This window comes from Stenotrophomonas sp. SMYL41 (assembly GCF_036319965.1).
Classification (GTDB): Bacteria; Pseudomonadota; Gammaproteobacteria; order Xanthomonadales; family Xanthomonadaceae; genus Stenotrophomonas; species Stenotrophomonas maltophilia_R.
The window spans coordinates 115,344-217,266 of the sequence record NZ_JAWIRX010000007.1 but is presented as its reverse complement, the minus strand read 5'-3'; the positions used below and the strand labels follow the sequence as shown (position 1 = coordinate 217,266).

101 protein-coding genes (1 of these 101 running past the window's edge) are annotated in these 101,923 nt (G+C 67.4%); 41 read left to right on the top strand and 60 right to left on the bottom strand.

All coding sequences use genetic code 11. From position 1 onward, the window contains the following. Positions 1–46: 46 nt before the first annotated feature. The 4 genes from murU to V3B30_RS10815 form a co-directional block, all read right to left on the bottom strand. Complete coding sequence (murU, locus tag V3B30_RS10830) at positions 47–757, bottom strand: N-acetylmuramate alpha-1-phosphate uridylyltransferase MurU (RefSeq protein WP_100471526.1); 711 nt, start codon at positions 755–757, stop codon at positions 47–49. Further along, positions 754–1,779: a phosphotransferase gene (locus tag V3B30_RS10825; protein WP_100471527.1), complete on the bottom strand. Its 1,026-nt coding sequence runs from the start codon at positions 1,777–1,779 to the stop codon at positions 754–756. The genes murU and V3B30_RS10825 overlap by 4 nt, the downstream gene beginning before the upstream one ends. Positions 1,780–1,842: 63 nt before the next feature. Beyond that, entirely contained in the window at positions 1,843–2,112 is a 270-nt protein-coding gene (locus V3B30_RS10820) for a GlsB/YeaQ/YmgE family stress response membrane protein (protein WP_005415577.1), read from the bottom strand. Positions 2,113–2,181: 69 nt separating this feature from the next. Beyond that, positions 2,182–3,675, bottom strand: a complete 1,494-nt coding sequence (locus tag V3B30_RS10815) for a M20 family metallopeptidase (RefSeq protein WP_049422700.1) — start codon at positions 3,673–3,675, stop codon at positions 2,182–2,184. A gap of 199 nt (positions 3,676–3,874) precedes the next feature. Between V3B30_RS10815 and V3B30_RS10810 the strand changes: the two genes are divergently transcribed. The 4 genes from V3B30_RS10810 (at position 3,875) to V3B30_RS10795 (ending at position 7,017) form a co-directional block, all read left to right on the top strand. Then, positions 3,875–4,201, top strand: a complete 327-nt coding sequence (locus tag V3B30_RS10810; RefSeq protein ID WP_262084670.1) for a helix-hairpin-helix domain-containing protein — start codon at positions 3,875–3,877, stop codon at positions 4,199–4,201. 351 nt (positions 4,202–4,552) lie between these two features. After that, positions 4,553–5,632, top strand: a complete 1,080-nt coding sequence (locus tag V3B30_RS10805) for a L,D-transpeptidase (protein WP_262084669.1) — start codon at positions 4,553–4,555, stop codon at positions 5,630–5,632. A gap of 16 nt (positions 5,633–5,648) precedes the next feature. Continuing rightward, positions 5,649–6,374: a murein L,D-transpeptidase catalytic domain family protein gene (locus V3B30_RS10800; RefSeq protein WP_262084668.1), complete on the top strand. Its 726-nt coding sequence runs from the start codon at positions 5,649–5,651 to the stop codon at positions 6,372–6,374. A gap of 34 nt (positions 6,375–6,408) precedes the next feature. Beyond that, entirely contained in the window at positions 6,409–7,017 is a 609-nt protein-coding gene (locus tag V3B30_RS10795; protein WP_100471531.1) for a HutD family protein, read from the top strand. A gap of 211 nt (positions 7,018–7,228) precedes the next feature. Here V3B30_RS10795 and V3B30_RS10790 read toward each other — a convergent pair whose 3' ends face one another. The 19 genes from V3B30_RS10790 to V3B30_RS10700 form a co-directional block, all read right to left on the bottom strand. After that, the gene (locus V3B30_RS10790) at positions 7,229–8,833 is read right to left on the bottom strand and encodes a sulfite reductase subunit alpha (protein WP_262084667.1); all 1,605 of its coding nucleotides are present in this window, start codon (positions 8,831–8,833) and stop codon (positions 7,229–7,231) included. Beyond that, positions 8,830–9,801 (bottom strand): FAD:protein FMN transferase, encoded by a 972-nt coding sequence (locus tag V3B30_RS10785; protein ID WP_262084666.1) that lies wholly within the window; start codon positions 9,799–9,801, stop codon positions 8,830–8,832. The genes V3B30_RS10790 and V3B30_RS10785 overlap by 4 nt, the downstream gene beginning before the upstream one ends. Positions 9,802–9,852: 51 nt before the next feature. After that, positions 9,853–10,656, bottom strand: a complete 804-nt coding sequence (locus V3B30_RS10780; RefSeq protein ID WP_100471534.1) for a DUF4198 domain-containing protein — start codon at positions 10,654–10,656, stop codon at positions 9,853–9,855. Positions 10,657–10,731: 75 nt separating this feature from the next. Next, the gene (locus V3B30_RS10775; protein ID WP_004147429.1) at positions 10,732–11,250 is read right to left on the bottom strand and encodes a DUF2271 domain-containing protein; all 519 of its coding nucleotides are present in this window, start codon (positions 11,248–11,250) and stop codon (positions 10,732–10,734) included. A gap of 26 nt (positions 11,251–11,276) precedes the next feature. Next, positions 11,277–11,915, bottom strand: a complete 639-nt coding sequence (locus tag V3B30_RS10770) for a PepSY-associated TM helix domain-containing protein (RefSeq protein WP_100471536.1) — start codon at positions 11,913–11,915, stop codon at positions 11,277–11,279. Between the two features lie 202 nt (positions 11,916–12,117). Continuing rightward, positions 12,118–14,538: a TonB-dependent receptor gene (locus V3B30_RS10765; RefSeq protein WP_262084665.1), complete on the bottom strand. Its 2,421-nt coding sequence runs from the start codon at positions 14,536–14,538 to the stop codon at positions 12,118–12,120. Positions 14,539–14,683: 145 nt separating this feature from the next. Beyond that, the gene (locus tag V3B30_RS10760) at positions 14,684–15,085 is read right to left on the bottom strand and encodes a hypothetical protein (RefSeq protein WP_100471538.1); all 402 of its coding nucleotides are present in this window, start codon (positions 15,083–15,085) and stop codon (positions 14,684–14,686) included. 165 nt (positions 15,086–15,250) lie between these two features. Then, positions 15,251–15,928, bottom strand: coding sequence for a Fe2+-dependent dioxygenase (locus V3B30_RS10755; RefSeq protein WP_262084664.1), 678 nt, complete (start codon positions 15,926–15,928; stop codon positions 15,251–15,253). 10 nt (positions 15,929–15,938) lie between these two features. Further along, entirely contained in the window at positions 15,939–16,658 is a 720-nt protein-coding gene (locus V3B30_RS10750; protein WP_262084663.1) for a tetratricopeptide repeat protein, read from the bottom strand. Positions 16,659–16,726: 68 nt separating this feature from the next. Next, the gene (locus V3B30_RS10745; RefSeq protein WP_262084662.1) at positions 16,727–19,015 is read right to left on the bottom strand and encodes a TonB-dependent siderophore receptor; all 2,289 of its coding nucleotides are present in this window, start codon (positions 19,013–19,015) and stop codon (positions 16,727–16,729) included. 151 nt (positions 19,016–19,166) lie between these two features. Next, positions 19,167–19,571, bottom strand: coding sequence for a hypothetical protein (locus V3B30_RS10740; protein WP_315973646.1), 405 nt, complete (start codon positions 19,569–19,571; stop codon positions 19,167–19,169). Between the two features lie 195 nt (positions 19,572–19,766). Continuing rightward, on the bottom strand, positions 19,767–20,099 hold the full coding sequence (locus V3B30_RS10735) for a non-heme iron oxygenase ferredoxin subunit (RefSeq protein WP_061479221.1): 333 nt from the start codon (positions 20,097–20,099) through the stop codon (positions 19,767–19,769). Beyond that, a complete protein-coding gene (locus tag V3B30_RS10730; protein ID WP_100471543.1) occupies positions 20,096–20,635 on the bottom strand; it encodes a GNAT family N-acetyltransferase in 540 nt (179 codons plus the stop codon). Before V3B30_RS10730 ends, V3B30_RS10735 begins: the two co-directional genes overlap by 4 nt. Positions 20,636–20,778: 143 nt before the next feature. Beyond that, on the bottom strand, positions 20,779–21,066 hold the full coding sequence (locus V3B30_RS10725) for a cytochrome b-c1 complex subunit 6 family protein (protein WP_262084660.1): 288 nt from the start codon (positions 21,064–21,066) through the stop codon (positions 20,779–20,781). A 327-nt stretch (positions 21,067–21,393) separates the two neighbouring features. Continuing rightward, positions 21,394–22,650: a cysteine desulfurase gene (locus V3B30_RS10720; protein WP_100471545.1), complete on the bottom strand. Its 1,257-nt coding sequence runs from the start codon at positions 22,648–22,650 to the stop codon at positions 21,394–21,396. Beyond that, the gene (gene sufD / locus V3B30_RS10715; protein ID WP_262084659.1) at positions 22,647–23,909 is read right to left on the bottom strand and encodes a Fe-S cluster assembly protein SufD; all 1,263 of its coding nucleotides are present in this window, start codon (positions 23,907–23,909) and stop codon (positions 22,647–22,649) included. Before sufD ends, V3B30_RS10720 begins: the two co-directional genes overlap by 4 nt. Then, on the bottom strand, positions 23,909–24,673 hold the full coding sequence (gene sufC, locus V3B30_RS10710; protein ID WP_262084658.1) for a Fe-S cluster assembly ATPase SufC: 765 nt from the start codon (positions 24,671–24,673) through the stop codon (positions 23,909–23,911). Before sufC ends, sufD begins: the two co-directional genes overlap by 1 nt. A 73-nt stretch (positions 24,674–24,746) precedes the next feature. Continuing rightward, positions 24,747–26,222, bottom strand: coding sequence for a Fe-S cluster assembly protein SufB (gene sufB, locus V3B30_RS10705; protein WP_014036280.1), 1,476 nt, complete (start codon positions 26,220–26,222; stop codon positions 24,747–24,749). Between the two features lie 18 nt (positions 26,223–26,240). Continuing rightward, positions 26,241–26,696 (bottom strand): SUF system Fe-S cluster assembly regulator, encoded by a 456-nt coding sequence (locus V3B30_RS10700; RefSeq protein ID WP_005408436.1) that lies wholly within the window; start codon positions 26,694–26,696, stop codon positions 26,241–26,243. 208 nt (positions 26,697–26,904) lie between these two features. Between V3B30_RS10700 and V3B30_RS10695 the strand changes: the two genes are divergently transcribed. Together V3B30_RS10695 and V3B30_RS10690 are read left to right on the top strand one after the other, a co-directional pair. After that, entirely contained in the window at positions 26,905–27,372 is a 468-nt protein-coding gene (locus V3B30_RS10695) for an SET domain-containing protein-lysine N-methyltransferase (protein ID WP_012479369.1), read from the top strand. A gap of 130 nt (positions 27,373–27,502) precedes the next feature. Then, complete coding sequence (locus V3B30_RS10690) at positions 27,503–28,045, top strand: type 1 glutamine amidotransferase domain-containing protein (RefSeq protein ID WP_100471549.1); 543 nt, start codon at positions 27,503–27,505, stop codon at positions 28,043–28,045. A 69-nt stretch (positions 28,046–28,114) separates the two neighbouring features. Here V3B30_RS10690 and V3B30_RS10685 read toward each other — a convergent pair whose 3' ends face one another. The 4 genes from V3B30_RS10685 to V3B30_RS10670 all read right to left on the bottom strand — a co-directional run bounded on the left by V3B30_RS10685 (position 28,115) and on the right by V3B30_RS10670 (position 30,345). Beyond that, a complete protein-coding gene (locus V3B30_RS10685; RefSeq protein ID WP_012510326.1) occupies positions 28,115–28,711 on the bottom strand; it encodes a DUF1439 domain-containing protein in 597 nt (198 codons plus the stop codon). Between the two features lie 82 nt (positions 28,712–28,793). Continuing rightward, entirely contained in the window at positions 28,794–29,327 is a 534-nt protein-coding gene (locus V3B30_RS10680) for a hypothetical protein (RefSeq protein ID WP_262084657.1), read from the bottom strand. 56 nt (positions 29,328–29,383) lie between these two features. After that, positions 29,384–29,692, bottom strand: a complete 309-nt coding sequence (locus tag V3B30_RS10675; protein ID WP_100471551.1) for a DUF3861 family protein — start codon at positions 29,690–29,692, stop codon at positions 29,384–29,386. A gap of 254 nt (positions 29,693–29,946) precedes the next feature. Continuing rightward, complete coding sequence (locus V3B30_RS10670) at positions 29,947–30,345, bottom strand: HU family DNA-binding protein (protein ID WP_072168628.1); 399 nt, start codon at positions 30,343–30,345, stop codon at positions 29,947–29,949. A 371-nt stretch (positions 30,346–30,716) separates the two neighbouring features. Here V3B30_RS10670 and V3B30_RS10665 point away from each other — a divergent pair, with 371 nt between their 5' ends. Then, positions 30,717–31,148, top strand: a complete 432-nt coding sequence (locus V3B30_RS10665) for an OsmC family protein (RefSeq protein ID WP_100471552.1) — start codon at positions 30,717–30,719, stop codon at positions 31,146–31,148. A 182-nt stretch (positions 31,149–31,330) separates the two neighbouring features. On the opposite strand, the gene V3B30_RS10660 is transcribed toward V3B30_RS10665, so the two are convergent. Together V3B30_RS10660 and V3B30_RS10655 are read right to left on the bottom strand one after the other, a co-directional pair. After that, the gene (locus V3B30_RS10660; RefSeq protein ID WP_262084656.1) at positions 31,331–32,209 is read right to left on the bottom strand and encodes a PhzF family phenazine biosynthesis protein; all 879 of its coding nucleotides are present in this window, start codon (positions 32,207–32,209) and stop codon (positions 31,331–31,333) included. Between the two features lie 131 nt (positions 32,210–32,340). Further along, positions 32,341–33,213: a PhzF family phenazine biosynthesis protein gene (locus tag V3B30_RS10655; protein WP_262084655.1), complete on the bottom strand. Its 873-nt coding sequence runs from the start codon at positions 33,211–33,213 to the stop codon at positions 32,341–32,343. Positions 33,214–33,288: 75 nt separating this feature from the next. On the opposite strand from V3B30_RS10655, the gene V3B30_RS10650 reads away from it, so the two are divergent. The 4 genes from V3B30_RS10650 to V3B30_RS10635 all read left to right on the top strand — a co-directional run bounded on the left by V3B30_RS10650 (position 33,289) and on the right by V3B30_RS10635 (position 39,334). Further along, positions 33,289–35,883: a bifunctional aspartate kinase/diaminopimelate decarboxylase gene (locus V3B30_RS10650; protein ID WP_262084654.1), complete on the top strand. Its 2,595-nt coding sequence runs from the start codon at positions 33,289–33,291 to the stop codon at positions 35,881–35,883. A gap of 76 nt (positions 35,884–35,959) precedes the next feature. Continuing rightward, positions 35,960–37,312, top strand: a complete 1,353-nt coding sequence (gene murL / locus V3B30_RS10645) for a UDP-N-acetyl-alpha-D-muramoyl-L-alanyl-L-glutamate epimerase (protein WP_262084653.1) — start codon at positions 35,960–35,962, stop codon at positions 37,310–37,312. Beyond that, positions 37,293–38,702: a UDP-N-acetylmuramoyl-L-alanine--D-glutamate ligase gene (gene murD, locus V3B30_RS10640; RefSeq protein WP_262084652.1), complete on the top strand. Its 1,410-nt coding sequence runs from the start codon at positions 37,293–37,295 to the stop codon at positions 38,700–38,702. The genes murL and murD overlap by 20 nt, the downstream gene beginning before the upstream one ends. Before the next feature lie 98 nt (positions 38,703–38,800). Continuing rightward, positions 38,801–39,334, top strand: a complete 534-nt coding sequence (locus V3B30_RS10635) for a hypothetical protein (RefSeq protein WP_262084651.1) — start codon at positions 38,801–38,803, stop codon at positions 39,332–39,334. A 28-nt stretch (positions 39,335–39,362) separates the two neighbouring features. Here V3B30_RS10635 and V3B30_RS10630 read toward each other — a convergent pair whose 3' ends face one another. Beyond that, positions 39,363–39,953, bottom strand: a complete 591-nt coding sequence (locus V3B30_RS10630; protein ID WP_262084650.1) for an SMI1/KNR4 family protein — start codon at positions 39,951–39,953, stop codon at positions 39,363–39,365. A 132-nt stretch (positions 39,954–40,085) separates the two neighbouring features. Here V3B30_RS10630 and V3B30_RS10625 point away from each other — a divergent pair, with 132 nt between their 5' ends. Further along, a complete protein-coding gene (locus V3B30_RS10625; protein WP_262084649.1) occupies positions 40,086–40,871 on the top strand; it encodes a dienelactone hydrolase family protein in 786 nt (261 codons plus the stop codon). A gap of 121 nt (positions 40,872–40,992) precedes the next feature. On the opposite strand, the gene V3B30_RS10620 is transcribed toward V3B30_RS10625, so the two are convergent. Then, a complete protein-coding gene (locus V3B30_RS10620) occupies positions 40,993–41,991 on the bottom strand; it encodes a polyprenyl synthetase family protein (protein ID WP_262084648.1) in 999 nt (332 codons plus the stop codon). Between the two features lie 214 nt (positions 41,992–42,205). Here V3B30_RS10620 and V3B30_RS10615 point away from each other — a divergent pair, with 214 nt between their 5' ends. Beyond that, on the top strand, positions 42,206–43,819 hold the full coding sequence (locus V3B30_RS10615; RefSeq protein ID WP_100471561.1) for an alpha-glucosidase: 1,614 nt from the start codon (positions 42,206–42,208) through the stop codon (positions 43,817–43,819). Between the two features lie 168 nt (positions 43,820–43,987). On the opposite strand, the gene V3B30_RS10610 is transcribed toward V3B30_RS10615, so the two are convergent. Both V3B30_RS10610 and V3B30_RS10605 read right to left on the bottom strand, forming a co-directional pair. Then, positions 43,988–46,744 carry a TonB-dependent receptor gene (locus V3B30_RS10610; RefSeq protein WP_262084647.1) on the bottom strand — a complete coding sequence of 919 codons (2,757 nt, stop codon included), beginning with the start codon at positions 46,742–46,744 and terminating at the stop codon, positions 43,988–43,990. A gap of 225 nt (positions 46,745–46,969) precedes the next feature. Then, complete coding sequence (locus V3B30_RS10605) at positions 46,970–49,024, bottom strand: glycoside hydrolase family 97 protein (RefSeq protein WP_262084646.1); 2,055 nt, start codon at positions 49,022–49,024, stop codon at positions 46,970–46,972. Between the two features lie 237 nt (positions 49,025–49,261). Between V3B30_RS10605 and V3B30_RS10600 the strand changes: the two genes are divergently transcribed. The 6 genes from V3B30_RS10600 (at position 49,262) to V3B30_RS10575 (ending at position 55,955) form a co-directional block, all read left to right on the top strand. After that, entirely contained in the window at positions 49,262–51,454 is a 2,193-nt protein-coding gene (locus tag V3B30_RS10600; protein WP_262084645.1) for a Six-hairpin glycosidase-like protein, read from the top strand. Continuing rightward, positions 51,451–52,938, top strand: coding sequence for an MFS transporter (locus tag V3B30_RS10595; protein WP_262084644.1), 1,488 nt, complete (start codon positions 51,451–51,453; stop codon positions 52,936–52,938). Before V3B30_RS10600 ends, V3B30_RS10595 begins: the two co-directional genes overlap by 4 nt. Further along, complete coding sequence (locus V3B30_RS10590) at positions 52,938–54,653, top strand: alpha-amylase family glycosyl hydrolase (RefSeq protein ID WP_329809650.1); 1,716 nt, start codon at positions 52,938–52,940, stop codon at positions 54,651–54,653. Before V3B30_RS10595 ends, V3B30_RS10590 begins: the two co-directional genes overlap by 1 nt. A gap of 125 nt (positions 54,654–54,778) precedes the next feature. Continuing rightward, positions 54,779–55,165: an SseB family protein gene (locus tag V3B30_RS10585; protein ID WP_262084642.1), complete on the top strand. Its 387-nt coding sequence runs from the start codon at positions 54,779–54,781 to the stop codon at positions 55,163–55,165. Positions 55,166–55,299: 134 nt separating this feature from the next. Next, entirely contained in the window at positions 55,300–55,764 is a 465-nt protein-coding gene (locus V3B30_RS10580; RefSeq protein ID WP_262084641.1) for a GNAT family N-acetyltransferase, read from the top strand. After that, positions 55,761–55,955 carry a hypothetical protein gene (locus V3B30_RS10575; RefSeq protein ID WP_262084640.1) on the top strand — a complete coding sequence of 65 codons (195 nt, stop codon included), beginning with the start codon at positions 55,761–55,763 and terminating at the stop codon, positions 55,953–55,955. The genes V3B30_RS10580 and V3B30_RS10575 overlap by 4 nt, the downstream gene beginning before the upstream one ends. A 48-nt stretch (positions 55,956–56,003) precedes the next feature. Here V3B30_RS10575 and V3B30_RS10570 read toward each other — a convergent pair whose 3' ends face one another. Next, positions 56,004–57,035 (bottom strand): LacI family DNA-binding transcriptional regulator, encoded by a 1,032-nt coding sequence (locus tag V3B30_RS10570; protein WP_262084639.1) that lies wholly within the window; start codon positions 57,033–57,035, stop codon positions 56,004–56,006. A 292-nt stretch (positions 57,036–57,327) separates the two neighbouring features. Here V3B30_RS10570 and V3B30_RS10565 point away from each other — a divergent pair, with 292 nt between their 5' ends. The 5 genes from V3B30_RS10565 (at position 57,328) to V3B30_RS10545 (ending at position 62,036) form a co-directional block, all read left to right on the top strand. Then, complete coding sequence (locus V3B30_RS10565; protein WP_262084638.1) at positions 57,328–57,891, top strand: single-stranded DNA-binding protein; 564 nt, start codon at positions 57,328–57,330, stop codon at positions 57,889–57,891. A 202-nt stretch (positions 57,892–58,093) separates the two neighbouring features. Next, positions 58,094–58,990 (top strand): TIM barrel protein, encoded by an 897-nt coding sequence (locus V3B30_RS10560; protein WP_262084637.1) that lies wholly within the window; start codon positions 58,094–58,096, stop codon positions 58,988–58,990. Positions 58,991–59,017: 27 nt separating this feature from the next. Continuing rightward, entirely contained in the window at positions 59,018–60,703 is a 1,686-nt protein-coding gene (locus tag V3B30_RS10555) for a GMC family oxidoreductase (RefSeq protein WP_262084636.1), read from the top strand. After that, a complete protein-coding gene (locus V3B30_RS10550) occupies positions 60,703–61,278 on the top strand; it encodes a gluconate 2-dehydrogenase subunit 3 family protein (protein WP_262084635.1) in 576 nt (191 codons plus the stop codon). The genes V3B30_RS10555 and V3B30_RS10550 overlap by 1 nt, the downstream gene beginning before the upstream one ends. 14 nt (positions 61,279–61,292) lie before the next feature. After that, entirely contained in the window at positions 61,293–62,036 is a 744-nt protein-coding gene (locus V3B30_RS10545) for a DUF1080 domain-containing protein (protein ID WP_262084634.1), read from the top strand. A gap of 30 nt (positions 62,037–62,066) precedes the next feature. Here the strand turns inward: V3B30_RS10545 and V3B30_RS10540 are convergent, their stop codons facing one another. From V3B30_RS10540 to V3B30_RS10520, 5 genes are read right to left on the bottom strand one after another with little or no spacing between them, the layout of a single operon-like run. Then, a complete protein-coding gene (locus V3B30_RS10540) occupies positions 62,067–62,363 on the bottom strand; it encodes a cytochrome c (RefSeq protein ID WP_100471577.1) in 297 nt (98 codons plus the stop codon). Positions 62,364–62,381: 18 nt separating this feature from the next. Next, positions 62,382–63,245 carry a sugar phosphate isomerase/epimerase gene (locus V3B30_RS10535; protein WP_262084633.1) on the bottom strand — a complete coding sequence of 288 codons (864 nt, stop codon included), beginning with the start codon at positions 63,243–63,245 and terminating at the stop codon, positions 62,382–62,384. Between the two features lie 19 nt (positions 63,246–63,264). Continuing rightward, the gene (locus V3B30_RS10530; protein WP_262084632.1) at positions 63,265–64,389 is read right to left on the bottom strand and encodes a Gfo/Idh/MocA family oxidoreductase; all 1,125 of its coding nucleotides are present in this window, start codon (positions 64,387–64,389) and stop codon (positions 63,265–63,267) included. A gap of 12 nt (positions 64,390–64,401) precedes the next feature. Continuing rightward, entirely contained in the window at positions 64,402–65,619 is a 1,218-nt protein-coding gene (locus V3B30_RS10525) for a nucleoside permease (RefSeq protein ID WP_262084631.1), read from the bottom strand. A gap of 27 nt (positions 65,620–65,646) precedes the next feature. Continuing rightward, positions 65,647–66,699 carry a sugar phosphate isomerase/epimerase family protein gene (locus tag V3B30_RS10520; protein WP_262084630.1) on the bottom strand — a complete coding sequence of 351 codons (1,053 nt, stop codon included), beginning with the start codon at positions 66,697–66,699 and terminating at the stop codon, positions 65,647–65,649. A gap of 95 nt (positions 66,700–66,794) precedes the next feature. Here V3B30_RS10520 and V3B30_RS10515 point away from each other — a divergent pair, with 95 nt between their 5' ends. From V3B30_RS10515 to V3B30_RS10500, 4 genes are all read left to right on the top strand, one after another. Continuing rightward, on the top strand, positions 66,795–67,802 hold the full coding sequence (locus V3B30_RS10515) for a LacI family DNA-binding transcriptional regulator (RefSeq protein WP_262084629.1): 1,008 nt from the start codon (positions 66,795–66,797) through the stop codon (positions 67,800–67,802). 115 nt (positions 67,803–67,917) lie between these two features. Further along, positions 67,918–68,970, top strand: coding sequence for a sensor domain-containing diguanylate cyclase (locus V3B30_RS10510; protein ID WP_100471583.1), 1,053 nt, complete (start codon positions 67,918–67,920; stop codon positions 68,968–68,970). Between the two features lie 116 nt (positions 68,971–69,086). Continuing rightward, positions 69,087–70,112, top strand: coding sequence for an AI-2E family transporter (locus tag V3B30_RS10505; protein ID WP_100471584.1), 1,026 nt, complete (start codon positions 69,087–69,089; stop codon positions 70,110–70,112). A gap of 162 nt (positions 70,113–70,274) precedes the next feature. Further along, positions 70,275–72,017, top strand: a complete 1,743-nt coding sequence (locus tag V3B30_RS10500) for a GGDEF domain-containing protein (protein WP_262084628.1) — start codon at positions 70,275–70,277, stop codon at positions 72,015–72,017. Between the two features lie 6 nt (positions 72,018–72,023). On the opposite strand, the gene V3B30_RS10495 is transcribed toward V3B30_RS10500, so the two are convergent. Both V3B30_RS10495 and V3B30_RS10490 read right to left on the bottom strand, forming a co-directional pair. Next, positions 72,024–72,530 (bottom strand): PaaI family thioesterase, encoded by a 507-nt coding sequence (locus tag V3B30_RS10495; protein ID WP_262084627.1) that lies wholly within the window; start codon positions 72,528–72,530, stop codon positions 72,024–72,026. A gap of 37 nt (positions 72,531–72,567) precedes the next feature. After that, positions 72,568–73,002 (bottom strand): hypothetical protein, encoded by a 435-nt coding sequence (locus V3B30_RS10490; protein WP_262084626.1) that lies wholly within the window; start codon positions 73,000–73,002, stop codon positions 72,568–72,570. A 284-nt stretch (positions 73,003–73,286) separates the two neighbouring features. Here V3B30_RS10490 and V3B30_RS10485 point away from each other — a divergent pair, with 284 nt between their 5' ends. Next, a complete protein-coding gene (locus tag V3B30_RS10485) occupies positions 73,287–73,718 on the top strand; it encodes a pyridoxamine 5'-phosphate oxidase family protein (protein WP_262084625.1) in 432 nt (143 codons plus the stop codon). 38 nt (positions 73,719–73,756) lie between these two features. Here V3B30_RS10485 and V3B30_RS10480 read toward each other — a convergent pair whose 3' ends face one another. Both V3B30_RS10480 and V3B30_RS10475 read right to left on the bottom strand, forming a co-directional pair. Next, entirely contained in the window at positions 73,757–75,151 is a 1,395-nt protein-coding gene (locus V3B30_RS10480; protein WP_262084624.1) for a DUF2867 domain-containing protein, read from the bottom strand. Positions 75,152–75,175: 24 nt separating this feature from the next. Continuing rightward, positions 75,176–75,487 carry a metalloregulator ArsR/SmtB family transcription factor gene (locus V3B30_RS10475; RefSeq protein WP_004147836.1) on the bottom strand — a complete coding sequence of 104 codons (312 nt, stop codon included), beginning with the start codon at positions 75,485–75,487 and terminating at the stop codon, positions 75,176–75,178. A gap of 129 nt (positions 75,488–75,616) precedes the next feature. Between V3B30_RS10475 and V3B30_RS10470 the strand changes: the two genes are divergently transcribed. From V3B30_RS10470 to V3B30_RS10445, 6 genes are all read left to right on the top strand, one after another. Next, a complete protein-coding gene (locus V3B30_RS10470) occupies positions 75,617–76,198 on the top strand; it encodes a hypothetical protein (RefSeq protein ID WP_262084623.1) in 582 nt (193 codons plus the stop codon). Between the two features lie 184 nt (positions 76,199–76,382). After that, a complete protein-coding gene (locus tag V3B30_RS10465) occupies positions 76,383–76,850 on the top strand; it encodes a DUF2975 domain-containing protein (RefSeq protein WP_100471588.1) in 468 nt (155 codons plus the stop codon). Then, positions 76,850–77,074: a helix-turn-helix transcriptional regulator gene (locus tag V3B30_RS10460; RefSeq protein WP_005408494.1), complete on the top strand. Its 225-nt coding sequence runs from the start codon at positions 76,850–76,852 to the stop codon at positions 77,072–77,074. The genes V3B30_RS10465 and V3B30_RS10460 overlap by 1 nt, the downstream gene beginning before the upstream one ends. 43 nt (positions 77,075–77,117) lie before the next feature. Further along, on the top strand, positions 77,118–78,659 hold the full coding sequence (locus tag V3B30_RS10455; protein WP_100471589.1) for a TerC family protein: 1,542 nt from the start codon (positions 77,118–77,120) through the stop codon (positions 78,657–78,659). A 64-nt stretch (positions 78,660–78,723) separates the two neighbouring features. Next, a complete protein-coding gene (locus V3B30_RS10450) occupies positions 78,724–79,860 on the top strand; it encodes a metallophosphoesterase (RefSeq protein WP_100471590.1) in 1,137 nt (378 codons plus the stop codon). Between the two features lie 91 nt (positions 79,861–79,951). Then, positions 79,952–80,335, top strand: coding sequence for a hypothetical protein (locus tag V3B30_RS10445; RefSeq protein WP_262084622.1), 384 nt, complete (start codon positions 79,952–79,954; stop codon positions 80,333–80,335). Between the two features lie 61 nt (positions 80,336–80,396). Here the strand turns inward: V3B30_RS10445 and V3B30_RS10440 are convergent, their stop codons facing one another. From V3B30_RS10440 to V3B30_RS10420, 5 genes are all read right to left on the bottom strand, one after another. Beyond that, entirely contained in the window at positions 80,397–81,035 is a 639-nt protein-coding gene (locus V3B30_RS10440) for a ferric reductase-like transmembrane domain-containing protein (RefSeq protein WP_262084621.1), read from the bottom strand. Between the two features lie 2 nt (positions 81,036–81,037). Beyond that, positions 81,038–81,823 carry a putative DNA-binding domain-containing protein gene (locus V3B30_RS10435; RefSeq protein ID WP_262084620.1) on the bottom strand — a complete coding sequence of 262 codons (786 nt, stop codon included), beginning with the start codon at positions 81,821–81,823 and terminating at the stop codon, positions 81,038–81,040. Continuing rightward, positions 81,816–82,661, bottom strand: coding sequence for a DUF692 domain-containing protein (locus V3B30_RS10430; RefSeq protein ID WP_262084619.1), 846 nt, complete (start codon positions 82,659–82,661; stop codon positions 81,816–81,818). The genes V3B30_RS10435 and V3B30_RS10430 overlap by 8 nt, the downstream gene beginning before the upstream one ends. Positions 82,662–82,715: 54 nt before the next feature. Next, entirely contained in the window at positions 82,716–83,192 is a 477-nt protein-coding gene (locus V3B30_RS10425; protein WP_100471595.1) for an EF-hand domain-containing protein, read from the bottom strand. A 93-nt stretch (positions 83,193–83,285) separates the two neighbouring features. Beyond that, positions 83,286–83,930, bottom strand: coding sequence for a DoxX family protein (locus V3B30_RS10420; RefSeq protein ID WP_262084618.1), 645 nt, complete (start codon positions 83,928–83,930; stop codon positions 83,286–83,288). A gap of 342 nt (positions 83,931–84,272) precedes the next feature. On the opposite strand from V3B30_RS10420, the gene V3B30_RS10415 reads away from it, so the two are divergent. The 5 genes from V3B30_RS10415 (at position 84,273) to V3B30_RS10395 (ending at position 89,094) form a co-directional block, all read left to right on the top strand. Continuing rightward, entirely contained in the window at positions 84,273–85,073 is an 801-nt protein-coding gene (locus tag V3B30_RS10415) for an alpha/beta hydrolase (RefSeq protein WP_262084617.1), read from the top strand. A gap of 3 nt (positions 85,074–85,076) precedes the next feature. Then, positions 85,077–85,622, top strand: coding sequence for a redoxin family protein (locus V3B30_RS10410; protein WP_262084616.1), 546 nt, complete (start codon positions 85,077–85,079; stop codon positions 85,620–85,622). A 57-nt stretch (positions 85,623–85,679) separates the two neighbouring features. After that, positions 85,680–86,420, top strand: a complete 741-nt coding sequence (locus V3B30_RS10405) for a response regulator transcription factor (RefSeq protein ID WP_100471599.1) — start codon at positions 85,680–85,682, stop codon at positions 86,418–86,420. Next, positions 86,417–87,730 (top strand): HAMP domain-containing sensor histidine kinase, encoded by a 1,314-nt coding sequence (locus tag V3B30_RS10400; protein ID WP_262084615.1) that lies wholly within the window; start codon positions 86,417–86,419, stop codon positions 87,728–87,730. The genes V3B30_RS10405 and V3B30_RS10400 overlap by 4 nt, the downstream gene beginning before the upstream one ends. Positions 87,731–87,834: 104 nt before the next feature. After that, positions 87,835–89,094, top strand: coding sequence for an MFS transporter (locus tag V3B30_RS10395; RefSeq protein ID WP_100471601.1), 1,260 nt, complete (start codon positions 87,835–87,837; stop codon positions 89,092–89,094). A gap of 4 nt (positions 89,095–89,098) precedes the next feature. Here V3B30_RS10395 and V3B30_RS10390 read toward each other — a convergent pair whose 3' ends face one another. After that, positions 89,099–90,046 (bottom strand): nucleoside hydrolase, encoded by a 948-nt coding sequence (locus V3B30_RS10390; protein ID WP_053506836.1) that lies wholly within the window; start codon positions 90,044–90,046, stop codon positions 89,099–89,101. A gap of 149 nt (positions 90,047–90,195) precedes the next feature. Here V3B30_RS10390 and V3B30_RS10385 point away from each other — a divergent pair, with 149 nt between their 5' ends. Further along, a complete protein-coding gene (locus V3B30_RS10385; protein WP_262084614.1) occupies positions 90,196–90,522 on the top strand; it encodes a hypothetical protein in 327 nt (108 codons plus the stop codon). Between the two features lie 156 nt (positions 90,523–90,678). On the opposite strand, the gene V3B30_RS10380 is transcribed toward V3B30_RS10385, so the two are convergent. From V3B30_RS10380 to mqo, 11 genes are all read right to left on the bottom strand, one after another. Then, positions 90,679–91,398 carry a GntR family transcriptional regulator gene (locus tag V3B30_RS10380; protein WP_262084613.1) on the bottom strand — a complete coding sequence of 240 codons (720 nt, stop codon included), beginning with the start codon at positions 91,396–91,398 and terminating at the stop codon, positions 90,679–90,681. A 56-nt stretch (positions 91,399–91,454) separates the two neighbouring features. Next, complete coding sequence (locus V3B30_RS10375) at positions 91,455–92,822, bottom strand: SLC13 family permease (protein ID WP_262084612.1); 1,368 nt, start codon at positions 92,820–92,822, stop codon at positions 91,455–91,457. A 104-nt stretch (positions 92,823–92,926) separates the two neighbouring features. Continuing rightward, entirely contained in the window at positions 92,927–93,847 is a 921-nt protein-coding gene (gene mdcH / locus V3B30_RS10370) for a malonate decarboxylase subunit epsilon (RefSeq protein WP_262084611.1), read from the bottom strand. Beyond that, on the bottom strand, positions 93,844–94,701 hold the full coding sequence (gene mdcB, locus V3B30_RS10365) for a triphosphoribosyl-dephospho-CoA synthase MdcB (protein WP_262084610.1): 858 nt from the start codon (positions 94,699–94,701) through the stop codon (positions 93,844–93,846). Before mdcB ends, mdcH begins: the two co-directional genes overlap by 4 nt. Further along, positions 94,698–95,339: a malonate decarboxylase holo-[acyl-carrier-protein] synthase gene (gene mdcG / locus V3B30_RS10360; protein WP_262084609.1), complete on the bottom strand. Its 642-nt coding sequence runs from the start codon at positions 95,337–95,339 to the stop codon at positions 94,698–94,700. Before mdcG ends, mdcB begins: the two co-directional genes overlap by 4 nt. Then, positions 95,332–96,042 (bottom strand): biotin-independent malonate decarboxylase subunit gamma, encoded by a 711-nt coding sequence (gene mdcE / locus V3B30_RS10355; protein WP_262084608.1) that lies wholly within the window; start codon positions 96,040–96,042, stop codon positions 95,332–95,334. The genes mdcG and mdcE overlap by 8 nt, the downstream gene beginning before the upstream one ends. Further along, on the bottom strand, positions 96,039–96,947 hold the full coding sequence (locus tag V3B30_RS10350; protein WP_262084607.1) for a biotin-independent malonate decarboxylase subunit beta: 909 nt from the start codon (positions 96,945–96,947) through the stop codon (positions 96,039–96,041). Before V3B30_RS10350 ends, mdcE begins: the two co-directional genes overlap by 4 nt. Then, positions 96,944–97,264 (bottom strand): malonate decarboxylase acyl carrier protein, encoded by a 321-nt coding sequence (mdcC, locus tag V3B30_RS10345; RefSeq protein WP_100471609.1) that lies wholly within the window; start codon positions 97,262–97,264, stop codon positions 96,944–96,946. The genes V3B30_RS10350 and mdcC overlap by 4 nt, the downstream gene beginning before the upstream one ends. A 10-nt stretch (positions 97,265–97,274) precedes the next feature. Further along, entirely contained in the window at positions 97,275–98,918 is a 1,644-nt protein-coding gene (gene mdcA, locus V3B30_RS10340; protein WP_262084606.1) for a malonate decarboxylase subunit alpha, read from the bottom strand. Between the two features lie 166 nt (positions 98,919–99,084). Next, the gene (locus tag V3B30_RS10335) at positions 99,085–101,277 is read right to left on the bottom strand and encodes a TonB-dependent siderophore receptor (RefSeq protein ID WP_262084605.1); all 2,193 of its coding nucleotides are present in this window, start codon (positions 101,275–101,277) and stop codon (positions 99,085–99,087) included. 354 nt (positions 101,278–101,631) lie between these two features. Further along, a protein-coding gene (gene mqo, locus V3B30_RS10330) for a malate dehydrogenase (quinone) (protein WP_262084604.1) crosses the window boundary here: on the bottom strand, positions 101,632–101,923 show its 3' end. 1,409 nt of this gene lie beyond the right edge of the window; only the last 292 of its 1,701 coding nucleotides appear in the window; its start codon lies off the right edge, out of view; it ends in the stop codon at positions 101,632–101,634.

The following is a 101,923-nucleotide window of genomic DNA, read 5'->3' as shown; positions in this document are numbered from 1 at the left end:
CCCGGCCAAGCACGGCTTTTGATTTGAGCGACCCGCCACGAGGGGCTCAGCCGTTCGCCGCCAACTCCGCATCCAGCGCGCGCAGGCGATCCACCGTCCCGACGTCGGTCCAGCGCCCACGATGATGCTGCCCGGTCATCAACCCCTGCACCATGAAATGCTTCTGCAACGGCACCACCGAGAACTTCGGTGGCAGCCGCTCGCTGCCCGGCGCATCGCCGATCACCGAGCGCCAGTCGGCCACGATCGAAGGACGGTACACGCCGATGCCGGCATAGGTCAGGCACGGCCCCGTGCGGTCGTGATGCAGCAGGCCCTGTGCGTCCAGCCGGTAGTCACCGTCCGGGTGTTGCGCCGGATTGTCGACCAGCACCAGATGCGCCTGGCCCTGCGGCTCGCGTGGCAGCGTGGTGAAATCGAAATCGGTCCAGATGTCGCCGTTCACCACCAGGAACGGGGCGTCGCCCAGCACCGGCAGTGCGTTGAGGATGCCACCGCCGGTTTCCAGCGGGGTCTGTCCTTCGTACAGGAAATGCAGACGCAGGCCCCACTGGCTGCCATCCCCCAACGTTGCCGGGAACTGTTCGGCCAGCCACGCGGTGTTGACCACCACCTCGCGCACGCCCAGCGCCGCGAGGCGTTCCAGGTGCCAGACGATCAGCGGCTTGCCGGCCACTTCCAGCAGTGGCTTGGGGGTGTGCAGGGTCAGCGGGCGCATGCGCTCGCCGAGGCCTGCGGCAAAGACCAGTGCTTTCATCGGGCCACGCGCATCGGTGCGGCCAGCTCGGCCAGCGCCGGCTTGATGCGCTCTTCCAGCAGCCGCTGCAGCGGCGCCAGTTCGCGGTAGCGCGGCAGCACTTCATCCAGGTAGGTGATGAAGCGCGGTGCGTCGTCCAGGTAGTGGCCCTTGTTGTCGCGGTAACGCAGGCGGCAGAACAGGCCGAGGATCTTCACGTGGCGCTGGATGCCCATCCAGTCGGCATCGCGCAGGAAGGTGGCGCGGTCGGGCACCGGCAGGCCGGTGCTGCGTGCGCGCTCGTGGTACTGCGCCAGCCACTCGTCCACGCGCTGCAGCGGCCAGCTCAGGAACGCATCCTTGAACAGGCTCACTGCGTCGTAGGCGATCGGGCCGCGCACCAGGTCCTGGAAATCCAGCACGGCAGGGCCATCGTCGACCGGCATCAAGTTGCGCGGCATGTAGTCGCGGTGGGTCATCAGCTGGGCCTGGCCGAGCGCGTTGTCCATCAAGCGGCGGTGCACCAGCTGCAGGCCTTCAAGCTCGCCACAGTCCAGCTCCAGCTTCAGATGGCGCTGCAGGAACCATTCGTCGAACAGGCCGGCATCACGCTGCAGCAGCGCTTCGCCGAACTGGCCGAAGTCGGCCGGTACCGGGATCGCCTGCAGGCGCAGCAGCTGTTCGATCGAGCGACCGAACCATTCATCGGCGTTGCGCTCGTCGAGGATCTTCGCCAGGGTCGGGCCGCCGAGATCTTCCAGCAGCAGGAAGCCGGCTTCCAGGTCCTGGGCGAGCAGCGCAGGCACGCGCAGGCCGTGGTCGTGCAGCAGGCCGCGCATGCGCAGCCACGGCCGCGGATCTTCCAGCCCCGGCGGAGCGTCCATCACGATGTGGTTGCCGCGCGTGCCGGTGGTGCGCCAATAGCTGCGCATGCCGGCATCGACCGAGGCGCGTTCGACCACCGCGTCGGCATCATCAAGCTGGGTACGTGCCCACTGCAGGCGCTGCGCGCTGCGCTGGGGATCGGAAGCGGGTTCGGTCATGCAGGCATATCCGGGTGCGCTGGGCGCACCAACGTCGGCAACAGGAAGGAAGGGGGAGCGGCGTCAGCGGCGACCGCTGAACAGGCGCAGGACGGCAAGAACGGCCACCGCGCCCACCACCGCACCGAGGAAACCGGCCGGTTCGCCGGGGGCGTACCAGCCCATGTACTGGCCGAACCAGCCGGCCAGCAGGGCACCAAGAATGCCCAGCACGATGGTCAGCAGGCAGCCCATGCGGTTGTTGCCGGGCATGAAGAAACGCCCGAGCAGGCCGACAAAGAAGCCAACCAGCAGGATGTACAGCCAGCTGCTGCTGCCGAACAGACCATTCATGCGCGCGGATTCCGCTTGAGTGTGGACGCAGCCTAGCAAGGCCAGGCTGCGTCCGTCACGGGTGCCGGATCAGCAGCAGCCGTGGTCGCCGTGGCGGGTGCCGCTGTCGGCAGCCACCGGCGAACCGCTGGTCTCGCCGCGCAGGCTGGCGGCGTAGTGCTCGCTGATCACCTTGGACACACAGGCGGTGACCTTCTTGCCCATCGGGATGTGCAGGAATTCGTTCGGACCGTGCGCATTGGAGTGCGGGCCGAGCACGCCGGTGATCATGAACTGCGCACCCGGGAATTTCTCACCCAGCATGCCCATGAACGGGATCGAGCCGCCTTCGCCCATGTACATCGCCGGCTTGCCGAAGAAGGCCTGGCTGGCGTCGTCGATGGCCTGGGTCAGCCACGGCGCCATCGCCGGGGCGTTCCAGCCGGTGGAAGCCTTTTCCAGGTCCAGGGTGACGTGGGCGCCGTTCGGCGGATCGCGCAGCAGCGCTTCCTTCAGCAGTTCACCGCAGGTCTTGCCGTCGGCGGTCGGCGGCAGGCGCAGCGACAGCTTCACCGAGGTCTGCGGGCGCAGCACATTGCCGGCCGATTCCAGCGCCGGCATGCCACCCACGCCGGTGACCGACAGCGCCGGGCGCCAGGTGCGGTTGAGCACCAGTTCGGTCAGGTCCTCGTTCATCGGGCGCAGGCCGTCGACCATCGGGAACTTCTCGAAGATCTCGGTATCGACCACTTCGGCGGCACGCTTGGCCTGTTCCTGGCGCTCGGCCGGGATCTCAACGTTCATGCCGTCGATCAGGATGCGGCCGGTGTCCTGGTCCTCGATGCGCGACAGCAGCTGGCGCAGCAGGCGGAAGCTGGACGGCACCACGCCGGACGCATCGCCGGAGTGCACGCCTTCGTTGAGCACCTTCACGGTGAAGTTGCCGCCGGTCAGGCCGCGCAGCGAGGTGGTGCACCACAGCTGGTCGTAGTTGGCGCAGCCCGAATCCAGGCAGACCACCAGCGACGGCTTGCCGATGCGGTCGGCCAGGTGATCGACATAGGCCGGCAGGTCATAGCTGCCCGACTCTTCACAGGCTTCGATCAGCACCACGCAGCGGGCGTGCGGCAGGCCCTGGGCCTGCAGCGCCAGTACTGCGGCCAGCGAGCCGAAGATGGCGTAGCCGTCGTCCGCACCGCCGCGGCCGTACAGCTTGTCGCCGCGCAGGACCGGGGTCCACGGGCCGAGGTCGTCATCCCAGCCGGTCATTTCCGGCTGCTTGTCGAGGTGGCCGTAGAGCAGGATGGTGTCGTCGCCGGTCTCGGCGCCGGTGGCGGGAATTTCCAGGAAGATCAGCGGGGTACGGCCTTCCAGGCGCACCACTTCAACCTTCAGGCCGGGCAGTTCCTGGGCCTTGGCCCAGTTCTCCATCAGGGTGACCGCCTGTTCCATGTAGCCGTTCTGCACCCAATTGGCGTCGAACATCGGCGACTTGTTGGGAATGCGGATGTAGTCGACCAACTGCGGGACGATTTCGCTGTCCCACTTGTCATTGACGAATTGGCCGAGCTTGGCGCTGTCCATCTGAAACTCCGGTTGCATGGGCTGATCCGCGCATTCTACGCCTGTGCCGAGGGTAGGGTTTTTCCTACATCACGTCGGGTATTTGGCTGGCTTACGGAAATCCGGGAAACCGATAGGCTGTGCACATGTGGTGACGGACACTGTTCCTACCGACGGGATCGCCGGTCGGGACGGCCAGAATCACAGGGAGATACACGTCGTGCCTTGGTTTGTCGTGTTGAGGGCACTGGTGCTGGTAGTGGGGATCGCTGGGGCGCATGCCGCCGAACCGATCGACATCAACCGCGCCGATGCCCAGGCGCTGCGGCAGGGATTGACGATGGTCGGAGCCACCAAGGCCGAGGCGATCGTCGAGCACCGGCGCAGACACGGCCCGTTTCATCGCGTCGAGGACCTGACGCAGGTGAAGGGGATAGGGAAAGCGATCGTCGAACGGAATCGACAGCGGATCACCGTAGGCAACAGGTTGTTGCCGGCGGATCCGGTACCCGGATCGGTACCGGTGCGGACCGTACCCAGGCGCTGACAGCAGGAATCGTCGGAACCGGCAGGAGGCTGGTTCACCGGTTACGGACAGGAAGGCCGTGACCACCGACCGCCGCAGGACGCGGCACCAATCACCAGGATGGTGGCATCACAGACCTGTGGAAGGGGCTGAGATACAAACAGGACAGACGCGGCCGCGTGCAGGATGCAACGCTACCCCCACAGCGCAGGATGCGAGGGGGCGGCAGCAGGCCGACAAGGACGTAACGATTGCCCGGTACGACACATGGCTGTGTCGCCGGGCAGTTTCATTTCCGCCACCCGGTTTTGCCGCGGCCACCACGGGCCGATGGTGTACGGTGGCCGCTCCGCATGGAAAGGACGCCGCTGGATGCTTCCGCACCGCACTACCACCCTGATGCTCGCCCTTGCACTGGCGCTGCCGCTGCCGGCCCATGCCGCTGCGCCGGCGTCGGCTGCCAAGCCCGCTGCCGCCAGCACCGCCGAGGTACGCGGGCCGACCGACCTGAAGCCGGGCGAGTACCTGTGGCATCCGGAAATCTCACCGACCGGGCCGATCGTGCTGGTGGTCAGCCTCGATGAGCAGCGCGCCTACGTGTATCGCAACGGCATTGCCATCGGCCTGACTACGATCAGTTCGGGCAAGGCCGGGCACGAGACGCCGACCGGGGTGTTCACCATCCTGCAGAAAGACAAGGACCACAAGTCCAACCTCTACAACAGCGCGCCGATGCCCTACATGCAGCGGTTGACCTGGGACGGTATCGCCCTGCATGGCGGCAGCCTGCCCGGCCACCCCGCCTCGCATGGCTGCGTGCGCCTGCCGCAGGCCTTCGCGCAGAAGCTGTTCAGCGAAACCCAGCGCGGCGATACCGTGGTCGTCGCCGATGCCAAGAGTTCGCCGATGACCCTGGCCTATCCGTCGGTGCTGGCACCGGTCAATGCACGCGGCCAGGCCCTGCCGGAGGCCGAGGGCGGGGCGCCGGCGCAGGCCTGGTGGGACGGCAGTGCGGCGCCGGCCGGGCAGGTCGGCATCCTGGTCAGCCTGCACGACCAGCGCCTGTATGTGCTGCGCGATGGCGTGATGATCGGCGAGTCGCCGCTGAAGGCCGACGCCCTGCCGGCGTTCCAGGGCACCACCCTGTTCGTGATGGGGCAGGGCTACAGCGATACGCCCAGCCCGCTGGACGTGAGCCAGCGCCTGCACCAGTGGACGGCCTATCCGCTGCTGGGCCAGGACCGTGCCCAGGCCACCCCGGATCTGCTGGCCACGCCCTCGCTGCCGATGGCGCTGCCGGCCGATTTCGCCCGCCAGCTGTACCAGGTGCTGGTGCCGGGCACGACCCTGCTGGTCACCTCGCTGCCGGCGGTCCGCCCAAGCCCGGCTGAATCCGGGATGCAGCCGGTCTTGGAATCCGAGCCGCCAGGGTCCACCCTCAAGGGCAACTGACGCCCTCGTTGTGCCCATGACTGCATCCCGCCTGTGCCGGCTGGCCGCGTTCGGCCTGCTGGCGAGCTCTGCCAGCGCCCCGGCGCTGGCACAGACGCCCGCCCTCGCTGCCTCTGCCGATGATCTGGCGGCCCTGCTGTCGCGCAGCGCGCCCAAGGCCGACCGCCACGTACTGCAGCTGGCGGCGCACGCCATGCGCTGCGCGCTGCAACGGCCGGAGCTGGGCATCAACGGCGACCGCCTCAGTGTGATCGACTATTCGCGGCCGTCCACCGAGCCACGCCTGTGGGTGTTCGACCTGGCCCACCAGCGGCTGCTGTTCGAGGAGTGGGTGGCGCATGGCCGCAACAGCGGCGGGAACCACACCGAGCACTTCTCCAACCGCGATGGCAGTTTCATGTCCAGCCTCGGCGCGTTCACCGCGCAGGAAACCTATATGGGCGGCAACGGCTATTCGCTGCGCCTGGCCGGCCTTGAGCCGGGCTTCAACGACCGCGCACGCGACCGTGCGATCGTCATCCACGGCGCGCCGTACGTGAATCCGGCCACCGCGCAGCTGCAGGGACGGCTCGGCCGCAGCCTGGGCTGCCCGGCGGTGCGGCTGTCGGTGGCCAAACCACTCATCGATGCGTTGCGGGGCGGCACGATGGTGTTTGCCTACTACCCCGACCAGGATTGGCTGAAGCACTCGCAGCTGCTGGCCGGCGGGTGCGGTGGCCAGGGTACGCTCGCTACGCGGTGATGCACGACGGCGCGCAGCATGATGCAATGCGCCGATGAACATCGACTCCCTGCTGCACACTCCGAGCCAGGTGATCTCCAGCCTGGACTATCGCCGCGAGCGCTGGCGCAACGGCCTGGGCTGGACCCGCGAGATCCTGCGCCTGCCTGCGCAGGGGGATGACTGGGCGCTGCGCCTGTCGGTGGCCGAGATCGAGCAGGACGCCGCTTTCTCCGCGTTTCCCGGCGTTGAGCGCGAACTGGTGCTGCTGCAGGGCAATGGCGTGCGCCTGCGCTTCGACGATGGCCATGTGGCTGAAGTGTTGCCTCCGCACGGACGGGTGCGCTTTGCCGGTGAGGAAGCGCTGCACGGCGAACTGGTCGATGGCACCACCCACGACTTCAACCTGATGTGGAAGCGTGACCTGCTGCAGGCCGAACTGCTGCACCGGCCACTAGTGGGGTCGATGTTCTTCTTCTGCGAACCGGGCGTGGCCTGGGCGCTGCACCTGCTGGCCGGCCAGGCGGCGTTTGCTGCCGACAGCGGTTTGCCGGCGCTGCAGGCGGGAGACACCGCGTGGTTGGCGGCGGGGGAACGGCAGCGGCATGCACTCACCGGTGGCGGAGAGGTGCTGGCAATACGGGTCCGTGCGGCGGGGGGATGATTTGCTGGCGCCGGTAGGCAACATCCACGCCTTGCGTGGATGCGGCCGCCGACACGGCGTCATGGTGCGAACCAAGGTTCGCACCCACCAGGATGCGGTTCGCACCCACCAGGATGCGGTTCGCACCCACCAGGATGCGGTTCGCACCCACCAGGATGCGGTTCGCACCCACCAGGATGCGGTGGCCTCAACCCACCAGGATGCGGTGGCCTCAATACACATCGCGCCGGTAGCGACCGGCCAGCAGCAGTGCTTCCTTGCCTGTGGCACCCAGTGCCTGCTCGATCACTGCATCCACGGCCGGGGCCATGCCCTGCAGGCTGCCGCAGACCAGGATCGTCGCGCCTTCATCCACCCATTGCCGCAGCGTGGCTGCTTCGGCCAGCAACCGATCCTGTACATAACGGTGCGTGCCGCCGTCACGGCTGAACACCGTATCCAGCCGCGCGAGCGTACCGTCGGCCTGCATCGCCCGCAGCTCTTCCCTGAAGTGGAAGTCGTGCGCGGCGCTGCGCTCGCCGAACAGCAGCCAGGTGCGATGTGCACCGCTGCGCGCGCGTTCGTGCAGATGTGCGCGCAGGCCGGCGATGCCGGTGCCGTTGCCGATCAGCAGCAGCGGCACATCGGCGGGCACGCCATGGAAATTGTCGTTGCGACGCAGGCGCAGTTGTACCGGTTCACCGAGTGCGGCGTGGTCGCACAGCCAGCCGCTGCCGATGCCGGGTGTGCCATCGATGCGCAGCTGGCGGCGCAGCAGCAACTCCACCGCGCCGTCGGCCATCACAGAGGCGATGGAGTACTCGCGGTGGGGCAGCGGTTGCAGGGTCGCCAGCAACGCAGGCAGATCACCCGGGGGAACCAGCGAGGGCAGATGCGAGCGCTCGATGCGGGCCAGCAACGTCTGCCCGTCATCCAGCACGGTGTCTGCATCGAAGCTCTGAGCATCGAGCCAGGCCCGCGCGCTGTGGCGTGCGTGCTGTGGGCCGATCTCGGCGATGTCTCCGGCCTGCCACTGCACGTCGACGCCAGCCGGTGGCTGCAGGCGTAGCCAGTACACCGGGCCGCCGGGGCTGCCCGGGTTCAGATGCTCGCGTTGCAGCAGCGTCCACGGCTGATACTCGGCCGGGCTCCAGTCGGGCAGCTCAGTGGCGCCTCCACCAAGTTGTCCAAGCAACTGCTGCCAATGTCGCAGCGCCGCCGGATCGGCATTGTCGACCTCGATCGCATCGAACAGCGGATGCGCACCGTGCTGGCGCAACCACTGGTCCAGCTGGTGGCCGAATCCGCAGAAGTGGCCATAGCTGCGGTCGCCCAGCGCGAGCACGCCGTACTGCAGATGCTGCAGCGGAGGCGGCGTGGCCATCACCCCGCGCAGGAACGGCAGGGCGTGGTCGGGTGGATCACCCTCACCGGTGGTGCTGGCGATGAACAACGCGCGCTGGCTGGCAGCCAGCAGCGCGGCATCCACCTCATGCAATCCGCGCACGCGCACCGGCACGCCGGCGCCACGCAGGGCCTCGGCACTGCGTTCGGCCAGTGCGCGGGCAAAGCCGGTCTGGCTGGACCAGACCAGCAGGATCGGTGCGGTACCGCCGGGCGCCGCATCATCGCGCGGACGACTGCGCCACCACAGTGCTGCGCAGGCCAGCGCGTACAGCGCGGTGGCGATGATGGCGATCTGCGATTGCCGTGCCGGCGGTGCGCCCTGCCACCAGGCTTCGCCGAGGTGCAGGCGAAGCAGCGCCCAGGCGATCAGCGCCAGTACGATCAGTACAAGTGCGTTGCCGAGCCACGCGCGCGATGGCCGAGTGCTCATGCGTCCTGCCCGTCGAGCAGGCGCTGGAAGGCGCTGCTGAGGAATTCGCGGGGACCATCCGCTGCGCGTTGCAGGTAGCGCGCGGCCAGTCCTTCGCGCTCGGCCAGCGCCATGCCCGGTTCGCGACCGAGTACGGTCAGTGCGGTGGCCCAGGCATCGGCGTGCATGGCGTCGTCGGCCACCACGGTTACTGCTGCTGCAACCTGGCGCACTGGCCTGCCGGTACGCGGGTCCAGGCTGTGGCTGTAGGCCTCGCCATCGGCCTGGTACTGGTGCCAGCGATCGCCGGAGGTGGCCACTGCCTTGCCGTCCAGCGCCAGCACCCGTGGCGGGGTATCGGTGTGCGCATCCTCTTCCGGTGCGGATTCCACCAGCACGCGCCACGGTTGGCCGTCCGGTTTGCAGCCGTAGCCGGCCAGTTCACCGCCGACTTCGATCAGCGCCGCAGTGATGCCCTGAGCACGCAGCCATGCAGCGACATGGTCGACGCCGAAGCCCTTGGCGATCGCGGAGAGATCCAGTTCCAGCCCGCCCGGTTGCAACAGCGCATCGTCCTGCCACTGCAGGCGCTGCCAACCGCATCGATTGCGCGTGGCCTGCAGGAGGGCGGCATCGGGCTGGCGGCGTTCACCGGCATGCGCGCCGAAGCCCCACAGTGCAACCAGCGGGCCGATGGTGGGATCGAAGGCGCCGCCACTGCTGGATGCGATGGCCTGTGCGCAGGCCAGAACGTGGCGGGTCTCGGCCGGCAGCACGCACCATCGGCCGGCGTCGGCGCGGTTGTAACGGCTGAGGGCCGAGCCGGGTTCCCAGGTACTCATCTGCGCGACCACCTCATCCAGCCGCGCCTGGATGCCGGCATGCAGCGGGTGCAGGTCGCGCTGGCGCGACGCGACCAGCGACACGCTCCAGGTGGTGCCCATGGTGGTGCCACCGAGGCGGGCGATGTCGAGCAGGGGATCCGTCATGGTGGTGCGCTGCGGCTGCGATGCCGGGAGAGCCCGGCATCGCGGTCCACGTTACTGCGGCAGCACTTCCAGCGTGGCGACGTAGCTCAGGCGGCGCTTGGCGGCCTGCTTCACCGACGTCTTGTTGTCCTCGGTGCCGGTTTCCAGCCAGTACATGCCGGCCTCCGGCCAGGTCACCTTGATCTCGCCCTTGGCGTCGCTGGTCAGCTTCAGTTCGTCCTGCGCGTTGCGGTAGCGGGTGGCGCCACGCACGATTTCGAACTCCAGGCCTGCGGTCGGCTTGCCATCGACCAGTACGCGGAAGGTGGATTCCTCGCCGGCGAACAGATCATTCGGGTGGCCGACGGCGACCAGTTCGATGCCACGGTTGGTCGGCTTCAGTGCGGTGTCGTTCGGTGCACCGTTGGTGACGAAGGTCTCCACGCGGCCGATCGACTGGCTCACGTCCAGCTTCTTCGCATCCTTGGGCAGTTCGCCGAGGGTCGCCACGCTGCCGCGCCAGCGCTTGCGCTCGCCGTTCTGCTCGTAGGTGGCGAACAGGCCGTCATTGACCGACGCAATGCGGTAGGTGCCGGGCTGCTTCAGCTCGACATCGAACACGCTGCGGTACTTGCCGGTGGACGCGTTCTGCGGCTGCACGGTGCTGCCATCCGGGGCGGTGATTACCACCGACTCCAGGCGCAGCGGCACGTGGTTGAAGTAGAACAGGTCGTTGGAGACCGCACCGTCGACGGTGATCCACGGCGCATTGCCGGCGATCACGGTCTGCGAGGGCAGCAGCCAGGCCTTGTGGGCCAGGGCGGAGAAGGGAAGGGCAGCGGCCAGGGCGGCGGCGAGGACGAGCGTGCGCTTCATGCGGAAGACTCCAGTGGATACGGGGTGATGCGACAAGGGGAAGGGGATTACGACTTAATCCCCTCCGTCCCTTTTTCAGGGTTTGACGGCGAGGGTGACCTGGCCCAGTTCGGTGGCGCCCTGCGCCTTGCCGTTCTGCGCGGCGGTGGCCGGCCAGGTGAAGGGGATCTTCAGCAGTTCACGGCCGCCCACTTCGCGCACTGCTTCCACCACCAGGGTGTAGTTGCCCGGGGCCAGCTGCTTCAGGGCCGGCTGCTTGTCGTTGAACGACAGTGCGTGCTTGCCGGCCGGGCGGGTCGGGCCGGTCACGCCGTCCACCGGCACCTGCAGGGTACGGCCGCTCTTGCGCCACCACTGGCGCAGGTCGGGCAGCCACTTGGTGCCGTGGCCTTCGCTGTTGCTGGTCTGCTGGTACCAGACCGACAGGTTGGCCGCGACCTTCTGGTCGGCGCCTTCCAGCCACACCGCCACGTACGGGCGGTGGTACTCGGCCACGTTGAGCTTGGGCACTTCAACGTTGATGTCGAGGGTGGTGGCATAGGCCGGCGAGGTGGCCAGCAGGCCGCTGAGGGCGATGGTCAGGGTGACGCGCATGGGGCGGCTCCGGAAACGAAGGAAAGTCAGTGGATCAGCAGCAGGGCGATCAGCAGCGGGATCATCAGGCCGAGCCCGACCAGCGGCCAGGTCATGCGCCGCTGCCGCGCATGCAGATGCAGCAGGAACAGGCCGGTGACGCAGAACACCAGGCAGGCCACGGCGAACAGGTCCAGGAACCAACCCCACGCCGGGCCGGCATTGCGGCCCTTGTGCAGGTCGTTGAGGTAGGACACCACGCCGCGCGAGGTCGATTCGTACTCCACCGCGCCGGTCTGGCGGTCGATGCTCAGCCAGGCGTCGCCACCGGGGCGCGGCAGCGACAGGTAGATCTCTTCGGCCGACCACTCGGCTGGGCGTCCACCGATGGCGATGCCCAGCTGCGTGTCCAGCCATTGCCGGGCCGGGCCCGGAATCGGCGCGTTGCCGTCTTCGCGCGTGCCCAGCTGGCCCAGCAACGTGGCCGGCAGTTCCAGGTGCTGGTTCTGCACCTGGGGCTTGGCTTCGATCTTTGCTGCATGGTTGAGGGTCAGGCCGGTCACCGCGAACAGCAGCATGCCGACCAGGCACACCGCCGAGCTGATCCAGTGCCACTGGTGCAGCGTCCGCAGCCAGAAGCCACGGTTCTGTTGCTGCTGCACGGTGGAAGAAGCAGGACGGCTCACGGCGTGGTTCGGGCTGACGGCGGACTGCCCATTACATCATTGGTGAGAATAGCTCGCAATTGCGTATCGTTCTGTATCCCAGAGGCGTTGTCGGCTGCCGGCCAGCGGCCGGCCTGCCGCAGGTCGGTAGATCCACGCCATGCGTGGATGAAGCGGTGCCAACCAAGGTTGGCACCCACGAGAGCAGGGCGGTGCGCGGCGATCAGAACTTCGCGTTGAGCGAGATCCAGTAGCTGCGGCGCTGGTCCTTGGTTGCGTAGTCGTCCACGCAGCTGAACTCGCTGGGATTGAGCAGCAGGCACGACTGCGAGACGAAGTCCTTGTCGAACAGGTTGTTGACCCGCGCGTTCACCGTCAGCCACGGCGTGGCCTTCCAGCTGCCACCGAGGTGGAAGATCGTGTAGTTCTCGTAATAGCGGACGTGGCCGGCGCCGGTACTGTCGATCAGCGTGTCGCGATAGCGGTCGTAACGGCCCTCGCCGATCAGCGACAGGCTGGCCGCTTCGTTGATCTGCCAGTTGAGGCTGGCGTTGGCCATGTGCTTCGCCGGCGTGGTGCCTGAGATCGGGCGTCCCTTGTCGGGGCCGCTGGTCTGCTCGCTCTTGGTCCAGGTGTAGTTGCCACGCAGCTGCAGGCTGTCGAGCAGGTCGACGTGGGCGGCCAGTTCGGCGCCACGGGTCTCGGCCTTGTCGATGTTCACGCTCTGGGTGAAGGTGCTGTAGCCCAGCGATGCCCAGCCCGGCCCGATGTCCACGCAGTAGCCACTGCCGGCGCGGGCCACTTCGCAGTTCGGGAAGGTGCCGCCGCTGGCGATCTTGTCCTCGAATTTGTTGAAGAAGCCGGTGACATTGAAGCCCCAGCGCTGGCCTTCGTAGTACGCGGCCAGCTCGTAGTTGGTGCTGGTTTCCGGCTTCAGATTGGGCGAGCCCACCAGCGGCAGCACGCCCTGTCCACCGAAGCCGGTGATGCCCGGGAACAACTGGTCCGGACGCGGGGTCTTGTAGCCGGTGCTGACGCCACCCTTGAAGGTCCATGCGTCGCTGGCGTTCCACACCAGGTAGCCGCGCGGGCTGACATGGCTGCCGAACACGTTGTGGTCGTCGTAGCGCAGGCCGAAGGTGGCGGTGAGGGTATCGGTCAGCGCCCAGTTGTCCTCGGCGAACAGCGCCCACATGCGGTGCTTCTGCCTGGTGTTGCTGCGGTAGCCGGCGCCATCCATGCCGAACACGCCGTCGACCATGTCGGTGTCGTTGTATTGGCCGCCAACGGTCAGCTTGTGCGCGCCGAAGTCGAGGTCGAGCATCGTGTCCAGCACGTAGCCGTCCAGCTCCATGGTGCGAAGCGGGCGCGGGAGGAACGCCTGCAGGCGTGCCATCTCGGCCGGGTTGAGAGCGGCCAGTGCATTGCCACGGCCGGCCGCGCAGTTGTTGGCGGCACCGGTGCGGCGGCAGACGTCGTTCCACAGGGTCTGCAGGTTGGCGCGTTCGTCCAGGGTCAGCGGCAGCGAGCGGCCGAGGTTGCTGCTCTTGCTGTGGGTCAGCGAGGTCTGCCAGGTGCCGAAGCTGTAGCGGCCCTGGTGGGTCAGCGACAGTTGGTCGCGCTCGTAGCGCTGGTAGGCGGTGTAGCCCACGCGCGGCTGCACCACGCGGCGGGTGACCGTGCCGCTGCCGTTCGGGTTGGGAATCACTGCGTTGCCGACGCGCCACAGGCTGGCCAGGCTGTCGAGGGTGCCGGTCTGGCCTTCGCTGTTGTCATACTTCTGCCGCGACACGTCGTAGTCCAGCCACAGCTCGTGGTCGTCGTTTATATGGAAGTTCAGCCGCACGCCGGTGTTCCAGTTGGTATTGGCCACCGACTTGCCGCCACCACCGAAGCCGATGCTGCGTTCCCACAGGCTGCCATCGGGCAGGGTCAGCGCCTCCCATTCCGGATTGGAGGCCTTGGCGTCGTAGTAGCTGCCGCGTACCGCCACGCCGATACGGTCCTTGACCAGCGGGCCGCTGAGGTACACGTCGGTGGTACGTGCATCACCGAACTGGTCGTCCTGCTGCACGGTGAAGCCCTGGGTCAGCGCGCCGTGCCAGCTGTCCTGGTTGCGGCGCGTGATGATGTTGATGACGCCGCCCATCGCATCCGAGCCGTACAGGGTGGACATCGGACCGCGCACCACCTCGATGCGCTCGATGGCATCCAGTGGCGGCAGGTAGGCGAACTGCCCACCACCGAAGTTGTTCGGATACAACTGGCCGACATTGCTCTGGCGGCGGCCGTCGATCAGCACCAGGGTGTACTCGGAAGGCAGGCCGCGCATGGAAATGGTCGCGCGGCCGTTCTTGTCGCTGGCTTCCAGGCCGACATCGATGCCTTCGACGTCGCGCAGCGCGTCGACCAGGTTGGTGTAGGGGCGCTTGCTGAGCTCTTCGCGGCTGACCACGCTGATGCTGGCCGGGGCATCGATCACCTTCTGTTCGAAGCCGGAAGCGGTGACCACCACCTTGTCCAGCGTCTGCGGCGCGCCGGCGGCGTCACCGTGGGCGAAGGCAGGGCTGGCGAAAGCCGCCAGCACGGCGCTGGTCAGCAGGGTACGGGACAGGGACGAACGGACACGATGGCGCTGGGCCATGGCAGTTACCTCGAAGGATGCAGGGTGGTGCGACGCCGTGCGCGAAGGGCGCGGCAGGCACGGAAGGCCCGGTCAGGGGCGGCAGGGATGAAGCAGGCAGCGGCGCGCAGGCGCGACCGCGCAGGCGGTCACGCGGGGCCGTGAATCAGGCGAGCGGCGGCGCTTGGCCGCGTTGCTGGCGGCGCCCGGGCGCATCGGCCCAGGGCGTGTCCGGAGCGGCCAGCGGCCAGTCCGGGCGCACGCCAGGCATGGCCGGCGTGGCGGGTACGAGGTCGAGTTCAGTGCGCAGCCATTGGCTGGCCAGCAGTAACGGCGGACGGGTCTTTTCGGCAGATTTCACCGGAGCCGCAGCACAGCGGCGCAGCTTGGCGGGTGCCTCTTGCTGCGAGGGGCCTTCACCACCGCGCTCTTCCAGCGGCATCTGCACGGCCATTCCGGCGTGGGCCTGTGGCAGCAGCGGCAGGGTGCCCAGCAGCAAGGCCAGCATCGCCACCCACGCCAGCAGGCTGGCCAGCGCGGGACGCTGGCCGCGCATGGCGGTGCCCATCTTGCGATGGATGAGTGGACGAGGGCGAAGCGGGCGCAGCAAGCGGGGATCCCCAAGGGTCTGCCGGCAGCGGCCGGCATCAACGGGGCGTGATTGTAATGAGAGCTGTTAGCCGTTGCAAATGAGAATGATTGCCAAAGTGTCGCAGGCCGGCCCGGCGGGGGCTCAGACTTCGCTCCAGCGCCGCAGCAGGTTGTGGTACACGCCGGTCAGCTGGAGCACCGCCTCGGCGTCGCCGCCGGTCTGCCGCAGGCGCTCGATCGAGCTGTCCATTTCCCAGAGCAGGCGGCGCTGCACGTCATCGCGGATCATGCTCTGCACCCAGAAGAACGAGGCCACGCGCGCGCCGCGGGTGACCGGCCGCACCTGGTGCAGGCTGCTGGACGGATACACGATCAGGTCGCCCGCCGGCAGCTTTACCTCGTGCTCGCCGTAGGTGTCGCTGATGATCAGCTCGCCGCCTTCGTATTCGTCCGGGGCCGACAGGAACAGTGTGCAGGAGATGTCCGAACGCAGCTGCTCGCCGTTGGCCAGGTTCATCACCGCGCCATCGACGTGGAAGCCATAGGTGCCGCCACCGCTGTAGCGGTTGAAGCGCGGCGGCAGGTACTTCAGCGGCAGCGCCGCGCTGAAGAACAGCGGGTGCCGGGCCAGCGCGACGAGGATGATCTCGCCCAGCTCGCGGCGCAGCGGCGAAGCCTCTGGCAGCTGCTGGTTGTGCTTGGCCTGCGCGCCCAGATGGCCGACGGTTTCACGGCCATCGGTCCAGTCGGCGGCATCGAGGCGGCGGCGGAAGTCGGCCACCTGGTCGGCGCCGAGGATGTCGGGAATATGCAGCAGCATGCGGAACTCCTCAGAGGGACGGCGGTGCGACCAGGGCGCGCACCTGTGGATGCGGCGACGCGGCCAGCTCCGGCACGATGTGCGCCATGAACGCCGGGCTGCCGTGTGCCAGTGCAAGCCGCAGCCAGTGCACGGCCTGCTCGACCTGGCCGGCCTGCAGCAGGATCGAGGCGTAGTTGGCCTGGCCGCGGAAGTCACCGGCTTCGGCCGCGCGCTGGTACCAGGCGAGCGCCGCCTGCGGATCGGGTGCGGTATCCAGCCCGTCTTCGAGGTGGCGGGCCAGCAGGTTCATCGATTTGGCGTGGCCCAGGCGCGCGGCACGGGTGTACAGGGCCAGTGCCTGCGCGCGGTCCTGCGGAATGCCGCGTCCGGTGGCCAGCAGGTTGGCCAGGTTGTACAGGCCCCAGTCCAGGCCGGTGTCGGCGGCGCGCCGGTACCACACCGCCGCCAGCGCAGGGTCGGGTGCGGTGCCCTGTCCCAGCTCATGGCAGCGGCCGAGCATGTTCATCGCCATCGGCGCGCCGTTGTTGGCGGCGGTTTCGTACCAGAGCAGCGCGGCCGAGGCATCCTGCGCGGTGCCTTTGCCTTCCATGTGCATCTGCGCGAGCAGCAGTTGTGCGTCGACCTGTCCGGCCTGCGCGGCGTCGCGCACGCGCGCGAACGCGGCCTGCGGATCGTGCTGCAGCAGCTCGGCCAGGGCGTCGCTGTCGATGGGAGTGCGGGTAACCATGGGGTGAGTATCGCCGGAAACAAAAACGGCGGCAGGAGACCCTGCCGCCGTGGTGGAGCGAAGTTACATCAGAACTTCACGTTCAGTGCCAGGGTGGCCGAGCGACCCGGCGCGATGCTCGCGTAGTGCGAGGCATAGGCCTTGGTGAAGTAGGTCTTGTCGGTCAGGTTCTGCACGTTGAGCTGCAGGCTGATGTTGTCCTGGATCGCGTAGCTGGCCATCGCGTCGAAGCGGGTGTAGCTCGGGATCCACTTGGTGTTGGCGACATCACCGTACTGCTTGTCCGAGTAGAACGCACCGGCGCCGATGGTCAGGCCGATCGGGAAGCGGTAGGTGGTCCACAGGTTGGCGCTGTGCTTGGCGGTGTTCGGGAACACGTTGCCGTTGTACGGCGACGGCACGTAGACGTTGGACGGGCAGGTACGACCGGACACGGCGCAGACAAAGCCGTTGTCCTTCAGTTCCGAGTCCAAGTAGGTGTAGCCGCCATACAGGCTCCAGGCGTCGGTCAGCTGGCCGGTGAAGCCCAGCTCGAAGCCGTTGATTTCCTTCTTGCCGGCGTTCTGGCTGGTGCCGTTGTCGACGGTCACGCGTGCGTTGTTCATCACCGTGTGGAAGATTGCCGCGGTCAGGTTCAGGCGCTTGTCGAACAGGTCCCACTTGGTACCCAGTTCGAGGTTCCTGGTGTCCTGCGGCTTGAGGTCGGCCACGGCGGCGCTCAGGCCGTCCGAGCCGTCACCACCGTCCATGCCCGGCGGGGTCGAGGAGGTGCCCCACGACAGGTAGATGCTGCCGTTCTCCAGCGGCTTGAAGACGACGCCAGCCTGGTAGTTCAGGAAGTCGTTGTCATTGCGCACGCGGGTCGGTGCCTTGCCGGCCACCGGAGTGGTCAGGGTGGTGCTGTAGTCGTCGTAACGCAGGCCGACGTTGAAGCTCCACTGTGCGTTGAGCTCGATGGTGTCGAACAGATACGCGGACCTGGTCTTGGTGCGCTGCTCGACGTCCAGTGCCTTGTCGCTGCGGTACACCGAATGGGTGGCCGCCCACGGATCGCGCGGGTTCGGATTGGAGAAATCGGTGCAGTTGTAGCCGGTGGCGGCGCCGATGGTCGGGCACTTGCTGTTGCCGGTCAGCGGGTTGCTGGTACCCGGGGTCATCAGATAGCTGCCACGGGACATCTTCTCGTCGCTGTACTCAACGCCAGCGCTGTAGCTGTGCTTGAGCGCGCCGGTCTGGAAGGCACCGGTCAGGCCCAGCTGGTCGGCGAAGCTCTTGACGTCGACGGCGCGGGCGTTGGTACGGCGCCACAGGGTGCCGTAGTTGTTCGGGTTGCCCTGGCTGTCGTCCGGCTGGGTCCACAGGTAATCATTGCTCGTGTTGCCCAGCCGCGCGATGTTGCGCAGCTTGTGGCCACCGAAGTCATAGCTGGCGTCCAGGGTGCTGATGTCGGCGCGGGTGCGCTGGAAGTCGCGATCGACCAGACCGTAGTAGTTGTTGCGGTCCGGCACCATCGGGCGGCCGTCGACCCACTTCGATGCCGGTGCACCATTCGGGTTTCCGTAGGGGAAACCGCCTGCATCGGGCAGGTCGTCGCTCTGCATGTGGTAGTGGCTGGCGATCAGCTGCGCCGGGCCGTTCAGGCCGAACGCGATCGACGGTGCGATGCCCCAGCGGCTGACATTGGCGGCGTCGCGGCCGGCGATGTCCGACGCGTGCTTCATCAGGTTCAGGCGGGCGGCGATGCCATCGCCCAGCACGTAGTTGGCATCCACGGTGCCGCGCGCATAGCTGTCGGTACCGATGCCCATGCTGGCGCTGGTCTCGTTCTTCAGCTTCGGCGTCTTGCTCACCAGATTCAGGCTGCCGCCACCCGAGTCACGGCCACCGTAGGCCGAACTCGGGCCCTTGACCACTTCCACCTGCTCCAGATCGAAGATTTCGCGGGTCTGCGAGCCGACGTCGCGCAGGCCATCGACGAAGATGTTGCTCTGCGAATCAAAGCCACGGATGAAGGGGCGGTCGCCGGTCGGATTGCCGCCTTCGCCGGCACCGAAGGTGATGCCCGGGACCATGCGCAGCGCATCCTGCAGGTTGGTTGCACCGGTTTCGGCGATCAGTTTCTCCGACACGATCGACACCGACTTCGGGGTGTCCAGCAGTTCAGCGGTGAACTTCGGCGAGGACGGATTGAACCAGCTGCCGCGCACCTGCACCTTGTCCAGGTCGGTGGCCTTGCGGGAGCCTGCGTCGGCACTGTCGGCGGCGTGTGCGGCCAGCGGTGCGAAGCCGGCGGCCAGGGTGGCGGTGGCGAGCAGGGAAACGCGCGGTGCGTGCTTGCGGGACGTGATGTGGGTCATGGTCTGGGTGGCGGTGGCTTGGATCAGGAAAGGGCGAGGGCCGAAGCGCAGACAGCGCGACGGCACGTAGAAAGCTGTTTCTGTAGCGCTGAGCCGATGGCCGGCTACGGGATGAACGATTCCAGGCGCACGGCAACGGCCGCGGGGCGCCTCAGCTGGCGTGCGGTGCGGGCGGAGCGTGGCCGGGGTTCAGGCGCAGTGCGGGGTCGCGCAGCTGCCAGCGCAGGGCGTCGGAGCGCCACAGCGGGATACGTGCGACCAGGGCGGCGCGGGGACCTGCCATGCCAGCGCAGGGCGGCGTGCCCTCGCCATCCAGCGGCGGTTCCGGTGCGGGTGCGGCATGCTGCGGGCATTCGTCCACTGGCGTGGGCGGCAACGGCATGGCCTGGTGAAGATCATCCGTGTGCGCCTGCCAGCCGTGCGTGGCGGTACCGCTGCCACGTCCTTCATGCAAGGCCGACCAGCCCAGCAGCAGCGTCAGCAGCGCGGCCACGAGCAGCGGCCACCTCTGGCGGGCGAGCTGGCACAACGTGGCGGTGGGCGCGGGCGAAGCCATGGCGCGGGGGGGCGGATCGTTACGAAGATGTTACGCAGGATAACATCAACGATAATGATTCGCATATACGTCGTTCGGCGGGCGACCTGGATGGCCCGGAAGGGCCCTGGAGGGCCTCTCATCGCCCTCCGGCAGCTCCACCCCAGGGTTCTCGAGGAGCGCCCCACGGGCGATCTCTGCGGGCCGAGCGTCGCCTCAATCGCGGTCGTCGCGGGTCCAGACGGCGTCGTGCTCGCGCTTCACCGGGAACTTGGGCACCGGGGTATAGGCCGGGGCGCACAGGGCGCGGCCATCGCGCACGTCGAAGCGCGCGCCGTGCAGCACGCATTCCACGCTGCCTTCGGCGGTGTTGAACTCACCCGAGGACAGCTCGAACTCCTCATGCGTGCACTGGTCTTCCAGCGCGTACAGCTCGCCGTCGAGGTTGAACACCACGATCGGCGTGCCGGTCACTTCGTCGAACACGCTCTTCATTTCACCGGGCAGCAGCTCGTTGCCGGCACAGACAAAGGTCCAGGTATCGCTCACGCGGCGGCTCCGGCCAGCGGCTTTTCCAGGATCTCGAAGCGCAGGTCGTCGCGCTTGGGGATGCCGAAACGCTCGTCGCCGTACGGGAACGGCTTCTTGATGCCGGTGCGCAGATAGCCGCGGCGCTCGTAGAAGGCGATCAGCTCGTCGCGCACGTCGATCACCGTCATCTGCATCACCGGCACCTTCCATTCGCGTGCGGCGTGTGCTTCGGCGGCGTCCATCATCTGCTTGCCGACGCCGCCGCCCTGCTGGGCCGGGTCGACCGAGAACATGCCGAAGTAGCCCTTGCCGTCGACATCGGCGACGTGGGCGCAGGCCACCAGCTGGCCCTCGCGCTCGGCCAGCAGGATGGTGGAGCGCGGGCGGTCGAGGTCGGCCTGGATGCCTTCGGCGTCGATGCGGGCGCCATCCAGCAGGTCGGCTTCGGTGGTCCAGCCGACGCGGCTGGCGTCGCCACGGTAGGCCGAGGTGACGAGGGCGATCAGGGCGGGGATGTCGGCCGGCGTGGCGGCGCGGAAGGTCAGGGTGGTCATGGCCCCATTCTAGGTGGGGCGGGGGCGGGCGCAAATGGGGGCGCCTCACGGGGTGCATGGAGGTGCCCGACATGCTGCCTGCATCACCAAGGAGAAACGCCGCAGTTGCCCGCGGCGTTCCCGCTGCAGAAGGAGCAGGGTCCCTACTTTGTCTTGTAGAGCATCATTTTCGAGACCTCGTTGTCAACGTAGTGCACATATTCAAATAGTTCTTCTTCGCAGCTGTCAGATGAACTCTTCGTTGCCTGAGCTTTCGCGATGCACTCATCAAGCGCCTTCTTCAATTCCTTTCCCTCCGGCGTAGCTTCAGCTTTCGCACGGATTTCGGCTTGCTCGTCAGTCTCGCCATCCTGGGCAAATGAACTTGCGGGCAGCATGAGGGCCAGCAGCACGAATACCGCGGACAGGCTGGCAGAGCGGATCATCTTCATGTTCGCTTTGTCTCCAATCGGGTGGGAATGGCCAGAACGGTCTTGCGTACGACGCAGCAGCTGCGAAAGCGGGGCAAGGCTTGTTGGCAGAGATGGAAGTGAGACAAAGTTTGCAGGACAGCAGATGGAACTGTTGCGGATGAGGGTCTCTTCAAGGCTCGCCCAAGGGCGAATGGTGCGCTCTGCCTGCAGCGCATACTGTGATTGAAGTCTCGAAGTGGGGCGCCATGCGAGGGGGGCGTGTCGGGGCCGGTAGATGGGTCGGTAGACACGGAAACGCCGCGGTCTCCCGCGGCGCTTCTGGTTCTCTGTGCTGGCCTGGGAATCTCACCCCAGCAGCTTGCGTACCTTGGTCAGCGCGGTCATGAACCGCTCGATCTCGGCGTGGGTGTTGTAGAACGCCAGCGAGGCACGGCAGGTGGCGGCGACGCCGAAGTACTGCAGCAGCGGATGGGCGCAGTGCTGGCCCGAGCGCACGGCCACGCCTTCCAGGTCGAGCAGGGTGGCCAGGTCATGGGCATGCGCGCCATCGATCAGGAACGAGACCACGGCGGCCTTCTCCGGTGCCTCGCCGATGATGCGCAGGCCGTCGACGCGGCGCAGCTCTTCGGTGAAGTGCGCCAGCAGTTCGGCTTCGCGCGCTTCCACGTTCTCCTGGCCGAGCTGCTGCAGATAGTTGGCGGCCACGCCCAGGCCGATGAAGCCGGCGATGTTCGGGGTGCCGGCTTCGAACTTGTGCGGGGCATCGTTGAACACGGTGCCGTCGAAGCTGACTTCCTTGATCATCTCGCCGCCACCGAGGAACGGCGGCATCGCGTCCAGATGCTCGCGGCGCGCCCACAGTGCGCCGGTGCCGGTCGGGCCGCACATCTTGTGGCCGGTGATGGCGTAGAAGTCGCAGCCGATCGCGGCGACGTCGACCTTGCGGTGCGGCACCGCCTGCGAGCCATCGACCACCGTGACGATGCCGCGCTTGCGCGCTTCACGGCAGATCTCGCGCACCGGGTTGACCGTGCCCAGCACGTTGGAGACATGGGTGACGGCGAGCAGCTTGACCTCGGGGGTCATCGCTGCGCGCAGCGCATCCAGGTCCAGCGCGCCGTCGGGGGTGATCTCGGCCACGCGGATGGTGGCGCCGGTACGCTGCGCGACCAGCTGCCACGGCACGATGTTGGCGTGGTGCTCCATGCGCGTGATCAGGATCACATCACCGGCCTTCAGCCGCGGCAGCGCCCACGAGTAGGCCACCAGGTTGATGGCGAAGGTGGTGCCACTGCACAGCACCAGGTCGCTGGGGCGCACGTTGAGGAAGCGCGCCAGCGTGTTGCGCGCGCCTTCGTAGGCATCGGTGGCTTCGCTGCCCAGCGCATGCACGGCGCGGCTGACGTTGGCGTTGTAGCGTCGGTAGAACTCGTCCACCGCGCCGATCACCTGCACCGGCTTCTGGCCGGTGTTGGCATTGTCGAAATAGACCAGCGGCTTGCCGTGCACTTCGCGCATCAGCAGCGGGAAGTCGAGGCGGACGCGGTCCCAGTCGGGGGCGCCGGTGCGTTCTTCGATCGGGCGCGGCGTGGACAGGTTCATGCCACACCCGCCTCGGCCAGGGCTTTGTCCAGGCGACGTGCCAGCTGCGCACGCAGCGCATCGGGCAGGATCTTCAGCGGCTCGTGGCAGAACGCGGCGCTCAGCAGTGCCTGCGCCTGGGCCTGCGGCAGGCCGCGCGAGCGCAGGTAGAACAGCGCGTTGGCATCGAGCTGGCCGACGGTCGCACCGTGCGCGGCCTTCACTTCATCTGCGTCGATCACCAGCGTCGGCTGGGTGTCGATCTCGGCATCGGCCGACAGCAGCAGGTTCTTGTTGGACAGGTTCGCGTCGGTGCCGTCGGCGCCTTCGCGGATCTGGATGCCGCCATGGAACACCACGCGGCTGCGGTTGGCGGCGACGCCGCGCCACAGCAGTTCGCAGCTGGTATCGCGTGCGATGTGGTCGATGCCCAGGCGGGTTTCGACGTGGCGGCGGCCATTGCCGAGCAGCACGCCGTTGGCGGTCAGCTGGGCGTTGTCGCCTTCCAGGCGCACGTTCAGTTCATGGCGGCTGAGCGCAGCGCCCAGCTCCAGGTCCACGCGGTGGTACTGCGCGTCGCGGGCCAGCACCGCATCGGTGCGCAGGAAGCTGGTCTGGCGTGCGCTGCCGGCCTGCACGCGGGCGTGCTTGAGCACGGCATCACGAGCGACGTGGGCGTGCAGCACCGTGTTGTCCAGGTGGGCGGAATCGCCGACGCTGAAGCGGTGCTCGACCACGCCGAGGCTGGCGCCGGCACGCAGTTCGATCAGGTGGCGGTGATGCCAGGCCAGGTCGGTCTCGCCGGCCACACTGGCAAATACCAGCTGCAGCGGTGCTTCGACCTGCACGCCTTCGTCCACGCGCAGCACCACGCCTTCGTCGGCCAATGCGGCGTTGAGGCGGGCGAAGATCTCCTCGCTGCGCTCGTAGCGGCGGCCAAGGAAACGCACGGCGTCTTCGCCGGCGGCCAGCGCCGCCGACAATGGCTGCAGCTGCACGCCCGCAGACAGCGCCTGCACGTCGCTCAGCGCGGCATCCAGGCGACCGTTGACGAATACCAGGCGCGGTGCCGGGACGTCTTCCAGCAGCGCGGCGTCCAGCGCCGGGCCCTGCAACGGTGCCGCGGTGAACGCCCGGCGTTCCAGCTGGCGCAGCGAAGTGTACTTCCAGGCTTCGTTGCGGGCGGCCGGCAGGCCGTCGCGCAGGGCCGCATCCAGCACTTCGCGGCGCGCATCGCTGCCGGAGAAGGCCTGGGCCATCGAATCAAGCAGGGCACTCATCAGATCGCCGCCTCGGGCACGACCCGGTCCTTCAGGAAATCGTAGCCGTGTGCTTCCAGCTCCAGCGCCAGTTCCGGGCCGCCGCTCTTGACGATGCGGCCATCGGCCAGCACGTGCACCACATCCGGCTTGATGTAGTCCAGCAGGCGCTGGTAATGGGTGATGACCAGGAACGAGCGGTCGGCGCCGCGCAGCGCGTTGACGCCGTCGGCCACGCTCTTCAGTGCGTCGATGTCCAGGCCCGAGTCGGTCTCGTCCAGGATCGCCAGCTTCGGTTCCAGCACGGCCAGCTGGAAGATCTCGTTGCGCTTCTTCTCGCCACCGGAGAAGCCTTCATTGACGCCACGGTGCAGCAGTTCGTCCTTCAGGTGCAGCACGGCCAGCTTCTGGCGCACCAGCTTGAGGAACTGCATGGAATCGAGTTCTTCCTCGCCGCGGGCCTTGCGCTGGGCGTTCAGCGCGGCGCGCAGGAAGTAGGTGTTGTTCACGCCCGGGATCTCCACCGGGTACTGGAACGCCAGGAACAGGCCGGCGGCGGCACGCGCTTCCGGGTCCTGCTCCAGCAGGTCGACGCCGTCGAACTGCACGCTGCCTTCGGTCACTTCGTAGCCGTCGCGGCCGGCCAGGACGTTGCCCAGGGTGGACTTGCCGGCGCCGTTCGGGCCCATGATGGCGTGCACCTGGCCGGGCTTCACATCCAGCGACAGGCCCTTGAGGATTTCCTTGCCGCCAATGCGGGCGTGGAGGTTTTCGATCTTCAGCATGGTGGGGGTTTCCGTGGGGCGGGCCAGGGCCCGCCGGTAAAGAGAATGCGTTTGCGAGGGCAGGGTCGGGCGGTCAGCCCACCGAACCTTCCAGCGAGACTTCCAGCAGCTTCTTGGCTTCCACCGCGAACTCCATCGGAAGTTCGCGGAACACCTGCTTGCAGAAGCCGTCGACGATCAGCGATACCGCGTCTTCCTGGCTGATGCCACGGGCGCGGCAGTAGAACAGCTGGTCATCGGAGATCTTGGACGTGGTCGCCTCGTGCTCGACGGTGGCGCCCGGGTTCTTCACCTCGATGTAGGGGAAGGTGTGCGCGCCGCACTGCTTGCCGATCAGCAGCGAGTCGCACTGGGTGTAGTTGCGCGCGCCGTCGGCGTTGCGGTCGACCTTGACCAGGCCGCGGTAGGTGTTCTGGCCGCGGCCGGCGCTGATGCCCTTGCTGACGATCTTGCTCTTGGTGCGCTTGCCGACGTGGATCATCTTGGTGCCGGTGTCGGCCTGCTGGCGGTGGTGGGTCAGCGCGACGGAGTGGAACTCACCGACCGAGTCGTCGCCCAGCAGCACGCACGACGGGTACTTCCAGGTGATGGCCGAGCCGGTCTCGACCTGGGTCCAGGTAACCTTGCTGCGTGCGCCACGGCATTCGGCACGCTTGGTGACGAAGTTGTAGATGCCGCCGACGCCGTTCTCGTCGCCGGGGTACCAGTTCTGCACCGTGGAGTACTTGATCTCCGCATCTTCCAGCGCGACCAGCTCGACCACTGCGGCGTGCAGCTGGTTCTCATCGCGCATCGGCGCGGTGCAGCCTTCCAGGTAGGAGACGTAGGCCTTGTCCTCGCACACGATCAGGGTGCGCTCGAACTGGCCGGTGTGGCCGGCGTTGATGCGGAAATAGGTGCTCAGTTCCATCGGGCAGCGCACGCCCTTGGGAATGAACACGAAGCTGCCATCGGAGAACACCGCCGAGTTGAGCGCGGCGAAGTAGTTGTCACCCACCGGCACCACGGTGCCCAGGTACTGGCGCACCAGCTCCGGGTGTTCCTTGATGGCCTCGGACATCGAGCAGAAGATCACGCCCTTCTCGGCCAGTTCCTTGCGGAAGGTGGTGCCCACGGACACCGAGTCGAACACCGCATCCACCGCCACGCCGGCCAGCTTGGCGCGCTCGTGCAGCGGCACGCCCAGCTTGTCGTAGGTGTCGAGCAGTTCCTTCGGCACGTCATCCAGCGAGGCGTACTTCGGGCCCTTCGGCGCGGAGTAGTAGCTGAGCGCCTGCAGGTCGATCGGGGCGATCTCCAGCTTGGCCCAGTCGGGCATCGGCATGGTCAGGAAGTGGCGGTAGGCGTCCAGGCGCCACTGCGTCATCCACTCCGGCTCGTCCTTCTTGGCCGACAGGGCACGGATGGTGTCCTCGTCCAGGCCCGGCGGCAGGGAGTCCGATTCGATCTCGGTGATGAAGCCGGCCGAATACTTGCGGCCGAGCTGCTCGTGGATCTCGCGGTTGGGGGTGTCGTCGTGGGCGACGTTTTCGATGGTTTCGGTGGCCATGGGGGGGCTGCCTACGGATCAGGAGACGACGTCGACAGCGATGGTGCGGCGCTGTTCGTCATCGGCAAGGGGGAGAGGGGGCAGGATCTGGGCGAGGGTGACATCGCGCAGGGCCTCGGAGACCACGTCGTTGATCAGCCGCCAGCTGCTGCGCGCGCCGCACTTGGGCGCCATGCCGCACTGGTGGTGGTCGTGGCTGCATTCGGTCAGGGCCAGCGGCCCTTCCATCGCTTCGACCACTTCGAACAGCGAGATCTCGATGGCCGGGCGGGTCAGCCGGTAGCCGCCACGAACGCCGCGCAGGCCCTCGACCAGGCCGGCCTGGGCCAGCGGCTTGAGGACCTTGCTGACCGTGGGCGGCTCCAGGCCGGTGAATTCGGCCAGCTCGGTGGCACTGAGCACTTCGCCCGGACGGGCGGCGAGCACGGTCAGCACGACGGTGGCGTAATCGGTGAGTTTGGTGACGCGCAACATGAGGATGCGAGTGGTTCTTAAAGCGGACTGAAATTGTACGCTTTTATTCGCCACCATCCAACCCGGGCATTCAGCCGGCGCTGGGGGCGGGCCGGGAGAACACACCGGGCCGCAGCCACGGCGCAATGCTGCGCCAACGGGGTGATTTTCGCAATCACCCGGAATGGGCGAGAATCCCGGTTCCATTCGCTGCAAACAGCCCGTGCCGATGCCGAAGAAGATCCAAGCCCGCAAGTCCGCCATCCATGGCAACGGCGTGTTCGCCGTGGCCCCGATCAAGCAGGGCGAGCGCGTGATCCAGTACAAGGGCCTGCTGCGCAGCCACGGCGATGTTGATGCCGACGACAGCGGCGACGTCGAAAGCGGCCACACCTTCCTGTTCACCCTCAACGATGACTGGGTGATCGATGCCAACTACAAGGGCAATGACGCGCGCTGGATCAACCACAGCTGCGATCCGAACTGCGAGGCGGTGATCGAGGAAGACGAGGACGGCGACAGCCGGGGCGACAAGGTGTTCATCGAGGCACTGCGCGATATCAAGGCCGGCGAGGAGCTGACCTACAACTACGGCATCACCCTGGCCGAGCGCCACACGGCCAAGCTGAAGAAGATCTGGGAGTGCCGCTGCGGCTCGCCCAAGTGCACCGGTACCATGCTGCAGCCCAAGCGCTGACCCGCAATGGGTAGTGCCGGCCGCTGGCGGGCACTACCTGGAAGCTCTCCACCTGCCGTGCACGACAGGGTCACCGCCGCGCAAGGGCCGTTCTTCCATTCTGTGGGCTCCCCCCAACCGGAGTGCATCCATGGCAGAGCGATTGAAGGGCAAGCAGATTGCCATCCTTGCCACCCACGGCTTCGAACAGTCCGAACTGACCGAACCCAAGCGTTTGCTGGAAGCGGAAGGTGCGCGGGTCAGCGTGGTGTCGCCTGCAAAGGAGGCGACCATCAAGGGCTGGAAAGAGAAGAACTGGGGCGACGCCGTCGCGGTGGACATCCCGCTGGACGAGGCGGATCCGTCGGGCTTTGATGCCTTGGTACTGCCAGGAGGTGTGATCAATCCGGACACGCTGCGTACCGACGATGCGGTACTCAGCTTCATCCGCTCGGTGGATGAAGCCGGCAAGCCTGTCGCGGCGATCTGCCATGGCCCGTGGTTGCTGATCAATAGCGGGCTGGCCGATGGCCGCAAGCTGACGTCCTGGCCGTCCCTGCAGCAGGACCTGGCCAACGCGGGAGCGAACTGGCGCGATGCCGAGGTGGTGGTCGACGGCAACGTGATCACCAGCCGCAAGCCGGACGACATTCCCGCCTTCAGCGAGGCGGTGGTCAAGGCACTTGCCGCGTGATGCTTTGCCGGTAGTGCCGGCTGCTGGCCGGCAGATGCAGTGACTGCGTTGCCGGCCAGCGGCACTACCTCATTTACCCAGCACGCCTGCCGGCACCAGGTTGCCCAGGTTCTGGTTGAAGGTGACCACCAGCTTGCCGTTCTTCACCTGTGCCGACTGCACCTGCAGCGCGCCGAGCAGCCCGGCCACGGCCGGGTCCAGCTTGTAGATCGGTTCGCGCTGGGCGTAGTCGCTCAGCCAGGCATTGAGCAGGCCACGGGTGCGTGAGTCGAGGCGACCGCCCTGGTTGGCCGGGGTGAAGTCATCCACGCTGGGCTGCTGCAGGTGGAAACCCTGGGTCTGCGCGTCGTAGCGCAGGCCGCTGCTGAGCTTCACCGTACCCAGCTTGGCCGGGTTGCCGCCAGCGGTGGCCAGTGCCACGTCCATGCCCAGGTTCAAGCGCTCGCCGGCGGGAAGGCTCAGCTGCGGGTGGCTCATGGTCAGTGCGATCAGGCCGCCGAGGGCGTCCTGGGTGCGCGGGAAGCTGCCATCGAGATACTGCTGGACGTCGCTGGCACCCACCGACAGTTCGCGGCCGGAAATGGAGGGAGCCGCCTGTGCGCCGATCGCAGCAGCGATCAGTACGGTGGAGGCAGCAAGGCGGGTCATCAGGGAACGCAGGCGCATGGCGGTGACCGATGGGCAGGGAATGGATGGATCACAGAGTAGTCGCGCAGGCTGAATCGCGCGTGCATGCGGCTGCAACGGTTCAGTCCAGCATTGGACGCAGCTGCGCCGACTGGATCTGCCAGGCGCTGCCGTCGCTGCTGGGTTGCACGCGGTACCAGCCACCGAAGCGGAACGTGCCGTTTGCGGTGACCGCGCGGATCTGCACCGGCACTTCAAGCAGCTGTGGCGGTTGCCGGTCGTCGCGGGCGATCGGGGTATCGCTGTGCAGGCGCAGGGTGCGCAGGTCCCGCAGCTGTCGCAGCGCGGCGTCGTCCGCATGCCGCGGATCACTGGGCGGGATCGTCCAGGCGGCATTGCTGGCGGCGCGGTCGCGGTTGAGCAGCGCCGCCACGTAGCGGTTGAGCATCGTCGAGGGTGGCTCGGCACTGTCGGCGACGGCGGACAGCAGCGGCACATCGCTCGCCTGCAGCGCTGCGGGATCGGGGCCGGTATGGATGTCCGCTGCTGCGGCAGCGGCAACGGGCGCTGGCGCGGTTTCAACATTCGTCTGTGCTGCCGGGCGTGAACAACCTAGCAGCACCAGTGGTGCGATCAGCAACAGGATCCTGCGCATGCCTGCCTCCTCCCCGAGGCAATCTGGAGGGCGGCAGTGTAGCGATTGCGCGGGGCTCAGCGGGAGGAGGGCAGCTGTTCCAGCGCGTCCAGCGCCGGCAGGACCTGTGCCGCGACGGCGGCCAGTGCGTGGCCGTCGGTCCCGGCGTGGCGCTGCACGATGTCGCGCAGCAGCTGGGTGGCGATCACCAGGGTCGCGCGCTCGTCGCCGCTGATGCCGGCGGTACGCGGAGCCGCCTCCAGCAGGCGCATCAGGTCACGGCTGGCGCGGTGTTCCAGTTCGATGGTGCAGCGCCCGGTGCACTGCAGCCCGTCCTTTTCGATCGGGGTCACCGAGATCCGGTAGCGGGTGGAGGGGCTGGCCATGAGGGTGTGCTCGCCGTAGCTGTGGAGGATGTGCCCACCATAGGCAAGGCCACGGCCGGCGGCGATGGCCGGCGCTGCACGCAGTGTTCCACCCGGTACGTTCCGCGCCCTTTGCGGAGCGCCGGCAGCCACTGGTGGCGGGCCTGCAGGGGGATTGCCGGGGCCGCGGCAACGCTGTGTTGCGGGGTGTGGTCCGGACAAAAAAAACGGGACGGCCAGAGCCGTCCCGTCGGAATCCGCGTTGGGGCGCGCGCTTACAGCGCGGCGTCCTTCAGCTTCTTCAGCGGACGCACCTTCAGCTTGGTGGTGGCCGGCTTGGCAGCGAACCACTGCTCTTCCTTGGTGAACGGGTTGATGCCCTTGCGCTTCGGCTTGGCCGGCACATTGACGGTGGTGATCTTCAGCAGGCCCGGCAGGGTGAAGGAGCCAGCGCCCTTCTTGTGCACCGAGGAGGCGACGGCGCTTTCCAGCGAGGCCAGCACAGCGCGGACGTCCTTGGCGACGACGCCGGAGGCTTCAGCGATGTGTGCAACCAGGCCGGACTTGGTCAGCACTTCCTTGATCGGCTTCGGAGCGGCCGGCTTGGCGGCTGCCTTCGTCGCGACTTTCTTCGCTGCCTTCTTCGGGGCAGCCTTCTTAGCGGTCTTTGCCATGGTTTCCTGTTCCGTGAACGGTTGGTTGTTTGGTCGGCGCCGAACCCCGTCGGCAAGCGCAATGTAGGGCAACTCTCGGGCGCCGCCAATAGCCCGAAGCGCGGAAAGTGCATGTTTTTTCATATCCAGGCCGATTCAGTACATGGCCGGTGGTGGGGGATGGGGGCGCGCCAGCGTGTTCGATGGCCGGCGCCCGCCCATCGGCGGAGTGCGCGAAACCACTGAAAACAAGGGGAAAATGCGTTCCGGGCTGGCGAGGAAGTGTCCACGCGCCGGGCTCGGGGCGACGCCCGGCGTGCGGCGGAGCGACGCAGGGCTAACGCGCGGCGTGCGAGGGTAGCCGTTCATCACCGCCACGCAGGAGCAGCACAATGGGAATCTCGCGACACGCCACCGCGCACTGGGAAGGCGATCTGAAGTCGGGCAAGGGACAGTTGAGCACGCCGCAGAGTGGGCTGCTGGACAAGACCCGCTACGGTTTCAACAGCCGCTTTGGCGACGAAAAGGGCACCAATCCGGAAGAGCTGATCGCTGCCGCGCACGCGGGTTGTTTCACCATGGCGCTGTCGGCCAAGCTCGGCGAGGCAGGCTTCACCCCGACCTCGCTGGACACCGAAGCGAAGGTCGACCTGTCGCTGGAGGGCGGCCCGCAGCTGTCGCAGATCCGGCTGAAGGTGAGGGCGGTGGTGCCCGGCATCGATGCGACGCAGTTCCGTGCCATTGCCGATGACGCCAAGCAGAACTGCCCGGTGTCCAAGGCGCTGAGCGCGGTGCCCATCAGCCTGGAAGCCGAGCTGGGCTGAGAAATCGCGGGCCGGGATGGTCACGGTAGTGCCGGCCGCGGGCCGGCAACCGCATGATGCCGAGGTCGAGGTGGCAGCCGGCCAGCGTCATGGCGACCTTCCTGGCCGCCACCCTCCGGGCCGTCGCGCGCGACGTTGCAGCGGCTCCTGCCGCTGCCTTCGGCTCTACCCCCCAGCAGCAATCACCAATCGATGGTGCCGGCAATCACCGTCTGCACCTGCCCCCCCGACCAGACCTCGCCGTCTTCATCGACCCGCAGGGTCAGGCGTGCGTCGTGGCCGACTTCGCGGCCCTGGCTGACTTCGAACGGTGCACGGCCATGGGGCAGGGCATCGCGCAGGTCCAGCCATGCGGCCAACACCGCATTGGCAGCACCCGAGGCGGCGTCCTCGAAGCGTCGGCCATTGCCGACAAAGGCGCGTACCGCCAGATCGAAGCCCTCGCGGCCATCGCTGAAGGCATAGGCGAACACGCCCATGCTGTCGGTGGATTCGGCCAGTGCAGCGACCGCATCCCAGTCCGGACGCAGGGCGCGCAACGCGGCTTCATCGGCCACCTGCACCACCCACCAGCTGCGCCCGCCCTGCATGCGTGCCGGCGGCAGCGTGCCCAGCGGCCAGCCCTTCAGCGCCGCCTGCAGGCGCGGATCGGTGGCCTCGACGGTCTCGGCCAGCTGCGCGCGCGGGGTGCGGATGGCGATGCGCTGCTGCGCGCCCTCACCACTGACGCGCAGCGGCAGCGCACCTGCAATGCCATCCTGCACCAGCACGCCACCGACCGGCGCGGCCAGGCCCGCCTGCAGCACCGCGTGCGCGGTACCGACGCTGGGATGGCCGGCGAACGGAACCTCCTTCTGCGGGCTGAACATGCGCAGCCGGTAGCTGGCGCCCGCGACCTGCGGCGGGAACACGAAGGTGGTTTCGGGCAGGCGCGTCCAGCGCGCAATGGCCTGCATGCTGGCATCGTCCAGGCCCTCGGCATCGAGCACAACGGCCAGCGGATTGCCGGCGCCGGCGCGCGGGGAGAACACATCCAGCTGCAGGAAGCGGCGGGTGGACATCAGGCAGGACTCCAGTAGACAGGCGGCATAGCGTAGCGCGGGGCACAAAAAAGGGGACGGAGGGAATTAAGTCGCTTGTGGCACATATGGCAGAAGCGACTTAATTCCCTCCGTCCCCTTTTTTCCGTGGGCTACCAGCGGATGTGGCCGTCGATGACCGGCTGCACCTGGCCGCCGATCCAGACCGTGCCCTGCGCATCGACTTCGACCTGCACGCGCCCATCGCGACCGACTTCGCGGCCCTGGCTGGCCACGTAGCGGCCCTCGCGGCCGGGCAGGGCGTTGCGCTGCCGCAGCCAGGCACCGATCAGGGCATTGGCGCTGCCGGTGACCGGATCTTCCGGCACGCTGGCCGCATCGGCGGGGCAGAATGCGCGCACCACACGGGCGTGGTCGGTGCCGGCCTCGTCAGCGAATACGGCCACGCCGGTGGCATCGGTGGCCAGGCTCCAGTCGCGCAGCGTGGCCATGTCCGGCGCCAGGCCGCGCACGGCAGCGGCGTCGCGCAGCGGCAGCAGCCACCAGCGTGCGCCGTTGTCCCACAGTTCGGGTTGCTGCCCCTTGGCCGCCAGTGCCAGCAGTGCGGCCGGCGCGGCGTCCGCCGGCGTGTCCAGCTGCCGGGCCGTTGGGCTGGCGAGCTGGATCTCCAGCGCCTCGGCCGGGCCGCTCACCCGAACCGGCAACACGCCCGCTGCACATTGCTGCAGCAGGGTGCCGTTGCGCGGCTGGGCCAGGCCGCACGTCACCGCCGCCCAGGCAGCGCCGACGCTGGGGTGGCCGGCAAAGGCCAGCTCCCGGGTCGGGGTGAAGATGCGGATGTGATAGTCGGCGCCCGGCGCAGTGGGGTGCAGGAAGAACACCGTCTCGGACAGGTTCAGCCAGGCGGCCAGGGCCTGCATCTGCTCGCCGGAGAGGCCGTCCGCATCCAGGATGGCACCCAGCGGATTGCCGGTGCCGGGGCGGCGGGCGAAGACATCGAGCTGCAGGTAACGAAGGACGGCCATCTGCGGGGATATTGCGCTTAGAATCAAGGGTTCCGCCCCCGAGGGCGGCTCCCCCACATTCTACATAGCCAATCCATGTCAGCTTCCCCCCTTGTCGATCGTTGGATCGTACTGAAGTTCGGCGGCACCTCGGTGTCGCGTCGTCACCGCTGGGACACGATCGGGAAGCTGGCGAAAAAACGCGCGGAAGAGACCGGCTCGCGCGTACTGGTGGTGGTTTCGGCGCTGTCCGGGGTCACCAACGAACTGACTGCGATCGCCGATGGCGCGCCGGACAGCCGTGACCGCGTGGCCGCGCTGGTCGAGCGCCATGAAGGTTTCCTGGCCGAACTGGGCCTGGGCCGCGAGGTGCTGGCCGAGCGCCTGGCAGCGCTGCAGGGCCTGCTCGACGACCCGCGTGCGGCCACCCGCCCGCTGGAATGGCAGGCCGAAGTGCTGGGCCAGGGCGAGCTGTTGTCCTCCACGCTGGGCGCGGCCTATCTGCACGCTTCGGGCCTGGACATGGGCTGGATGGATGCCCGCCAGTGGCTGGACGCGATGCCGCCGCAGCCGAACCAGAGCGACTGGTCGCAACGCCTGTCGGTGAACTGCCAGTGGCGTGCCGATGCGGAGTGGTTGCAGCGCTTCCGCGCGCAGCCGACCCGCCTGCTGATCACCCAGGGCTTCATTTCGCGGCATGCCGATGGCGGTACCGCCATCCTCGGTCGCGGTGGCTCGGATACCTCGGCGGCGTACTTCGGTGCGCTGCTGGGCGCCAGCCGCGTGGAGATCTGGACCGATGTGCCGGGCATGTTCAGTGCAAATCCGCGCGACGTGCCGGACGCGCGCCTGTTGACCCGCCTGGACTATTACGAAGCGCAGGAAATCGCCACTACCGGCGCCAAGGTGCTGCACCCGCGCTCGATCAAACCGTGCCGCGACGCCGGCGTGCCGATGGCCATCCTCGATACCGAGCGCCCGGAACTGCCGGGCACCAGCATCGATGGCAGTGCTGCACCGGTGCCGGGGGTGAAGGCGATCAGCCGCCGCAACGGCATCGTGCTGGTGTCGATGGAAGGCATCGGCATGTGGCAGCAGGTCGGCTTCCTGGCCGATGTGTTCAACCTGTTCAAGAAGCATGGCCTGTCGGTGGACCTGATCGGTTCGGCCGAGACCAACGTCACCGTGTCACTGGACCCGTCCGAGAACCTGGTCAACACCGATGTGCTGGCCGCGCTGTCGGCCGACCTGTCGCAGATCTGCAAGGTGAAGGTGATCGTGCCGTGCGCGGCGATCACCCTGGTCGGCCGCGGCATGCGTTCGCTGCTGCACAAGCTGTCGGACGTGTGGGCCACCTTCGGCCGCGAGCGCGTGCACATGATCTCGCAGTCGTCCAACGACCTGAACCTGACCTTCGTCATCGACGAGGCCGATGCTGATGGCCTACTGCCGATCCTGCACGCCGAGCTGATCGACAGCGGTGCCATGCCGGTGGAAGAGACCGAAGTGTTCGGTCCGCGCTGGCGCGAGATCGCCGGCACCGTGCGCCCGCGTGGCACGCCGTGGTGGCGGGGGCAGCGTGCGCACCTGCTGCAGCTGGCCGATGCCGGCACGCCGCGTTATGTCTACCACCTGCCGACCGTGCGCGCCCGCGCCCGCGCGCTGGCCGCGATCAAGCCGATCGACCAGCGCTACTACGCGATCAAGGCCAACAGCCACCCGGCCATCCTGCAGCTGCTGGAAGCCGAGGGCTTCGGCCTGGAATGTGTCTCGCACGGCGAACTGAAGCACGTGTTCCAGCACTTGCCGGAGCTTTCGCCCAAGCGCGTGCTGTTCACCCCCAGCTTCTGCCCGCGCAGCGAGTACGAAGCCGCGTTCGCGCTGGGCGTGACTGTCACCGTCGACAACGTCGAAGCGCTGCAGCGTTGGCCGGACCTGTTCCGCAACCGCGAGCTGTGGCTGCGCGTGGACCTGGGCCGTGGCGAAGGCCACCATGCCAAGGTCCGCACCGGCGGCAAGGAGTCCAAGTTCGGCCTGCCGATCGCCCGTGTCGATGAGTTCGTGCGCGCGGCCACCGATCTGGGCAGCCGCGTGGTCGGCCTGCATGCGCACCTCGGCAGTGGCGTGGAGACCGCGCAGCATTGGCGCCTGATGTGCGATGAGCTCGCCGGCTTCGCCCGCCGCATCGGCAGCGTGCAGACCATCGATATCGGCGGTGGCCTGCCGATTCCGTACAGCGACGAAGACGAGCCGTTCGATCTGGACGCCTGGGCCGAGGGCCTGGCCGAGGTCAAGGCGCTGCATCCGGCGTTCCGCCTGGCGATCGAGCCGGGCCGGTACCTGGTGGCCGAATCCGGGGTGCTGCTGACCCATGTCACCCAGGTGGTGGAGAAGGACGGCGTGCGCCGCGTCGGCCTCGATGCCGGAATGAACGCACTGATGCGCCCGGCCCTGTACGACGCCTGGCATGACATCGAGAACCTCAGCCGCCAGGGCGGTTATGCCGAAGCGGCGTTCGATGTGGTCGGCCCGATCTGCGAATCCAGCGATGTGTTCGGCAAGCGCCGCAAGCTGCCGGTGTCGACTGCACCTGACGACGTGATGCTGATCGCCGATGCCGGCGCCTACGGCTATTCGATGGCCAACACCTACAACCAGCGGGCGATGCCGCGCGAAGACGTGATCGAGTGATCACCGCGCGCACCCTGCACCCGCCCACCGACACGCCCCGCGCCATCGCGCGGGCCCGTGCCTGACCGGATACCCCATGACTGCTTTCGACAAACACCAGGTTTCCCGCTTCCGTTTCGTCCGCTGCGAATTCGCCGCGGATACCGGCGTGGCCAAGCTGGTCTACGCCTTTGATGACGGTCCGGAGATGGTGGAAACCATCACCGTGCCGGGCGCCCCGTTCGTGCTGGACGAGGCGCGTGCCTCGGCAGTGCAGCGCGCGCTGCAGCTGTTGCACCTGATCGCCGGTGTCAGCTACTACAAGGCGGGCGTGCCGGAGACGGTCAGCATCGACAGCTACGCCATCGATGCCGATACCGCTGCGCTGGTGGAGACGGTCTACCTCAACGGCCTGGGCGAATTTGCGTACCGCAACGGCCTGAACCTGCGCGGGCGCTTCCGCCTGCCGGTGCAGGGCGACGCGGTGCAGGCGCCGGTGCTGGGCCTGCAGCCGCACGCGCTGGTGGCGATCGGTGGTGGCAAGGATTCGCTGGTCAGCATCGAAGCGCTGCGCCGCGCCGGCGTGGACGAGACGGTGACCTGGATTGGTGGTTCGCAGCTGATCCGCGCCTGTGCCGAGCGTACCGGCCTGCCCACGCTGAACCTGGGCCGCGCGCTGGCGCCGGAATTGTTCGAGCTCAACCGCCAGGGCGCCTGGAACGGGCATATCCCGGTTACCGCGGTGAACTCGGCGATCATGGTGCTGGCCGCGCTGCTGCAGGGCGTGGACCAGGTGGTGTTCTCCAATGAGCGTTCGGCAAGCTACGGCAGCCAGATTCCGGGCACCGGCGAGGTGAACCACCAGTGGTCCAAAGGCTGGGCGTTCGAGCAGGCGTTCGGCCGCCACGTGCAGAAGCACGTCGCTGCGGACCTGCAGTACTACTCGCTGCTGCGCCCGATGTCAGAGCTGGCGGTGGCCCGCCAGTTCGCCAAGACCGATTTCTACGACGCGCACTTCTCCAGCTGCAACCGCAACTTCCACATCCTTGGCGAGCGCCCGGTGAACCGCTGGTGCGGCGTCTGCCCGAAGTGCCATTTCGTGTTCCTTGCGCTGGCCCCGTTCATGCCCAAGACGCGGCTGGTGCGCATCTTCGGCCGCAACCTGCTGGACGATGCCGAGCAGGCCGGTGGCTTCGACGCGCTGCTGGAATTCCAGGACCACAAGCCGTTCGAGTGCGTGGGCGAAGGCCGCGAATCGCGCGCGGCGATGGCGACCCTGGCGCAGCGCCCGGAGTGGAAGGAAGACGTGCTGGTGAAGCGCTTCTGCAATGAGATCCAGCCGCAGCTGGATGCCGCCGAACTGGAACTGGCACCGCTGCTGCAGCTGCAGGGCGAGCACCGCGTTCCGGCTGCGCTGTGGGAACGGGTGCGTGAAGATTTCGAAGCTTGAAGGAAAGCGCGTTGCGCTGTGGGGCTGGGGCCGTGAGGGTCGCGCCGCGTTTGCGGTGCTGCACGAGCGCCTGCCCACGCTGCCGCTGAGCCTGTTCTGCCCGGCGGCCGAAGCCGAGGCCGCGCGTGCAGAAACCCAAGGCGCGCTGGACGTGCGTGGCGAGCCCTCGGCCGAGGCGCTGGCCGCCTTCGAGGTGGTGATCAAATCCCCCGGCATCAGCCCGTACCAGCCGATCGCGCTGGCCGCCGCAGGGCAGGGCACCACCTTCATCGGTGGCACCGCGCTGTGGTTTGCCGAGCATGCGGGTGCCGACGGCATCGTGCACGACACCGTGTGCGTGACCGGTACCAAGGGCAAGAGCACGACCACCGCACTGGTCGCGCACCTGCTGCGCGCGGCCGGCCACCGTACCGGCCTGGTCGGCAACATCGGCCTGCCGCTGCTGGAAGTGCTGGACCCACAGCCCGCGCCCGAGTACTGGGCGGTGGAACTGTCCAGCTACCAGACCGGTGAAGTGGCGCGCAGTGGCGCCCATCCGCAGGTAGCGGTGGTGCTGAACCTGTTCCCGGAACATCTGGACTGGCACGGCAGCGAGCAGCGTTACATCGAGGACAAGCTGCGGTTGGTGACCGAAGCCGCACCGCGCATCGCCGTGCTCAACGCCGCCGATCCACATCTGGCGGCGCTTTCGCTGCCCGGCAGCGAAGTTGTCTGGTTCAACCAGCCGCAGGGCTGGCACATGCGCGGTGACATCGTGCATCGCGGTGAGCAGGCCGTGTTCGATACCCGCAACACGCCGCTGCCGGGTCGCCACAACCGCGGCAATCTGTGCGCGGTGCTGGCCGCTCTGGAAGCGCTGGGGCTGGATGCGGTGGCGCTGGTGCCGGCGGTGCAGAACTTCCGTCCATTGCCGAACCGCTTGCAGCGCATCGGCGTGGCCGATGGCCTGACCTACATCAACGATTCGATCAGCACCACGCCGCATGCCAGCCTGGCTGCGCTGGAGTGTTTCGCCGGCCAGCGCATCGCACTGCTGGTGGGCGGGCACGACCGTGGCCTGGACTGGACCGATTTCATGCAGCACATGGCGCACGACGTGCCGCCGGTGGAGATCGTGACCATGGGCAGCAACGGCCCACGCATCCATGCGATGTTGCGGCCGCTGGCCGATGCCGGGCGCTTTGGTCTGCACGCTGCGGGCGATCTGCCCGAGGCGATGGTGCTGGCGCGTGCCGCGCTGGGTGGGCAGGGCGGCGTGGTGCTGCTGTCGCCGGGCGCGCCGAGCTTTGGTGCCTACCGCGACTATGTGGCCCGTGGCCGTCATTTCGCCGAACTGGCCGGATTCGACCCGGACAGCATCAGCGCGATTCCGGGGTTGGGTATTGCCTGACCGGCGGGATCGGGGTCGGATCCCTTTCCGCAGGAAAGGGCTCTGACCCCATCGTGCATTTATCATGCAGGCATCCCCGGACAGACCCGGATGCCCGCATGTGCACCTTCATCACCGTGTTCCTGCCCACCTCGTTTGCGCAGGTTGAAGCCGCCGCGATCATGGAGCGCAGCGGCCGGCGCCTGTTCGCCCAGGCATCGCCCAGCCTGCAGGCCGCCGTCGGCCCCGGTTGGCAGCCCTGGTTGAGCGCGGGCCACTGCGATTGCGGTACGGCCCTGGCATCGGCGCAGGCTGGGCCGAAGTGGAAGGGCGATGCCGAACGCTGGCGGAAGAAGGGCTGGAGTGAAGCGAAGATCGCCCGCGCGCAGGCCGAGCAGTCGGCGCGGCACGAGCAGGTTCAGCAGGCGTGCCGCGACGAAGCGCTGGTCGATGCCAGCCAGTGGCTGCAGCGCATCGATGCGCTGCTGGGGGCAGGTGCGGCGCGCATCGGGCTTCTGGTGCGCGATTACGACGGCGCGGTAGGGGCCCGGCAGCCAAAGCCGCCGGAACGTCACTGGTCGCGAGCGCGCTTGGCGGCGGGGGATCTGCTGGCACTCCAGCCGGGCACCCTGCATTGGGTGGAACCCAGGTGAAGCGTGCTGCGCGCATGGCGTGGATCTACTATTCCTGGTCGATGAACGCGTAGCCGCCGTTGATCAGCTGCTGCAGGTATGCGTCGAAGCTCGGCGCGATCACCGCATAGCTGTCCGGATCATGCAGGTAGCGCACCACCTGGCCAACCGTGCCACCCGGTGCGGGATCGAAATCCAGGTACAGCATCGAGGTGCCGCCGTTGTTCATGCAGTGCGAGAAGCACAGGCGGCGGTTCATCGGCAGATCCGCGTCGATGCCTTCACCCAGGATCTCAGGTTCGTCATCCAGCCACGCTTCGTAGATTGAACGGATGCTGTCGTCCCACTGCTGCTGGTCCTCGAAGATCTGGGCCACCGAGCGCAGGTAGTACGGATAGCCGCCGTCCTCCACGTCCGAGCCGAGCATCAGCACGCAGACCTCGCCACCGGGGTATTCACGGAAGTGGGTACCATCCACACGCGACAGCAGCGCGATGAGGCTGTCCGGCGCCTGCGGCCACTGCGTGCGCAGGCGCTGCAAGTCTTCGGCGCTGGCGCCCTGCACATGTGCCCACTGCGGGGCATCGTCGGCAGGCAGGCGCGGGATCAGGCCAGACAGGAAGTGATCAACAAGGTTCATGCGGCAAAAAGGGGACGGAGGGGATTAAGTCGTATCCAACCACACCTGCGTCACGTCGCCAATGCAGAATGCGACGCGGGAGGGGCGAATACGGCTTAATCCCCTCCGTCCCCTTTTTTGTGGAGCAGGCGCATGAATCGTTGGCGATGCGGTGTGGCGGTGATCCTGGGGTTGGCGGCGATGCCGGCCTGGGCGGCGATGAAGACCCAGCCGGTGGAATGGACCCACCAGGGCACGACCTTCAGTGGTGTGCTGGTCTACGACGATGGCGGGCATGACAAACGCCCGGGACTGGTGATGGTGCCGAACTGGAAAGGCGTGAACGCATCGGCGATTGAAAAGGCCAAGCAGTTGGCCGGCGATGACTATGTGGTGCTGGTGGCCGATGTATACGGCAAGAGCGTGCGTCCGAAGACCGATGCGGAGGCCGGGCCGGTGGCCAGCAAGCTGCGCAACGACCGGCCGCTGCTGCGCGCACGTGCGCTGGAGGCGGTGAACGTGCTCAAGGCGCAGGCCGGCAAGGCGCCGCTGGATGCCAGCCGGATCGGTGCGGTGGGCTTCTGCTTCGGCGGCACCACGGTGCTGGAACTGGCCCGTGCCGGTGCGCCGCTGGCCGGCGTGGTCAGTCTGCATGGTGGGCTGGGCTCGCCGCTGCCTGCGCAGGCCGGTGGTACCCATCCATCGGTGCTGGTGCTCAACGGCGCCGACGACAGCAGCGTGACCGCCGAGGACATCGCCGGCTTCCAGAAGGAAATGAACGCCGCCAAGGTCGACTGGGAATTCACCAACTACAGCGGCGCGGTGCACTGCTTCGCCGAGCGCGATGCAAACAGCCCGCCGGGCTGCCAGTACAACGAACGGGCGGCCAAACGCGCGTGGAAGGCGCTGGATGAGTTCTTCGAGGAGCGCTTCATGTAGTGCCGATAGTGCCGACCAACGGTCGGCACCTGCCGATGTTTCCGTGCCGACCAACGGTCGGCACCTACCCGTTCGGGTACGCCGGCCTGGTGGGTGCCGACCGTTGGTCGGCACGCCTCCATCAATGCGAGCGCTGCACCGCGTAGCGGGCCAGGCCGCGCAGGGCAGCCACGGCGTCGTTGTCGCCCAAGCCATCGAGCGCGCGCTCGGCGGCCTCGGCGTATTCCTCGGCACGCGCGCGGCTGTACTCCAGGCCGCCGGTGGCGCGGATCGCGGCCAGCACTTCCGGCATCGCCGAGGCATCGCCGTCCTGCACGATGGTGCGCAGGCGCTCGCGGGTGGCGTCGTCGGAGTGGGCCATCGCGTGGATCAGCGGCAGCGTGGCCTTGCCCTCGGCGAGGTCGTCGCCCAGGTTCTTGCCCAGTTCCTCGGCGTTGGCCGAGTAGTCCAGCACGTCGTCGGCGATCTGGAACGCGTAGCCCAGGTGCATGCCGTAGTCGAACAGGGCCTGCTGGGTGGCCTCGTCCACGCCGCTGGCCAGCGCGCCCAGGCGGGTGCCGGCGGCGAACAGCACTGCGGTCTTGCGCTCGATCACGCGCAGGTACGCCGCTTCGTCGGTATCCGGGTTGTGCACGTGCAGCAGCTGCAGCACTTCACCCTCGGCGATGCGGTTGGTGGCATCGGCCAGGATCTGCATCACCGACATGCGTTCCAGCTCGACCATCAGCTGGAAGCTGCGCGAGTACAGGAAGTCGCCGACCAGCACGCTGGGCGCGTTGCCCCACAGCGCGTTGGCGGTGCTGCGGCCACGGCGCAGGCTGGATTCGTCCACCACGTCGTCGTGCAGCAGGGTGGAGGTGTGGATGAACTCGATGATCGCCGCCAGCTGGTGGTGGTCCGGACCGGCGTGGCCGACCGCGTGGCCGGCCAGCATCACCAGCATCGGGCGCAGGCGTTTGCCGCCGGCGGAAATGATGTGGTCGGCGATCTGGTTGATCAGCACGACGTCCGAAGACAGCCGGCGCCGGATCAGGGCGTCGACGGCGGCCATGTCGGCCGCGGCTAGCGACTGGATCTGGGGCAGGCCCAGGGCGGGACGGGTGTCTTCGGTGATGGTCATGCGATCAGGCTTTCAGGCTCACCACCGATTATAGGCGCTGGCCGTGAATTCGGGCGCAAACCGGTCCGCGCGGCATTTCCAGCCCGGCCAGCGCCGCCGTCTGCGTGAATACGTATGCAGGTTGCGCCATGCCCGGGAGGCCGCCGCTAAGCTTGCCGGATCAGGATTTCGGCCCGCTGCCGGCGGGTCCCGCATGCCCGGAGGGGGGCTGTCGATGTCGCACTATCCATGGTGGCGCGGAGCCGTCATCTACCAGATCTACCCGCGCAGCTACCTCGATGCCAACGGCGACGGGGTGGGTGACCTGCCGGGCATCATCGAGCGGCTGGACCACATCGCCGCGCTGGGCGTGGATGCGATCTGGATTTCGCCGTTCTTCAAGTCGCCGATGGCCGACTTCGGCTACGACATCGCCGACTACCGCGATGTCGATCCGCTGTTCGGCAGCCTGGATGACTTCGACCGCCTGTTGGCCAAGGCCCACGGCCTGGGCCTGAAGGTGATGATCGACCAGGTGCTGAGCCACACCTCGATCGAGCACGCCTGGTTCCGCGAGAGCCGCCAGGACCGCCGCAACCCGAAGGCGGACTGGTACGTGTGGGCCGACCCGCGCGAGGACGGCACCCCGCCCAACAACTGGCTGTCGCTGTTCGGCGGCTGCGCCTGGCAGTGGGAGCCGCGTCGCGAGCAGTACTACCTGCACAACTTCCTGGTCGACCAGCCGGACCTGAACTTCCATCACCCGGACGTGCAGCAGGCGACCCTGGACAACGTGCGCTTCTGGCTGGACCGCGGCGTGGATGGCTTCCGCCTGGATGCGATCAACTTCTGCTTCCACGACGCACAGCTGCGTGACAACCCGGCCAAGCCCGCCGACAAGCGGGTGGGGCGCGGCTTCAGCCCGGACAACCCGTACGCTTACCAGTACCACTACTACAACAACACCCAGCCGGAGAACCTGCCGTTCCTGGAGCGCCTGCGCGCGCTGCTGGACGAGTACCCGGGAGCGGTCAGCCTGGGCGAGATCTCCTCGGAGGATTCGCTGGCCACCACCGCCGAGTACACCCGCGATGGCCGCCTGCACATGGGCTACAGCTTCGAGCTGCTGGTGGACGACTACAGCGCGGCCTACATCCGCGACACGGTCTCGCGGCTGGAAGCGGCAATGACCGAAGGCTGGCCGTGCTGGGCGGTTTCGAATCACGACGTGGAGCGGGCGGTCAGCCGCTGGGGCGGTCACCCGGCCGACCCGCGCCTGGCGCGGATGCTGGTGGCGATGCTGTGCTCGCTGCGCGGCTCGGTCTGCCTGTACCAGGGCGAAGAGCTGGGCCTGGCCGAGGCCGAGGTGCCGTTCGAGGCGCTGCAGGACCCCTATGGCATCACCTTCTGGCCGAACTTCAAGGGCCGCGACGGCTGCCGGACGCCGCTGCCGTGGACCGAAGCGCCGCTGGCCGGTTTCACCACGGGCCAGCCCTGGTTGCCGATCCCGGCCGAGCACCGCGCCGCGGCGGTGGCCGTGCAGGAGCGTGACCCGCACTCAGTGCTGGCCGCGTTCCGGGCGTACCTGGCCTGGCGGCATACCCAGCCGGTGCTCCTGCATGGCAGCATCCGATTCATCGAAAGTGCCGAGCCAGTGCTGCTGTTCGAGCGTATGCTTGCAGATGAAACCCTCCTGCTGGCCTTCAACCTGTCGGCCGAGGCGGTGAGCCATCCGTTGCCGCCGGGCAATTGGCAACAGGTGGCGGTACCGGGCCCGGATGCGGGCACGGTGCAGGGCAATGAACTCCAGCTGCCACCGCGCGCGGTGTATTGCGCCCGACGCAGCTGACCGTTTTCTCCGGTGGCGGTACTTGCGGGGACGGGGCCGAAGCGCCCCGTCCATTTTGTGGGGGTGGGGTTCCGGCGAAAGGCATCCGCGCAAAAGAAAACCCGCTGCCTGCGCAGCGGGTTTCCGATGAGTCGTTGCCGGCCAGCGGCCGGCACTACCCGGTCATGGTCAGAACTTGTAGTTCACGCCCAGCATGTAGGTGCGGCCCCACTCGATGTACTCCAGCGGGCGGTCCTTGCTGCCGGCATAGGTGCGGTACGGCTCGTTGGTCAGGTTGCTGCCCTGCAGCAGCAGGGTCAGGCCACGCAGGGCGCTGCTGTCGCTGAAGGTGTAGCTGACCTGCGCATCGGTCACGTTTTCGCCCACCACGTAGCGCAGGCTGCGGTTGCCATTGAAGTTGCCGATCTCACCGATGAAGTCCGAACGGCGGCGCTGGCTGACGCGTGCTTCAAAGCCGCTGCGCTCGTAGTAGGCGGTGAAGTTGTACACGCGCTTGGACAGGCCCGGCAGGCTGATCGGGTCGGTACCCACGCTGGAAGCACTCTCCGGGTCCAGGATGGTGATGTCGCTCTTGTTGAACGTCGCGCTGGCCTGCACGCCGAAGCCACGCAGGCTGTCGGTCAGCATGTCCAGCGGGAAGGACGCGGTCAGTTCCAGGCCCTTCAGCGTGCCGCCCTTGCCGTTCTGCGGTGCGGAGAAGGTGCCGGTGGTCAGCACCGGCGCGGTCATGCCCGGCGGCGGTACGTAGCTGCCCAGCAGCGAGGTGAAGTCGTAGTTGTCCACCGACTGGGTGTAGACGTAGCTCTTCAGGTCCTTGTAGAAGATCGCGGCGGCCACGTAGGCCTTCTCGCCGAAGTACTTCTCATAGGACAGGTCCAGCGCGGTGGCGCGCCATGGGTCCAGCAGCGGGTTGCCGCCACTGCCGCCGGGGCGGCCGGTACCGGTGTCCACGCCGAACTCCAGGCCGGCGCGCATCTGGTCCACGCGCGGTCGCGCGACCTGCTTGGCGGCGGCGAAGCGCAGCGTCTGCTGGTGCGGGAACATGAAGGCCAGGTTCAAGCTGGGCAGCCAGTCGTTGTAGGTACGGCCGTTCGAGTACGGCTGCACGTTGTTGCCGGCGGACTGCGAGCTGTCCCAGTAGCGCGAATCCGAGCTCTGGTCGGTGTGCTGCATCTGCACGCCGATGTTGCCGCGCACGCCAACCACGCCGATGTCGGCGTTGATGTTCAGGCGCGCCCACGCCGTGGTGATCTTCTCCTGCACCGTCCACGACTTGGGAATCAGGTAGTCCAGGTTGTCGACCGGGTTGAAGGTCATGTAACGACCCACAGCGGCCGGCACGTTCCACGCCGGGATGGTGCCGAGGCCGGCGAAGCCGAGGTTCACCGGTCGGTACTGCAGGTCCGAGGCGATGTTGGCGTCGCCCTGTGCGCCGAGCAGGATGTTGCCTTCGGACTGGGTCTTCACCTTGCGGCGGTCGGCGTAGTTCACGCCGATATCGATGTCCGGTGCCCACGAGGCGATGGCATCGGGCAGTGCAATGGTGGCGGCCAGCTTGCCGCCCTTCAGGCGGTCTTCCACCTTCGGCACCTTGCCGTAGCCGGAACCGTAGATGGTGTTGGTCAGGAACAGCGCGTCAGGGTTGGAGTAGTCCAGGCCCGGGCTGATCTGCGAAAAGCCGTCCTGGCGGATCGTCACGCCGATCGTGTCCAGCTGCGGCATCGGGGTCAGCTGCAGGTTGTTTTCCAGGTTCAGTTCATCGCGCGTGGCCTTGGAGTAGTTCAGGTCGGCGACCAGCTTGACGCCGCTGAAGTTGAACTCGTTGTTCCAGCCGAACGCATCGATCTTGTCCTTGCGCTTGTTGTACATGCCGCGCACCAGCGGATAGACACCGCTGGCGGTGCCGCCGGTGAACGAACCGTTGGCGTTGACCTGCGGATTGCTGACCAGCAGGCCCGGGGTGTAGTTGCCGTTGTAGTTGCTGAGATTCAGCTCGAACTGGTTGGCGGTGTCGATCTGCTCGGCTTCGGTGTGGAACGCGTCGAAGGTGCTGGTCCAGCTGTTGTTGGGCCGGAACTGGATGGTGGCCATCACGCCGTCGCGCTTGTTGTTGCCGGTGCGGCGCAGGGCCTTGATGCCGTCGGAGAAATAGGTGCCCGCCGCAACGCCCGGGCGGTTGCCCTTGTCGGTGTGCTCGGTGGTCCACGGCTCATACAGGCCGACCTGGTTTTCCTGGATCGGCATGTCGCTGTGCGCGTAGCCGATGGCGATGCCCAGGGTCTTGTCCAGGAACTGGTCGATGTAGCTGGCGCTGAAGCGGTTGCCGTACGGGTCGGTGTTGGCGGCGCGGCCCAGCGAACTCTTCTGGTAACGGCCGCTGACCGCGATCACGCGCTCGCCGAAGCTGAGCGGGCGCGCGGTCTGCATGTCGATGGTGCCCGACAGGCCCTGGCCGACCAGCGCGGCATCCGGAGTCTTGTACACGGTCACGCCATTGACCAGTTCGGACGGGTACTGGTCGAACTCGACGCCACGGTTGTCGCCGGTACTGACCACTTCACGGCCGTTGAGCAGGGTGGTGGCGAAGTCCGGCGACAGGCCGCGCACGCTGATCACCTGCGCGCGGCCGGCCACGCGCTGGGCGGCCAGGCCGGGCAGGCGCGAGATGGATTCAGCGATGCTGACGTCGGGCAGCTTGCCGATGTCTTCGGCGGAGATCGCTTCAACCACCGAGGTGGCATCCTGCTTGACCGCGATCGCGCTCTCGATGCCGCGGCGGATGCCGGTGACCTGCACCGTATCCAGGTTGGTGGCGGCGGTGCCGGCCGGCGTGGTGGTGCTCTGCGTGGACTGTGCCGACGCCAGTGTCGGCGCCAGGACAATGGCCAGCGCGATGCTCAGCGCGCTGCGCTTGTGGTTCAACATTTTCCCCTCCCAGGCAATGTTGCAGATCGATTCGTGAACGTCCCGGCGTGACCGTGGACGTGCGACGCGGTGGCCGCTGTCGTCGCCGCTATGGTAGGCAGCGCGTTCTTCGCGGGGATCACCCTGCATACGTATTCAATGGCGTCTGCAGGGCTGTAATCGCTTTCAGATCCCCGCCACGATGGCGCCGGGCGATGCCCGGCGAACGTCGCGCGGGGGCGTTCATCATTTCAAGGGCGTGAAGCGGATGGCCTGCCCACCGCCTGGCGCCAGCACCAGCGTCAGGGCATCGGCGCTGGTCACCTCGCGGGTTTCGCGGGCGAACGCGAACGGGTTGCTGCGGAAGTCGGCACCGTCACCATCGCGGTAGATTTCGGCGCGGTAGCGCACGCCTGGTTCCAGGAATCCCAGCGTTACCGGCAGCACGCGGCCATGCTCGTCGGTGATGCTGCCGAGGAACCAGTCGTGGCTGTTGCGGTCGCGGCGCACGATCGTCACGTAGTCACCCACTTCGCCATCGAGCACGCGGCTTTGCTCCCAGTCCACCGCCACGTCCTCGATGAAGCGGAACGCCTCGCGATGCTGCAGGTAGTGCTCGGGCAGGTCGGCGGCCATCTGGATCGGGCTGTACAGCACCACGTACAGCGCCAGCTGGCGGGCCAATGTACTGGGAATGGCCTGGCCGTGGCGGCCCTTCAGGCTGAGGATGCCGGGGGTGTAATCCATCGGCCCGGCCAGCATGCGGGTGAACACCAGGTTGACCTCATGCTCCGGTGGGTTCGGTGGCTGGCCCCAGGCGTTGTACTCCATGCCGCGCGCGCCTTCGCGCGAGATCCAGTTGGGGTAGGTGCGGCGCAGGCCGGTATCCTTGATCGGCTCATGCGGGTTCACCGACAGGTGCCGGCGCGCGGCTTCCTGCACCACCTTCAGGTGGTGGCGGGCCATGAACTGCCCGCCGTGCCACTCGCGCCACAGCGGGCCACCGGCCGGATTGCGGCGGTCGACCTGGCCGTCGTCGCAGACATAGCCGGTCTTGAACTGGTCCACGCCCAGCCGCGCATACAGGTCCAGCGCGGCACCCAGCTGGTTCTCGTAATGTTCGATGGCACAGCCGGTTTCATGGTGGCCGATCAGGTGCACGCCCTTTTCCAGGCCATATGCCGACAGTGCTTCAATGTCGAAATCGGGCGTGGCGCGGGTGAAATCGAAGTCGTAACCGTTGCCGACCCAGTTGCCGTCCCAGCCGGGATTCCAGCCTTCCACCAGTACGCCGCGGAAGCCGTGCGCAGCGGCGAAGTCGATCACCTTCTTCGTCCTGGCAGTGGTGGCCGCGTGCTTCGGGCCGGTCGCCCAGCTCTCATTGTCCAGGTGCATCGACCACCACACGCCCAGGTACTTGGCCGGCTTCACCCAGCTCACGTCGCCCAGCGCATTGGGCTCGTTGAGGTTGAGGATCAGGTCCGATTCGACCAGGCCACCGGCACGGTCGGCGATCTGCAGCGTGCGCCACGGCGTGGCAAAGGGCAAGGCACGGCGCACCTTCCAGCCTTCCGCCGAGGGTGACAGCTGCGCGCGCAGGCGCTGGCCCTCGGTGCGGCGCAGCCACATGCCGGCATAGTCCACCAGCGCCGCCTCGTGGATCGCCACGTGCAGGCCATCGCGGCTGCGCAGGGTCATCGGCGTATGCACCAGCGGCACCTCGCGCAGCGGCGTGCGCTGGTACAGGTATTCATAGTGGATCGGTTCCCCGGCAGGGATCCACCACGCGGTGGAATCCTGCGCGATGGCGAACTCGGTCAGTTCGTCATCGATGATCGCCTCGCGCAGGTTCGGCTGCCGGGGGAACACATAGCGGAAGCCCAGGCCGTCGTCGTAGACGCGGAATACCACATCCAGCCGCCGCTTGCTGCCAGTGGTCTCGGCCAGCTGCACGGTCAGCTCGTTGAAGTGGTTGCGGGTGATCCGGCGTTCGCCCCACGGCTGCTCCCAGCGGTCATCGACGCTGCGCCGCTGCTGGCCGAGCAGGGCGAAATCGCGGTCCAGGCGCCCGTCGCGCAGGGCGAAGCCGAGCTTCGAATCTTCCACCACGGTTTGGCCGAGGCGTTCCACGCGGTAGCGGGCGGTGCCGCCGTCCAGCACCAGGCTGACCGTGAGCACCTTGCCCGGTGATTCGACGCTGGCCACCTGTGGCGCGGCCTGTGCCAGCGTGGCCAGGCCCAGCAGGACCAGTCCGAGCACATGCGCGAACACCGCGCGTACAGCAGTGGGTGACATCGGCATTTCCCCTCCCAAGGCGCCGTTGGCAGACCCGGACCATAAGCCAGCGCGGCAGGCGCGCTACCGCGCAACGCCATGAATACGTATGCAGCTGGACGCAGCCGACAGCCCCGCGTCTACCATGGGGCCAAGGCACCTTGAGGGAGGGGCCGCGCCCGCCCGCCGGCAACGACGGTGCGGACCTACAACGCGTGCAGAGAGGGAGGGAGGCCGACGGGCGCAAGCCGGTCCGCCGCTTCGATGCTGAAGACCATTTGCCTGACCGCTGCCCTGGGGGCAGCGCTGGGATCGACCGCGCAGGCGGCCGACCTGCAATTCGACGGCCGCCATGCGCGCGCCGAAGCCGCTGCCAAGGGCAGCTTCGTGCTGCATGCGCAGAAGGGCGAGGTGCGCATCGCGCCGATGCCGATGCGCAGCCAGACCGGCAGCGTGATGTTCGATGCACTGTTCGCGCTGGCCCAGCAGGAGATGGACCAGGACCGCGTGGATGCGATCCGTGATCCTGCGTTCGACGAAGGCCGGCCGGTGCCGTGCGCGTGCTTTCAGACCGGCGCGCGCTGGCCTTATGTGTGGACCCGCGATGTCAGCTTTGCCGCCGACCTGGCGCTGGCGCGGCTGGATCCGCAGCGCACCCGGCAGTCGCTGCAGTTCAAGCTGTCGGCGGCACGCGACGTGCAGACGCCCGGACTGTTCGTGGCGCAGGACACCGGTTCCGGTGGCAGCTGGCCGATCAGCAGCGACCGCGTGGTGTGGTTCCTGGCCGCGCGCCACCTGCTGGAGGATCACGCGTTTGCCGACCAGGTCTGGCAGGCGCTGCAGGGTACATTGGCGCAGGACCGCGCGATGGTGTTCGATGCGCAGATGGGCCTGTACCGTGGCGAGACCTCGTTCCTGGACTGGCGCGAGCAGACCTACCCGGACTGGACCCGTGAGGACGTGCGCTTCATCGGTGATTCCTACGCGCTGTCCACCAACGTACTGCACTACCAGGCGCTACGCCTGGCCGAACGCCTGGCCGGCCAGCACGGCGACGCCCGCGCGGCCGACTACAAGGCGTGGGCCGATGCGCTGGCGCAGCAGATCGATGCACGCTTCTGGCGCGAGGATATCGGCCAGTACATGAGTTACATCGGCGAAGCCGCGCACCCGGTACCGTACGCCAAGGTCGATCTGCTTGGCCTGTCGCTGGGCATCCTGGCCGAGGTGCTGCCACCCGAGCGCGCACGCCGTGCACTGGCTGCATACCCGATGGGGCTGGCCGGCAGCCCGGTGGTGTGGCCGCAGGAGGCGCAGCAGCCGATCTACCACAACCGCGCGATCTGGCCGTTCGTCAGTGCCTACTCGCTGCGTGCCGCGCGGCAGCTGGACGACGCGCCGCGCATCGCCGCCGAGATCCGCTCGCTGATGCAGGGCGCGGCGCTGGCCGGTTCCAACATGGAGAACTACGAACTGGCCAGCCAGGCCGTGCATGTTGACGAAGGCGCACTCAGCGGCCCGGTGGTCAACTCCGAACGCCAGCTGTGGTCGGTGGCCGGCTATCTGTCGATGGTGGTCGAAGGCGTATTCGGCGTGCAGGACGATGGCCGGGTGCAGCCCAAGCTGCCGGCGGTGCTGGTGCCCGAACTGTTCGGCAAGCAGCGCCGCATCACGCTGGAAGCCAATGGCAAGCGCTATGTGCTGGAGCGGCCGAAGCAGGTGGGTGATGGCCTGCTGGTGGCGGGCAAGGTGAAGATGCGCGGGACCACCACTACCGTGCAGCTGGTGGCCGCGCCGTCGCGCACGTTGCCCGCCAGCACGGCCGATGCAGAGGCGCGTGCACCGGCAACTCCGGCTGCACCGCAGGCGCGGCGAAGCGGAAAGGGTTGGTCGGTAGCGGTGGCCGAAGGCCAGGTGCTGTGGCAGGACGGCCGGGCGGTGACCGCGATCCACAAGGGCGTGGCACGGATCGGCGACGACGGCCTGCAGCATTGTTTGAGCCTGACCCGTCGCGAAGGTGCACTCGAATCGCTGCACAGCCCGATGCTGTGTGTTGGCCCACAGCAGGTGCTGCGCGGTGCACGCCAGTGGCAGTTCACTGCAGCCAAGGCCGGGCAGGTGCGCCTGCGCCTGCAGTACAGCAACCCCAATGGACCGATCAACACCGGTGTGACCGCCGCAGTGAAGCAGTTGGCGGTGCAGTGCGCCGCCCAGCCCGTGCAGCGCTTGACCGTGACGTTGCCGCACAGCGTGACCGCACAGGATTCCACTGCCGCGACGTTCAGCGTGCCCAAGGGACGTTGCAGCGTGAAGCTGGAAGAGGGCTTCAACATGAGCGCGCTGCAGCACTTCGCGCATTACACCGGCGGCAAGGGCGGGCGCGACGGCGTGCTCAACCAGGCCCAGGTGCAGGCGCTGAAGGTGGCGCCGGTGGCTGTGGTCGAGGGCAACCGATGAGCCGCCCTGCAAAGCCGCAGCTGTCGTTCTGGCAGATCTGGAACATGTGCTTCGGCTTCCTCGGCATCCAGTTCGGCTTCGCCCTGCAGAACGCCAATGCCAGCCGCATCTTCGAAACCCTGGGCGCGGACATGGAGGCGGTGCCGGGGCTGTGGATCGCCGCGCCGCTGACCGGCCTGCTGGTGCAGCCGGTGATCGGCTACCTGTCCGACCACACCTGGACCCGCTGGGGTCGCCGCCGTCCTTTCTTCATGATCGGTGCGGTACTGACCACCCTGGCCCTGCTGGTGATGCCGAATTCGCCGACGCTGTGGATCGCCGCCGGCACGCTGTGGGTTCTGGATGCGTCGATCAACGTGTCGATGGAACCGTTCCGTGCCTTCGTTGGCGACCAGCTGGCGCCACGCCAGCGGCCAGCCGGCTATGCGATGCAGAGCTTCTTCATCGGCGTGGGCGCGATCGTCGCCAGCTTCCTGCCCTTCATCCTGGCCCAGTTCGGCATCGCCAATACGGCCGCCGCAGGTGAAGTGCCGGACACCGTTCGCTATGCCTTCTATTTCGGCGCAGTGGTGCTGCTGGCGGCGATCACCTGGACGGTGGTCAGCACCCGCGAGTACTCGCCCGCAGAGCTGGCCGGCTTCGATGATGCCGAGCCGCCGGCACACCACACCGCAGCCGCGGTCAGCGGACCGGCACCGTGGGCGCAGGTGGTGTTTTGGCTGGGGCTGGGCGTGCTGCTGGCGCTGCTGATCGCCTGGCGGCAGGGCGACAGGATGCTGTACGTGCTGGCCGGCCTGTGTGCGGGCTATGGCCTTCTGCTGGCGCTCGCCCGCGCGCTGCCAGGCACCCACATGCTGGCCGCCATCGTTGGCGACCTGCGCGCGATGCCCGTCACCATGCGGCGCCTGGCCTGGGTACAGTTCTTCTCGTGGTTCGCATTGTTCGCCATGTGGATCTACACCACCGCCGCGGTGGCCGGCACCCACTTCGGCTCGACCGATCCGCAGTCGGCGGCCTACAACGAAGGCGCCAACTGGGTGGGGGTGCTGTTCGGTGCCTACAATGGCTTCGCCGCGTTGGCCGCGGTACTGATCCCGCCGATGGTGCGGTTGATCGGCCTGCGCTGGAGCCACCTGGTCAACCTGTGGCTGGGCGGTGCAGGCCTGGTCTCGCTGATGTTCATCCGTGATCCGCACTGGCTGCTGCTGTCGATGGCCGGCGTCGGCTTCGCCTGGGCGTCGATCCTGTCGCTGCCGTACGCACTGCTGTCCGACAGCGTGCCGGCGTCGAAGATGGGCGTGTACATGGGCATCTTCAATTTCTTCATCGTGATCCCGCAGCTGGTGGCGGCCAGTGCGCTCGGCTTTGCCCTGCGCGCCTGGCTGGGTGGCCAGCCGATGCATGTGCTGGTGCTGGGCGGCTGCAGCCTGTTCGTCGCCGGCCTGTGCGTGCTGCGGGTTCCGTCCCGTCCGGAGGTGGTGTGATGCGTGGAGCGCTGTCTGTTGCTGTTTCCCTGGTGCTGCTGGCCGGCCATGCGGCGGCTGCGCCGCGCCCGGACTACGTCGGCACCACCGAGCCGTTCGCCAGCGATGCGGTGTATTTCGTGGTCACCGACCGCTTCGTCAACGGCGACCCCTCCAACGATCATCGCGACCAGGGCGGCAAGCACCGCACCTTTGATATCCCCGTGCCATGCCCGGACAAGGTCGACGGCAACATCGGCTACCTCGGCGGCGACTTCCGCGGCGTGCTCGACAATGCGCAATACATCCGCAACCTGGGTTTCGGCGCAGTGTGGATCACGCCGCTTGTCGACAACCCGGACGAGGCCTTTACCGGCAGCAAAGCGATCAGCTGTACCAGCACGCTGACCGATCGCGGCAAAACCGGTTATCACGGCTACTGGGGCATCAATTTCTACAAACTCGATGAGCACTTGCCGAGCAAGGACCTGGACTTCGCCGGGTTGACCCAGGGCCTGCATGGCGCAGGCCTGAAGGTGGTGCTGGACATCGTCGGCAACCACGGTTCGCCGGCCTGGACCATGCCGACGCGGCAGCCGCAGTTCGGCCAGCTCTTCGACAAGGACGGAAAGCTGATTGCCGACCACCAGAACCTGCCGCCGCAGAAACTGGATCCGAAGCACAACCCGCTGCACGCCTTCTACAACAACATCGGCCCGGTCGACAGCAAGGATGGCTCGATCTTCGACGGCAACCTGGCCGAGCTGTCCGACTTCAACCAGGATAATCCGGCGGTGATGGACTATCTGGTCGGTGCGTACCTGCAGTGGACCGCACAGGGCGTGGATGCGCTGCGCATCGACACCATTGGCTGGCTGCCGCACCCGTGGTGGCACGCCTTCGTCGAGCGCATCCGCGCCGAGCATCCGGGCATGTTCATGTTCGGCGAAGCGTTCGATTACAACGCGGCCAACATTGCCGAACACACCTGGCCGGCCAATGCCAACGTCAGCGTGCTGGATTTCCCGCTGCGTGGCGCGATGGAGCAGACCTTCGGCACTGCCGGCAAGGGCTTTGAGACGCTGGCCGAACCGCTGCACCTGAGTGGCGGGCCATACGCCAACCCGTACGAGCTGATGAGTTTCTACGACAACCACGACATGCCGCGCCTGCAGGCCAGCGACAACGGCTTCATCGACGCGCACAACTGGCTGTTCACCGCACGCGGCATTCCGGTGGTCTATTACGGTTCGGAAACCGGCTTCATGCGTGGCCGCGCCGAGCATGCCGGCAACCGCGCCTACTTCGGCCAGTCGCGCGTGGACGCTGCGCCGCAGAGCCCGATCTTCGCGCCGCTGCAGCGTATCGCGCGATTGCGCGAAGCCACGCCGGCGCTGCAGCGTGGCCTGCAGGTGAACGAGCGCCTGCAGGGTGATGAGGCGGTGTTCTTCCGCGTGCTGCAGCATGGCGACGTGGCGCAGACCGCGCTGGTGCTGCTGAACAAGGGCGACAGGGCGAAGACGTTCAGCGTGGAGCGCTACCTGCAGGCCGGTACCTGGCGCGATGCGCTGGGGGGCGGGGCGCTGAAGGTGGACGGCCGCCTGCAGGCCGAAATCCCCGCGCACGGGGTGAGGGTCTACGTGCTGGACGCGCAGGTGAAGCAGCCAGCGCTGCAGGCCGAACTGGACAAGGCCATGGCCGACCAGCAGGCGCGCGACCAGCGGCTGGGGCGGTGAGGGCGCCGCCGGGCATGGTCCGGCCCTCCCGCTCTGGTGGGTGCCAACCTTGGTTGGCACGCTTTTCGAGCAGTCGAGCAAGCCCGACTCTACAATAGCCCCCTCCCGCAGCCCGCTGTACCGCCATGACCGACCTCGCCCCGCAGACCCCGATTGAAACCCTGCTGAAGGCGGCGATGGACGGGGCGGTGCCGATTCGCGCCTTCATGGAGGCCTTCGTTGCCTCCGAAGTCGTGCTGCTGACCGGCAGCCTGGTCACCCCCGATGGCAGCGGCTTCGACCCGCTGCTGTTCGACAAGCAGGGCACCCTGCACGTGGCGGTGTTCACCGATCCTGCGCGGGTAGGCATCTACAGCCAGCAGGTACCCCACCAGATCCGTTGGCTGATGCTGGACGTGCTGCGCCGCGTACCGGGTGGCTATGGTGTGGTGATCAACCCGGGTACTTCGCTGGGTTTTGAGGTTTCCCCGAGCGGCGTGGGCGAAATCCTGAAGGACTTCGCCCAGGGCTGAGCCGCCGCCTCGTCACTTGTAGCGTCGAGCAATGCTCGGCTGCTCCTGCCATCTGCCAGATCAGTCAACAGCAAGCTTCCCTTCGGCCGCCCGACGTGGTCCCCTCTGGATAACATCGGGAACGAGGCTCTGCCATGGAATTCAGGATGCTTCCGGCTGACGCGCCGGAACGAATGCAACTGGCGCAGTGGTACCACGCGCAATGGGGCCGGGAGGCTGGCCTTTCACTGGAACAGGAACTGCAGCGGCTCAACCTGCCGCAGGATGCCGGGGGATTCCCGCACCTGATGGCCGCCTTCGATGGCGGCCAGCTGGTCGGTGCGGTCCAGCTCAAGCGCCGCGAGATGCAGGCCTTCCCGCAGTACGAGCACTGGCTGGGCAGCGTGTTCGTGGCCGACAGCCATCGCGGGCGTGGGCTCGCTGGCGGTCTGGTCGAGCAGGCCGCGGCACAGGCGGTGCGGATGGGTGTGACCGACCTGTACCTGCAGACCGAGGCCCTGGACGGTGGGCTGTACGCGCGGCTGGGCTGGAAGCCGCTGCAGGAAGCCGACAATCGCAGCCTTCGAGTTCTGGTGATGGTGCGCAGGCTGGCCGCATGAACGCCCCAACGGCCCCTCATTCCCGCTTTGCGCTGATCTTCCTGGTCGCAGCCATCGCCGCCGCGCTGGTGTCCATGCACCTGCTGCGCGCGGCCTGGCATCTGGCGCAGCGGGCGCGACAGCAGGGCCGTTCGGCATGGACGTTCGGAGTGCCGGCGGCGCTGGGCATCGTCGCTTCGATCGTGGCCTAGGTGCGGCTGGCGTTGCCGGGACCGAAGGTGGCGACGCGCTGACTGCGCTTACCCGCGCAGCGACGATTCCCGCACCACCAGCTTCACCGGGATGCTCTGGCTTTCCACCGGCTGCCGGCCGATCAGCGCCAGCAGGCGTTCCACCAGCAGCTGCCCGGCCTGCTTGGTGTCCTGCTGCACCGTGGTCAGCGCCGGGGATACCGAGGCCGCCAGCGGGATGTCGTCGAAGCCGGTTACCGCCACGTCCTGCGGCACGCGCAGGCCGGCGTCGCGCAGGGCGCGCATCGCACCGATGGCGATCAGGTCGCTGGCGGCGCAGATCGCATCGATCGGCTCGCCACGCGCCAGAAGCGCCTGGCAGGCCTCCTGGCCGGAGGCCTCGGTGGTGATCGCATCGTGCTGCAGCGCCGGTTCGGCGGCCAGGCCGTGGTCCTGCAGGGCCGCGACATGGCCGCGGTAGCGCTCCTGGAACTCGGGGTAATGGCTGGAGGCATGGCCGAGGAAGGCGATGCGGCGGCAGCCCTGCTTCAACAGGTGGGTGGTGATGTCGTGCCCGCCCTGGAAGTTGTCGCTGCCGATCGAGACACCGGGCTGGCCGGGCAGCGCGGCGCCCCAGCGCACGAAGTGCGTGCCCTGTTCGACCAGCCGCTGCAGGCGGTCGCGCGATTCGTGGTAGTCGCCATAGCCGAGCAGGATGATGCCGTCGGCCTTGTTGCTGTCCTCGTAATCGGCCTGCCAGTCGGTGGACAGCTGCTGGAACGAGACCAGCAGGTCCTGCCCGTGCAGGGCACAGGCGCGGGTGATCGAGCCCAGCATCGAATGGAAGAACGGGTTGATCAGCGAGTCGTCGTTGGTCGGGTCCTCGAAGAACAGCAGGGCCAGCGTGCCGGCGTTGCGCAGGCGCAGGCTGGAGGCGTTCTTGTCGACTTTGTAGTTCAGCTCGCGGGCGATGCGCAGGATGCGCTCGCGGGTTTCGGCGTTGACCATCGGGCTGCCCCGCAGGGCACGCGACACGGTCGGCTGGGAGACCCCGGCCAGGTGGGCGATGTCCAGGGAGGTGGCTTTGCCTTTGATCGTCATGGGCACGCGGAAGGGGCAGGGGGGAAGGTGCCCGGGCATGATGCCATGGGCAGACGCGAATGCCTCTCCGGACGGCCGTTGAGGCAACGGTAAGTCATTGCCGGACAAGGAAATCAGTTCAATCCTCCGGCGCGGCCGGGGTCTTCCGGCCGGGCAGATGGCGGCGGCAATGCTAAGATGCATCGTTCTCGCATTCCCCCAATTTCAACAGGGGCGGCCCAGCCTACTGCACCCCCGCCCGGGGCTGTGCTATCACTGGCGGTCTGCCCCTGGACAACGGACGAAGGTACCTATGGCGCGCGGCATCAACAAAGTCATCCTGGTCGGCAATCTCGGCAACGACCCGGACGTGAAGTACACCCAGGGCGGCATGGCGATCACCCGCATCAGCCTGGCCACCACCAGCGTCCGCAAGGACAAGGATGGCAACCAGCAGGAACGTACCGAATGGCACCGTGTGGTGTTCTTCGGCAAGCTCGGTGAGATCGCCGGCGAGTACCTGCGCAAGGGCAGCTCGGTCTACGTCGAAGGCAGCCTGCGCTACGACAAGTACACCGGCCAGGACGGCGTGGAGAAGTACTCCACCGACATCATTGCCGATGAAATGCAGATGCTGGGCGGCCGTGGCGAAGGCGGCGGTGGCGGCGGTGGTGGCAACTACGGTGGCGATCGTCCGCAGCGCCAGCAGGCGCCGCGTCAGGAGTACGGCAGCGGTGGCGGTGGCCAGCGTGGTGGCCAGGGCGGTGGCTACGGCAACCAGGGCGGCGGTTACGGCAACCAGGGTGGCAACCAGCGCCCGCAGCCGCAGCAGGCGCCGCCGATGGACGACTTCGCTGACGACGATATTCCGTTCTGATCGAACGCGCGTTTGCAGCAGAAAAGAAAGCCCCGTTCACGCGGGGCTTTTCTTTTTCCCGCGATTCCCTGGAGCTTGTGCCTCGCAGCATTGATTTTCGTGCACCGCGACTTGCAAACAGACAATTTCCTCCCCTATGGTGCAATCGATTGCATTGCTGTGAATCGTTGCGTTTGATACCGGTTGGGAGGCCGGCAGGTGGATGTCCATCCATTCGATCAGACCGGCCCCGGCAACGGGCCTAACGCGGCGCGATGCGCTGCGCCTGGCGGTTGCCGGCGGCATTGGCCTGGGGGCGGCAGGCGTGCTCCCCGCATTCGCCGCCGATGCTCCGCTCAAGGGCAACCTGAAGCACTCCGTCGCCCGCTGGACCTTCCCGCAGCTGTCGGTCGCCCAGCTCTGCGCGACGGTGAAGGACATCGGCTTCGCCGCCATCGATCTGGTCGGCCCGGAAGACTGGCCCACGTTGAAGGCCCATGGCGTGTACAGCTCGATGTGCAACGGCGCGGAGCTGGGCCTGACCAAGGGCTTCGCCGGCCGCCAGTTCCATGATGAGCTGGTGGAGCGCTACACGCGGCACATCGATCTGGTGGCCGATGCCGGCTACCGGAATCTCATCTGCTTCTCCGGCAACCGCAGCGGCATGGATCCTGCCGAGGGCATGGCCAATGCCGAGGCCGGCCTCAAGCGCATCCTCGGGCATGCCGAGAAGCGCGGGGTGGTGCTGGTGATGGAACTGCTGAATTCCAGGGTCGATCATCGCGACTACCTGTGCGACCACTCGGCCTGGGGCGTAGAGCTGTGCCAGCGGCTTGGCTCGGACAACTTCGGCCTGCTGTACGACATCTATCACATGCAGATCATGGAAGGCGACATCATCGCCACCATCGGCAAGCATCACGCCTGCTTCAAGCACTACCACACCGCGGGCGTGCCCGGCCGGAACGAGATCGGAGACCAGCAGGAGCTCCACTATCCGGCCATCTGTCGCGCGATCCGCGACACCGGCTTCAAGGGATACCTGGCGCAGGAGTTTACACCTGTAGCGCCTGATCCCGTTGCCTCATTGCGCGAGGCGATCCGCCTCTGCGACGTCTGAAACGATATCCACCCAGGTGAGAAACCCATGGCAGATAATCACTACGACGCCATTGTTGTTGGCTCGGGAATCAGTGGCGGTTGGGCGGCGAAGGAGCTGACCGAGAAGGGCCTGAAGGTCCTGATGCTGGAACGCGGGCGCAACATCGAGCACGTCAAGGACTACGTCAATGCGATGAAGGAAGCGTGGGACTTTCCGCACCGCAACCGGCCAACGCAGGCGATGAAGGCCGACTTCCCGGTGCTGATGCGTGACTACGGGCTGGCCGAAAACCTGGAAGGAATGTGGGCCAACGAACAGGACTCGCCCTACATCGAAACCAAGCGCTTCGACTGGTTTCGTGGCTACCACGTGGGTGGCCGTTCGCTGATGTGGGGCCGGCAGAGTTATCGCTTCTCCGACCTGGATTTCGAGGCGAAGCTCAAGGACGGAATCGCGACCGATTGGCCGATCCGCTACGCGGACATCGCGCCCTGGTATGACCATGTGGAACGATTCGCCGGCATCGCCGGCACGCGCGAAGGACTGGACGTGTTGCCGGATGGTGAGTTCCTGCCGCCGATCCCGTTGAACATCGTCGAGAAGGATGTGGCCGCACGGATCAAGAAGGCGTTCGGCGGTACCCGGCACATGATCCACTCGCGCACCGCCAACATCACCAAGCCGATGCCCGAGCAGGGCCGCGTCAACTGCCAGTACCGCAACAAGTGCATCCTGGGCTGTCCCTTCGGTGCCTATTTCTCGACACAGGCGGCGACGCTGCCAGCGGCGATGAAGACCGGCAACCTGACCTTGCGGCCGTTCTCGATCGTCAAGGAAGTGCTCTACGACAAGGACCGCAAGCGTGCGCGTGGGGTGGAGGTCATCGACGCCGAGACCGGCCAGACCTACCAGTACACCGCCAAGGTCATCTTCCTCAACGCGTCGTCCTTCAACTCGACCTGGCTGCTGATGAACTCGGCCACCGATGTGTGGGAGGGCGGGCTGGGCTCCTCGTCGGGCGAGCTTGGACACAACGTGATGGACCATCATTTTGGAGCGGGCGCCTCCGGCCGGGTCGAGGGCTACGAAGACAAGTACTACTTCGGCCGTCGTCCGTGCGGCTTCTACATTCCGCGTTTCCGCAACGTCGCGGCCGACAAGCGCGGCTACCTGCGCGGGTTCGGCTACCAGGGCGGCGCCAGCCGCACCGGCTGGTCGCGCGAGATCGCCGAACTGAACATCGGTGCTGACCTGAAGGAGGCGCTGACCGTGCCCGGTGACTGGCGCATCGGCATGACCGGGTTCGGTGAGATGCTGCCGCACCACGACAACGCGATCCGCCTGGACCGCGACCGCAAGGACAAATGGGGGCTGCCGGTGCTGGCGATGGATGTTGCCATGCGCGCCAATGAACTGGCGATGCGCAAGGACATGGCCGCCGATGCCGCCGAGATGCTGGAGGCGGCCGGCGTCAAGGACGTGAAGATGCACGACAACGACTACGCCCCGGGCAAGGGCATCCATGAGATGGGGACTGCGCGCATGGGACGTGATCGGAAGAGCTCGGTATTGAACCTGCACAACCAGGTCTGGGATGCCCCCAATGTCTATGTGACAGACGGTGCCTGCATGACCTCCAGCGCCTGCGTGAATCCTTCGCTGACCTACATGGCGCTGACCGCGCGCGCGGCCGACCACGCCGTGCGTGAACTGAAAGCGGGGAACCTCTGATGGATCGCCGCGAGCTGTTGAAAATGATCGTCGCCGCTACGGGTGCGGCCATGGTCGGCCTGCCTGCGCTCGCGCAGGGAAAGGCCGCTGCCGCACCGGTGAAGACCCTGTTCTCCGACGCCGATGTCGGCACGCTGGACGAGATCGCCGAGACCATCCTGCCGCGGACCCGGACGCCAGGGGCGAAGGATGCTGGCGCGGGCCTGTTCATGGCAACGTTCGTCAGCGACTGCTACACCGCCCGGCAGCAGGCGGCGTTCCGGGCGGGCCTGGTCGATATCGACAAGCGGGCCGGTGGCCGCTTCGTGTCGCTCACGCCGGAAGCCCGGACCGAATTGCTGCGCACGCTTGATGCAGAGTCCAGGGCACGCCATGCCGATGTGACCGAAACCGGTACGCCAGAAGAGGGCGAGGCGATGCCGCATTACTTCACGATGCTCAAGCAACTGGCCATCTTCGGCTTCTTCACCTCCAAGGTCGGCGCCACCGGGGTGCTGCAGTACGTCGCCGTGCCGGGGCGTTACGACGGCGACCTCGCCTATGTCCCCGGTACGCCCGCGTGGGGGACCAGCTGATGGAGCGCAACAGGATGATCAAGCCGCTACTGATTGCGGCCACCGTGCTGGCCGCCGCACCCGTGTTCGCGCAGAACGGGGCCGACGCCGCGCGCGATCCGAAGAAGACCGAGGTATGGACGCCGGTACCTGCGACCGTGGCTACACCGCCAGGCAAGGCCCCGTCCGACGCCATCGTGCTGTTCGATGGCAAGGATGTCTCCGCGTGGGAGTCGGAGCAGGGCGGACGCGTGCCCTGGAAAGTTGCCGATGGCGCGATGACCGTCGTGCCCGGCAGCAAGGGCATCCGCACCCGGCAACGCTTCTGCGATGTCCAGCTGCATGTCGAGTGGCGCACGCCCACCGACACGAAGGGCTTCGACGGCCAGAACCGGGGCAACAGCGGCATCTTCCTGCAGGAGCTGTACGAGCTGCAGGTGCTCGACAGCTACAACAACCCGACCTATGCCAATGGCCAGGCGGGCTCGATCTACAAGCAGGCCATGCCGTTGGTGAACGCCTCGCGCGCACCGGGCCAGTGGCAGGCCTACGACGTCCTCTGGAAGGCTCCGCGCTTTTCGGCGGGCGGTGGGCTGACGTCGCCTGCGCGCATCACGGTGCTGCACAACGGCGTGCTGGTGCAGGACGATACCGTGCTGGCGGGCAAGACCGAGTACATCGGCGCGCCATCGTACGCGCCCCATGGATGCGCGCCGCTCTACCTGCAGGAACATGACTCCAGGGTCAGCTACCGCAACATCTGGGTGCGCGAGCTGTAGTGGCACGCGGCCGGCGTGGTCGCCGGCCGCTTACTTCGCCAGGTAGCTGGCGATGTCATCGATCTCCTGCTGCGACAGCTGGGAGAAGGGCGGCATCAACCCACCGCCCTTGCTGATCTTTTCCTTGATCTGTGCAGGTGCCATGCGCTTGCCGATGTCGGTGAGCGCCGGAAACGCACCCGGCATGCCCGCACGATCGGCGCCGTGGCAGGCCACGCAGTTCGCGGTGTAGAGCCTTGCACCCGCAGCCGGGTCGTCCTTGCACCAGGCGACTGTCGCCACGCTCATGCCACCCAGGGCCACCACCATTGCCAGGATCATTTTCATGCGGGGCTCCTTGATGCGTCAGCGCCGCGCACGGGCGGGCACGCTGGTGGTCAGGTGTTCACGCAGATAGTCCGCGCCGGTCTGGATGACCTTGGCCGGGTCGCGTGGCTGGTCGTGCTCGATGATGTACCAATGCACGCCGGCGGCTGCCGCAGCAGGCAGGATTGCGTTCCAGTCCAGCACGCCCTGGCCCACCGCAGCGAATCCGCCTTCGTCTTCGGCCTGGCCCTTGGGCGCATTGTCCTTGGCGTGCACCGCGAACACGTGGCCGCGGAATTTTCCCAGCATCACCGCCGGGTCCAGGCCTGCACGCGCGACCCAGGCCAGGTCCAGCTCGGTCTGCAGGTCGGGACCGGCGGCGGCAAACAGCAGTTCCAGCCCGGTCCTGCCGTCGAAGTCGGCCAGTTCGAAGTCGTGGTTGTGGTAGGCCAGGCGCATGCCCTTGCCGCGCACCTGCTTTGCAATCCGGCCCAGTTCCTGGCCCAGGGCAGTCCAGCCGGCGGCATCGCTCGGGCGATCCTTCTTGTCCAGGTACGGCACCACCAGCGTCGTGTTGCCGATCAACCGGTTGAAGGCCACCACCCCCTCCAGGTTGCTGCGCAGCTCGGCCAAGGGCACGTGCGAAGAAACCACCTTGATCGAATACCGGTCCAGCAACGGCTTGAGTTCGGCAGCGCGGGTGTCCTGCGTGCCGACCGTTTCCACTGCATGGATACCCGCGTCGTGGACGATCTTCAGCTGCTGCTCCAGCGAGCCGGCATCCCGCAGCGTGTACATCTGCACCGCGATCGGCTTCTGCGTGCGGGCAGCTTCGCCTGCAAGGGCAGGCAGCGCTGCGAGCAGCAGGACGAGGCCTGCAGTTCTACGGACAAGGGTCTTCATCAACAGCTCCTCCCGGGTTTCAACCGATGGCAGTCCAGGCACGCGACCTGGCCGATGCAATGACACGATCGACGATCAGCGCCGAGCGCACGCCGTCTTCAAACGTAGGCAGGCCCTGCGGCCGCTCGCCGTCGATGGCGCGATAGCTGTCGGCGACAAATGCTTCAAAACACTGGGCGTAGCCCTGCGCGTGCCCGGCCGGCAGCACCGACAGCCGGCGCTGTTCGGCAGTGCCGGCGCGGGGCCCGCGCACGAAGATCTCCTCGCGCTGGTCGGGCAGGCCGATCCAAAGGCGCTCGGCATCCTCCTGGTTGAAGGCCACGCTGGCCTTGGCGCCATCGATCTCGAACCAGAGGCGATTGCGGCGCCCGGCCGAGACCTGGCTGACCGTCAACGACGCCAGCGTGCCAGCGCCGGTCCTGAACATCGCCGCCGCCACGTCCTCGCTCGTGACCGCCTGCATCGCGCCGTCTGTGGCCGGTGTACTGAAGCTCTGGCCACTGACGGCGCTGCGCTCGGCGACCACCGTGTCGAAGGCCGCGCTGACCTCGGCGAAACGTTCACCGCTGACCCATTCCACCAGGTCGCACCAGTGCGAGCCGATGTCGGCGAACACGCGCGATGCGCCGCCCAAAGCCGGGTCCACGCGCCAGTTGTTGCTAGCAGGATCCAGCAGCCAGTCCTGCAGGTAGCTGCCGTGGATCAGGTGCAGCGGCCCCAGCTCACCGTCGGCGATGCGTGCGCGCGCCTCGCGCACCACCGGGTGGTAGCGGTAGACGAAGGGTACCGTGGCGACCAATCCGGTCGATGCGGCCAGCGCCGCCAGCGCCTGTGCATCGTCCAGCGTGGTTGCCAGCGGTTTCTCGCAGATCACGTGCTTGCCGGCTTCCAGCGCGGCCTGCGCCATCGCGCGGTGCAGATGGTTGGGCGTGCAGACGTGCACGACCTGCACCTGCGGATCGGCGATCACCTCCTGGATGTCCCGGTACGCACGCGGAACATTCCACGACTGCGCTGCCTCACGCGCGCGCTGCGGTGACGAGGCGGCCACGCCGTGTACCTCGGCACCGGCCAGCAAGGCGGCGCGACGATGCACGGCACCGATCATGCCGGCGCCAATGATGGCGATTCCAAGCTTGGGCATTGGCTGCGGTCCTCAGGGCGTGGAAGGCGCGGGCGCGGCCACCGGCCGGTCGCGGAACAGCAGCAGGAAGGCGATCAGCACCACCAGTGCCACGCCGGCAGGGAACAACCAGATCTGCTGCCAGTCGGGGCCAGCCTCGGTGGTGAAGTGCTCCACCACCGCGCCGGACAGGAAGGTGCCGATGAGCATGCCCACGCCGTACGTGGCCAGGGTAATGAACCCCTGCGCGCTGCTGCGCGCGGCCGGGCCGGCGTGCGCATCGGTGTAGATCTGGCCGGTAACGAAGAAGAAGTCGTAGCAGATGCCGTGCAGCACGATGCCGATCACCAGCAGCGGGAAGCCACCGCCCGCATCCCCAAAGGCGAACATGGCATAGCGCACCACCCAGGCGGCCATGCCGACCGCCAGCATGGTCTTCACTCCCAGCCGCACGAACAGGAACGGCATGGCCAGCATCAGCAGCACTTCGGAGACCTGGCCCAGCGATTGCAGGCCCGCAGCGCCGCGCACGCCGAGGTCGTTGAGATACGGGTTGGTGAAGTTGTAGTAGAACGACAGCGGGATGCAGATGGCGATGGAGGCCAGGAAGAACACCAGGTAGGCGCGCGACTTCAGCAGCCGCAGCGAGTCCAGCCCGAGGATCTGCCCCAGCCCGGCGTCGCGCTGCTGTGCCAGTGGCGGCGTGTGCGGCAGGGTGAACGCATACAGGCCCAGTACCAGCGATGCCAGCGCCGCCATCCGGAAGGTCAGTTCGAGCCGATGGGCCTGCTCCCAGCCCAGCCAGCCGATCAGCACGCCTGCGACGATCCAGCCGATGCTGCCGGCCACCCGTACCAGCGGGAACTGTTTCTCGGGCGACTGCATGTGCCGCATCGCCACGCTGTTGGCCAGTGCCAGCGTCGGCATGAACAGCAGCATGTACCCCATCACGCAGGCCGAGAACACACTGAAGCTGGTGGCGGTGGATGCCAGCCACATCAGTACCGCGCCGGCCAGGTGCAGCACCGCGAGGATGCGCTGCGCGGCGAAGTAGCGATCGGCGATCAGGCCGACCAGGAACGGCGCCACGATCGCGCCGATCGATTGGCTGAGGAAGGCGGTGGCCACCTGGCTGGCGCTGGCCTGCAGCGGGCCCTGCACCAGGTACGTCCCGAGGGTCACGAACCACGCTCCCCAGATGAAGAACTGCAGAAACATCATCGCGCCCAAGCGCGACATGGCGTGCGACATGGCTTGCCCTCCCGGGGCGGTAATGGCTCAGATTCCCAGCATGCGGTGCAGTGATGCGGCGTCCGTGCCGCTGTCGGCGAAATCATCGAAGGCGCGTTCGGTCACGCGGATGATGTGGTCGCGGATGAAGGCGGCACCCTCGCGTGCGCCGTCTTCGGGGTGCTTCAGGCAGCACTCCCACTCCAGCACCGCCCAGCCGGGGAAGTCGTACTGCGCGAACTTGGAGAAGATCGCCTTGAAGTCGATCTGGCCATCGCCGAGTGAACGGAACCGGCCCGGCCGATCGATCCAGTCCTGGTAGCCGCCATACACGCCGCTGCTTGCGCGGGGGCGATATTCCGCGTCCTTGACGTGGAAGATGCCGATGCGCGCGTGGTAGCGGTCGATGAAACCCAGGTAGTCCATCTGCTGCAGCAGCAGGTGGCTGGGGTCGTACAGGATCCTGGCGCGGGGGTGGTGGCCGACCTCATCAAGGAAGCGCTCGAAGGTCGCGCCATCGTGCAGGTCCTCGCCGGGGTGGATCTCGAAGCACAGGTCCACGCCGCAGGCGTCGAACGCATCCAGGATCGGGCGCCAGCGGCGGCCGAGTTCGGCGAAGGCTTCTTCCACCAGTCCCGGTGGGCGCTGTGGCCAGGGATAGATGTAGGGCCAGGCCAATGCGCCGGAGAACGTGGCGTGGGCGGTCAGCCCCAGGCGCTGGCTGGCTTTGGCGGCCAACCGCAGCTGCTCCACCGCCCAGGCCTGGCGGGCGGACGGGTCGCCGCGCTTGTCCGGTGGCGCGAATCCGTCGAACAGGCTGTCGTAGGCCGGATGGACGGCAACCAGCTGCCCCTGCAGGTGGGTCGACAGTTCGGTGATCTGCAGGCCGTGCCCGGCGAGCATGCCGGCAACATCGTCGCAGTACGCCTGGCTGCGCGCCGCCTCGGCCAGGTCGAACAGGTGGGGCGCGCTGGTGGGAACTTGTACGCCAGAATAGCCCAGACCCGCGGCCCATCCGGCCAGCGTGTCCAGCCGATCAAAAGGAGCCGTGTCGCCAATGAACTGCGCCAGGAACAGCGCTGGACCCTTGAGCGTCTTCAACGTGATTCGCCCTCGATGCAATCGATTGCATTATCCTAGCAGGGGCTCACGCAGGACCTGTTGTGCAGTGCACAGCAGACAGGAGAACTAACGCCATGGCCACCATCTACGACATCGCGAAGCACGTCGGCGTCTCCGCAGGCACGGTGTCGCGGGCGCTTTCGCGGCCGGACAAAGTCCTGCCGGCCACCCGCGCGCGCATCGAGCAGGCCGCTGCCGCACTGGGCTATGTGCCCAACACGGTGGCCCGCACGCTCAAGACCCAGCGCAGCGGCAAGATCCTGGTCACCGTGCCGGACATCGCCAATCCTTTCTTCGCGCAGATCCTGCAGGGGGCGGAGGACGCCGCACAGGCGGTCGGCTATGCGGTTCTGCTCGGCGATACCCAGCATCAACCCGACCGCGAGGAGCGCTATGCGCAGATGCTCCGGCGCAACGAGGCCGACGGCATGATCGTGCTGGGGCACCGCCTGCCGCCGACGGCGCGCGAGATCGTCCAGCAGCGCGGTGCCGCCGCGCCGGTGATCAACGGCTGCGAGTTCGACCCCGCGCTGGGCATTCCCAGCGTCCATATCGATAACGCCGCGGCCGCGCGCGTGGTGATGGAACATCTGTATGGGCTGGGACATGAACGGATTGCCGTGGTCGGTGGGCCGCCTGACAACCCGCTGCACCAGCAGCGACTGGAAGGCGTCCGCGCAGCCGGCAAGGCGCGTGGACGCCTGCGCCAGCTGAGCATCGTGCCGGGTGACTTTTCCGTGGAGTCCGGGCATGCGGCGGCGATGGCGCTGCTGGCCGCCGCGCCCGCACCGACCGCGGTGTTCTGCTTCAGCGACCAGATGGCGCTGGGTGCGCTGGCCGCCTGCCGGGATCTGGGCATCCGCGTGCCGGACGAACTGTCCATCGTCGGCTTTGACGACCTGGCGTCTTCCCGCTACCTCACGCCGCCGTTGACGACCATCCGCCAGCCCATGCGGGAGATTGGTGAGCGCGCGGTCAACCTGCTGCTCGCGATCATCGAACAGGTTGATGTACCGCTTCAGCAAACGCTGGATTTCAGCCTGATGCTGCGGGGTTCGACGGCTGCGCCCGGGCAGAGGTGAGGGCAGGGCGCCGCCTTGAGTCCTTGATCCCGAATTGACGCAGAGCTGTCAGACTCAGCGTGGGCACCCCGGCAAGCGCCGGGGTGGAACGTGCGATCGCGCAAGGGGGTCGGCAATGCCGTTCTTGACTGACGCGTCGGAAGTCGCGGTCGAAGGCATCGGCGCGGCACGTCGCATCGGCTGGATGCGCTTCGTCGGCAATGGCCTGGGCGCGATTCCCATCGCCTCGATCATTCTTGAACGCCAGGACGGCCTGCTGGCCTGGGCGCTGCTGCTGCTCAATGCATTGGCGTGGCCGGCGCTAGCGCTGGTATTGACCCAGCGTGCCCGCCAGCCCGCACAGGCGCAGTTCCGCTGCATGGTCGCCGACTCCTTCTTCGGCGGCGGCTGGATCGCCTTCATGGCGCTGAGCGCGGTCCCCAGTGCGTTGTTCGCCGCATTGCTGGTTGCCGACAAGATCGCGGCCGGTGGCGTGCGCCTGGCGATGCGGGCCACGCTGGCGCTGGCGCTGGGTTTCGCGATCACCTGGTGGGTGCTCGGCTTCCCTTACCAGCCCGTTTCCTCGCAGCGCACGATCGTGCTCAGCGTGCCGTTCCTGTTCGTCTACGGCATCGGGCTGAGCATCCTCAGCTGGCAGCTGGCGCGTCGGGTCAAATCGCAGAATCGCCAGCTGCAGCGGCTCAGCCGGATGGATCCGCTGGTCGAGCTGGCCAACCGTGGCTTCCTGATCCTGCGTGCGCAGCAGGCACTGGACCGGGCCCAGGGCCAGGGCGGTTTTGCCTGCCTGTTGATGCTTGATGTGGATGACTTCAAGCGCATCAATGATTCGCTTGGCCACCGCGCGGGCGACGAGGTACTGCGGCATATCGCTGCAACATTGCGCACGTTCGCGCGGCCCGGTGATACCCCGGCGCGGCTGGGGGGGGATGAGTTCGTGGTGCTGCTGCACGACTGCGCGCCCGTCGATGCGATGCACGTGGCCGAGCGGGTGCGCCTGCATCTGCTCGAGGCCGCGCGCCAGATCACGCCGGGCGTGGAGTTCAGTGTAAGCATCGGCATTGCCGCTACGCCGCGGGGAGGCAGTGTCGAGGACTGGCTGGCACTGGCTGACCGCGCGCTCTACCACGCCAAGCGGCAGGGCAAGAATACGGCCAGTTACGGCGAGTGAGTCGATGGGGCGCCGGCAGGGCCGCCACCGGATGAGAACGTAGCGCCCGTTCAGCCTGCACGCCGAATCGGCGGGTCAATCCTCTACCATGGGCCACCCCGCCCGGACGCGCTCCCATGCAAGACGCCCTTGTTGCCCAGCCCAAGCCCCCCGTTCCAAGGATCGCGGCGTGGCTGATGATGCTGCTGGGCATGTGGCTGGCGCTGAAGCTGGGCCTGGTGGTGACCCTGCTGTCCGGCCTGCTGGTGTTCCAGCTGACCCATGTGCTGGCCTCCACCGTGGAAGGCAAGCTGCCGCCGGGACGGGCACGGGCGATCGCGGTGATCGTGCTGTCGGCGATCATCATCAGCGCACTGGTAATGGCCGGCATCGGCGTGGCCTCGTTCTTCCGCAACGAGACCGGTGGCCCGGACGCTCTGCTGGCGCGCCTGATGGAGATCCTCAACACCTCGCGCCACCAGGTGCCGGCGCTGCTGCAACCCTATATTCCCGAAGACATGCCGGCACTGCGCACGGCGCTGAACGAGTGGGCCGCCGAGCATCAGCGCCAGCTGGGCGTGGCCGGTACCTCGGTGGTGCAGGTGGGAGTGCGCGTATTGATCGGCATGGTGCTGGGCGCGATGATCGCGCTGTATGACGAACTGCCGCTGCCGCAGATGGGGCCGCTGGCGCAGGAGCTGATCGGGCGTACCAGCCGCCTGGCCACCGCATTCCGCCAAGTGGTGTTCGCGCAGCTGAAGATCTCGCTGCTCAACACGGTGTTCACCGCCGTTTTCCTGCTGGGCGTGCTGCCACTGTTCGGCGTGCACCTGCCGCTGTCGAAGACCCTGGTGCTGATCACCTTCATCGCAGGCCTGCTGCCGGTGGTGGGCAACATCATCTCCAACACCATCATCACCATCGTCGCGCTGTCGGTTTCGTTCTATGTGGCGGTGGCGGCGCTGCTGTACCTGATCGTGATCCACAAGCTGGAGTACTTCCTCAACGCCCGCATCGTCGGTGGCGAGATCCAGGCGCGTGCCTGGGAGCTGCTGCTGGCCATGCTGGTGATGGAGGCGGCGTTCGGCCTGCCGGGCCTGGTCGCCGCGCCAGTGTTCTATGCCTACGTGAAGCGCGAACTGGTCGACCAGCGCTGGATCTGACGCGGCAAGGCATGACGTATTCGCCCAGATTGGACGGTCTGCGCGGCCTTGTCGGTGCGTTGGCGGCGTGCGCGGTATACCCACGGCAACGGTTGGCCCGGTAGCGCCTTGGCGCCTGTGCAGGCGGCCGCTACAGTGTTCCGCACGACAGGGGAAATGTGCATGGCCCGCAAGGCGTCGCCCATCGGATTGCGGACCTGGGTCTGGATCCTGGCCGGGCTGTTCGTAGTCTGTACGCTGCCGTTGATGGCCATCGCGCTGGTGCAGGGCACGCTGCGCTTCACTGCCGCCGAGGACAACCTGGTCAGCCTGCGCCAGCTGCGGCAGACCTTCGACCTGGCCAACCTGGTGTCGGCCGAGCGCGGCCCCGCCAACAGCCTGCTGGGGGCCAACACGGCCGATGCGGCTGAACAGGCCCGGCTCGCGGCGCAGCTGGCGGTCGCGCGCAAGCGGGTCGATACCGCCCTGCAGCACCTGGACACCGTGTTCAACGCCGACCCGGGCGTGGTCGACGAGCATGGAATGCTGGCCGACGCGCAACGTCGCCTGCAATCAGCGCGGGCCGCGGTGGACCGGGTGGCGGTGCAGCCGCACGATGCGCGCCGGGTGGAGGACGTGGAGCGCGCGATCAGCAGCATGTTCGCGGTGGTCGATCGCCTGCACGTACTGACCTCGGCGCAGATCAACGTGCTGGTCAGTGCCGACCGCGAAGCGGCGATTCCGGCGATGCAGGGCCAGGTGCTGATCGACCTGCGCGAGCATGGCGGCCGCCTGGCCTCGAACGTGATGGCGCCCGTGGCGGTACCGGGGGCATGGCGTGACGAACAGCTGCGGGCGGCATTGCAGACCGAAGGCCGCCTGCTGGAACTGTGGCGGCTGGCAGGCAGCCATGAAGCGGTGTTCCGCAGTGATCCGGCGCTGTCCTGGCATTGGGACATGGCACGCCGGCAGTTCTTCGGCGAATCGCTGCCGATGATCGAACAGTTGATCGAAGATGGCCGGCGCGGCGTACCGCCGCCGTGGACTGCTGCCGAGTTCACCACGCGCTACGTGCCGACCCTGCAGTCGCTGGAAGCGCTGCGCGACGGCTACCTGAGCGTGTCCATCGCCCGCTTCGAGCGCACCCGCAACCGCGAAGCGACGCGCCTGGTGGTGCTGGTGGCGACGGTGCTGGGCACGCTGGTGGTATTGGGCGTGGCGCTGCGCATTGCCCACCTGCAGATCCTGCGGCCACTGCTGCAGGCGCAGAAGCAGGTGATCCAGATCGCCTCGGAAGCGCCCGGCCCGGAACAGCATGTGACCCACCCGCTGGCCGAGATGCAGCGCCTGTTCGATGCCATCGAAGTGCTGCGCGAGAAGTCGCGCGAGCGCTCGGCGTTGACCAGCGAGCTGCGCCAGCTGGCCGGTACCGACGAGCTGACCGGGCTGTTGAACCGGCGGGCGCTGGACGAGATGGTGCAGCAACGCCACGACGACGGCGGCAACAGCGCGGTGGTGATCCTGCTGGACGTGGACCGCTTCAAGGCGATCAACGATGGCCATGGCCACGACGCGGGCGATGCAGTGCTGGTGCAGGTGGCGCAGTTGCTGCAGCGCCACCTTCGCCGCAGCGACAGCATTGCCCGCTATGGCGGCGAGGAGTTTCTCGTATTGCTGGCCGACGGCGATCTGGCCGGCGGCCGCCAGGTGGCCGAGTCGCTGCGGGCGGCACTGCAGCAGCTGGAGATCGTACTGGTTGGCGGCAAGGTGCTGCGGGTCACTGCCAGCTTCGGTGTGGCCGAGGGCGGCACCGACGCGCTGGGCTGGCGCACTTTGCTGCGCGCTGCGGATGCGGCCATGTACCAGGCCAAGGCGCAGGGGCGTGATCGCGTGCGCGTGGCCGGCGGTGGCCGCATGGCGCGCTGAACGGCCTCAACCGATACGCGCATGCACCCGGCGCAGCGTGCGCGCGATCATCCGGCGCGCTATGGGACGTGGTACCGATAAGCCACGCCAGCGCAGCGCACCCACCCGGAACGTGGCGCTGGCGGTTGCCAGCACCTTGCCGGCCGGGTCGGTCAACCAACCACGGGTGAAGGCGATGCTGCCCTTGCTGTGTTCGACTTCACCCCAGCCGATGATCCGCCCGGGGCGCGCGGGGCTGACGAAACTTGTCTTGGATTCCACCGTGACTGCGATGCGGTTGGCCGGCAGCGTGGCGTAGATCGCAGGCCCCATGCAGTCGTCCAGCATCGCCGAGAGGAAGCCACCCTGTACGTTGCCCATCGGGTTGGTCAGTACCGGGCCGGCCTCGAATTCGACCTGGATGCGGCGCCGTGCATCGTCGTAGTCGACGAAGCGCCAGCCGAGCAGGGTGCCTGCCTGGGAGGGCGGCAGATCACCGTTGACCACGCTGTAGAAGATGGATTCGGGATTCATGGGGAGCCTCGATGAAAGGGGAGGGAGGAACAGCACGTCAGGGCAGCGCCAACAGCGCCAGCACGAATCCGATGACGGACAGCACCACCACGGCAGCGCCAGCGGGTACAGGCGTACGGGCACCGGTTTGCCGCCGTACGCCGGTGGCGACCAGTACCGGCGGCACGGTGGCGACCAGGCAGAACAGCTGGAACGCCAGCAGCTGCGGCAGTGCGAAGTGACCTCCGAAGAAAATCAGCCAGGCCAGCATCACGCCGGCGCCGGCCAGTGCGATCCAACCGGCGCCGACCACGCGGATGAGGGCCATCAGCAGCAACTGCATGCGCGGTTCGACCTCCTTCCATGGCAGGCCCACGGCCTGGCCGTGGTAGGGCATGAAGTCGGAGCGTTTCAGGTAGGCCGCAGCAAACAGCGAGACAATGAAGAACGCCAACAGGTAGCAGCCGAACGCGAGCCAGGCGAACAGGTCCATGTGGAGGCCATGCGGTTGCGGAGGGGAGCCCCGGTTGCGCCGGCGGCCATGCCGGAGGTGCCGCGGGGTTGCGCGATTCTCGGGCAAGCCCCTGTTAGAGGCGTGTCGTGGTGTGGAGGACCGTTCCTCCATCCGCTGTTAACGCGGGTGTGGTGGTGAGGAGTGCGTCACACACGTGCCATGCGCCCTATCTCGTTTTCTGTGAAGGGGTCGCAACTGCCCATCCACGCTTCGGTCACCGCTCTGCGCAGACGCTGGGACTCCATCCGACGAGGGACGACGACATGACCCAGCTCACCCTGCCTGAACTGTCCAGGAAAATGGCCGGCATCGATTTCACGATGCTGCAGACCCACGCCGGCGGAGAGATTGCCGGTCGTCCGATGAGCAACAACGGTGACGTGGACTATGACGGTGACAGCTGGTTCTTCACCACCGAAGACACCGACATGGTGCGCGAGATTGAAGCTGACCCCGCCGTCGCGCTGGGTTTTTCCGGCAGCAAGTCGCTGCTGGGCAAGCCACCGTTGTTCGTGCACATGCAGGGGAGGGCAGCGCTGGTGCGCGACCGCGCTACGATGAGCCAGCACTGGGTGAAGGACCTGGAGCGATGGTTCGAACAGGGCGTGGATACACCGGGACTGGTGCTGATTCACGTGCGCGCCAGCCGCATCCACTACTGGGATGGCGAGGACGAGGGCGAAATCGTGATCTGACCGGAACCGCGCAGCGCCCGGCGCATCGTGTTCCGGGGTCAGCAGTGCGCAGGGTGTGCTGCCGGATCCCCAAGATTGGCCAGTTCCGGTGCCAAGGCGTGCTCCACCGCACGCCGCAGCAGTGCCGGCGCGACATAGTGCCGGTGCCCGGCGTCGATCAGTGCCATGTACATGCCGCCGAACGCATTGAGGGTCTGCACGCGTGAGCCCAGGCTGATCTCGACATGTCCATCGCTACGCCGCTGCACGCGCACGCTGCTGCGGAAACGCAGGTGCCGATCGTCGGCGCCGAGCAGGACTTCGGCGTCGTTGTCCTGCGTATCGATGTGCGAATCCAGCACCGGAAATCGACCAGCGAACAACCGGCTGCGATCGGTCGACAGCAATGACGACACCGGGCATCCCAGCGGCGACGTGCGCAACCGCAACGGCGCCACCAGTCGGTTTCGCAGCGCCATCAGATGGCCTACGCCGCTGGGTGGATTGCGCAGGAAGCCCTCCAGTACTTCGGCCAGCAGTGCCGATGCGGAACGATAGGCCACCTGCGAGGGTTCCAGGCACAGGGTGGTCAGGTCCTGGTAGTGGCTGTGCGGAAGCGCTGTGGTCAGCAGGCCATCGGTGGCGGCGGGCCGCGAATGGATGGGATAGGCCGGTGTGGCACGTTCGACGAACCCGCGCAGCGGCCGCATGGGGATGCGGCGCAGCGGGCCGAGCAGGGCACGGGTACGCGCGCACAGGTGTGCGCACAGGCTGGGAGGCGCCGCCTGCAGCGACAGTTGCAACAGCGGTGCCGCCGCAAGCGAGGTGCCTGAAGGCCAGTGCGGTTCCGGAAGCACCTCGGTCAGGCTGGGGATATCGGCGGCATTGCGTTGCACCTGTGCACGCGCCTGCTCGCTCATCGCGCCGGCCAGTTCATTGCTGTGGCAGGACAACGCGAACAGCGCTGGATGTGCAGGATGGTTCGACGCGAACTGGTGCCAGGTGCCGCCGCCGAAGCGCACGGTAAACAGGCAGTCCGGTGGGATGCGGATGCGCCGAAGCGTGCGCGCGAAGGCACCAGGATCTGCTGCCAGCTGCGTGTCGGAGGCGGTGGCGAAACGCAGCTCGGCTCCCGCGCTGCCGGCGATGGCGGTGAACATGCGCGGGCCTGCATGGCGATGAAACGGGTGGCCACCGGCACCGACGGTGAAGCTGTACAGCGAGGAGGCATCCCCGTGCTGCAGGTGCATGCCACCCAGTCGCGCCGAAGGTTCATCCAACGCATCGATGAACGCCGGGTGGTGGCGCTGACGCTGGCCGGCGTCACTCACCAGCCCGTCACCGGCACCGATGCCGAGCTGCGCGATCAGGGTGACTTCGGTCGGACTGCCGCCGTCCTGTGCCGGAAGCTGCACTGCTGGAAACGAACGGCGATCGCGGGTCGAACCAGGCATCGTCATGCTCCTTGGCGAGGCGGATCAGCGGGCGGGGGACTTGCGGCGGGCGCGGGCTTCACGCTTGAGCGGGCCGCCGACAGGGCAGACTTCGGCCGCCCACGAGAACAACGTGTTGGCCAAACGGTCGGGTACCTGCCTGAAGTACACGAACTGGCCGCGTTTCTCGCGTTCGATCAGTCCGGCTTCCTCGAGGATGCGCAGGTGGCTGGACAACGCCGGCTTGCTGAAGTCGAAGCGCTCGGCCAGCTCGCCCGCGCTGAGCTCACCGGCGCTGAGATAGGCCAGGATCTGCCGGCGGGCGGTGGAGGCAAGGGCTTCGAAGATGCGGTCCATGGCGAGCTAATTAACTAATTCGTTAACTGATACTCCTCCCGCCGGTGGCGGCTGTCAAGCCATGACCCGTTGCGTGGCACGCCTGGGCTTTGCCATCCTCCCCGCTGATTTCCGTACCGTGGAGTTCCGATGCGCCCTGTCTCCTGGCTGGTCCTGGCCCTGCTGCCTGCCCTGGTGGTGGCGCCGCCTGCGCGCGCAGCCAAGGCCAAGGCCCCGGCGCAGGACGCCTTCAGCGAGTTGTTCGATACCGCCTGCATGCAGCACATCGGGGCCCCGGCGCGGTTGCAGTCGCTGATGGAGTCCAATGGCCTGTCGCCGCTGCAGCCCGCCGAAGCCGCAACGCTGTTGCAGGGGCAATCGGGCGTGGCCTGGATGGTGCCCCTGGCCAGTGGCCGCTATGCGGTGAGCTGGGCTGACGATGGCACGTGTACGGTCTACGCCGAAAAGGCCGACGCGGCGGTCGTGCAGAAGGGGTTCGCCCGGTTGGTGCAGGCGGCACCGAAGCCGCTGCAGGCGCGCTCGCTCCCGGGCCGAGGGCCGCTGTCGGCCGACCAGGTGGCGATCCAGTACGGCTGGGCCACGCCGGGGCAATCCAAGCTGCAGGCGCGCTTCCGGCTGGTCACGCGACAGGCGGCCGAGGCCGGCGTGCAGGCGATGGCTTCGGTGACGCCGGGCGAAGCGATGCTGGAGCAGAGCACGCCTGGGCCCTGATCGGGACCAGCCAGCGCGATTCAGCCTTCTACGCGGGATCTGGTATATCGTTTATCGATAAATCCACCCGGGGCGGCGTAGCCACCCCAATGCCGGAGGCCGCTTGACCGCTCGTCCCGCCCGCGCCAGACCCGCGCGAGGCCTGTTCACCCTGGCCCAGGCCGCCGTACAGGCCGTCCGGGCGATGTGCTGGCTGGGCATCCTGGCCGCACTGCTGGCTGTGCCGCTTGTTGCTCACGACCGTCGCTGGCTGCTCGACAGCGTGCATGACGCCGAGGCCGCCGCCGCGCACGGCAACGACCTGTTCCTGCATTTCTGCCTGGGCCTGGGAGCGATCGTCGCGCTGCTGGTGCTGTGCCTGATGTTCCTGCGCCATCTGTCGCGGCTGCTGAAATCGGCGGCGCGCGAACGGCCGTTCACCCACGCCAATGCACAGCGCCTGCAACGCATGGCGTGGCTGATGCTGGCGATGGAGCTGCTGTCGATCCTGATCGGCGCCTACGCGGCCTGGATGGGCCCGGACTTCACCTGGATGGAGGTGGGCGGAGGCATGTCGATCACCGGCCTGGTGGCGGTGCTGATGCTGTTCGTGCTTGCACGCGTGTTCGCCGTGGGCGCAGCGATGCGCGATGACCTCGACGGTGTCATCTGATGGCGATCGTCATCACCCTGGACCGCATGCTGCAGGAACGGGGCATGACCCTGTCCGAGCTGGCCGGGCGCATCGACATCACCCTGGCGAACCTGTCGATCCTGAAAACCGGCAAGGCGCGTGCCATCCGCTTTTCCACGCTTGATGCGATCTGCCGCGAGCTGCAGTGCACGCCCGGCGACCTGCTCGGGCATGACCCGGCGCAGGCGCAGGACGCCGATTGAATGTCTGCTCTTTTCCCTTGCCTACTGACGAAACGGACCTGAAATGGAATGGTTGGCTGACCCCTCGATATGGATGGGCCTTGCAACCCTGGTCGTGCTGGAGATCGTTCTCGGCATCGACAACCTGGTGTTCATCGCGATCCTTGCCGACAAGCTGCCGCCGCACCAGCGCGACCGCGCGCGCGTGATCGGCCTGGCACTGGCGCTGCTGATGCGGCTGGTGCTGCTGGCGGCGCTGGCGTGGATCATGAAACTGACCGAGCCGCTGCTCACGCTGTTCGACCACAGCTTCTCCGGGCGTGACCTGATCCTGCTGGGTGGTGGCCTGTTCCTGCTGTTCAAGGGCACCATGGAGCTGCACGAACGGCTGGAAGGCCGCGAGCACCACGAGGATGGCAAGAAGGTCTACGCCAGCTTCGCAATGGTGGTGGCACAGATCGTGGTGCTCGACGCGGTGTTCTCGCTGGACTCGGTGATCACCGCGGTGGGCATGGTCGACAACCTGGGCGTGATGTATGCCGCCGTGACCATCGCGATGGCGCTGATGCTGGTGGCCAGCAAGCCGCTGACCCGCTTCGTCAACAAGCATCCCACGGTGGTGGTGCTGTGCCTGGGCTTCCTGCTGATGATCGGTTTCAGCCTGGTGGCCGAAGGCCTGGGCTACAAGATCCCGAAGGGGTACCTGTACGCGGCCATTGCCTTCTCGATCCTGGTCGAAGCGTTCAACCAGTGGGTGCGCTTCAATCGCGAGCGCAACGAGCGCCGCCAGCCGTTCCGCCAGCGTACCGCCGACGCCGTGCTGAGGATGCTGGGCGCGCGTCCGGCGAACGGCCACGACAGCGAAGGCGTGGACGAGCAGGTGGACGCCGATGATCGCCTGCAGCCGGCCGAACACGAGATGATCCGCAGCGTGCTGGGCCTGGCCGATCGCCCGGTGTCGAGCGTGATGACCGTGCGTGCCGACGTGCAGTGGATCGACCTGGCACGTGGGCAGGAGGACGTGGTGGCGCGCCTGGTGGCGTCGCCGCATACCCGCCTGCTGGTCTGCGAGGGTGACCTGGACAGCCTGCGTGGCGTGGTGCAGAGCCGGGACGTGCTGGCTGACCTGCTGCAGGGCAAGCCGCTGCAGCTGGAAGGCAACCTGCGTGAGCCGCAGTACGTGCTGTCCAGTGCCAGTGCTTTGCAGGCGCTGGAACTGATCCGCCAGCACCCGGTGCCGCTGGCCGTGGCGGTGGACGAGTACGGCAGCGTGGAGGGCCTGGTGACCGCCAACGACCTGCTGGCGGCGATTGCCGGCGACCTGGTCGATACCCAGGACGAGCGCTATGGCGTGGTCGCGCAGGGAGAGGATCAGTGGGAGGCCGACGGTGCGCTGACCGTGGATGATCTGCAGCGTCTGGCGGGGGTGTCGCTGCCGCGCAGTGCCGACTACATGACCATCTCCGGCCTGGTGCTGGAGCAGCTGGGCCGCCTGCCGGACATCGGCGATGCGGTGGAGGTGGCCGGCGTGCGCATCACCGTGCTGGCGATGGAGAAGCGCCGCATCGCCCGCCTGCGGGTGCAACGCCTCGGCGGAATGGCTTGACCCACTTTCCGCTACACAACACTGCCGGCAACCGTCACCATGGCGGACCCGCGTTCTTTCCAGGATGGTTGCAGTGCTGAGTACGATCGGTTTCCTGATGGGCCTGTATGTGGCCTGGCGCCTGTTCTGGCCACTGCGCATGCCCGCCGCATTGAAGGTCGTGCTGTCGGTGCTGCTGGTGGGGGTTGCCGTGCAGCTGCGCATCGTCGCCACCTTCTGGGGCACGATGGCCTCGCCCGAGATCCCGAAGCTGGCCATCGCCACGCTGGCCACCGGCTCGACCGCCGTATTGCTGCTGGCGCTGGTGATGCTGGTGCTGGACGCCGGCCTGCTGCTTTCGCGGCTGTCGCGCTGGCCTCGCGCGGTAGCCGCATTGCGCGCGCGGCGTCTGCGACCGGTGGCCGGCGTGCTGGCCCTGCTGGTCAGTGGTCATGGTGTCAGCCAGGGCATGGCAGTGCCCACGCCCCGTCAGATCGAGGTGAGCATCGCCGGATTGCCGGCCGCGTTCGACGGCTATCGCGTGCTGCAGCTCACCGACATCCATGCCAGCCGCCTGCTGACCGGCGACTGGGTGCGCAAGGTCGTGGATGAGAGCAACGCACTGGCGCCGGACCTGATCGTGATCACCGGTGATCTGATCGACGGCAGTGTCGAGGCCCGCCGTGACGACGCGCGCCCACTCGCGGACCTGCGGGCGCCGGATGGCGTCGTTGCCATCACCGGCAATCACGAGTATTACGCGCAGTACCAGGCGTGGATGCAGGCGTTCCGCGCGCTGCACATGCAGGTGCTGGAGAACAGCCACCTGCAGGTGCGGCGCGGTGATGCGGCGCTGACCATCGCCGGGGTTACCGACCCGGTGGCCGCACGCTACGGCCTGCCGCTGCCGGACCTGGGTGCTGCGCTGGCGGGGGCTGATCCATCTGCCCCCGTGATCCTGCTCGACCATCGCCCGCGCAATGCACGTGAGGCGGCCGCGCGTGGCGTGAAGCTGCAGCTGTCCGGGCATACCCATGGCGGGCAGATCATCGGCATGGACCAGCTGGTGAAGCGGGCCAACGGTGGCTATGTCTCCGGTCGCTACGACGTGGATGGCATGACCCTGTACGTGAGCAATGGTGCAGGCCTCTGGGCGGGTTTCCCGGCGCGCATCGGCGTGCCGTCGGAGATCACCCTGGTGACGCTGCGCCGCGCGCCGTGACCCGGAAGTGGGGGCAGATGCCTTCCCTTTTTGGGAAGGGATCTGACCGCTGGCAAATCTGGAAAGTCCCGTGGCCCATCCCCGTGCACCGATGGAACGCCTGATCCGCGCCAATGCCGATGACATCAACCGGCTCCGCCAGGTGATCCGCGATACCGCGGGTGCACGTTGGCGTGGGCCGGAGGAGCGGGCACGGCACGCTGCGGCCTGTGCGGAATTCCACCTGCACTACGAGCGGCTGGCATTTCCGGGTGGCTATGCCAACGCGTTGAGACGGCTGGCGGAGGATGACCCGAATACGCTGGACGTCGCGCTGACCTTCCTCGAAGTGCGGCCATACTTCTTCCGTTCCGGGTACATGTGGAAGACGCTGCTGAAGCGCGTGCAACGGGTATCCATGGGGGCGAAGCAACGCGCGCGGCTGCAGGGGATTCTCGATGCCTACGCTGCCTATCGCGCCACACGCGACGGCTGATGGGGCGGCATGATGGGGTCAGTTCCCTTCGCCTTTGGCAAAGGGAACTGACCCCGGCCCGTCAGGCCGCCCGCAGCGGCGGCCGCGGATGCGCACTTCGACGCAGTGCTTGTGCCCGCTTGGCGATCCAGCGCACCACGAAGGCGGTGAACAGCAGCGCCGACGGCACCGCATACCAGAAGTTGCCCGGCACGCGCTTGAAGTACGAGTAGGTAAACACCGCCGCGATGATCCACATGCCGGTTACGTGCAGGCGACGCCAGGCGGTGGGTCCCATGCGCCGGGCGAGCCCTTGGTGCGAGGTGATGGCCAGCGCCAGGATGGCGATGTAACCCACCGTGCCCGGGAGGTTGGCCAGCGCTGAGCGTGCTGGCCAGAACGCCGGGTTGAGGATGCCGAAACTGGTGATGGCGATTGCGTGCAGCAGGTGCGAGAACGCGAAGGACAGGCCGATGATGCGCCGTTCGCGCAGCAGGAAACGAGTGAACGGGCCGGGCAGCAGGCTGGCGAACGACGATGCCGTGAACGCCGCCAGGAACAGCAGGAACGATGTGCGTGCAGTGACCCGGATCGCCGCCCGGCTGCCTTCGGCTGCATCGGGATGCAGGGCGAAGGCGGTCAGTGCGAACGCGATCAGGACCACGCTGATGGCTACGAACAGGCGCCAGCCGTGCAGGAAGGACGTGTTGGAAACGGTCATGGTCAGGCCTCGAAGAATGGAGAGGGGGTAGTGCCGGCCCCTGGCCGGCGTTCCCGGGGATCAGTCGACGCAACCAGAACGGCTGCCGTGCAGAGGTCGCGCAGCACTGGAATGCAGGCCGCACGCAGTTCATCCGGCGCGACACCATGTGCTTCAGCCACGGTCTGCAACACGTCATCCACACGTGTGCCGTGATCGCCGAAGACCGATAGCAGCGTATAGGCCAGCGGGGCCAGTTCCTCGACCTGCAGTCTGAAATCGGGCATGCGGCGCATCAGTAGCAGCGTGGGAGCTGCATCCAGCACCGGCGCCAGCACCTCGCCCTCATGTACCGGCCACTGGTAGCCAAGTACCCGCACCTGCGGCGAAATCGCCAGCACATCACTGTCCAGGGGCGTGCAGTGCAGCGATTGCCCGGCGCCACGGGCTTCAATGTGCAGCGACTGCTGCGTGCTCTCGTAGTGCGCCAGTTCCGCTGCCCAGGCCGGCAGTGCCAGTGTGTCCTGCACTGCCAGCCAGGCCGCGAATTCGCCAGCGATCTGTGGGAACAACGGGGTGTGGCAGGTGTGGCGGGCGTAGTAGTGCTCGACCGTGTCGCGCCAGCGCGGCGTGCCCAACTGGTGTTGCAGGCGTGGCAGGGTGCCAGCCAGCAGGGTGTCCAGGCTGTCGATGCACAGGCGGCGGTACACCGCCAACCGGCGCGCCTCGACGCCATCGGGTGCGGCCATTGCAGGGTCGCGCACATGGTCGGCCCAACGCCGTTGCAGTGTGGCCAGTGACTCAGCCATGGGCCACCTCGGGCCAACGTGCCTCAGCCTGTGCCTGGCGGATCTGCGCAACCTCGGCCAGCAACTCGGCCAGTGGCGGGAAGTTGAAGTCGCGCTCGAGCAGGGTGGGGCGCACGCCCACCCGCGCATAGGCCTCGCGCAGCAGCGCCCAGACCATGCCTTTCACCGGCGCGCCGTGGGTGTCGATCTTGAAGCCATCGTCTTCATCGAAGTGGCCGGCTACATGCAGCGAGGCGACACGGTGGGACGGCACGCGGGCCAGGAATTCGAAGGCGTCGTAGCCGTTGTTGCAGGCGTTGACGAAGGCGTTGTTGACGTCCAGCAGCAGGTCGCAGTCGGCTTCGGCGAGCACGGCGTTGATGAAGTCGATCTCGCTCATGTCCGCGCCGGCAACGGCGTAGTAGGAGATGTTCTCGACTGCGATGCGTCGGCCCAGCATGTCCTGCACCTGGGCGATGCGCCCGGCGACGTGGTGGACAGCCTCGGCGGTGAACGGCAGCGGCAGCAGGTCGTAGACATGGCCGCCGGCGGCGCAGTAGCTCAGGTGTTCGCTGTACAGCTGCACCTGGTGCAGGTCGAGGAAGGTACGGGTCTGTGCCAGCAGGGTGCGGTCCAGCGGATCAGGACCGCCCAGCGACAGCGACAGGCCATGGCAGGTCAGGGGGTGGCGTTCGCTCAACCTGCGCAGCGCTGCACCGTGTGCACCGCCGACGCCGATCCAGTTGTCGGGCGAAACTTCGAGGAAGTCGATGGCACCGGCCGGCATGGCCAGCAGTTCGTCGATCAGGCCACGGCGCAGGCCAAGACCGGCGGCATTGGAAGGCAGGGGCAGGGGCATCACGGATACTCCGGAGAGGGCGCCGCCCTGGAGGCGGCGCCGGTTGAACGTCGATCAATCGGCAACGCGGGAGAACAGGCCCTTCGGCATCGGCTTGCCGTTGGCGGTGTAGACGCTGCGCAGGTAGTCGTGCGCCTCCTGCTCGCTGATGTAGCCGTCGTGGTCGGTGTCGATGCGGTCGAACTCGGCGGCACGCTTGGCGGCCACAGCGTTGAACTCGGCACGCGAGACCCGGCCGTCGTGGTCACGGTCGGTGCGGGCAAACGAGGCGTCGCCGCACTTGCCTTCGCCACACTGGCCCTCGGCGACCCTGGCCTTGCCGGCGGGCTTGCCGGTGGTGGCCTTGCTGGCCCCGCACTTGCCTTCACCGCACTTGCCTTCGGCGGCGGCGCTCATGGCCACCGCACTGATCGCCAGCGGTTGGATCGCCGCGGCCTGGCCGGCCAGCAGCAGGCCACCGGCCAGGGCGATGCCGATGGCACCGATGCGCGGCAGGCGGGAGGAGGGGGTGTTCTTGGTCGAGACGGACATGGTGGTGACTCCTTGGGAATGCACGCGGGGCGTGCGGGATGGACGCCGCCGAACAGGCGACGGAAAGAGGCGCGTGGGAAAAGGCAGATCAGATCAGGCGCTGCGGCGACGACGCAGCAGATGGCCCAGCAGCAGCACACCGCCGAGCAGGGCACCGCCGAAGCCGATGCCGGGCAGCAGCGCGGCAACCGGCAGCAGCAGGGCGATCAGGCTGACGCCCCAGCCCAGGCCGTCATTGCCAACGGGGGCGGGCTGTGAGCCGGCCAGCAGCCGGTCGACGCTGAGTGCGCCACCGCCGTTGAGGATCAGTGGCAGCAGCATGGCCAGGAACAGCAGCGGCAGCTTGAAGTTGCCGTAGCCCTGGTCGGTGATTGCATAGCCCTGCCAGAGTTCGCCCAGGCCGTTCCATTGGTCGGGCCAGTGCACGGCGGCGATGGCGACCACGGTCAGCACCCAGAACACATAAGCCACCGAGCGCGTGGCCAGGCCGAGCAGCAGCATCACCGCACCCACCAGTTCCAGCCAGGTGGCCAGCTGCCAGTTCAGCGACGCGGGCAGAGTGGAGAACGGGAAGGGGAAGCGGCCTTCCAGGTCGGCGAACCAGTTCTGGCCACCCAGCTTTTCGCGGCCGGATTCAAAGAACTCCCAGGCCAGCAGGGCGCGCAGCGCCAAGGGCGAGAGCCAGCGGCCGACGGCGTCCAGGCGGGGGGTATACACGGAAGAGGCGGTGCTGATCATGGTGGTGTCCTGCGGGCCAGTGGTCGATGGAGGCCATTTCAGGCGGCGCAGGTATCGGCAACGTGTGCCGTTGCCCGGGGTTTTGTCAGCGACTGTGGCCGCGGCCGGGGTTTCCTACAGTCAGATACAAAGATGATGCGTTGATGCACATCGGGGCGTTGCGCGCCCGCGCGCGGGGAACGATTTCCACCCGGTAGTGCCTGGCCGGGCGCGGCGCCCGAATGTATCCCACTGTAGAAACACGCCTGCGCCCTACAGTCCGGTACAACTCTGCGCCGCGGAGAAACAGCGCCGATACACCGGCAAGCGGAAATGGCCACTCCCAACACCGGAGTGCCACCCATGATCCGTAGCTCGTTGCTTGCCGCCGCTCTCGCCCTTGCCGGCGCCGCCGCCCCCTCCTTCGCCTTCGCTACCCAGGCCGATACCGCTGCACCGCCCACCGTCATCCTGGTGCACGGCGCCTTCGCCGATGGCTCCAGCTGGAACAGGGTCATCAGCACCCTGCATGACTGGAAGCTGCCGGTGGTGGCCGTACAGAATCCGCTCACCTCGTTGGCCGACGATGTCGCCGCCACCCGTCGCGCCATTGCCGCCGCGCCCGGCAGGGTAGTGCTGGTCGGCCACAGCTGGGGCGGTACGGTCATCACCGAGGCGGGCGATGACCCGAAGGTGCAGGCGCTGGTGTACGTGGCGGCGTTCGCACCGGATGCAGGGCAGTCTTCGGCGCAACAGGGCGAAGGTTTCCCGGTCGGTCCGGGCCTGGCCCGATTGCAGGAAAGGGATGGCTACCTGACGTTGCCCGCTGATGCCATCGCCCAGGACTTCGCGCCGGACGTGATGAAGAAGTCGGCCGCACTGCTGTACAGCACGCAGGTCCCGTTGAAGGCCAGCGCGCTGGGCGAGGTGGTGAACGTTGCGGCATGGCGCAGCAAGCCAAGTTGGTACGTGCTCAGCCGCGACGATCGCATGCTGTCGCCGCAGCTGCAGGCCGCCACTGCAAAGCGCATTGGTGCGCAGCTGCAATCGATCGGCAGCAGCCACGTGTCGCTGCTTTCGCATCCGGCGCAGGTGGCCGACAGCATCCTGGAGGCGGCAGGCGTGAAGCCGGCCGAACTGCCGCTGGCCGAGCAGGGGGGCTGAGCGATGGCCGCGCTACGAGGGTATGCACTGCCCCTGCTGCTGGGCCTGCTGGGTGGAGCGGCGTTGCTGCTGGCATGGCCCGGCGCCGAGGCCGGCGCGCAGCCGCTCGACGCAGCACCGAAGGCGGGGTTCGGCGGTGGCGGGCCCTGGCACAACAGCCCACCGATGACACTGAAGCAGTTGCGGGGGCAGGTGGTACTGGTCGAGTTCTGGACCTACACCTGCAGCAACTGCCTCAATGTGGCGCCGTATGTTCACCAGTGGCATGCACGCTACGCGTCGCAGGGCCTGCAGGTGATCGGCGTGCATACGCCGGAGTTCGCCTATGAGGGCCTGCCCGGCAACGTGCGCAGGGCCATCGGCCGCTTGGACATCACCTGGCCGGTGGTGCAGGACAACCAGTTCCGGATCTGGAATGCCTGGGGCAACCGCTTCTGGCCGGCACTGTACCTGCTCGACCGGCAGGGGAGGGTGGTCTATCGCCATTACGGCGAGGGCGACTACGCACGTACCGAAAGCGAGATCCAGCGCCTGCTGGCCAGCCCCTGAGCCGCGCTACCATGGCGGCGCCGCGCGGCGCTGCCCCCTGCCTTCATCGAGAACGCAATGAATCCTGTACCGCACATCCTTGTCGTCGACGATGACAGTGAGATCCGCCAGATGCTGGCCGACTACCTGCAACGCAACGGCCTGCGCGTGAGCCAGGCCGACGGCGGCCGGGCCATGCGCGCGCTGATGGACACCCACGCGGTGGATCTGGTGGTGCTGGACGTGATGATGCCGGGCGAGGACGGCCTGAGCCTGTGCCGCAACCTGCGCGCCGGCAAGCATCGTGCGGTGCCGGTGGTGCTGCTGACCGCCCGCGACGACGAGACCGATCGCATCATCGGCCTGGAAATGGGCGCCGACGATTACGTGACCAAGCCCTTTTCCTCGCGCGAACTGCTGGCACGCATCAATGCAGTGATACGTCGCACACAGATGCTGCCGCCGAACCTGCAGGTGAGCGAAGCCGGCCGCCAGTTGGCTTTCGGTGCCTGGCGCCTGGATACCACCGCGCGCCATCTGCTGGATGCACAGGACACCGCGTATCCGCTCAGTGGTGCCGAGTTCCGCCTGTTGCGCGTGTTCCTCGATCACGCCAATCGCGTGCTCAGCCGTGACCAGCTGCTCAGCCTCACCCAGGGCCGCGATGCCGAACTGTTCGACCGCTCGATCGACCTGCTGGTCAGCCGCGTGCGGCAGCGCCTGGGTGACGACGCACGCGAGCCGACCTACATCAAGACCGTGCGCAGCGAAGGCTATGTGTTCAGCGTGCCGGTGCAGTTGCTGGGGCCGGACGAATGAACACCGGCGCACGCCGTCCACGCTGGCCGCGCACGCTGTCGGCGCGGCTGCTGCTGGTGCTGCTGGGCGGACTGGCGCTGGCCCACGCGCTGTCCTTCGGCCTGCTGTTCTTCGAACGCTACCAATCCACCCGCAGCATGATGCTGCGCAACCTGGATGAGGATGTGGCAGTGAGTGTCGCGCTGCTGGAGCACCTGCCCGCAGAGCAGCGCGACGCCTGGGTGCCGCGGCTGGAGCGGCGCACCTACCGTTACCTGCTGCGCCCGGCTACGGCCGGGCCCGGGCTGCAGACCGATCGTGCACGCCAGGTCACTGCGATCATCGACGACAGCCTGCAGCACCGCTATCCGCTGCAGGCGCGCCAGGTAGCTCGTTTGCCGGAGCGCTTCGAGGTCGAACTGCGCCTGCACGACGGCACGCCGTTGACCATTGAAGTCACCCCGTCGGGCCTGCCGCTGGCACGCTGGCTGCCCGCCGTACTGCTTGTGCAGCTGGCGCTGCTGCTGGTGTGCGCATGGCTGGCAGTGCGCCTGGCCATGCGCCCGTTGCAGCAGCTGTCGCGTGCGGTGGAACAGCTGCAGCCGGGCAACGACGGACCGGCACTGCCTGAAGATGGCCCTGTGGAAGTAGGCGGTGCGGCGGCCGCACTCAACGCGCTGCAGGCACGCATTCGTGGCCATGTCAGTGAGCGCCTGCAGATCCTTGCAGCGATCTCGCATGACCTGCAGACCCCCATCACGCGCATGAAGCTTCGGGTGGAGACCCTGCCTGAAGACAGCACCCAGCAGCGCCTGCTGGCCGACCTCGACCACCTTGGGCAACTGGTGCGGGAAGGCGTGGCCTATGCGCGCAGCAGCCACATCGCCAGTGGTACGCCGGTGTCGATGGACCTGGGTGCATTCCTGGCCAGTGTGGTCGGCGACTACGAGGACATGGGCAAGCCGGTCAGTGGCGGCGCACCCGCTGGACTGATCGTGCAGACCTGGCCGCAGCCGCTGCGACGGGTGGTCGGCAACCTGGTCGACAACGCAGTGCGCTACGCCGGTGCCGCCGAGATCGAAGCCGGCCGTGATGAGGCTGGCAGGATATGGATCCGTATTTCCGACCGTGGCCCGGGTATCCCGGAGAACCAGCTGCAGGCGGTGCTGGCACCGTTCCATCGGCTGGAAAGCTCGCGCAACCGCGATACCGGCGGCACCGGCCTGGGCCTGGCCATCGCGGTGCAGCTGGCGCAGTCGCTGGGCGGCTCACTGCGGCTGCACAACCGCGAGGGCGGCGGTCTGCGGGCGGAGCTGCAGCTGCCGGGCTGATGGTTGGTATCAGAGTCCTTTGCCACCGGCAAAGGGCTCTGACCCCGGTTGGCAGGTGCACCGCGCCATCACCCCGCGCGTGACACCCTTCCGCCATGAATGAAATGACCGCGGCGCGGCAGCGCTCGATGTGGGTGGCGGGCCTGTCCACGGTGGTGGAGTGGTACGACTTCACCCTGTACCTGTACTTCGCCACGGTGTTGTCGCGTGTGTTTTTCGGCGGTGGCGAGCAGGCGCTGCTGGTCACCCTGGCCGGCTTCGCAGTGTCCTACCTGATGCGCCCGCTGGGCGCGCTGTGCTTCGGCCACCTGGGCGACCGGCTGGGTCGGCGCTGGATGCTGCTCGCGTCGATGGCCCTGATGGCAGCGGCGATGCTGGCCACCGCACTGCTGCCGACAGCGGCCACGGCAGGTACCACGGCGGGCGTGCTGCTGCTGGTACTGCGCTGCGTGATGGCGTTTTCGGTGGGCGGTGAGTACACCGGGGTGGTGGCGTACCTGCTGGAAAGCGCACCGGCGCGGCGACGTGGCCTGGTGACCTCGCTGGCATCGGCGGCCAGTGAAGTGGGGGCGCTGCTGGCGGTGGCGATTTCGGCGGTTACGGTTGCGCTGCTGCCCACCGCGCAGCTGGACAGCTGGGGCTGGCGTATTCCGTTCTTCGTCGGTGCCGGGCTCGCACTGGTGATCCTGGTCGCACGCTCGGGCATGCATGAGTCGCCGGAGTTCGAGCGTCAGCGCCGCGAGGGCAGCATCCCGGCCACGCCGCTTCGCCATGTACTGCGCAACCATCCGCTGGCGGTGGCACGCACCTTCGCGATCTCTGCGCTGGGCTCGATCACTTACTACGTCGGTATCACCTATGTGCCGGCATTCCTGCATGCGCAGGGTCATGACGAAGGTGACGCGCTGTGGCTGTCGACGATTGCGGCGGTGGCGGTGATTGCGATCACGCCACTGTGTGGTGCATTGTCCGACCGCGTCGGGCGGCGGCCGATGTTGCTGGGCCTGACCTTGCTGGCAGCGCTGCTGCCGCTGTCCCTGTTCGCCTGGATGGCGCAGGCGACGCCGCTGGGCATCGCGCTGGCCGCGGTGCTGCTGGCCTGCGTGGCCGGTGGCGTGAGCGCGGTGGCGGCGCCGGCCACCGCCGAGCAGTTCCCCGGCGAAGGCCGGGTCAGCGGGCTGGCACTGGGGGTGACCATGGCCACCGCCTTCTTCGGCGGAGCAACGCCATGGCTGGCGCAATGGTGGGTGGAGCGCAGCGGCTGGGCAGCGGCACCGGGTGCGATGATCGCGCTGGTGGCGGTGCTGGTGCTGCCGGTGCTGTGGACCCTGCCCGAGACGGTCCCGGGCAGGGCCAAGCGCTAGCCGGTCAGACCTTCAGGGTCTGCTCGATGTCGGCCAGTACCGCGGCCGCATCCACGCCGATGGCAATCGACTGCACCACGTGGCCGTCCCACACGCTGGGGCCGAATGCCAGGCCTTCCGGCTTGGGAATGGTCATGCCGCGGGCCACGCCGTCGGTGGCCACGCGCACGCTGGCGCGCTCGAACTGGAACAGTTCCGGGCGGGTCAGCGCGATGCAGGCGCAGCAGTCATGCACGACCATGCCCTTGTGGCCGGCCTGCAGGTAGAAGTCCACGTAATCCTGAGACAGCGCACGCACCAGCTCGGCATCGGCACCGCCGATCGCAGCCAGCGTATCCAGGCCGTCACGGTCCATTTCCACGCGGGTGGTCACGTCCAGGCCGATCGCGGTAACCGGCCAGCTGGCGGTGAACACCACGTCGGCGGCTTCGGCATCGCCCCAGATGTTGGCCTCGGCGGCCGGGGTGATGTTGCCGTTGACGTGGAAGGCGCCGCCCATGATCACCACGCCGCGCACCAGGCCGGCGATGTCCGGGGCCTGCTGCAGGGCCAGGGCCAGGTTGGTCATGCGGCCGACCGCGACCAGCGTCACTTCGCCCGGATGGGCGCGGACCAGGTCGATGATCAGCTGGTGGGCGGGGCGCGCATCGGCAGCCACGTCCAGGTGGGCCGGCACCGGGTGGTTGCCCAGCCCGTTGTGGCCGTGGATGTGCACCGGCCAGGCTTCCGGAGTGGCTTCCGGCTGCAGCGGGCCTTCGGCGCCGCGCGCAACCGGGGCGGCAAAGCCCCAGGCCTGCTTCAGGTACAGCGCGTTGTGCGTGGTCGACTCCACCGAGGCATTGCCGAAGGTGGTGGTGACGCCGATCAGGTCGATCTGGGCGTGCTTGTGCAGGTACAGCAGGGCCAGGGCGTCGTCGACGCCCGGGTCGGTATCGAAAATGACTTTCAGCATGTTGTTGTTCTTCTTCTTCCGTGTGGTGCGGGGGCGCCGGCGGCCACGGGGCAGGCCGGCGCGCCCTACATTGTCCCATCTTCATGACAGGCAGGGCCATTGCCGGGGTGGCAGGCCATAATGCCCCCGTCCAGGCACGGAGCCTCCCTATGCTGATCCTCGCCGTACTGCTGGTCCTGCTGGTGCTGGTCCTGAACGTAGTGGCCACCGTGGTGGTTGCGCAGCGCGACGGCCTGTCGGCCGGGGGCCGCACGGTGCAGCTGCTGCTGGTCTGGCTGCTGCCGCTGGTCGGCGCGATCCTGTGCATGGCGGTGGCCACGGCCGATGGTTCGGGGAGCCGGGGGGATGGTGGCGCAATCTACGACAGCTCAGGTGGTTATGCCAGTGACAGCCACAGCCATCACAACCACAGCAGCGCCGACTGCAGCAGTGATGGTGGCGGGGGTGACGGCGGCAGCTGCGGTGGCGGCGATTGATGGGACGTCCCAGGGTGCCGGGCCGCGGGCCGGCCTCCCCACCCCAGGGGAGGTGCGGGGGTGGGGGGGGCGGGGGGGGGCCGCGCCCGCGCCCGCCCCACCCCCCCCCCGGCCACGCCGGGGGTGGGCCGGCGGGGGCCCGGCAACCCCAACAGCTCAGCCGCCGCCTTCGGTCGGCAACGGCGCCGGCACGTTCAACAGCCCGCCCGCCGCCACATAGGCGGCCAGTGCCTGGCCCTGGCTCAGCAGATGGCGTTCCATGGTGCGTTCGGCAGCCAGCGCGTCGCGGCGGCGGAAGCACTCCATCAGCTCGCGGTGTTCGGCCAGCGACTGCGCGGTGCGGCCGGGGGTCAGCAACTGGCGGCCGCGATGCATCTTCAGGATGCGGTGCAGATCGTGGGTGATACGGATCAGCCACGGGTTGCCGGCGTAATGCTGCACGGTCTCGTGGATCAGGTAGTTGTTGCGGTAATACTCGGCGATGTTGCCCTCGGCTGCTGCGGTTTCCATCGCCGCATGCAGGTCTTCCAGCTGCTGCACGCCGGCGTCGTCGATGTGCTTCACCGCCTCATGCGCGCAGCGGCCTTCCAACATCGCCATCACCGGGAACAGCTGGTTGAGGTCTTCCAGGGTGAGCCGCGTGACCCGGCTGCCACGGCCGGCATCGATCTGCACCAGACCTTCTGCCGCCAGCAGCTTCAGCGCCTCGCGCAGGGGCGTGCGGCTGATGCCCAGTTCTTCGCATAGCGCAGGCTCGTCGATCCATTCTCCCGGCGGCAGCCGGTAATCGTAGATGCGTTCGCGCACGTGTTCGGCCACCTCTTCATACAGGGGCGCGCGCTTCTTCGGTGACCGTGGGGCAGGGGCAATAGCCATGCGCAGAGTGTAACGCCAGGTCGCGCCGGCCAGCGGCCGGCACGACCGGCTGGCGGTTACATCCAGCCCGGCACCACGAACACCAGCCAGGCCAGCAGCGGCCCCAGCGCCACCACCAGGCCGCTGTAGACCAGGAAGCGGCGGAACAGCGTCTCGCGTTCTTCCTTGGCGGCCGAGGCCACCACCAGCGCGCCGTTGGTCGAGAACGGGCTGACATCGACGATGGTGGATGACACCGCCAGCGCGCAGATCACGCCGGCGGCGCTGAGGTGGCCCTGCATCAGGAATGGCACCGCCAGTGGAATCGTCGCGCCGAGTACCGCTGCTGATGAGGCGAATGCGGAAACGATGCCGCCGACGTAACAGACCAGCAGCGCTCCGAGCAGCGGGATGCCGATGTCGGAGACACCGTTGCCGATGAAGTCCACCGCGCCGGCATGTTCCAGCACGCCGATATAGGTCACCACGCCGCAGATCAGCAGCACGGTGGACCAGCTGATGCCGTCGACCGCACCCTTCTGGCTTTGCGGGGACAACAGTGCCAGCGCCACCGCCACGGTGATCGAGACCAGGCCGACGTTGAGGTTGTAGATCAACGCCGCCACGCCCAGGCCCAGCAGGCCGATCAGGGTGAACAACCGCTCGCGGGTCAGGTTCACCGCATCCAGGGCCGCCGGATCATTGCTGAGCGTGCCGCCACCTGCCGCGACCAGGGCGCCGTGGCCTTCGATGGCGAACTGGCGCGACGATGCCTGCGGGCCACCGGCCATCGCCAGTTCGGCATTGCCGAGCGCTCCTGCTGCGGTGATCGAGCCGCGACGCAGCAGCGCGATGCCGCCGAAGGCGAAGAAGCAGATCGTCGCCATCATGAAGTTGAAGCCCAGGCTGGTCAGGAACACCGCCATCTCGGTCACTTCCAGCCCGGCCTTCTGCACCACGCCGTTGGTGATGCTGCCGTACACGCTGATCGGCGAGAAGCCGCCCGCCTGCGCGCCATGGATGACCAGCAATCCCATCATCAGCGGGTTGATGTTGTACTGCTTGGCAAAGCGCAGGGCGACCGGGCCGATGATTGCGACCGCCGCCGGGCCCAGCGCACCGAACGCGGTGAGGACTGCGGTGATCACGAACATCACCCACGGAATGGCCACGATATGGCCGCGCACCGTTTTCACTGCCCAGTGCACCAGCAGGTCGATGGTGCCGTTCTTCTGCGCAATGGCAAACAGATAGGTGATGCCGACCAGGGTCAGGAACAGATCGCCGGGAAAGCCGGCCAGGACCTCCTTGCCCCCCATGTCGACCCATAGCCCGCCGATGATGAAGGCCAGCGCGAAGGCGACGGCTCCCATGTTGATCGGCATCGCGGTGGCGACGATGAACATGATCACCAGGCCGATGATCGTTGCGATTTGTGGACTCATGCGCCCTCCCAGACACGTGACTCACGTACAGCGCGGATGGAGACCCGCCATCCCGGGGTAAGGCGACGTACGGCGTGTTGCGTGATGCGTACTGCTCGAACCCGTTATTGCAGCCGCTCCAGCGCGCTGCGGACCCAGGCCGCGGCGCCTTCAAGGCTCTGGAACTCTTCCACCGCGCGCACTTCGCAGCACGGATAGGACGGCGCGACCATGCGCGCCAGCGCGTTGCCCGGGCCCAGCTGCAGGAATACCCGCGCGCCACGCTCGAAGGCCTGGCGCATCACCTGCGCCCATTCGATGGTCTGTGCCAGCTGTGCCGACAGCGTGTGCACCACTGCGGCGCGCTCCCGCACCGGGCGGGCATCGACGCCGGCCAACAGGGACAGCCGCGGCGCCTGCACCTGTGCTGCTTCCACGGCAGTGGCAAACGGTGCCACTGCGCCGGCCAGCAGCGGCGTGTGCGCGGGCACATGGACCGGCAATGGACGGATTTCCGCACCGCACGCCTGCGCGTCTGCCGCCAACGCGTACAGCGACGGCCGTGCACCGCCTACGATGAAGTGGTCATGGCCATTGGCGATCGCGATGAAGGCGCCATGCGCATCGCACAAGCGCTGGGCCGCAGTGCGGTCCAGTCCCAGTACTGCCTGGAGTCCGGCGTCATCGGGGCTGGCGGCATCCATCAGCCGCGCGCGCTGCGCGGACAGTGCCAGGCAGGTGGTGGCGTCGAAGCTGCCGGCGATGGCATGCGCGGCGAGCTCGCCGATGCTGTAGCCCGCGATCACGGACGGCGTCGGCAACAGCTCACGCAGCCCCTGCCAATGCGCCAGGCTGGCAGCGCTCAGCAACGGCTGCGCCTGCGCGTTGTCGAAGCGATCATCGGTGGCTGCGACGTTGAATACATCGCGGCCCAGCAGTTCACTCGTGGCATCGAGCACCGGCTGCGCGGCGGCGAGGCCGCGCACGCGATCGAACATCGCCGCATGCTGCGCGCCCTGTCCGGGGCAGAGCAGGGCAAGGCTCACGTGCCCTCCTGCTGCAACAGGAACAGGCTGCAGGCGAGCAGGTCTGCGCTGCCACCAGGGCTCAGGTGACGCGCAACGAAGGCATCGGCGATGCGTTGCAGGCGCGGCTGCCAATCGTGCGCGAAGGCACCCCCTTCGGCCAGGAAACGGTGGGCCTGCTGCCGTGCCCAGCGCAGGCCTTCCGCGCCACCGCGATGCAGCAGATTGAGGTCTTCGGTGTGTGCGATCAGCTGCATCAGCGTGTGGCACATCGCGGCTTCGCGTGGCAGGCCACTGGCCAGCGCGTGGCGCAGGCTGGGCAGCGCCACCTCGCGCAGCAGCGGGTAACCGGCGGCGGCCTGTTCGCGCACGCCTGGCACCTTGTGCAGGGTGCGCGCCCGCTGGCCCGGGCTGGCTGCATCCAGCGGCGCACGTGCCAGATCCGCAGCCCAGCGACGTACCTCCACGCAGGCCTGCTCACCGGTGGCGGCATGGCCCAGGCGGGAACGGCAGGCCGCGGCGGCTGCCACCAGCAGGCCCAGGCTGAAGACCGCGCCACGATGGGTGTTGATGCCGGCGGTCGCGCGCAGCATCGCCGCTTCGGCGGCAATGCCACACCGGCGCAGCGCATCGAAGTCCGCCCCGGCTGCACCGAGGTGGGCCACCGCAGTGAAGTAGTGGCGCAGCGCGAACAGGCTGCGCAGGAACGTGCCGGCGTCCATGTCGTGATGGCTGCCGCGATCGAACGGCGTGACCAGTCCCGGTTTGGGGGCCAAGGCCAGTTCTGCATGCAGGCTGGCAACGGCGAGGCGCCCCAGGCGCGCGCAGTCCACGGCCGCTGCAGGCCCGACAGTCAGTTGCGCGACGGTGTTCATGCGCTCACCCCGGCGGAGGTGAACACGGACTCGCGCAGTTCCAGTGCGGCGCCTTCCGGGCGCTTGACCAGTACCTGGCGGCTGCGTCCCGCGTACTCCCGCCAGTTCACGGCGGCACCGTCGGCGAGGCATAGCTCGCCATCGACCCGGCGACCGTATCCGGTTTCCCACGCCTGCAGCCGTGCGACCAGGGCATCGGCCTGTGCGGTGGTGTCGATCCGCCACAGCAGATCGATGTCCGAGCGTGCGTGCACATAGCGCAGGCCACTGAGGTACTGCCACGCGAACGCACCGAACACGCGTGCTGCTGCGATGTCCTGCAGTGCCTGCACGGGGCGCTGCCAATCCTGCACAAGGTCGCCTTCCAGCACGGACTGAAGTGACGGTGGCGGCGCGGTGCGCAGCACATCGTGTGCCGGCACGCGCAGGGCCAGGCGCAGTTTGCCCTCGGCGGGTGGCAGCGGCACGCCAAGGCGCAGGCGGGGATCGGCATCGTCCGCGGCACGACGCGCAACGATGGCCGGCAGACCCTGCGCAAACCAGTCGGCCAGGCGCGGCTCATGCGCGGCGATGTCCGCCTGCCAGCCGGCGTGCGCTGACAGCCAGACCAGCGTATGGCGGGGCAGCCGCTCAGGCATCGCCCTGGCTCACGGCTGCAGCCACGCTTGCGGATAGTGTGCGCCCACCACGTTCGGCACCCCGCGCGGCGCGGCGGTCGCCATCGGCGGGCGTGCGCAGCGCCTGCAGCAGGTACGTGGCCAGATCGCCATCCCATAGCGAATCCACCGCGCCCATCGCCACGTAGTTCTCCACGCCCGGCGCGAATACCGGCGAGGCCAGGCTCAGTGCCTGCAGTTTCTCCAGCGGCTGCTTGGTCACCCGTGCCATCGCGCGCAGGTCCATTACCCGCACCTGCGCGTCGGGCAGGGCATGGATGTGGTCGGCCATCAGCCCGAACGAGAGGAAGCCACCACTGACCGATTCCCCGTAGACCAGCGTCACCAGGCGCGCCCCCCGTCGGCGTGCCAGGTCCAGCGCCTGCGCCAGGTGCGCGAAATAGCCGTTGATGCCGAGCAGTTCGTCGCGGCGTGCCAGGCGTTGGCCTGCGGTGTCGACCAGCATCACGATCGGACGCTGTGGATGCGCGGCGGTGCTGGCCAGCACGGTGTCGGCCAGTGCCAGTGCGTGGTCCACGCCCACCTCGAGTTTGTCGGCGGTGCCGATCACGGTCACCTCGCCGTCGTCGGTGGTGGCGGTACCGGTCAGTACCGAGTCCTCCACGGCAACGGCGTGGCCACGCGGGAACAGGGCATCGAGCAGCGCGTGCAGCGGAAGGCTCATGGCAGGCTCCGATCGGCAGTGGCGGCGAGGAAATCGTCGGTGTCCAGCAGCGGCAGCCGCTCGGGTTCGGCGATGCCCTGCAGCGACCAGATCTCACGGCCATCGCGGCACCCGCCCCAGGCCTGCACGCGCGCCTTCAGCGCGGCATGGCGAGCCTGCAGGGCATTCAATGCCGCATCGGTATCGGTGCTGGCGGTGTCCGGTTGCAGCGCATCGAACGCCGCCTGCGCGAAGGCCTCGATGGCATCGGACACCAGCACCTGGGCCTGGTCGATCAGGTAGCGGTGCTTGCCCCCGGTTACCCGCCAGACCAGCGCACGGTCGCGGGAATCGAACTCTTCCACGCCGCGCACGGTCTCGATCACCTCCGGCCCGGACAGCGACAGCCGGCCCTCCTCGGACATGATCACCGTGCTGCAGCAGCGGGCGACGATGCCCATGCCGCCGAAGGCGCCATTGCCGCTGCCGATCAGCGCGATCACCGGCACGCCCACGGCACGCGCGTCCAGGGTGGCGCGCATGATCTCGGAAATGGCGATCAGCCCCGCATTGGCTTCGTGCAGGCGTACGCCGCCGGTATCGAGCAGCAGCAACACACCGTCGGGCCGGGTCACCGCTGCACGGCGCAGCAGGCCGGTCAGCTTGGCACCATGCACTTCGCCCACACCGCCGCCCATGAATTCACCCTGCTGCGCGGCCAGCAGCACGCGCTTGCCGCGCAGCGTGGCTTGACCGACGACGATGCCGTCGTCGAATGCTGCGGGCTGGTCGAGCTGTGCCAGGTGCGGGCTCATCATCCGCCGCGCCGGGCCGAGGAACTCGCGGAACGATCCGGCGTCGACCAGGCCGGCGATACGCTCGCGCGCGTCGGCTTCGTAGTAGCTGTGGCGCGGCGTCCGGTTCATCGTGCATCTCCAGCGAGCAGCGTTTCCACCGCCTGGTCCAGGCGCAGGCTGACCACCGCCGGCGTGGCACCGGCATCGTTGATCGAGATGCGTACGTCGCGCAGCGGATGGCGCTGTGCGAAATCGCCGATCACCGCCTCCCAGACGCGGCCAAAGCCCTGCGCGGCGGTGATGATGCGCACCGTCATCGCGCCGTCCAGTGCGGCCGGTTCCAGCAGGATTTCCAGGTTGCCCGAGGCCAGTACGCCGACCAGTACCGCATCGCGCGGGAACTGCACCGGGGTGCGGCCTTCGAATCGATAGTCGAGGGTTTCCATGCTCAGCCCCTTACCAGTTGCGGAAGCGCTTGGGCGGGTCGTACAGGCCGCCGGACCAGCGCACCAGATCCTTCACCGAACGCGCCGCCAGCAGGTCGCGGCTGGCATCGCGCACGGAGATGCCCAGGTCATCCGGGCGGCGGATCACGCCGCGGTCGCGCAGGTTTTCCACCATCGCGCGGTCGCGTCCCAGGCCCACGGCGGTATAGCCGGCCACGCCACGGATCGCCTGTTCGCGTTCTTCCAGCGTGCGGCACAGCAGCAGGTTGGCGATGCCTTCCTCGGTCAGCACGTGGCTGACGTCGTCGCCGTAGATCATTACCGGAGGCAGCGGCATGGCCGCGCGTTCGGCCAGTTCCCAGGCATCCAGCCGATCGACGAAGGCCGGCGCCATGTGCTCGCGGAAGGTTTCCACCATCTGCACCACCAGCTTGCGCCCGCGTGGCATCTCGCCGGGGCGTGCGGCCTGCTGGCCGGCCTTGATCCAGGCCTCGCTGGCGTGGCGGCGGCCACGTGCATCCGAGCCCATGTTCGGTGCGCCGCCGAAGCCGGCGATGCGGTCGCGGGTGGCAGTGGAGCTGTTGCCCTGCAGGTCGATCTGCAGGGTGGAACCGATGAACATGTCACACGCATACAGGCCGGCGGTCTGCGAGAACGCGCGGTTGGAGCGCATCGAACCATCGGCGCCGGTGAAGAACACATCGCCACGTGCGGCAATGTACTTCTCCATGCCCAGTTCCGAACCGAACGAATGCACCGACTTGACGAAGCCCGATTCGATCGCCGGAATCAGTGCCGGGTGTGGATTGAGCGCCCAGTGCTGGCAGATATTTCCCTTCAGCCCGAGCGATTCGGCGTAGGTCGGCAGCAGCAGCTCGATGGCGGCGGTGTCGAAGCCGATGCCATGGTTGAGGCGGTTCACGCCGTACTCGGCGTAGATGCCCTTGATCGCCATCATCGCCATCAGCACCTGGATCTCGGAGATCTGCGCCGGGTCGCGGGTGAACAGCGGTTCGATATGGTTCGGCTTCGGCGCCTGCACCACGAAGTTGACCCAGTCAGCCGGAATGTCGACGCGGGGGAGGGTGTCGACGATTTCGTTGACCTGGGCAATGACAATGCCACCACCGAACGCGGTGGCCTCGACGATCACGGGGGTGTCTTCGGTGTTCGGGCCGGTGTACAGGTTGCCGTGGCGGTCGGCGGCCTGCGCGGCGACCAGCGCGACGCGCGGGGTCAGGTCGATGAAGTAGCGGCCGAACAGTTCCAGGTAGGTGTGGATCGCGCCGATCTGGATGCGTCCCTCGGCCACCAGGTTGGCCAGCCGCACCGACTGCGGGCCGGAGAACGAGAAGTCGAGCTTCGAGGCGATGCCACGCTCGAACACATCCAGGTGCGAGGGCAGCGACAGCACCGACTGCACCATGTGCAGGTCGTGCACGCGGGCCGGGTCGAGGTCGGCCAGCGCCTGGGCGAGGAAGTCGGCCTGCTTCTGGTTGTTGCCTTCCAGGCAGACCTTGTCGCCCGGTTCCAGCAGCGCATGCAGCAGTTGGCCAACGTCGCTGGCAGCAACCTCGCGGCCCCGGGCCCAATGCGCGGCCCGCTGCAGGCGGGCCTGGCGGCTGCGTTCCAACGTATCCCAGCTCGGGTTCATCGACCGGCTTCCGATTGGCGTTGAAATAATTACGGCATAATTATGATGGGCATGCAACCCGCGGTGCAGCAAATGAAAGGGCCCGCGCGGAGGCGGGCCCTTTCAGGGTTGGGGTGTGCCGACCAACGGTCGGCACCCACCAGGCACCCACCAGTTCGCGGGTCGCTCAGAACTTCCAGCGCAGGCTGGCCGACACGAAGCGCGGTTCGCCGTAGTTGTTGTAGTCCAGGTTGGCCCAGTAGGTCTTGTCCAGTGCGTTGCGCACGCTCAGCGTCGCGGTCCAGTTGTCGCTGATGCGGTAGTTGGCGTTGAACTGCACCAGCGAATACGCCGGCTGGTTCACCGTTACCGTACCGCCGAGCGGGTAGGCGATGTTATAGCCCTGCACCTTGCTCTGCCACTGCACGCCACCGCCGATGCTCAGGCGATTGAGTGCGCCGCGCAGTTGCAGCTGGGTGTTGAGCTGCAGCAGGTCCTTGGGTGGATTGGCGTACAGCAGGTCGGTGGCGGCGCGGGTCACCTTGACGCGGGTATAGCCGGCATTGACCGTCCAGCCCGGCAGGATCTCGCCGTTGACGTCCATCTCCCAACCACGTGCCTTGGTGCCGTTGACCCCGATGTAGGCCGAGCTGCCGTCGCTCAGCGTGCCTTCCGGCACACTCATGTCGCGCACCGCATAGTTGTCCTGCTTGGCCTCGAACACTGCAGCGTTCGCGGTCAGGCGGCCATCGAACCACTGCGTCTTGATGCCCGCTTCCAGGTTCGAGCCCTGCACCGGTGCCAGCAGGTTCTCGTTGCGGTCCTTGTAGTTCTGCGGATTGAAGATCTCGGTGTAGCTGGCGTAGGCCGACACGTTCGGCGTGATCTCATAGACCAGGCCCACGTACGGGGTGATCTCATCGCTCACCTTGTATGCACCGCTGGTGCCGGTGTAGACGCCGGCGGCGTTGTACGAGCGGCTGAGGGTTTCCCAGCGGCTCAGGCGTGCACCGGCAATCAGCGAAAGCGGATCGGCCAGGCGCAGGCGGGTGGCCAGGTAGACGCCGCTCTGCGTGGTCTTGGCCACGCGACGTGCACCGGTGCGGGTGTAGGTCACCTCGGAGATGTCGCCGTTCCAGTTGAACACGTTGGGGATGTAGTAGCAGCGCTCGCGCCCGCAGGTGGCCCAGTCACGCGGGAAGTTCAGTGCCACGGTATTCGTGGTGCCTTCAAGGTCCGACCACTGCGCGCCCAGGGTGAGGTCGTGGTCGCGGCCGAACAGTGGGAACGTGCCGGTCAGGTAGGCATCGACGTTGCGGCGGGTGTCCTTCGAATCACCGGCGGCGGCACGCAGGTAAATGCCCGAGCCGGTCACCGGGTCCGGGTTGCCGGTGCCGTACAGGCGCACGTTCTGCACGTTGCCGCGGGTGTAGGCGGTGTTGATCTTCAGCAGCCAGTTGTCGCCGAAACGCTGTTCCAGGTTGGCGAAGGCGGTGTTGCTCTCGCGCTTCCAGTAGCTCCACTTCGGCGACAGGTTGGTCGAGCGTGCCAGATGGGCGAAGTTGCCCTGGTTGTCGAAGAACGCCACGGTGCCCCAGGTCGAACCGGTCGGGTTGTTGTCCTGGGTCTGGTAGCCGACGGTGATGGTGGTGCTGTCGGTGACATCGCCTTCCAGCACCGCCATGCCGGCCATCTTGTTTTCCTTGTAGCGGTCGTAATACAGGCCACGATCGGTGTAGGCGGCGACCACGCGGCTGCGGAAGCGGCCGTCGGCGGTCAGCGGCGCGGTTACGTCCGCTTCCATGCGGCGGTAGTCCCAGCTGCCGGCGCTGACCGCGAACGACGCATCGAATTCCTTGCCCGGGCGCTTGCGCAGCAGGTTGACCGTGGCCGACGGCACACCGGCGCCGCTGAGCAGGCCATTGGCACCGCGGATCACTTCGATGCGGTCGTAGAAGGCGGTGTCGTACTCCTGGTTGGTGGAGCCGCTGTAGGTGGGAATGCCGTCGACCTGGAAGTCGGTGATCGCGAATCCGCGCGCGTAGTACAGCGGGCGCTGCGTGTCATAGAAGGACACGCTGACGCCGGTCACGTTGCGCATCACATCGTTGATGCTGAACAGTGATTCGTCCTGCAGGCGCTGCAGGCTGATCGCGGTGGCCGATTGCGGGGTTTCCTGCAGGGTGATTGGCAGGCGCGTGGTGCTGGCCGGCGGCGCCGACTGATCGGCACGCACGCTGACCCGGTCCAGGGTTTTGGCATCGGCCGCGCCGTCGGCGGCGGCGAACGCGCTGGGCGCGGTCAGCAGGGTCAGCGAAGAAAGCAGGGCAGCCGGCAGCAGCGCACGGCGGGGCAGGCGGTTACGGAGGGGCAGGGACATAGTGGGCTCGAGGCTCGGAAGCGGGGAAGGGCGGCAACAGTCATCCGGCACCCGGGGCGGCGGCTTCGGGCACGGTCAGTTCCATCTGGGAGAGGCGCGGTCACTGCGCAGGACGCAAATGTAAATAATTCTTAACAACATTACAATTCGCGTCATTGATCATGGGCTTTCCGTCGCAGAGCAGTGGCAGGCCGGGGTCGGATCCCGTTGCCGCAGGCAATGGGCTCTGACCCCATCATCGGCGCCCAAGCGCAGGTCAGGGCCTCCCGTGCGGAGGGATCCGACCCACCTCGCACAAAAACAAACGGCCACCCGAAGGTGGCCGTCCGTCTGCATCAAAAGGAACGCGCGGGCTTACAGCGCCTGCAGTTCCTCATTGGCGTTGCGCTTTTCCTTGGCAGGTGCCGGAACCGCTGCTGGCACCACAGCCGGAGCGGGCGATGCCGCGTTCGCATCCACCGGCACCTCCAGGTACGGCAGCTGCAGGGTCTGGCTGGTCAGCGTACGGATCTCATTGACCAGCGCGGCGCTGTCGTTGAGCTTGCGCCCGTACGACGGCACGATCTCGCGCAGGCGGGTTTCCCAACCGGCCTTCATCTGCTCCGGGAAGGCCTTGGCCATCAGGTCCAGCATGATCGGCGGCGAG

What these genes read in the sequence shown, in the direction of transcription:
- mdcC (WP_100471609.1), bottom strand. Translation starts at nt 97,264, where the DNA reads ATGGAAACCCTCGACTATCGATTCGAAGGCCGCACCCCGGTGCAGTTC.
- V3B30_RS10395 (WP_100471601.1), top strand. Translation starts at nt 87,835, where the DNA reads ATGACCGCGGCGCGGCAGCGCTCGATGTGGGTGGCGGGCCTGTCCACG.
- V3B30_RS10500 (WP_262084628.1), top strand. Translation starts at nt 70,275, where the DNA reads ATGGCCCGCAAGGCGTCGCCCATCGGATTGCGGACCTGGGTCTGGATC.
- V3B30_RS10795 (WP_100471531.1), top strand. Translation starts at nt 6,409, where the DNA reads ATGAACATCGACTCCCTGCTGCACACTCCGAGCCAGGTGATCTCCAGC.
- V3B30_RS10670 (WP_072168628.1), bottom strand. Translation starts at nt 30,345, where the DNA reads ATGGCAAAGACCGCTAAGAAGGCTGCCCCGAAGAAGGCAGCGAAGAAA.
- V3B30_RS10545 (WP_262084634.1), top strand. Translation starts at nt 61,293, where the DNA reads ATGATCAAGCCGCTACTGATTGCGGCCACCGTGCTGGCCGCCGCACCC.
- V3B30_RS10805 (WP_262084669.1), top strand. Translation starts at nt 4,553, where the DNA reads ATGCTTCCGCACCGCACTACCACCCTGATGCTCGCCCTTGCACTGGCG.
- V3B30_RS10655 (WP_262084655.1), bottom strand. Translation starts at nt 33,213, where the DNA reads ATGGCCGTCCTTCGTTACCTGCAGCTCGATGTCTTCGCCCGCCGCCCC.
- V3B30_RS10455 (WP_100471589.1), top strand. Translation starts at nt 77,118, where the DNA reads ATGGAATGGTTGGCTGACCCCTCGATATGGATGGGCCTTGCAACCCTG.
- V3B30_RS10680 (WP_262084657.1), bottom strand. Translation starts at nt 29,327, where the DNA reads ATGCGCAGGATCCTGTTGCTGATCGCACCACTGGTGCTGCTAGGTTGT.
- V3B30_RS10580 (WP_262084641.1), top strand. Translation starts at nt 55,300, where the DNA reads ATGGAATTCAGGATGCTTCCGGCTGACGCGCCGGAACGAATGCAACTG.
- V3B30_RS10560 (WP_262084637.1), top strand. Translation starts at nt 58,094, where the DNA reads ATGTCCATCCATTCGATCAGACCGGCCCCGGCAACGGGCCTAACGCGG.
- sufB (WP_014036280.1), bottom strand. Translation starts at nt 26,222, where the DNA reads ATGGCCACCGAAACCATCGAAAACGTCGCCCACGACGACACCCCCAAC.
- V3B30_RS10675 (WP_100471551.1), bottom strand. Translation starts at nt 29,692, where the DNA reads ATGGCCAGCCCCTCCACCCGCTACCGGATCTCGGTGACCCCGATCGAA.
- V3B30_RS10630 (WP_262084650.1), bottom strand. Translation starts at nt 39,953, where the DNA reads ATGAACCTTGTTGATCACTTCCTGTCTGGCCTGATCCCGCGCCTGCCT.
- V3B30_RS10615 (WP_100471561.1), top strand. Translation starts at nt 42,206, where the DNA reads ATGTCGCACTATCCATGGTGGCGCGGAGCCGTCATCTACCAGATCTAC.
- V3B30_RS10425 (WP_100471595.1), bottom strand. Translation starts at nt 83,192, where the DNA reads ATGTCCGTCTCGACCAAGAACACCCCCTCCTCCCGCCTGCCGCGCATC.
- V3B30_RS10515 (WP_262084629.1), top strand. Translation starts at nt 66,795, where the DNA reads ATGGCCACCATCTACGACATCGCGAAGCACGTCGGCGTCTCCGCAGGC.
- V3B30_RS10445 (WP_262084622.1), top strand. Translation starts at nt 79,952, where the DNA reads ATGGAACGCCTGATCCGCGCCAATGCCGATGACATCAACCGGCTCCGC.
- V3B30_RS10730 (WP_100471543.1), bottom strand. Translation starts at nt 20,635, where the DNA reads ATGACCACCCTGACCTTCCGCGCCGCCACGCCGGCCGACATCCCCGCC.
- V3B30_RS10600 (WP_262084645.1), top strand. Translation starts at nt 49,262, where the DNA reads ATGCTGAAGACCATTTGCCTGACCGCTGCCCTGGGGGCAGCGCTGGGA.
- mdcE (WP_262084608.1), bottom strand. Translation starts at nt 96,042, where the DNA reads ATGAGCCTTCCGCTGCACGCGCTGCTCGATGCCCTGTTCCCGCGTGGC.
- V3B30_RS10590 (WP_329809650.1), top strand. Translation starts at nt 52,938, where the DNA reads ATGCGTGGAGCGCTGTCTGTTGCTGTTTCCCTGGTGCTGCTGGCCGGC.
- V3B30_RS10610 (WP_262084647.1), bottom strand. Translation starts at nt 46,744, where the DNA reads ATGTTGAACCACAAGCGCAGCGCGCTGAGCATCGCGCTGGCCATTGTC.
- V3B30_RS10465 (WP_100471588.1), top strand. Translation starts at nt 76,383, where the DNA reads ATGTGCTGGCTGGGCATCCTGGCCGCACTGCTGGCTGTGCCGCTTGTT.
- V3B30_RS10685 (WP_012510326.1), bottom strand. Translation starts at nt 28,711, where the DNA reads ATGCGCCTGCGTTCCCTGATGACCCGCCTTGCTGCCTCCACCGTACTG.
- V3B30_RS10665 (WP_100471552.1), top strand. Translation starts at nt 30,717, where the DNA reads ATGGGAATCTCGCGACACGCCACCGCGCACTGGGAAGGCGATCTGAAG.
- V3B30_RS10660 (WP_262084656.1), bottom strand. Translation starts at nt 32,209, where the DNA reads ATGTCCACCCGCCGCTTCCTGCAGCTGGATGTGTTCTCCCCGCGCGCC.
- V3B30_RS10820 (WP_005415577.1), bottom strand. Translation starts at nt 2,112, where the DNA reads ATGAATGGTCTGTTCGGCAGCAGCAGCTGGCTGTACATCCTGCTGGTT.
- V3B30_RS10475 (WP_004147836.1), bottom strand. Translation starts at nt 75,487, where the DNA reads ATGGACCGCATCTTCGAAGCCCTTGCCTCCACCGCCCGCCGGCAGATC.
- mdcB (WP_262084610.1), bottom strand. Translation starts at nt 94,701, where the DNA reads ATGAACACCGTCGCGCAACTGACTGTCGGGCCTGCAGCGGCCGTGGAC.
- V3B30_RS10485 (WP_262084625.1), top strand. Translation starts at nt 73,287, where the DNA reads ATGACCCAGCTCACCCTGCCTGAACTGTCCAGGAAAATGGCCGGCATC.
- V3B30_RS10555 (WP_262084636.1), top strand. Translation starts at nt 59,018, where the DNA reads ATGGCAGATAATCACTACGACGCCATTGTTGTTGGCTCGGGAATCAGT.
- V3B30_RS10785 (WP_262084666.1), bottom strand. Translation starts at nt 9,801, where the DNA reads ATGACGGATCCCCTGCTCGACATCGCCCGCCTCGGTGGCACCACCATG.
- V3B30_RS10565 (WP_262084638.1), top strand. Translation starts at nt 57,328, where the DNA reads ATGGCGCGCGGCATCAACAAAGTCATCCTGGTCGGCAATCTCGGCAAC.
- V3B30_RS10650 (WP_262084654.1), top strand. Translation starts at nt 33,289, where the DNA reads ATGTCAGCTTCCCCCCTTGTCGATCGTTGGATCGTACTGAAGTTCGGC.
- V3B30_RS10350 (WP_262084607.1), bottom strand. Translation starts at nt 96,947, where the DNA reads ATGAACCGGACGCCGCGCCACAGCTACTACGAAGCCGACGCGCGCGAG.
- V3B30_RS10800 (WP_262084668.1), top strand. Translation starts at nt 5,649, where the DNA reads ATGACTGCATCCCGCCTGTGCCGGCTGGCCGCGTTCGGCCTGCTGGCG.
- V3B30_RS10690 (WP_100471549.1), top strand. Translation starts at nt 27,503, where the DNA reads ATGGCAGAGCGATTGAAGGGCAAGCAGATTGCCATCCTTGCCACCCAC.
- V3B30_RS10550 (WP_262084635.1), top strand. Translation starts at nt 60,703, where the DNA reads ATGGATCGCCGCGAGCTGTTGAAAATGATCGTCGCCGCTACGGGTGCG.
- V3B30_RS10405 (WP_100471599.1), top strand. Translation starts at nt 85,680, where the DNA reads ATGAATCCTGTACCGCACATCCTTGTCGTCGACGATGACAGTGAGATC.
- V3B30_RS10495 (WP_262084627.1), bottom strand. Translation starts at nt 72,530, where the DNA reads ATGAATCCCGAATCCATCTTCTACAGCGTGGTCAACGGTGATCTGCCG.
- V3B30_RS10420 (WP_262084618.1), bottom strand. Translation starts at nt 83,930, where the DNA reads ATGATCAGCACCGCCTCTTCCGTGTATACCCCCCGCCTGGACGCCGTC.
- V3B30_RS10460 (WP_005408494.1), top strand. Translation starts at nt 76,850, where the DNA reads ATGGCGATCGTCATCACCCTGGACCGCATGCTGCAGGAACGGGGCATG.
- V3B30_RS10375 (WP_262084612.1), bottom strand. Translation starts at nt 92,822, where the DNA reads ATGAGTCCACAAATCGCAACGATCATCGGCCTGGTGATCATGTTCATC.
- V3B30_RS10605 (WP_262084646.1), bottom strand. Translation starts at nt 49,024, where the DNA reads ATGCCGATGTCACCCACTGCTGTACGCGCGGTGTTCGCGCATGTGCTC.
- V3B30_RS10585 (WP_262084642.1), top strand. Translation starts at nt 54,779, where the DNA reads ATGACCGACCTCGCCCCGCAGACCCCGATTGAAACCCTGCTGAAGGCG.
- V3B30_RS10435 (WP_262084620.1), bottom strand. Translation starts at nt 81,823, where the DNA reads ATGGCTGAGTCACTGGCCACACTGCAACGGCGTTGGGCCGACCATGTG.
- V3B30_RS10400 (WP_262084615.1), top strand. Translation starts at nt 86,417, where the DNA reads ATGAACACCGGCGCACGCCGTCCACGCTGGCCGCGCACGCTGTCGGCG.
- V3B30_RS10575 (WP_262084640.1), top strand. Translation starts at nt 55,761, where the DNA reads ATGAACGCCCCAACGGCCCCTCATTCCCGCTTTGCGCTGATCTTCCTG.
- V3B30_RS10570 (WP_262084639.1), bottom strand. Translation starts at nt 57,035, where the DNA reads ATGACGATCAAAGGCAAAGCCACCTCCCTGGACATCGCCCACCTGGCC.
- V3B30_RS10525 (WP_262084631.1), bottom strand. Translation starts at nt 65,619, where the DNA reads ATGTCGCACGCCATGTCGCGCTTGGGCGCGATGATGTTTCTGCAGTTC.
- V3B30_RS10430 (WP_262084619.1), bottom strand. Translation starts at nt 82,661, where the DNA reads ATGCCCCTGCCCCTGCCTTCCAATGCCGCCGGTCTTGGCCTGCGCCGT.
- V3B30_RS10825 (WP_100471527.1), bottom strand. Translation starts at nt 1,779, where the DNA reads ATGACCGAACCCGCTTCCGATCCCCAGCGCAGCGCGCAGCGCCTGCAG.
- V3B30_RS10385 (WP_262084614.1), top strand. Translation starts at nt 90,196, where the DNA reads ATGCTGATCCTCGCCGTACTGCTGGTCCTGCTGGTGCTGGTCCTGAAC.
- V3B30_RS10775 (WP_004147429.1), bottom strand. Translation starts at nt 11,250, where the DNA reads ATGCGCGTCACCCTGACCATCGCCCTCAGCGGCCTGCTGGCCACCTCG.
- V3B30_RS10760 (WP_100471538.1), bottom strand. Translation starts at nt 15,085, where the DNA reads ATGGGCACCGCCATGCGCGGCCAGCGTCCCGCGCTGGCCAGCCTGCTG.
- V3B30_RS10725 (WP_262084660.1), bottom strand. Translation starts at nt 21,066, where the DNA reads ATGAAGATGATCCGCTCTGCCAGCCTGTCCGCGGTATTCGTGCTGCTG.
- V3B30_RS10335 (WP_262084605.1), bottom strand. Translation starts at nt 101,277, where the DNA reads ATGTCCCTGCCCCTCCGTAACCGCCTGCCCCGCCGTGCGCTGCTGCCG.
- V3B30_RS10440 (WP_262084621.1), bottom strand. Translation starts at nt 81,035, where the DNA reads ATGACCGTTTCCAACACGTCCTTCCTGCACGGCTGGCGCCTGTTCGTA.
- V3B30_RS10480 (WP_262084624.1), bottom strand. Translation starts at nt 75,151, where the DNA reads ATGCCTGGTTCGACCCGCGATCGCCGTTCGTTTCCAGCAGTGCAGCTT.
- V3B30_RS10700 (WP_005408436.1), bottom strand. Translation starts at nt 26,696, where the DNA reads ATGTTGCGCGTCACCAAACTCACCGATTACGCCACCGTCGTGCTGACC.
- V3B30_RS10750 (WP_262084663.1), bottom strand. Translation starts at nt 16,658, where the DNA reads ATGGTTACCCGCACTCCCATCGACAGCGACGCCCTGGCCGAGCTGCTG.
- V3B30_RS10620 (WP_262084648.1), bottom strand. Translation starts at nt 41,991, where the DNA reads ATGACCATCACCGAAGACACCCGTCCCGCCCTGGGCCTGCCCCAGATC.
- V3B30_RS10450 (WP_100471590.1), top strand. Translation starts at nt 78,724, where the DNA reads ATGGTTGCAGTGCTGAGTACGATCGGTTTCCTGATGGGCCTGTATGTG.
- V3B30_RS10415 (WP_262084617.1), top strand. Translation starts at nt 84,273, where the DNA reads ATGATCCGTAGCTCGTTGCTTGCCGCCGCTCTCGCCCTTGCCGGCGCC.
- mdcG (WP_262084609.1), bottom strand. Translation starts at nt 95,339, where the DNA reads ATGCCTGAGCGGCTGCCCCGCCATACGCTGGTCTGGCTGTCAGCGCAC.
- V3B30_RS10745 (WP_262084662.1), bottom strand. Translation starts at nt 19,015, where the DNA reads ATGACCCACATCACGTCCCGCAAGCACGCACCGCGCGTTTCCCTGCTC.
- V3B30_RS10530 (WP_262084632.1), bottom strand. Translation starts at nt 64,389, where the DNA reads ATGCCCAAGCTTGGAATCGCCATCATTGGCGCCGGCATGATCGGTGCC.
- sufD (WP_262084659.1), bottom strand. Translation starts at nt 23,909, where the DNA reads ATGAGTGCCCTGCTTGATTCGATGGCCCAGGCCTTCTCCGGCAGCGAT.
- V3B30_RS10790 (WP_262084667.1), bottom strand. Translation starts at nt 8,833, where the DNA reads ATGAGCACTCGGCCATCGCGCGCGTGGCTCGGCAACGCACTTGTACTG.
- V3B30_RS10625 (WP_262084649.1), top strand. Translation starts at nt 40,086, where the DNA reads ATGAATCGTTGGCGATGCGGTGTGGCGGTGATCCTGGGGTTGGCGGCG.
- V3B30_RS10505 (WP_100471584.1), top strand. Translation starts at nt 69,087, where the DNA reads ATGCAAGACGCCCTTGTTGCCCAGCCCAAGCCCCCCGTTCCAAGGATC.
- murU (WP_100471526.1), bottom strand. Translation starts at nt 757, where the DNA reads ATGAAAGCACTGGTCTTTGCCGCAGGCCTCGGCGAGCGCATGCGCCCG.
- V3B30_RS10765 (WP_262084665.1), bottom strand. Translation starts at nt 14,538, where the DNA reads ATGGCCCAGCGCCATCGTGTCCGTTCGTCCCTGTCCCGTACCCTGCTG.
- V3B30_RS10695 (WP_012479369.1), top strand. Translation starts at nt 26,905, where the DNA reads ATGCCGAAGAAGATCCAAGCCCGCAAGTCCGCCATCCATGGCAACGGC.
- sufC (WP_262084658.1), bottom strand. Translation starts at nt 24,673, where the DNA reads ATGCTGAAGATCGAAAACCTCCACGCCCGCATTGGCGGCAAGGAAATC.
- V3B30_RS10510 (WP_100471583.1), top strand. Translation starts at nt 67,918, where the DNA reads ATGCCGTTCTTGACTGACGCGTCGGAAGTCGCGGTCGAAGGCATCGGC.
- V3B30_RS10635 (WP_262084651.1), top strand. Translation starts at nt 38,801, where the DNA reads ATGTGCACCTTCATCACCGTGTTCCTGCCCACCTCGTTTGCGCAGGTT.
- V3B30_RS10780 (WP_100471534.1), bottom strand. Translation starts at nt 10,656, where the DNA reads ATGAAGCGCACGCTCGTCCTCGCCGCCGCCCTGGCCGCTGCCCTTCCC.
- V3B30_RS10755 (WP_262084664.1), bottom strand. Translation starts at nt 15,928, where the DNA reads ATGCTGCTGCATATTCCCGACATCCTCGGCGCCGACCAGGTGGCCGAC.
- V3B30_RS10470 (WP_262084623.1), top strand. Translation starts at nt 75,617, where the DNA reads ATGCGCCCTGTCTCCTGGCTGGTCCTGGCCCTGCTGCCTGCCCTGGTG.
- murL (WP_262084653.1), top strand. Translation starts at nt 35,960, where the DNA reads ATGACTGCTTTCGACAAACACCAGGTTTCCCGCTTCCGTTTCGTCCGC.
- V3B30_RS10535 (WP_262084633.1), bottom strand. Translation starts at nt 63,245, where the DNA reads ATGAAGACCCTTGTCCGTAGAACTGCAGGCCTCGTCCTGCTGCTCGCA.
- V3B30_RS10720 (WP_100471545.1), bottom strand. Translation starts at nt 22,650, where the DNA reads ATGAACCTGTCCACGCCGCGCCCGATCGAAGAACGCACCGGCGCCCCC.
- mdcA (WP_262084606.1), bottom strand. Translation starts at nt 98,918, where the DNA reads ATGAACCCGAGCTGGGATACGTTGGAACGCAGCCGCCAGGCCCGCCTG.
- V3B30_RS10410 (WP_262084616.1), top strand. Translation starts at nt 85,077, where the DNA reads ATGGCCGCGCTACGAGGGTATGCACTGCCCCTGCTGCTGGGCCTGCTG.
- V3B30_RS10540 (WP_100471577.1), bottom strand. Translation starts at nt 62,363, where the DNA reads ATGAAAATGATCCTGGCAATGGTGGTGGCCCTGGGTGGCATGAGCGTG.
- V3B30_RS10490 (WP_262084626.1), bottom strand. Translation starts at nt 73,002, where the DNA reads ATGGACCTGTTCGCCTGGCTCGCGTTCGGCTGCTACCTGTTGGCGTTC.
- V3B30_RS10595 (WP_262084644.1), top strand. Translation starts at nt 51,451, where the DNA reads ATGAGCCGCCCTGCAAAGCCGCAGCTGTCGTTCTGGCAGATCTGGAAC.
- V3B30_RS10740 (WP_315973646.1), bottom strand. Translation starts at nt 19,571, where the DNA reads ATGGCTTCGCCCGCGCCCACCGCCACGTTGTGCCAGCTCGCCCGCCAG.
- V3B30_RS10380 (WP_262084613.1), bottom strand. Translation starts at nt 91,398, where the DNA reads ATGGCTATTGCCCCTGCCCCACGGTCACCGAAGAAGCGCGCGCCCCTG.
- V3B30_RS10390 (WP_053506836.1), bottom strand. Translation starts at nt 90,046, where the DNA reads ATGCTGAAAGTCATTTTCGATACCGACCCGGGCGTCGACGACGCCCTG.
- V3B30_RS10815 (WP_049422700.1), bottom strand. Translation starts at nt 3,675, where the DNA reads ATGGACAGCGCCAAGCTCGGCCAATTCGTCAATGACAAGTGGGACAGC.